The organism is Kitasatospora sp. NPDC008115 (genome assembly GCF_042957205.1).
In the GTDB taxonomy this organism is placed as follows: domain Bacteria; phylum Actinomycetota; class Actinomycetes; order Streptomycetales; family Streptomycetaceae; genus Kitasatospora.
In genome coordinates this window covers 1-112,328 of sequence record NZ_JBIBHU010000011.1, presented here as the reverse complement: position 1 = coordinate 112,328, position 112,328 = coordinate 1, and the positions used below count along the sequence as shown (strand labels likewise).

At 73.2% G+C, this 112,328-nt stretch carries 105 protein-coding genes and 1 pseudogene (1 of these 106 running past the window's edge); 26 read left to right on the top strand and 80 right to left on the bottom strand.

The features are described from left to right. The 16 genes from cobT to ACFZBX_RS16120 all read right to left on the bottom strand — a co-directional run. Positions 1-67, bottom strand: partial view of a nicotinate-nucleotide--dimethylbenzimidazole phosphoribosyltransferase gene (gene cobT, locus ACFZBX_RS16195; RefSeq protein ID WP_391534389.1) — the 5' end (the start) only. The gene continues 3,605 nt to the left of window position 1, outside the view; the window shows 67 of its 3,672 coding nt (coding positions 1-67); its start codon is at positions 65-67; the stop codon falls past the left edge of the window. 505 nt (positions 68-572) lie between these two features. Continuing rightward, positions 573-1,868 carry a precorrin-6y C5,15-methyltransferase (decarboxylating) subunit CbiE gene (gene cbiE / locus ACFZBX_RS16190; RefSeq protein WP_391534388.1) on the bottom strand — a complete coding sequence of 432 codons (1,296 nt, stop codon included), beginning with the start codon at positions 1,866-1,868 and terminating at the stop codon, positions 573-575. A 133-nt stretch (positions 1,869-2,001) separates the two neighbouring features. Beyond that, entirely contained in the window at positions 2,002-2,634 is a 633-nt protein-coding gene (locus ACFZBX_RS16185; RefSeq protein ID WP_380761941.1) for a GNAT family N-acetyltransferase, read from the bottom strand. 205 nt (positions 2,635-2,839) lie between these two features. Beyond that, positions 2,840-3,670 carry a MetQ/NlpA family ABC transporter substrate-binding protein gene (locus tag ACFZBX_RS16180; protein ID WP_391534387.1) on the bottom strand — a complete coding sequence of 277 codons (831 nt, stop codon included), beginning with the start codon at positions 3,668-3,670 and terminating at the stop codon, positions 2,840-2,842. A gap of 57 nt (positions 3,671-3,727) precedes the next feature. After that, complete coding sequence (locus ACFZBX_RS16175; RefSeq protein WP_391534386.1) at positions 3,728-4,474, bottom strand: methionine ABC transporter permease; 747 nt, start codon at positions 4,472-4,474, stop codon at positions 3,728-3,730. Further along, complete coding sequence (locus tag ACFZBX_RS16170) at positions 4,471-5,511, bottom strand: methionine ABC transporter ATP-binding protein (RefSeq protein WP_391534385.1); 1,041 nt, start codon at positions 5,509-5,511, stop codon at positions 4,471-4,473. Before ACFZBX_RS16170 ends, ACFZBX_RS16175 begins: the two co-directional genes overlap by 4 nt. 544 nt (positions 5,512-6,055) lie before the next feature. Beyond that, complete coding sequence (locus ACFZBX_RS16165) at positions 6,056-6,556, bottom strand: GNAT family N-acetyltransferase (protein WP_391534384.1); 501 nt, start codon at positions 6,554-6,556, stop codon at positions 6,056-6,058. Positions 6,557-6,849: 293 nt separating this feature from the next. Next, a complete protein-coding gene (locus ACFZBX_RS16160) occupies positions 6,850-7,107 on the bottom strand; it encodes a hypothetical protein (RefSeq protein ID WP_391534383.1) in 258 nt (85 codons plus the stop codon). Between the two features lie 113 nt (positions 7,108-7,220). Beyond that, positions 7,221-8,654: an argininosuccinate lyase gene (gene argH / locus ACFZBX_RS16155; protein WP_391534382.1), complete on the bottom strand. Its 1,434-nt coding sequence runs from the start codon at positions 8,652-8,654 to the stop codon at positions 7,221-7,223. An 80-nt stretch (positions 8,655-8,734) separates the two neighbouring features. Beyond that, the gene (locus ACFZBX_RS16150; protein WP_380762482.1) at positions 8,735-9,928 is read right to left on the bottom strand and encodes an argininosuccinate synthase; all 1,194 of its coding nucleotides are present in this window, start codon (positions 9,926-9,928) and stop codon (positions 8,735-8,737) included. A 150-nt stretch (positions 9,929-10,078) separates the two neighbouring features. Next, positions 10,079-10,627: an arginine repressor gene (locus tag ACFZBX_RS16145; protein WP_380762484.1), complete on the bottom strand. Its 549-nt coding sequence runs from the start codon at positions 10,625-10,627 to the stop codon at positions 10,079-10,081. Between the two features lie 17 nt (positions 10,628-10,644). Further along, on the bottom strand, positions 10,645-11,853 hold the full coding sequence (locus ACFZBX_RS16140) for an acetylornithine transaminase (protein WP_391534381.1): 1,209 nt from the start codon (positions 11,851-11,853) through the stop codon (positions 10,645-10,647). Next, positions 11,850-12,725 (bottom strand): acetylglutamate kinase, encoded by an 876-nt coding sequence (argB, locus tag ACFZBX_RS16135; RefSeq protein ID WP_391534492.1) that lies wholly within the window; start codon positions 12,723-12,725, stop codon positions 11,850-11,852. Before argB ends, ACFZBX_RS16140 begins: the two co-directional genes overlap by 4 nt. A gap of 88 nt (positions 12,726-12,813) precedes the next feature. Beyond that, a complete protein-coding gene (gene argJ, locus ACFZBX_RS16130; protein WP_391534380.1) occupies positions 12,814-13,986 on the bottom strand; it encodes a bifunctional glutamate N-acetyltransferase/amino-acid acetyltransferase ArgJ in 1,173 nt (390 codons plus the stop codon). Further along, positions 13,983-15,011, bottom strand: a complete 1,029-nt coding sequence (gene argC / locus ACFZBX_RS16125) for an N-acetyl-gamma-glutamyl-phosphate reductase (protein ID WP_391534379.1) — start codon at positions 15,009-15,011, stop codon at positions 13,983-13,985. Before argC ends, argJ begins: the two co-directional genes overlap by 4 nt. A 100-nt stretch (positions 15,012-15,111) precedes the next feature. Beyond that, the gene (locus ACFZBX_RS16120) at positions 15,112-16,332 is read right to left on the bottom strand and encodes a methyltransferase (protein ID WP_391534378.1); all 1,221 of its coding nucleotides are present in this window, start codon (positions 16,330-16,332) and stop codon (positions 15,112-15,114) included. 109 nt (positions 16,333-16,441) lie between these two features. On the opposite strand from ACFZBX_RS16120, the gene ACFZBX_RS16115 reads away from it, so the two are divergent. From ACFZBX_RS16115 to ACFZBX_RS16105, 3 genes are all read left to right on the top strand, one after another. After that, positions 16,442-16,846, top strand: coding sequence for a VOC family protein (locus ACFZBX_RS16115; protein WP_391534377.1), 405 nt, complete (start codon positions 16,442-16,444; stop codon positions 16,844-16,846). A gap of 30 nt (positions 16,847-16,876) precedes the next feature. Beyond that, the gene (locus ACFZBX_RS16110; protein ID WP_380625056.1) at positions 16,877-17,251 is read left to right on the top strand and encodes an RNA-binding S4 domain-containing protein; all 375 of its coding nucleotides are present in this window, start codon (positions 16,877-16,879) and stop codon (positions 17,249-17,251) included. Between the two features lie 149 nt (positions 17,252-17,400). Next, positions 17,401-17,661 carry a hypothetical protein gene (locus ACFZBX_RS16105; RefSeq protein WP_391534376.1) on the top strand — a complete coding sequence of 87 codons (261 nt, stop codon included), beginning with the start codon at positions 17,401-17,403 and terminating at the stop codon, positions 17,659-17,661. Between the two features lie 62 nt (positions 17,662-17,723). On the opposite strand, the gene ACFZBX_RS16100 is transcribed toward ACFZBX_RS16105, so the two are convergent. Then, on the bottom strand, positions 17,724-18,263 hold the full coding sequence (locus tag ACFZBX_RS16100; RefSeq protein WP_391534375.1) for an HD domain-containing protein: 540 nt from the start codon (positions 18,261-18,263) through the stop codon (positions 17,724-17,726). Next, complete coding sequence (locus ACFZBX_RS16095) at positions 18,260-19,147, bottom strand: SAM-dependent methyltransferase (protein ID WP_391534374.1); 888 nt, start codon at positions 19,145-19,147, stop codon at positions 18,260-18,262. The genes ACFZBX_RS16100 and ACFZBX_RS16095 overlap by 4 nt, the downstream gene beginning before the upstream one ends. Before the next feature lie 272 nt (positions 19,148-19,419). Between ACFZBX_RS16095 and ACFZBX_RS16090 the strand changes: the two genes are divergently transcribed. Further along, positions 19,420-20,310: a polysaccharide deacetylase family protein gene (locus ACFZBX_RS16090; protein WP_391534373.1), complete on the top strand. Its 891-nt coding sequence runs from the start codon at positions 19,420-19,422 to the stop codon at positions 20,308-20,310. Positions 20,311-20,324: 14 nt separating this feature from the next. On the opposite strand, the gene ACFZBX_RS16085 is transcribed toward ACFZBX_RS16090, so the two are convergent. Beyond that, positions 20,325-21,143: an SDR family NAD(P)-dependent oxidoreductase gene (locus ACFZBX_RS16085; RefSeq protein WP_391534372.1), complete on the bottom strand. Its 819-nt coding sequence runs from the start codon at positions 21,141-21,143 to the stop codon at positions 20,325-20,327. Positions 21,144-21,434: 291 nt separating this feature from the next. Here ACFZBX_RS16085 and ACFZBX_RS16080 point away from each other — a divergent pair, with 291 nt between their 5' ends. Continuing rightward, positions 21,435-22,304: a 3-hydroxybutyryl-CoA dehydrogenase gene (locus ACFZBX_RS16080; protein WP_391534371.1), complete on the top strand. Its 870-nt coding sequence runs from the start codon at positions 21,435-21,437 to the stop codon at positions 22,302-22,304. A gap of 412 nt (positions 22,305-22,716) precedes the next feature. Here ACFZBX_RS16080 and ACFZBX_RS16075 read toward each other — a convergent pair whose 3' ends face one another. From ACFZBX_RS16075 to infC, 9 genes are all read right to left on the bottom strand, one after another. Further along, complete coding sequence (locus tag ACFZBX_RS16075; RefSeq protein WP_391534370.1) at positions 22,717-23,448, bottom strand: hypothetical protein; 732 nt, start codon at positions 23,446-23,448, stop codon at positions 22,717-22,719. A 104-nt stretch (positions 23,449-23,552) separates the two neighbouring features. Further along, a complete protein-coding gene (locus tag ACFZBX_RS16070; RefSeq protein WP_391534369.1) occupies positions 23,553-24,398 on the bottom strand; it encodes a chitosanase in 846 nt (281 codons plus the stop codon). Between the two features lie 205 nt (positions 24,399-24,603). Beyond that, complete coding sequence (gene pheT / locus ACFZBX_RS16065; RefSeq protein ID WP_391534368.1) at positions 24,604-27,105, bottom strand: phenylalanine--tRNA ligase subunit beta; 2,502 nt, start codon at positions 27,103-27,105, stop codon at positions 24,604-24,606. Further along, a complete protein-coding gene (gene pheS, locus ACFZBX_RS16060; protein ID WP_391534367.1) occupies positions 27,105-28,226 on the bottom strand; it encodes a phenylalanine--tRNA ligase subunit alpha in 1,122 nt (373 codons plus the stop codon). Before pheS ends, pheT begins: the two co-directional genes overlap by 1 nt. A 224-nt stretch (positions 28,227-28,450) precedes the next feature. After that, a complete protein-coding gene (locus ACFZBX_RS16055) occupies positions 28,451-29,554 on the bottom strand; it encodes an ATP-binding protein (RefSeq protein ID WP_391534366.1) in 1,104 nt (367 codons plus the stop codon). Between the two features lie 116 nt (positions 29,555-29,670). Further along, positions 29,671-30,537 (bottom strand): TrmH family RNA methyltransferase, encoded by an 867-nt coding sequence (locus ACFZBX_RS16050; RefSeq protein WP_391534365.1) that lies wholly within the window; start codon positions 30,535-30,537, stop codon positions 29,671-29,673. Between the two features lie 95 nt (positions 30,538-30,632). After that, a complete protein-coding gene (rplT, locus tag ACFZBX_RS16045; RefSeq protein WP_030395970.1) occupies positions 30,633-31,028 on the bottom strand; it encodes a 50S ribosomal protein L20 in 396 nt (131 codons plus the stop codon). Between the two features lie 109 nt (positions 31,029-31,137). Then, complete coding sequence (gene rpmI, locus ACFZBX_RS16040) at positions 31,138-31,332, bottom strand: 50S ribosomal protein L35 (RefSeq protein WP_045701618.1); 195 nt, start codon at positions 31,330-31,332, stop codon at positions 31,138-31,140. A gap of 136 nt (positions 31,333-31,468) precedes the next feature. Next, positions 31,469-32,197 carry a translation initiation factor IF-3 gene (gene infC / locus ACFZBX_RS16035; protein WP_391534491.1) on the bottom strand — a complete coding sequence of 243 codons (729 nt, stop codon included), beginning with the start codon at positions 32,195-32,197 and terminating at the stop codon, positions 31,469-31,471. Positions 32,198-32,657: 460 nt separating this feature from the next. Between infC and ACFZBX_RS16030 the strand changes: the two genes are divergently transcribed. After that, positions 32,658-33,035 carry a DUF1844 domain-containing protein gene (locus tag ACFZBX_RS16030; RefSeq protein ID WP_391534364.1) on the top strand — a complete coding sequence of 126 codons (378 nt, stop codon included), beginning with the start codon at positions 32,658-32,660 and terminating at the stop codon, positions 33,033-33,035. A gap of 56 nt (positions 33,036-33,091) precedes the next feature. Here ACFZBX_RS16030 and ACFZBX_RS16025 read toward each other — a convergent pair whose 3' ends face one another. Then, entirely contained in the window at positions 33,092-33,865 is a 774-nt protein-coding gene (locus ACFZBX_RS16025; protein WP_391534363.1) for an SseB family protein, read from the bottom strand. Positions 33,866-33,964: 99 nt separating this feature from the next. On the opposite strand from ACFZBX_RS16025, the gene ACFZBX_RS16020 reads away from it, so the two are divergent. The 3 genes from ACFZBX_RS16020 (at position 33,965) to ACFZBX_RS16010 (ending at position 36,865) form a co-directional block, all read left to right on the top strand. Beyond that, entirely contained in the window at positions 33,965-35,206 is a 1,242-nt protein-coding gene (locus ACFZBX_RS16020; RefSeq protein ID WP_391534362.1) for an amino acid deaminase/aldolase, read from the top strand. A gap of 65 nt (positions 35,207-35,271) precedes the next feature. Continuing rightward, entirely contained in the window at positions 35,272-35,676 is a 405-nt protein-coding gene (locus ACFZBX_RS16015) for a hypothetical protein (protein WP_391534361.1), read from the top strand. Positions 35,677-35,941: 265 nt separating this feature from the next. Further along, complete coding sequence (locus tag ACFZBX_RS16010) at positions 35,942-36,865, top strand: lytic polysaccharide monooxygenase (RefSeq protein ID WP_391534360.1); 924 nt, start codon at positions 35,942-35,944, stop codon at positions 36,863-36,865. Positions 36,866-36,997: 132 nt separating this feature from the next. Here ACFZBX_RS16010 and ACFZBX_RS16005 read toward each other — a convergent pair whose 3' ends face one another. From ACFZBX_RS16005 to ACFZBX_RS15990, 4 genes are all read right to left on the bottom strand, one after another. Then, positions 36,998-38,116, bottom strand: coding sequence for a DUF2510 domain-containing protein (locus ACFZBX_RS16005; protein ID WP_391534359.1), 1,119 nt, complete (start codon positions 38,114-38,116; stop codon positions 36,998-37,000). Positions 38,117-38,215: 99 nt separating this feature from the next. Next, complete coding sequence (locus ACFZBX_RS16000) at positions 38,216-38,971, bottom strand: 3-oxoacyl-ACP reductase (protein ID WP_391534490.1); 756 nt, start codon at positions 38,969-38,971, stop codon at positions 38,216-38,218. Between the two features lie 90 nt (positions 38,972-39,061). Continuing rightward, entirely contained in the window at positions 39,062-40,453 is a 1,392-nt protein-coding gene (locus ACFZBX_RS15995; protein ID WP_391534489.1) for an aldehyde dehydrogenase family protein, read from the bottom strand. Between the two features lie 5 nt (positions 40,454-40,458). After that, complete coding sequence (locus ACFZBX_RS15990) at positions 40,459-41,898, bottom strand: glutamine synthetase family protein (protein ID WP_391534358.1); 1,440 nt, start codon at positions 41,896-41,898, stop codon at positions 40,459-40,461. 155 nt (positions 41,899-42,053) lie between these two features. On the opposite strand from ACFZBX_RS15990, the gene ACFZBX_RS15985 reads away from it, so the two are divergent. After that, positions 42,054-42,803: a gamma-glutamyl-gamma-aminobutyrate hydrolase family protein gene (locus tag ACFZBX_RS15985; protein ID WP_391534357.1), complete on the top strand. Its 750-nt coding sequence runs from the start codon at positions 42,054-42,056 to the stop codon at positions 42,801-42,803. Between the two features lie 38 nt (positions 42,804-42,841). On the opposite strand, the gene chrA is transcribed toward ACFZBX_RS15985, so the two are convergent. Continuing rightward, complete coding sequence (gene chrA, locus ACFZBX_RS15980; protein WP_391534356.1) at positions 42,842-44,014, bottom strand: chromate efflux transporter; 1,173 nt, start codon at positions 44,012-44,014, stop codon at positions 42,842-42,844. Positions 44,015-44,260: 246 nt separating this feature from the next. Here chrA and ACFZBX_RS15975 point away from each other — a divergent pair, with 246 nt between their 5' ends. Next, the gene (locus ACFZBX_RS15975; protein ID WP_391534355.1) at positions 44,261-45,271 is read left to right on the top strand and encodes a cation diffusion facilitator family transporter; all 1,011 of its coding nucleotides are present in this window, start codon (positions 44,261-44,263) and stop codon (positions 45,269-45,271) included. Between the two features lie 58 nt (positions 45,272-45,329). After that, positions 45,330-46,229, top strand: a complete 900-nt coding sequence (locus tag ACFZBX_RS15970; protein ID WP_391534488.1) for a 5'-3' exonuclease H3TH domain-containing protein — start codon at positions 45,330-45,332, stop codon at positions 46,227-46,229. Positions 46,230-46,599: 370 nt separating this feature from the next. Here the strand turns inward: ACFZBX_RS15970 and ACFZBX_RS15965 are convergent, their stop codons facing one another. Next, complete coding sequence (locus tag ACFZBX_RS15965) at positions 46,600-49,527, bottom strand: DEAD/DEAH box helicase (RefSeq protein WP_391534354.1); 2,928 nt, start codon at positions 49,525-49,527, stop codon at positions 46,600-46,602. Between the two features lie 221 nt (positions 49,528-49,748). Between ACFZBX_RS15965 and ACFZBX_RS15960 the strand changes: the two genes are divergently transcribed. Both ACFZBX_RS15960 and ACFZBX_RS15955 read left to right on the top strand, forming a co-directional pair. Beyond that, complete coding sequence (locus ACFZBX_RS15960) at positions 49,749-50,123, top strand: hypothetical protein (RefSeq protein WP_391534353.1); 375 nt, start codon at positions 49,749-49,751, stop codon at positions 50,121-50,123. A 41-nt stretch (positions 50,124-50,164) separates the two neighbouring features. Next, on the top strand, positions 50,165-50,497 hold the full coding sequence (locus tag ACFZBX_RS15955) for an ArsR/SmtB family transcription factor (protein WP_391534352.1): 333 nt from the start codon (positions 50,165-50,167) through the stop codon (positions 50,495-50,497). Positions 50,498-50,526: 29 nt separating this feature from the next. Here the strand turns inward: ACFZBX_RS15955 and ACFZBX_RS15950 are convergent, their stop codons facing one another. Further along, positions 50,527-51,696, bottom strand: coding sequence for an aminotransferase class V-fold PLP-dependent enzyme (locus tag ACFZBX_RS15950; protein ID WP_391534351.1), 1,170 nt, complete (start codon positions 51,694-51,696; stop codon positions 50,527-50,529). Between the two features lie 107 nt (positions 51,697-51,803). Here ACFZBX_RS15950 and ACFZBX_RS15945 point away from each other — a divergent pair, with 107 nt between their 5' ends. From ACFZBX_RS15945 to ACFZBX_RS15935, 3 genes are all read left to right on the top strand, one after another. Then, a complete protein-coding gene (locus tag ACFZBX_RS15945; RefSeq protein WP_391534350.1) occupies positions 51,804-53,882 on the top strand; it encodes a prolyl oligopeptidase family serine peptidase in 2,079 nt (692 codons plus the stop codon). A 133-nt stretch (positions 53,883-54,015) separates the two neighbouring features. Then, positions 54,016-54,393 (top strand): YrdB family protein, encoded by a 378-nt coding sequence (locus tag ACFZBX_RS15940; RefSeq protein WP_391534349.1) that lies wholly within the window; start codon positions 54,016-54,018, stop codon positions 54,391-54,393. Positions 54,394-54,553: 160 nt separating this feature from the next. Beyond that, complete coding sequence (locus tag ACFZBX_RS15935; RefSeq protein WP_391534348.1) at positions 54,554-56,929, top strand: immune inhibitor A domain-containing protein; 2,376 nt, start codon at positions 54,554-54,556, stop codon at positions 56,927-56,929. Positions 56,930-57,043: 114 nt separating this feature from the next. On the opposite strand, the gene ACFZBX_RS15930 is transcribed toward ACFZBX_RS15935, so the two are convergent. Continuing rightward, positions 57,044-58,237 (bottom strand): MFS transporter, encoded by a 1,194-nt coding sequence (locus ACFZBX_RS15930; protein ID WP_391534347.1) that lies wholly within the window; start codon positions 58,235-58,237, stop codon positions 57,044-57,046. Positions 58,238-58,290: 53 nt separating this feature from the next. Between ACFZBX_RS15930 and ACFZBX_RS15925 the strand changes: the two genes are divergently transcribed. After that, on the top strand, positions 58,291-58,548 hold the full coding sequence (locus ACFZBX_RS15925; RefSeq protein ID WP_391534346.1) for a MerR family DNA-binding protein: 258 nt from the start codon (positions 58,291-58,293) through the stop codon (positions 58,546-58,548). Positions 58,549-58,905: 357 nt separating this feature from the next. Here ACFZBX_RS15925 and ACFZBX_RS15920 read toward each other — a convergent pair whose 3' ends face one another. The 5 genes from ACFZBX_RS15920 to ACFZBX_RS15900 are packed head-to-tail and all read right to left on the bottom strand — an operon-like array spanning position 58,906 to position 64,610. After that, the gene (locus ACFZBX_RS15920; protein ID WP_391534345.1) at positions 58,906-59,901 is read right to left on the bottom strand and encodes an ABC transporter ATP-binding protein; all 996 of its coding nucleotides are present in this window, start codon (positions 59,899-59,901) and stop codon (positions 58,906-58,908) included. After that, positions 59,898-60,899, bottom strand: coding sequence for an ABC transporter ATP-binding protein (locus ACFZBX_RS15915; protein WP_391534344.1), 1,002 nt, complete (start codon positions 60,897-60,899; stop codon positions 59,898-59,900). The genes ACFZBX_RS15920 and ACFZBX_RS15915 overlap by 4 nt, the downstream gene beginning before the upstream one ends. Further along, positions 60,899-61,885, bottom strand: a complete 987-nt coding sequence (locus tag ACFZBX_RS15910) for an ABC transporter permease (protein WP_391534343.1) — start codon at positions 61,883-61,885, stop codon at positions 60,899-60,901. The genes ACFZBX_RS15915 and ACFZBX_RS15910 overlap by 1 nt, the downstream gene beginning before the upstream one ends. Continuing rightward, a complete protein-coding gene (locus ACFZBX_RS15905; protein ID WP_391534342.1) occupies positions 61,882-62,841 on the bottom strand; it encodes an ABC transporter permease in 960 nt (319 codons plus the stop codon). Before ACFZBX_RS15905 ends, ACFZBX_RS15910 begins: the two co-directional genes overlap by 4 nt. Before the next feature lie 14 nt (positions 62,842-62,855). Next, positions 62,856-64,610, bottom strand: a complete 1,755-nt coding sequence (locus ACFZBX_RS15900; RefSeq protein WP_391534341.1) for an ABC transporter substrate-binding protein — start codon at positions 64,608-64,610, stop codon at positions 62,856-62,858. A 303-nt stretch (positions 64,611-64,913) separates the two neighbouring features. Between ACFZBX_RS15900 and ACFZBX_RS15895 the strand changes: the two genes are divergently transcribed. Continuing rightward, a complete protein-coding gene (locus ACFZBX_RS15895) occupies positions 64,914-66,317 on the top strand; it encodes an aminopeptidase P family protein (RefSeq protein ID WP_391534487.1) in 1,404 nt (467 codons plus the stop codon). A 28-nt stretch (positions 66,318-66,345) separates the two neighbouring features. Here ACFZBX_RS15895 and ACFZBX_RS15890 read toward each other — a convergent pair whose 3' ends face one another. The 3 genes from ACFZBX_RS15890 to ACFZBX_RS15880 all read right to left on the bottom strand — a co-directional run bounded on the left by ACFZBX_RS15890 (position 66,346) and on the right by ACFZBX_RS15880 (position 69,415). Beyond that, positions 66,346-67,383, bottom strand: a complete 1,038-nt coding sequence (locus ACFZBX_RS15890) for a nitronate monooxygenase (RefSeq protein WP_391534340.1) — start codon at positions 67,381-67,383, stop codon at positions 66,346-66,348. 152 nt (positions 67,384-67,535) lie between these two features. Beyond that, positions 67,536-68,189 (bottom strand): response regulator, encoded by a 654-nt coding sequence (locus ACFZBX_RS15885; protein ID WP_380757100.1) that lies wholly within the window; start codon positions 68,187-68,189, stop codon positions 67,536-67,538. Next, positions 68,186-69,415, bottom strand: a complete 1,230-nt coding sequence (locus tag ACFZBX_RS15880; RefSeq protein WP_391534339.1) for a sensor histidine kinase — start codon at positions 69,413-69,415, stop codon at positions 68,186-68,188. The genes ACFZBX_RS15885 and ACFZBX_RS15880 overlap by 4 nt, the downstream gene beginning before the upstream one ends. Positions 69,416-69,577: 162 nt before the next feature. Here ACFZBX_RS15880 and ACFZBX_RS15875 point away from each other — a divergent pair, with 162 nt between their 5' ends. Both ACFZBX_RS15875 and ACFZBX_RS15870 read left to right on the top strand, forming a co-directional pair. Continuing rightward, entirely contained in the window at positions 69,578-70,654 is a 1,077-nt protein-coding gene (locus ACFZBX_RS15875) for an ABC transporter permease (protein ID WP_391534338.1), read from the top strand. Beyond that, positions 70,651-71,331 carry an ABC transporter ATP-binding protein gene (locus tag ACFZBX_RS15870; protein WP_391534337.1) on the top strand — a complete coding sequence of 227 codons (681 nt, stop codon included), beginning with the start codon at positions 70,651-70,653 and terminating at the stop codon, positions 71,329-71,331. Before ACFZBX_RS15875 ends, ACFZBX_RS15870 begins: the two co-directional genes overlap by 4 nt. 1 nt (position 71,332) lies before the next feature. Here ACFZBX_RS15870 and ACFZBX_RS15865 read toward each other — a convergent pair whose 3' ends face one another. From ACFZBX_RS15865 to ACFZBX_RS15855, 3 genes are all read right to left on the bottom strand, one after another. Beyond that, positions 71,333-71,929, bottom strand: a complete 597-nt coding sequence (locus tag ACFZBX_RS15865; protein WP_391534336.1) for a Uma2 family endonuclease — start codon at positions 71,927-71,929, stop codon at positions 71,333-71,335. A gap of 99 nt (positions 71,930-72,028) precedes the next feature. Then, positions 72,029-72,742, bottom strand: a complete 714-nt coding sequence (locus ACFZBX_RS15860) for a GntR family transcriptional regulator (protein WP_391534335.1) — start codon at positions 72,740-72,742, stop codon at positions 72,029-72,031. A 174-nt stretch (positions 72,743-72,916) separates the two neighbouring features. Continuing rightward, positions 72,917-73,804, bottom strand: a complete 888-nt coding sequence (locus ACFZBX_RS15855) for an NAD(P)-dependent oxidoreductase (RefSeq protein WP_391534334.1) — start codon at positions 73,802-73,804, stop codon at positions 72,917-72,919. 105 nt (positions 73,805-73,909) lie between these two features. Between ACFZBX_RS15855 and ACFZBX_RS15850 the strand changes: the two genes are divergently transcribed. After that, positions 73,910-74,497 (top strand): TetR/AcrR family transcriptional regulator, encoded by a 588-nt coding sequence (locus tag ACFZBX_RS15850; protein ID WP_391534333.1) that lies wholly within the window; start codon positions 73,910-73,912, stop codon positions 74,495-74,497. 22 nt (positions 74,498-74,519) lie between these two features. Here ACFZBX_RS15850 and ACFZBX_RS15845 read toward each other — a convergent pair whose 3' ends face one another. The 26 genes and pseudogenes from ACFZBX_RS15845 to arc form a co-directional block, all read right to left on the bottom strand. Continuing rightward, complete coding sequence (locus ACFZBX_RS15845; protein WP_391534332.1) at positions 74,520-75,179, bottom strand: helix-turn-helix domain-containing protein; 660 nt, start codon at positions 75,177-75,179, stop codon at positions 74,520-74,522. Beyond that, a complete protein-coding gene (locus tag ACFZBX_RS15840) occupies positions 75,176-75,559 on the bottom strand; it encodes a type II toxin-antitoxin system RelE/ParE family toxin (RefSeq protein WP_391534331.1) in 384 nt (127 codons plus the stop codon). Before ACFZBX_RS15840 ends, ACFZBX_RS15845 begins: the two co-directional genes overlap by 4 nt. A gap of 322 nt (positions 75,560-75,881) precedes the next feature. Further along, positions 75,882-76,850, bottom strand: a complete 969-nt coding sequence (locus ACFZBX_RS15835) for an ornithine cyclodeaminase family protein (protein WP_391534330.1) — start codon at positions 76,848-76,850, stop codon at positions 75,882-75,884. A 29-nt stretch (positions 76,851-76,879) separates the two neighbouring features. Further along, positions 76,880-77,941, bottom strand: coding sequence for a proline racemase family protein (locus ACFZBX_RS15830; RefSeq protein WP_391534329.1), 1,062 nt, complete (start codon positions 77,939-77,941; stop codon positions 76,880-76,882). Further along, positions 77,941-79,305: an aldehyde dehydrogenase family protein gene (locus ACFZBX_RS15825; protein WP_391534328.1), complete on the bottom strand. Its 1,365-nt coding sequence runs from the start codon at positions 79,303-79,305 to the stop codon at positions 77,941-77,943. Before ACFZBX_RS15825 ends, ACFZBX_RS15830 begins: the two co-directional genes overlap by 1 nt. A gap of 58 nt (positions 79,306-79,363) precedes the next feature. Then, a complete protein-coding gene (locus ACFZBX_RS15820) occupies positions 79,364-80,368 on the bottom strand; it encodes a proline racemase family protein (protein ID WP_391534327.1) in 1,005 nt (334 codons plus the stop codon). Positions 80,369-80,464: 96 nt separating this feature from the next. Next, a complete protein-coding gene (locus tag ACFZBX_RS15815; RefSeq protein WP_391534486.1) occupies positions 80,465-81,328 on the bottom strand; it encodes a dihydrodipicolinate synthase family protein in 864 nt (287 codons plus the stop codon). Positions 81,329-81,489: 161 nt separating this feature from the next. Further along, positions 81,490-82,926, bottom strand: coding sequence for an NAD(P)/FAD-dependent oxidoreductase (locus tag ACFZBX_RS15810; RefSeq protein WP_391534326.1), 1,437 nt, complete (start codon positions 82,924-82,926; stop codon positions 81,490-81,492). Beyond that, complete coding sequence (locus ACFZBX_RS15805) at positions 82,907-83,227, bottom strand: (2Fe-2S)-binding protein (RefSeq protein WP_380284285.1); 321 nt, start codon at positions 83,225-83,227, stop codon at positions 82,907-82,909. The genes ACFZBX_RS15810 and ACFZBX_RS15805 overlap by 20 nt, the downstream gene beginning before the upstream one ends. Before the next feature lie 147 nt (positions 83,228-83,374). Further along, complete coding sequence (locus tag ACFZBX_RS15800) at positions 83,375-84,544, bottom strand: NAD(P)/FAD-dependent oxidoreductase (protein ID WP_391534325.1); 1,170 nt, start codon at positions 84,542-84,544, stop codon at positions 83,375-83,377. 132 nt (positions 84,545-84,676) lie between these two features. Then, a complete protein-coding gene (gene tatC / locus ACFZBX_RS15795) occupies positions 84,677-85,567 on the bottom strand; it encodes a twin-arginine translocase subunit TatC (RefSeq protein ID WP_391534485.1) in 891 nt (296 codons plus the stop codon). A gap of 121 nt (positions 85,568-85,688) precedes the next feature. Continuing rightward, the gene (gene tatA / locus ACFZBX_RS15790) at positions 85,689-85,997 is read right to left on the bottom strand and encodes a Sec-independent protein translocase subunit TatA (RefSeq protein WP_391534324.1); all 309 of its coding nucleotides are present in this window, start codon (positions 85,995-85,997) and stop codon (positions 85,689-85,691) included. Positions 85,998-86,205: 208 nt separating this feature from the next. Continuing rightward, entirely contained in the window at positions 86,206-86,385 is a 180-nt protein-coding gene (locus ACFZBX_RS15785) for a hypothetical protein (RefSeq protein ID WP_380758051.1), read from the bottom strand. Between the two features lie 24 nt (positions 86,386-86,409). Beyond that, positions 86,410-86,616 (bottom strand): hypothetical protein, encoded by a 207-nt coding sequence (locus ACFZBX_RS15780; RefSeq protein ID WP_391534323.1) that lies wholly within the window; start codon positions 86,614-86,616, stop codon positions 86,410-86,412. Between the two features lie 27 nt (positions 86,617-86,643). Then, positions 86,644-87,600: a helix-turn-helix transcriptional regulator gene (locus ACFZBX_RS15775; protein ID WP_391534322.1), complete on the bottom strand. Its 957-nt coding sequence runs from the start codon at positions 87,598-87,600 to the stop codon at positions 86,644-86,646. Positions 87,601-87,664: 64 nt separating this feature from the next. Continuing rightward, positions 87,665-88,645, bottom strand: a complete 981-nt coding sequence (locus ACFZBX_RS15770; protein ID WP_391534321.1) for a helix-turn-helix transcriptional regulator — start codon at positions 88,643-88,645, stop codon at positions 87,665-87,667. A gap of 188 nt (positions 88,646-88,833) precedes the next feature. Further along, complete coding sequence (locus ACFZBX_RS15765; protein ID WP_391534320.1) at positions 88,834-89,199, bottom strand: FKBP-type peptidyl-prolyl cis-trans isomerase; 366 nt, start codon at positions 89,197-89,199, stop codon at positions 88,834-88,836. 161 nt (positions 89,200-89,360) lie between these two features. After that, on the bottom strand, positions 89,361-90,668 hold the full coding sequence (locus tag ACFZBX_RS15760) for an FKBP-type peptidyl-prolyl cis-trans isomerase (RefSeq protein WP_391534319.1): 1,308 nt from the start codon (positions 90,666-90,668) through the stop codon (positions 89,361-89,363). Between the two features lie 239 nt (positions 90,669-90,907). Further along, positions 90,908-91,900, bottom strand: a complete 993-nt coding sequence (locus tag ACFZBX_RS15755) for an FKBP-type peptidyl-prolyl cis-trans isomerase (protein WP_391534318.1) — start codon at positions 91,898-91,900, stop codon at positions 90,908-90,910. A 171-nt stretch (positions 91,901-92,071) separates the two neighbouring features. Next, the gene (pafA, locus tag ACFZBX_RS15750; protein ID WP_391534317.1) at positions 92,072-93,433 is read right to left on the bottom strand and encodes a Pup--protein ligase; all 1,362 of its coding nucleotides are present in this window, start codon (positions 93,431-93,433) and stop codon (positions 92,072-92,074) included. Positions 93,434-93,560: 127 nt separating this feature from the next. Beyond that, positions 93,561-94,373 carry a proteasome subunit alpha gene (prcA, locus tag ACFZBX_RS15745; RefSeq protein WP_391534316.1) on the bottom strand — a complete coding sequence of 271 codons (813 nt, stop codon included), beginning with the start codon at positions 94,371-94,373 and terminating at the stop codon, positions 93,561-93,563. A 29-nt stretch (positions 94,374-94,402) separates the two neighbouring features. After that, the gene (gene prcB, locus ACFZBX_RS15740; protein WP_391534484.1) at positions 94,403-95,197 is read right to left on the bottom strand and encodes a proteasome subunit beta; all 795 of its coding nucleotides are present in this window, start codon (positions 95,195-95,197) and stop codon (positions 94,403-94,405) included. Continuing rightward, a pseudogene (locus ACFZBX_RS15735) lies at positions 95,194-95,277 on the bottom strand (recombination endonuclease VII); the annotation flags it as partial. The pseudogene ACFZBX_RS15735 and the gene prcB, both read right to left, overlap by 4 nt. Before the next feature lie 148 nt (positions 95,278-95,425). Then, the gene (locus tag ACFZBX_RS15730; protein ID WP_380298058.1) at positions 95,426-95,644 is read right to left on the bottom strand and encodes a ubiquitin-like protein Pup; all 219 of its coding nucleotides are present in this window, start codon (positions 95,642-95,644) and stop codon (positions 95,426-95,428) included. A 189-nt stretch (positions 95,645-95,833) separates the two neighbouring features. Beyond that, positions 95,834-97,345, bottom strand: coding sequence for a depupylase/deamidase Dop (dop, locus tag ACFZBX_RS15725; RefSeq protein WP_391534315.1), 1,512 nt, complete (start codon positions 97,343-97,345; stop codon positions 95,834-95,836). A 216-nt stretch (positions 97,346-97,561) separates the two neighbouring features. Further along, positions 97,562-99,328 (bottom strand): proteasome ATPase, encoded by a 1,767-nt coding sequence (gene arc, locus ACFZBX_RS15720; RefSeq protein WP_391534314.1) that lies wholly within the window; start codon positions 99,326-99,328, stop codon positions 97,562-97,564. Positions 99,329-99,614: 286 nt separating this feature from the next. Here arc and ACFZBX_RS15715 point away from each other — a divergent pair, with 286 nt between their 5' ends. Further along, positions 99,615-99,917, top strand: coding sequence for a ferredoxin (locus ACFZBX_RS15715; protein WP_391534313.1), 303 nt, complete (start codon positions 99,615-99,617; stop codon positions 99,915-99,917). Between the two features lie 22 nt (positions 99,918-99,939). On the opposite strand, the gene ACFZBX_RS15710 is transcribed toward ACFZBX_RS15715, so the two are convergent. The 3 genes from ACFZBX_RS15710 to ACFZBX_RS15700 form a co-directional block, all read right to left on the bottom strand. Continuing rightward, positions 99,940-100,545, bottom strand: a complete 606-nt coding sequence (locus ACFZBX_RS15710) for a hypothetical protein (RefSeq protein ID WP_391534312.1) — start codon at positions 100,543-100,545, stop codon at positions 99,940-99,942. Positions 100,546-100,685: 140 nt separating this feature from the next. Continuing rightward, a complete protein-coding gene (locus ACFZBX_RS15705; protein WP_391534311.1) occupies positions 100,686-101,645 on the bottom strand; it encodes a tRNA (adenine-N1)-methyltransferase in 960 nt (319 codons plus the stop codon). A 49-nt stretch (positions 101,646-101,694) separates the two neighbouring features. After that, a complete protein-coding gene (locus ACFZBX_RS15700) occupies positions 101,695-102,915 on the bottom strand; it encodes a site-2 protease family protein (protein WP_391534310.1) in 1,221 nt (406 codons plus the stop codon). Positions 102,916-103,079: 164 nt separating this feature from the next. Here ACFZBX_RS15700 and ACFZBX_RS15695 point away from each other — a divergent pair, with 164 nt between their 5' ends. Together ACFZBX_RS15695 and ACFZBX_RS15690 are read left to right on the top strand one after the other, a co-directional pair. After that, on the top strand, positions 103,080-103,988 hold the full coding sequence (locus ACFZBX_RS15695) for a RecB family exonuclease (RefSeq protein ID WP_391534309.1): 909 nt from the start codon (positions 103,080-103,082) through the stop codon (positions 103,986-103,988). Then, complete coding sequence (locus tag ACFZBX_RS15690; RefSeq protein WP_030299918.1) at positions 103,989-104,660, top strand: response regulator transcription factor; 672 nt, start codon at positions 103,989-103,991, stop codon at positions 104,658-104,660. Positions 104,661-104,744: 84 nt separating this feature from the next. Here ACFZBX_RS15690 and ACFZBX_RS15685 read toward each other — a convergent pair whose 3' ends face one another. From ACFZBX_RS15685 to metH, 3 genes are all read right to left on the bottom strand, one after another. Continuing rightward, positions 104,745-106,346, bottom strand: a complete 1,602-nt coding sequence (locus tag ACFZBX_RS15685) for an ABC transporter substrate-binding protein (protein WP_391534308.1) — start codon at positions 106,344-106,346, stop codon at positions 104,745-104,747. A 290-nt stretch (positions 106,347-106,636) separates the two neighbouring features. Then, positions 106,637-107,341: an HAD family hydrolase gene (locus tag ACFZBX_RS15680; protein WP_391534307.1), complete on the bottom strand. Its 705-nt coding sequence runs from the start codon at positions 107,339-107,341 to the stop codon at positions 106,637-106,639. Between the two features lie 140 nt (positions 107,342-107,481). Continuing rightward, the gene (gene metH / locus ACFZBX_RS15675) at positions 107,482-110,991 is read right to left on the bottom strand and encodes a methionine synthase (RefSeq protein WP_391534306.1); all 3,510 of its coding nucleotides are present in this window, start codon (positions 110,989-110,991) and stop codon (positions 107,482-107,484) included. Between the two features lie 145 nt (positions 110,992-111,136). Here metH and ACFZBX_RS15670 point away from each other — a divergent pair, with 145 nt between their 5' ends. Next, on the top strand, positions 111,137-112,237 hold the full coding sequence (locus ACFZBX_RS15670; RefSeq protein ID WP_391534305.1) for a glycoside hydrolase family 18 protein: 1,101 nt from the start codon (positions 111,137-111,139) through the stop codon (positions 112,235-112,237). The last annotated feature ends 91 nt before the right edge of the window (positions 112,238-112,328 follow it).

Below are 112,328 nucleotides of genomic sequence, written 5' to 3'. Positions count from 1 at the left end.
GCGGGTCGGGCCCGGCGAGCAGGTGCTCCGGCAGTCCCTCGTTCGGGACGTGGCCGCCATCGGTCATGTCAAAGCTCCTTCCAGGCCGCTGCCGCGCCCTCGGCGACGCGATCACCGACCGCAGCGCCCATCCGCACGGGCCGGGCCTGCACCGGCCCGCCCCTCAACCACACACGGCCGCCGCGCCGAGGCGCTGCGGCCGAAGTCCTTCCGGCGCGCCGCGGCACCCCGGCCCGCGTTCCGCCCGGGGACGGGCGGTGCGTCATCTGAAACAACGACAAGCCGGGGCAACCGGCACGACCGCACCGGACCCTACGGCATTCTCCAGGTCCGGCGGGCGGCCCGTCGAATTGCCCACACTTCGAGCCGTACCGGTCCGTACCGTGTCGAAAAGGCGGTGAACCGACCGGATCCGGCGGGTCGGCGGAGGCCGCGGCCGTCCCGGACGCCACACTACCGGCCCGGCGGGGCCGCCTCTCGAATCATTGTCCGGATGCGACCTGGATCACCGTCCGGTCCGGTCCGGGGGTCCCGTCACCTCCGGTTCTGCGGCCGGAATCGACACCGGGCCTTCACGCTTTCTGCTCACCCCAGAGCAGGAAGGTGCCGGGGTCGCCGACGCCGAGGCGCAGTCCGTGGGCGTCGCCGGGCGGGGTGCCGGGGGCGCCCGCGGGCGCGAGCAGCGGCGCGGACTGGAGCAGTGCGCCGTCGGCGCGGTAGCCGGCGTCGGCGATGGTGCGCCGGACCTCCTCGGCCTCGGCGAGGGTGCGGGCGACGGCGACGATCCGTTCGGGGCGGCGGGAGAGCACGGCGCGCACCACGTCGGGGCCGCCGGTCTCGACCACGGCGGCGTCGGGTTCGGGGAGTTCGCCGAGGACGTCGGGGCCGTGGCCGTGGACGGTCTCGACCTCGACGCCGTAGCGGCGGGCGTTGACGGCGAGTCGGGCGCAGGCGGAGCGGTCGGCCTCGACGGCGACGACGGCGGCGCCGAAGCGGGCGGCCTCGACGGCGAGCGCGCCGCTGCCGGCGCCGACGGACCAGACGAGGTCGCCGGGGCGGGCGCCGAGGCGGGCGAGCACGAGTGCGCGTACGTGCGCCGGGAGCGTGTCGGACGCGCCGGGCGCGCGCCCGGCGCCGGTGTAGGTGTCGGTGGACAGCGCCCAGCCGCGGTCGGGGCCGGGATAGCCGACGGGGCGTCCGGCGAGCCAGCCGGCCGCCTCACCGGCGGCGCCGCTCTGGGGCCCGCCGCCGGGGCCGCCGGCGCTGCTGCCGCCGATCACCAGGACGACGCTGGGGTCGCGCCAGATGTGGTCGGCGACGCGGTCGGAGGTGAGGACAGTGACGTCCTCGTCGGGGGTGCCGAGGGCCTCGCAGACGACGAAGGTGCGGTGGACGCCGTGGAGCATGAGGGCGAGTTCGCTGGGTCCGGCGCCGGCGGCGGTGAGGACGGCGACCTTGGGGTGGGCGCGGCAGATGTTGGCGGCGCGGCGCAGCCTGCCGCCGTGGGCGCTGACGACCTGGGCGTCCTCCCAGGGCATGCCGGCGCGGGCGAAGGCGGCGGCGACGGAGGAGACGGCGGGCAGGACTTCGAGTTCGAGGCCGTGCTCGGGGCGGCGCAGGGTGCGTACGACGCCGAAGAAGCCGGGGTCGCCCTCGGCGATGACGACGGCGGCGCCGCGGTGTTCGGCGATCCGGCGGGCGGCGAGCTGGATGCTGCCGAGGGCGATGCGTTCGGCGCCGGCCGGTACCGGGAGGGCTTTGAGCTGGTAGGGGGCCCCGGCCACCAGGGTGGCTGCGGCGAGGGCCGCGGCGGCGGCCTCGGTGAGTGGTGTGCCGTCCCACCCGATGACCGTGATCCGGTCAGCCATCTGCGGCCGTCTCCCTCGCCATTCGTGCGCCGACGGGCGCCGTACACCGGCGCCCGTCAGAGGCTACCGGGTGTGATCCCCTCGGCGCGGACATCTCGCACAGCTGTGCCCGGCGAGGAAACGCGGGGCGGGTTCAGTCGCGCAGGACGTAGCGGTCGCCGGCCCAGGCGGGGGCGGGGGCCTCGGGGGTTTCGAGGTCCTCGGGCAGCAGGCTCCAGAGGATGAGGTCGCTGCGGCCGTCCTCGGTGGCGCCGCCGGATTCGTCGCGCACTATCCAGGCGCTGCGCAGCACGCCCTCGCTGATGCCGCCGATCTTCTGGGCGACCTGCTGGGCGGCGGTGTTGCCGGCGGCGGTGCGCAGTTCGAGGCGCTGGAAGCCGCGGTCCTCGAAGAGCCACTGGGCGACGCCGAGGACGGCTTCGGGGGCGTAGCCCTCGCCGCGGGCCCAGGCGGCGGTGATGAAGGCGATCTCGGTGGAGCGCAGCCGCCAGTCGGTGTTGCGGAGTTCGACGAGGCCGACGAGGCGCTGGGTGAGGTGCTCGGTGACGGCGAGGACGATGCCGTGGCCGGCGGCGCGGTGGGCGGGGGCGAGGGTGCGGGCCAGTTCGACGGCGTGGGCCTCGGTGAAGGGGTGGGGCAGGTCGGTCCAGGCCAGGACGAGTTCGTCGGCCGTCATGGCGGCCAGTCCGGGGGCGTCGTCCTCCGCAAGCGGGCGCAGCAGCAGCCGTTCGGTGCTGATCGCGGTCTCGGGGAAGCTCGCTGCCATGCCGTCTCTCCTCGCCGGGTCGTGGACACACCGTACGCCTCGCCGGTGCCGGGTTGTCACGCGGTGCACGGACCGGACGACGGTACGTCAGATGTGGGTCTGTCGGACCGTCACTGGTGCATACTGCCCGACCGGGCCCCCGCCTGGTTGCGGCGGGGGCCCGGTGGTGTCCGGCGGGACGGGTCGGTGGTGCGGTCGGCGTGGATCAGAACGCCGGGATGACGGCGCCCTGGAAGGTGTCGTCGATGTACTTCTTGACCTCGGGCGAGTGGAGCAGCTCGGCGAGCTTCTTGACCCGGGGGTCGTTCTCCTTGCCCTGCTTGACGGCGAGGATGTTGGCGTACGGGTTGCCCTCGGCCTTCTCCAGCAGGAGCGAGTCGCTGGTGGGCTTGAGGCCGGCGTCGATGGCGAAGTTGCCGTTGATGACGGCGGCGTCGAGGTCGTCGATGGAGCGGGGCAGCTGGGCGGCCTCCAGCTCCTTCCACTTGAGGTTCTTCGGGTTGCCGGTGACGTCCGCGGGGGTGGCGGCGGTGCCGACGCCGTCCTTGAGGGTGATGAGGTTGTTGTCGGCGAGGAGCTTGAGCGCGCGGCCCTCGTTGGTGGCGTCGTTGGGCAGGCCGATGGTGGCGCCGTCCTTGATGTCGCCGACGGCCTTGGCCTTCTTGGAGTAGAGGCCGAGGGGCTCCAGGTGGACCGTCTCGACGGAGACGATCTGGCTGCCGTGCTTCTTGTTGAAGTCCTCCAGGTACGGCACGTGCTGGAAGTAGTTGGCGTCGGCCGAGCCGTCCTGCACCGCGGTGTTGGGGGTCACGTAGTCGGTGACCTCCTTGATGGTGAGCTTGAGGCCGGCCTTGTCCGCGAGGTTGTCCTTGACGTACTTGAGGATCTGCCCGTGCGGGGTGGGGGTGGCGGCGACGGTGAGCGGCGCGTTCGGGTCCGAGGAGGACGCCGAGTCGCCGTTGCTGCCGCAGGCGGCGAGGGAGAGGGCGATGCCGGCGGTGGCGAGGATGCTGGTGAACTTCAGGGCGTTGCGCACGAAAAGTGCCTTTCTGCGTGGTGCGGGGAGCCGGGTCCGGGTCGGACGCCGGGTGGTCTAGGGGGCGACGAGGTCGTCGCCGGGGCCGGCCGGGGCGGCGGGGACGCGGCCGCGCGGGCCGAGCAGGCGGGTCCGGCCGCCGCTGCGGCCGCGGTGGGCGAGGGAGCGGACGGCCCAGTCGCCGAGCAGCTGCACGATGGTGACGATGATCACCAGTTCGGCGACGATGATCCACATGAAGGCGGTCTCGAAGCGGAAGTAGCCGTAGTTGATGGCGAGGGTGCCGAGGCCGCCGCCGCCGACCGCGCCGGCCATGGCGGAGTAGCTGATCAGCGTGATGACCGTGGTGGTGACGGAGGCGACCAGGCCGGGCAGGGCCTCGGGGATCAGCGTCTTTCGCACGATGGTCCAGGTGGAGCCGCCCATCGCCTGGACGGCCTCGACCAGGCCGCGGTCGACCTCGCGCACGGAGGTCTCGACGAGGCGGGCGAAGAAGGGGATCGCGCCGATGGTGAGCGGCACGGTCGCGGCCTCCCAGCCGATGGAGGTGCCGACCAGCCAGCGGGTGAAGGAGATCAGGGCGATCATCAGGATGATGAACGGCACCGAGCGGGCGATGTTGACGACGGCGCCGAGCACCTTGTTGACGGGCCGGTTCTGCAGCAGGCCGCCCTTGTCGGTGACCACCAGCAGCACGCCGAGCGGCAGGCCGAGTAGGACGGTGCCGACGGTGGCGACGCCGACCATCTGGAGGGTCTCCCAGGTGGCGGGCCACATCAGTTCCTGCATCTGGTCCCAGGTCATGCGCCCGCTCCGTTCGTCTTCGCGGTGCGGGCGGCGTCGAGGACGTCGACCTGGAGGCCCTGCTCGCGCAGGAAGCCGATGGGCACCACGTTGTCCTGGTGGCTGCCGGGCAGTTCGACCCGCATCCGGCCGACCATGCGGCCGGCGATGGTCTCGACGGCGGCGCCGAGGATGTTGATGTCGATCTGGTAGGTGCGGGCGAGCTGGGAGACGAAGGGCTGGGCGGGAGCGTCGCCCTGGAAGGTGATCTCCAGCACGGTGGCGCCGGGGTGGCCGGTGCCGAACTCGCCGAGCGGGAAGAGTTCGCGGGCGAGCTCGGAGTCGGGCTCGGCCAGCAGGTCGGTCAGGGCGCCGGCCTCGACGACCCGGCCGCCGCGCATCAGGGCGGCGGAGTCGCAGACGGACTTGATGACGTCCATCTCGTGGGTGATCAGCAGGACGGTGAGGCCGAGCTGCTGGTTGAGCTCGCGCAGCAGCTTGAGGATGGAGCGGGTGGTCTCGGGGTCGAGCGCGGAGGTCGCCTCGTCGGAGAGCAGCACCTTGGGGTCGCCGGCGAGGGCGCGGGCGATGCCGACGCGCTGCTTCTGGCCGCCGGAGAGCTGGCCGGGGTAGCTGCGCGCCTTGTCGGCGAGGCCGACCAGGTCGAGGAGTTCGGCGGCCTTGCGGCGGCGCTCGGTGCGGTCCAGTCCGATGATCTCCAGCGGGAGTTCGACGTTCTGCTGGACGGTCCGGGAGGCGAGCAGGTTGAAGTGCTGGAAGACCATGCCGATCCGGCGGCGGGCCTCGCGCAGTTCCCTGCCGGCCCGGTTCTCGCCGCCGGCGAGGGCGGTGAGCTCGACGCCGTCCACGGTGACGGTGCCGGAGCTAGGGCGCTCCAGCATGTTGACGCAGCGGATGAGGGTGGACTTGCCGGCGCCGCTGGTGCCGACGACTCCGTAGACCTCGCCGGGGCGGACGTGGAGGTCGACGCCGGCGAGGGCGGTCACCTCGCGGCCGCGGGAGCGGTAGACCTTGGTGAGGTCCGTGGTGGTGATCACAGCTGCTTCCGTGGGTCGGGGGCGGACGGCGTGCGGCCGCCGCGCCGGGGCGCGGTCGGCGACGTGGACGGCGTCGCGTCCGGGGGTTCCGGGCCTGCCACCCCTTGATCGTCGCCGCTGGGCGGCCGGGCCGCGCGACGGCGTGGCCCTTACGAGTCACCGCTGTCCGCGGGCGTGCGGACAGGCGGGAGAAGGGGTGCGGCAGGATGGGCGCGCTCGCACGGACGGGAGCGGCGCCGGGTTCCTCGCTTCGGGGCGCGAGGGGAGGCACTCTCAACGGGTGCCGGGGGCGGTGGCCCTCAGCGGTGACACATTCGACGGCACATGGCACGCTCACCTGCCGGCAGTGTGCCGGTGGGGGTCCATTTCGTCGTCGCAGTCATGTGAGCCAGTAAAACAGATGGGCGGGGGTACGCCCAATTATTTGGCAAGGCTGTCCGCAATGCGGACATCCGGGGCGCCGAGCTGCGGTGATGCGGCTCGGCGCCGCCACCGGGGGTCCGGATGGTGGCGGCGCCGACGAGGACCGGCGCGGTCGGGGCGTTCAGGCGGTGGCGGCGAGCGGGGCCGCGGCGGGCTTCTCCAGGTGCACCAGGGCGACCCGGCCGCCGACCTGTTCGACGGCGGTCTGCCGGTAGCCCTGGCGGGTGTAGAGGCGCAGGTTGCCGAGGCTGCGGTGGCCGGTGAAGAGCCGGTAGGAGCTCACCGCGCCGTCCTCGGCGAGGCGCTGTTCGAGGGCTTCCAGCAGGCGGCCGCCGAGGCCGTGGCGCTGCATCCGCGGGTGGACGACCAGCCGCCCTATCCGGCCGACGCCGTCGGGGCCGAGCCGGCCGCGGACGGTGCCGACGATCTCCTCGCCGAGGCGGGCGACCAGGACGTGCTGCTCGGTCAGTTCGGCGTGCAGGCTCTCCAGGGACTGGGTCAGCGGCTCGATCGCCCAGTCCCCGTAGAGTTCGGCCTCGCTCTGGTAGCCGAGGTACTGGAGCTTGAGGATCTGCTCCGCGTCGTTCGTGTCGGCGGTCGAAATGATGACGCTCATGCCCATGTGCGGGGGCCTCCCCATCGTTGTGCCGGCGCGCGGGGTGAGGGTGTCGCACCGGGTTTCCCTGCCGGAGGTGTTGTCCCGGCCGGGGATCCGCCCAGACCGGGGTGGCGCACGAACGTACCGGCCCGCGCGGCCCTGGTGGGGCCGTGCCGGCGGCGGCGCGCTCACGGGTCAGTATCGGGGCGGGCGCGTCACCGTCAAGAGCGGCGTTCGCCAGCGCCTTACCCCCGTGTCAGCTGCTCTCAACCTCACGGCCGCCGGACGTGGCGAGGGTCACGCCCGGCGGGGCCGGGTCAGGCGTGGCGCTCGGTGTGCAGCAGGGCGCGCAGGCAGGCGAGGCAGCGGGCGCGGGTGGGGCCGATGGAGCCGCGCGGCATGCCGAGGCGGTGGGCGAGTTCGCGGTAGGTCGGCGGCGGGTCCTCGGCGAGGGCGGCGATCAGCCGCGGGCAGCGTCCGGGCAGGGCGGCGACGGCCTCGCGGACGAGGCGGCGGCTCAGGCCGGCGAGGGCCTCGTCCTCGGCGGAGGGGTGGGACGGGGGGTCGGTGCGCATACCGTGCTTGACCCGGCGGGGGCGGCGGCGGTTACGGCCGTACGGGGGCGGACGCGCGGGAGGGGCGCGGCGGTTCGTCCGCCGCGCCCCTCCCCCGGGTGGTCCTGCCGGTGTCAGCCGGCCACCCACTCCTGCTGGGCGGCGAGGTCGGCCTTGACCTCGGTGAGCTGGACGGCGACGGCGTCGGGGGCGGTGCCGCCGCGGCCGTTGCGGGCGGCGATCGCGCCGTGGACGCTGAGCACCGTGCGCACCTCGGGGGTGAGGTGCTCGGAGATGTCGGCGAACTGCGCGTCCGTCAGGTCGGCGAGCTCGATGCCGTGGGCCTCGCACTCCTTGACGCAGGCGCCGGCGACCTCGTGGGCGACGCGGAACGGCACGCCCTGCTTGACGAGCCATTCGGCGATGTCGGTGGCGAGGGAGAAGCCGGCCGGGGCGAGCTCCTCGAGGCGCTCGCGGTGGACGGTGAGGGTGGCCATCATGCCGGTGAAGGCGGGCAGCAGGACCTCAAGGGTGTCGCAGGAGTCGAAGACCGGCTCCTTGTCCTCCTGGAGGTCGCGGTTGTAGGCGAGCGGCAGGGCCTTGAGGGTGGCGAGCAGGCCGGTGAGGTTGCCGATGAGCCGGCCGGACTTGCCGCGGGCGAGTTCGGCGATGTCGGGGTTCTTCTTCTGCGGCATGATCGACGAGCCGGTGGAGAAGGCGTCGTGCAGCGTGATGAAGCCGAACTCCTTGGTGTTCCAGATGATCACCTCCTCCGCGATCCGGGAGAGGTTGATCCCGATCATCGCGGTGACGAAGGCGAATTCGGCGACGAAGTCGCGCGAGGCGGTGCCGTCGATGGAGTTGCCCACCGAGCCGCCCTCGAAGCCGAGGTCGGCGGCGACGGCCTGCGGGTCGAGGCCCAGCGAGGAGCCGGCCAGCGCCCCGGAGCCGTAGGGGGAGACGGCGGTGCGGGCGTCCCACTGGCGCAGCCGCTCGGCGTCCCGGCCGAGGGCCTGCACGTGCGCGAGGACGTGGTGGGCGAAGAGTACGGGCTGGGCGTGCTGGAGGTGGGTGCGGCCCGGCATGGCGGTGTCCGGGTGGGCCTCGGCGAGGCCGACCAGGGCGTGCTGGAGGTCGAGCAGCAGGCCGCCGATGGTCTTCGCGTGGTCCCGCAGGTACATCCGGAAGAGGGTGGCGATCTGGTCGTTGCGGGAGCGGCCGGCCCGCAGCTTGCCGCCGAGGTCGGGGCCGAGGCGCTCCAGCAGGCCGCGCTCCAGGGCGGTGTGGACGTCCTCGTCGGCGATGGTGCCGGTGAAGGTGCCGGCCTCGACGTCGGCGAGGAGCCGGTCGAGTCCGTCGTGCATCGCGGCGAGTTCGCCGTCGTCGAGCAGGCCGGCCTTGTGCAGGACGCGGGCGTGGGCCTTGGAGCCGGCGATGTCGTAGGGGGCGAGGCGCCAGTCGAAGTGCACCGAGGCGGAGAGCCTGGCCAGGGCCTCGGACGGGCCGTCGGCGAAACGGGCGCCCCAGAGGCGGACGTCGCCACCGGAGGCGTTCTGGTCGGCGGACATCGCTGGCTCCTTGACTGACGTGCGGGAAGAGGGGGGTGGGGGTCGGCCCCGGCCGGGTGCGGCCGGGGCCGGAGGCGGGCTCAGCCCAGGTCGCGCCGGGCGGCGATCTTCGAGGAGAGGCCGAAGATCTCGATGAAGCCCTTGGACATCGACTGGTCGAAGGTGTCGCCGGTGTCGTAGGTGGCGAGGTTGAAGTCGTACAGCGACTGCTCGGACTTGCGGCCGTTGACGACGGCCCGGCCGCCGTGCAGGACCATCCGGATGTCGCCGGAGACGTGCTGGTTGGCCTCGTTGACGAAGCCGTCCAGGGCCCGCTTGAGCGGGGAGAACCACAGGCCGTCGTAGACCAGCTCGGCCCAGCGCTGCTCGACCTGCCGCTTGTAGCGGGCGAGTTCGCGCTCGACGGTGACGTTCTCCAGCGCCTGGTGGGCGGTGATCAGGGCGATCGCGCCGGGGGCCTCGTAGATCTCCCGGGACTTGATGCCGACCAGCCGGTCCTCGACCATGTCGAGGCGGCCCACGCCCTGGGCGCCGGCCCGCTTGTTGAGCTCCTCGATGGCCTGGAGGACGGTGACCTTGCGGCCGTCGATCGCGACCGGGACGCCGGCCTCGAAGGTGATGACGACCTCGTCGGCCTCGCGCGGGGTGGCGGGGTTCTGGGTGTACTCGTAGACGTCCTCGATCGGGGCGTTCCAGATGTCCTCCAGGAAGCCGGTCTCGACGGCCCGCCCGAAGACGTTCTGGTCGATCGAGTACGGGGACTTCTTGGTGGTGGCGATCGGCAGGCCCTTGGCCTCGGCGAAGGCGATGGCCTTGTCCCGGGTCATCGCGTAGTCGCGGACCGGGGCGATGCACTTGAGGCCCGGGGCGAGGGAGTTGATGCCGACCTCGAAGCGGACCTGGTCGTTGCCCTTGCCGGTGCAGCCGTGGGCGACGGTGGTGGCGCCGTGCTTCTGCGCGGCGGCGACCAGGTGCTTGACGATGACCGGCCGGGAGAGGGCGGACACCAGCGGGTACTCGCCCTGGTAGAGGGCGTTGGCCTTGAGGGCCGGCAGGCAGTACTCGTCGGCGAACTCGTCGCGGGCGTCGGCGACCTCGGCCTCGACGGCGCCGCAGTCCAGCGCCCGCTGGCGGATGACGTCCAGGTCCTCGCCGCCCTGGCCGACGTCGACGGCGACGGCGATGACCTCCGCGCCCGTCTCCTCGGCGATCCAGCCGATGCAGACGGACGTGTCCAGACCGCCCGAGTAGGCGAGTACGACGCGCTCGGTCACGGCTTTCTCCTTCACAACTGTGCGAACAGGCTTACGGCGATAGGCATAAGTATGCACTACTCCGTATGAAATTCAAAACCCGGGGGTCAGGCGGGTTCCGGATACGCCGGTGGGCCCGGCCGGAGCCGGGCCCACCGGGGTGAGAGGGGGCTACTGCGCCTTCGCCTGGGCGAGCTGCATCAGGTGGTCGGCGAGGGCCTGGCCGCCGAACGGGTCACGGCTGATCAGCAGCACGGTGTCGTCGCCGGCGATGGTGCCGATGATCTCGAACACCTCCGCCTGGTCGATCGCCGAGGCCAGGAACTGCGCCGCGCCCGGCGGCGTGCGCAGCACGACCAGGTTTCCGGAGGCGGTGGCGGAGACCATCAGCTCGCCGGCCAGCCGGGCCATCCGGCCCTCGCTGGCGGACTCCCCCATCGGCGCGCGCGGGGTGCGGTCGCCGCCCTCGGCCGGGACGGCGTAGATGAGCGCGCCGTCCCGGTTGCGGATCTTCACCGCGCCCAGCTCGTCCAGGTCCCGGGAGAGGGTGGCCTGGGTGACCACGAGTCCGTCGTCGGCGAGCAGCTTGGCGAGCTGGCTCTGCGAGCGCACGGGCTGGCGGGTGAGCAGGTCCACGATCCGCCGGTGGCGCGCGGTGCGGGTCTGGGGGACCTGCGGCGTCGGGCCGGCGGCGGGCTGCCCGGAGTTGGGTACGGTCATGTCATTATTCTCCCGGACTACGCCCGGTCCGCATCGTCCGGGGCGCCCTCGCGAACGGCCCGCAGGACGGCCGGCAGCGCCGCGAGGAAGGCGTCCGCCTCCTGCTCGGTGAGCACCAGCGGCGGGGCGAGCCGCACGGCGTCCGCCACCGCGGCGTTCACCAGGAAGCCTGCCTCCTGGAGGCCCGCCTGGACCTGGGCCGACACCGGCTCGGTGAGCACGATGCCCAGCAGCATCCCGGCCCCGCGCACGTGCGAGACCAGCGGGTCGCCGATCGCCTCGACGCCGTGCCGCAGCCGGTCGCCGATCTTGCGGGCGTGCTCCAGCAGGCCCTGGGACTCGATGGTGTCGAGCACCGCGAGGCCGGCCGCCGCGGCCACCGGGTTGCCGCCGAAGGTGGTGCCGTGCTGGCCGGGGGTGAGCAGCTCGGCCGCCTCGCCGAAGGCCAGCACCGCGCCCATCGGCAGGCCGCCGCCGAGCGCCTTGGCGAGCGTGACGACGTCCGGCTCGATTCCTTCGAAGGCCTGGTGGGCGAACCAGTGGCCGGTGCGGCCGATACCGGTCTGGATCTCGTCCAGGACGAGCAGGGTGCCGGTGGCGCGGGTGATCTCGCGGGCGGCGGCCAGGTAGCCGTCGGGCAGCGGGACCGCGCCGTTCTCGCCCTGGATCGGCTCCAGGAAGACGGCGGCGGTCTCGGTGGTGACGGCCGCGCGCAGCGCCTCGACGTCGCCGAACGGGACGTGCGTGACGTCGCCGGGCAGCGGGCGGAACGGGTCCTGCTTTGCGGGCTGGCCGGTGAGCGCGAGGGCGCCCATGGTGCGGCCGTGGAAGCCGCCCTGGAGGGCGACCAGGTGGGTGCGGCCGGTGCGGCGGCTGATCTTGAAGGCGGCCTCGTTGGCCTCGGCGCCGGAGTTGCAGAAGAACACCCGGCCGGGGCGGCCGTCCAGGCGCAGCAGCCGTTCGGCGAGGGCGACGGCGGGCTCGGCGATGAACAGGTTGGAGACGTGGCCGAGGGTGGCGATCTGCCGGCTGACGGCCTCGACGACCGCCGGGTGGGCGGTGCCGAGGGCGTTGACGGCGATGCCGCCGAGCAGGTCGGTGTACTCCTTGCCGTCGGCGTCCCAGAGCCTGCTGCCCTCGCCGCGGACCAGCGGGATCCGGGGGGTGCCGTAGTTGTCGGTGAAGGAGTGCTGCCACCGTTCGGTGAGCTGGGCGTTGGAAGTCATGCGAGTCCCCCGGTCACGGTCGGTTCGTCGTCCGGCACGACCATCGTGCCGATGCCCTCGTCGGTGAAGATCTCCAGCAGCAGGCTGTGCGGCACCCGGCCGTCCAGCACGCGGGCGGTGCCGACGCCGGAGCGCACGGCGCGCAGGCAGCCCTCCATCTTGGGCAGCATGCCGCTGGCCAGTTCCGGCAGCAGTTCGTCCAGCTCGGAGGCGTTGAGCTGGCTGATCACGTCGTCGGAGTGCGGCCAGTCCTTGTAGAGGCCCTCGACGTCGGTGAGGACGACGAGCATCTCGGCGCCGAGCGCGACCGCGAGGGCGGAGGCGGCGGTGTCGGCGTTGATGTTGTAGACGTGGCCGTCGGTGCCGCGGGCGATCGAGGAGATCACCGGGATGCGGCCGTCGGAGATGAGCGCCTTGACCGCGCCGGCCTCGATGTTGACGATGTCGCCGACCAGGCCGATGTCGACCTGCTCGCCGTCGACCACCGCGTAGCGCTTGACGGCGGTCATGGTGTGGGCGTCCTCGCCGGTCAGGCCGACGGCGAACGGGCCGTGCTGGTTGAGCAGGCCGACGAGTTCGCGCTGCACCTGGCCGGCGAGCACCATCCGGACCACGTCCATGGTCTCCGGGGTGGTGACCCGCAGGCCGTTGGTGAAGGAGGACTCCAGGCCGAGCTTCTCCAGCTGGGCGCTGATCTGCGGGCCGCCGCCGTGCACCACGACGGGGTGCAGGCCGGCGAAGCGCAGGAAGACGACGTCCTGGGCGAAGGCGGCCTTGAGCTCCTCGTCGACCATGGCGTTGCCGCCGAACTTGATCACGATGGTCTTGCCGTGGAAGCGCTCCAGCCACGGCAGGGCCTCGATGAGCGTCATGGCCTTGGGCAACGCGGTGTTGTTCCGGGCCTGTTCGCCCTTGGGTGCGATCTGCACAGTTCTGCTTCCCCGGCTCTGGTGGAGGCTGTCAGGTGGAGTAGGCGCTGTTCTCGTGCACGTAGTCGGCGGTCAGGTCGTTGGTCCACAGGGTGGCCGCGGCCTCCCCGGCGTTGAGGTTCGCGGTGATGACGACCTCGCGGCCGGTCATGTCGACGAGGTCGCGGTCCTCCCCCACGCTGCCGTCGCGGCAGACCCAGACGCCGTTGATGGCGACGTCCAGGCGGTCGGGGTCGAAGGCGGCGTCGGTGGTGCCGATCGCGGCCAGCACCCGTCCCCAGTTGGGGTCCTCGCCGTGGATGGCGCACTTGAGGAGGTTGTTGCGGCCGATCACCCGGGCGACGCCGACGGCCTCCTGCTCGGTGGCGGCGCCGGTGACGTCGATCCGGATGTCCTTGCTCGCGCCCTCGGCGTCGCCGATCAGCTGGCGGGCGAGGTCGGCGCAGACGGTGCGCACGGCCTCGTCGAACTCGGCCTGCTCCGGGACGGTGCCGGTGGCGCCGGAGGCGAGCAGCAGCACGGTGTCGTTGGTCGACATGCAGCCGTCGGAGTCGATCCGGTCGAAGGTGGTGCGGGTGGCCTCGCGCAGCGCGGCGTCCAGGGCGGCGGCGTCCGCCTCGGCGTCGGTGGTGAGCACCACCAGCATGGTGGCCAGGCCCGGGGCGAGCATGCCGGCGCCCTTGGCCATGCCGCCGACCGTCCAGCCGGCCGGGCTGGTGACCTGGGCGGTCTTGTGGACGGTGTCGGTGGTCTTGATGGCGATCGCGGCCTGCTCGCCGCCGGTGGCGCTGAGCGCGGCGGCGGCGGTGGCGACACCGGGCAGCAGGATGTCCATCGGCAGCCGCACGCCGATCAGGCCGGTGGAGGCGACGGCGATCTCGGCGGCGTTGAGCTTCAGCTCCCCGGCGGCCTTCTCGGCGGTGGCGTGGGTGTCCTGGAAGCCGAGCGGGCCGGTGCAGGCGTTGGCGCCGCCGGAGTTGAGGACGACGGCGGAGACCGTGCCGCCCTTGAGGACCTGCTCGGACCAGAGCACGGGGGCGGCCTTGACCCGGTTGGAGGTGAAGACGCCCGCGGCGGCCAGCGAGGGGCCGTCGTTGACGACGAGCGCGAGGTCGGGGGTGCCGGAGGCCTTGATCCCGGCGGTGACGCCGGCGGCCCGGAAGCCCTGGGCGGCGGTGACGCCGACGTTCTGGTGGTCGGTCACGGTGCGACTCCGTTCACGGGAAGGCCCAGCTCCTCGGGCAGGCCGAGGGCGATGTTCATGCTCTGCACCGCGCCGCCGGCGGTGCCCTTGACCAGGTTGTCGATCGCGCTGATCGCCACGATCCGCCCGGCGGCCGCGTCCAGGGCGACCTGCACCAGGGCGGCGTTGGAGCCGTAGACGCTGCTGGTCTGCGGCCACTGGCCCTCGGGCAGCAGGCGGACGAACGGCTCGTCGGCGTACGCCTCGGCGTAGGCGGCCCGCAGTTCCCCGGCGCCCACGCCCGGCTTCGCCTTGGCGGAGCAGGTGGCGAGGATGCCGCGCGGCATCGGGACGAGGGTGGGGGTGAAGGAGACGCTGACCGGCTCGCCGGCGAGCGGGGTGAGGTTCTGGGACATCTCCGGGGTGTGCCGGTGGACGCCGCCGACGCCGTAGGCGCTGACGCTGCCCATCACCTCGCTGCCGAGCAGGTGGGTCTTGGCGGCCTTGCCGGCGCCGGAGGTGCCGGAGGCGGCGACGATCACCGCCTCGGGCTCGGCCAGGCCCGCCGCGTAGGCGGGGAACAGGGCGAGCGAGACGGCCGTCGGGTAGCAGCCGGGGACGGCGATCCGGTTGCTGCCCTTGAGCGCGGCGCGGTGGCCGGGCAGCTCGGGCAGGCCGTAGGGCCAGGTGCCGGCGTGCGCGGAGCCGTAGAACTGCTCCCAGTCGGCGGCGGCCCTGAGCCGGAAGTCGGCGCCGCAGTCGACGACCAGGACGTTCTCGCCGAGCGCCTCGGCGACGGCTGCGGACTGGCCGTGCGGCAGCGCCAGGAACACCACGTCGTGGTCGGCCAGCACCTCCGGGGTGGTGGGCTCCAGGACCCGGTCGGCCAGCGGCAGCAGGTGCGGCTGGAGCAGCCCCAGCCTGGTGCCCGCGTTCGAGCCGCCGGTCAGCGCCCCGATCTCCACCTCCGGGTGGCCGAGCAGCAGGCGCAGCACCTCACCGCCCGCGTACCCGCTCGCGCCGGCGACGGCGACTCGCAATGCCATGGCGTTCCTCCTTCGTCGTGGCATGAATATACGCAGCACGGAACATTCATGCAAGGAGTATGCGAAGAGCCGCCCGTGGCCCGGGAGCGCCGCGGGGCGCTCAGCGCTTGACGGCCCTGAGCACCACGAACTTCGGATTGCCCGCGACCGTCCGGCAGTTGCCGAACAGCTTGCGCAGCTTGAGGTGGTAGCCGAGGTGGCGGTTGCCGACCACCCACAGTTCGCCGCCGGGGCGCAGCGCGCGGCGGGCGCCGGTGAACATCCGCCAGGCGGTGGCGTCGGTGGTGGCCTGGTGGGAGTGGAACGGCGGGTTGTTGAGGACCAGGTCCACCGAGCCGGCCGGCAGGCCCGCGTCGCTCAGCGCGTCGGCGGTGAGGAACTCGGCGGGGGCGTCCAGGCCGAGGTTGGCGCGGAAGGTCTCCTCGGCGGAGGCGACGGCCTGGTGGGACTCGTCGACGAAGACCAGTTCGGCGCCGGGGGCGGCGAGGGCGGCGGCGGTGCCGACCACGCCGTTGCCGCAGCCGAGGTCGACGATCCGGGCGCCGGGGGCGGCGGTGGGCAGGTGGGCGAGCAGGAAGCGGGTGCCGATGTCCAGGCGGTCGGCGCAGAAGGTGCCGGCGTGGTTGACCACGGTGCGTCCCGAGGCGGGGCCGATGTCGCCGGGCAGGGCGTAGCGGTGCGGCCAGGGGTTGGGGCCGGGCTGCCGCGTCCGGTCGGGGGTGCAGAGGATCAGCCGGGCCTTGCGGACGGCGAGCGTGGTGCGGGTGGGGCCGAGGATCCGCTCGAAGAGCTGGAGGGTGGAGGTGTGGATCTCGGTGGTCATGCCGGTGCCGAGGACCGCGGTGTCCGGGTGGAGGGCCGGGGCGAGCCGGTGCAGCTGGTCCTCCAGCAGGGCGAGGCTCTTGGGGACGCGCACCAGCAGGACGTCCGTCCGTTCGGGCGGGGTGTCGCGGGTGGTGAGCAGGCGGGCGGCGGCGGGGGCAGCGCCGGCCCGGGCGAGGTTGGCCCCGGTGGCGCGCTGGGCGAGGTGCGAGTCGCTGATCTGGGTGGTCCGGGCGGGGGCGTGCCCGGCGGGCGCGGTGGCGAGGGCGGTGGTGAGCGCGCCCCAGCGGTCGCCGAGGACGGTGACGGCGCGGCCGGCCAGGGCGGTGGGCCGGCCCTCGGCGGAGTCGCTCTCGCCGGCCAGGTGGCGCAGCAGGTACTCGTCGGCGGCGTCCCAGGCGCGCAGCCGCTCGCGCGGGTCCTCGGGGTACCGGGTGAGGTCGAGGGGGCCCCACGGGGTCGGGAAGGGGGTCGCGGCGGCGCTGGCGAGCTGGTTCATCGCCGCCCAGGCTAGCCGACGGGCGCGCCCGCGCGGACCGGGGCGGGCGCCCGCGCGCGGACCGGGGCGGCGGCCGATACTGGGAGGGCCCGACGGAAGGGGCGAGGCCATGGACTGGAAGCTCGAGGTGGTGGTGGTCCCGGTGGCGGACGTCGACCGGGCGAAGCTCTTCTACGAGGAACAGGCCGGCTTCAGGGTCGACCACGACAGCCGGATCAGGGACGGGGTGCGGGTGGTGCAGCTGACGCCGCCGGGCTCACCGTGCTCGATCGTGGTGGGGACGGGGCTGACGGATGCGCCGGCCGGCTCGGTGAAGGGGCTGCAGCTGGTGGTGCCGGACATCGACCGCGCGCACGCGGAGCTGCTGGCGCGGGGTGTGGAGGTGAGCCCGGTGCAGCACTTCGAGGACGGCGACCGGGTGGACGGGCGGGGCGGGCTGTGGAACTCGTTCGTGTTCTTCAGCGATCCGGACGGCAACGGCTGGGCCGTCCAGGAGGCGCCCGGGCGGCGCTGAGAGCGCGGCCCCAGGCTTTAGGCTCGGGGGATGGTCGAAGACGAGGGAAGCGTCCGGGTGGACAGCTGGATCTGGTCGGTGCGCCTGGCCAAGACGCGGTCGGCCGCGGCGGCGGCGTGCAAGGCCGGGCACGTGCGGGTCAACGGCGAGCGGGCGAAGCCGGCGCAGGCGTTGAAGCCGGGTGACGAGGTCCGGGTGCGCGTCGAGGGGTGGGAGCGGGTCGTCGTGGTGACGAAGCTGATCCGCAAGCGGGTCGGCGCGGGGGTCGCGGCGGAGTGCCTGGTGGACAACAGCCCGCCGCGCCCGGCGCGCGAGTTCGTCGCCGCGCCGGGCGTGCGCGACCGGGGCGCCGGGCGGCCGACCAAGCGCGACCGCCGCGAGATGGACGGCCTGCGCGGCCGGTGAACCGCTCGGCGGGGCGCCACGCAAGGCCACGGCAGGTTCCTGCCGAATTGGTCTCGACCATTGCCGTGATCCAGGAGGCGGAGGAGGCTCGCCCCCGAAGCGCCGGGCGGGCAGTCCGGCGCTCGGGTCCGAAGAAGGAAGGCACCGGCATGGCAATGCGCAAGGCGGTCTCCACCCTGGTCCTGGCCGGAACACTCGCGGCGGGCGGGCTCCTGGCCGCCCCGGCTGCCCAGGCCGCCCAGGCCGCGACCACCAGGACGACGGGCTACGTCTACGTCGGCATGTACCCGAGCGGCGAGGCGTGCCACGCCGCCGGCCAGGCCTACGTGGCCCGGGGCGAGGCGGTCTCGTACTTCTGCGACGTCCTCGACTTCCACCCCTTCACCGCCAGGCTCTCCGTCTGGCGCTGACCGCACCACACGGCCGGGCCCGGCGGCGCGCCACGCCACCGGGCCCGTCCGGCGGCGGGCCTTCAGGCCGCCGGGTGGGCCGCCTGGACGGCGAGCCGCCGCGGGGCGTCGGCGCCGATCCCGGCGAGCAGGTCGTCGAGGGCGAGGAAGATCTCCCAGTTCTCGCGCCCGGCCGCCCGCGCCGGCCGCGCCACCAGGCGGTCCTCCAGATCGCGCACCCGGCTGTCCTTCCACGCCTTGTCGGCCAGGCTGACCAGCAGGTCCTCCACGGTGGTGCCGGGCTCGCCCCAGCTGCCGTGGGTGCGGGCGAAGCGGGCCAGGCGCTCCGGGACGCCGTGGGCGAGCAGCAGCTCGTACCCGGCCCGCTCGTGCAGCGAGCCGGGGGCGGAGAGCTCCTCGCGGTGAACGATCTTGCCGATGTCGTGGGTGGCCGCGCCGAACAGCACGGCCTCCCGGTCCACCGGCACCCCGTACCCGGCGCACCAGTCGAGAATCGTCCCGGCAACCTCGTGGACCAGTCCCAGATGGGCGGTCAGCCGGGGTGGGGCGCCGGCGAGCAGCCCGGCGGCGGCCTCCGGCAGCGGCGGGGCGCCGTCGGTCATCCGCGCTTGAAGGCGACGCCGGCGTAGGCCGAGACGTCCTGCCAGCCCTCGGGGAGGTCGGTGGTGCGGACGTGGCCGGGGGCCGGGCGCCAGAGCGGGAGCTGGACGAGGCCGGGGCCGGCGAACTCGAAGTCGCCGAAGAAGGGTTCGACGGCCGCGCGCGGGCGCAGCACCAGCGGGGCGCTGGCGCTGCGGTAGACCCGGGTGCCCTCGGCGGCGCTCTCCCGGGAGGCGAAGTCGGGGCTGCCGTGCGAGAGGATCAGCGCGCTGCCGGGGGCCAGCGCGTCGCGCAGGGTGCGCACGATCCGCTCGGCGCCGTCCTCGTCGCGGATGAAGTGCAGGACGGCGACCAGCATCAGGGCGACGGGCTCGCCGAGGTCGACGGCCGCGCGCAGCGCCGGATGGGCGAGGATCGCCTCGGGCTCGCGCAGGTCCGCCTCGATGACCGAGGTGTGGCCGGCCGGGCGGCCGGCGAGCAGGGCGCGCGCGTGGGTGGCCACGATCGGGTCGTTGTCGACGTAGACGACCCGGGCGTCCGGTGCGACCCGGCGGGCGACCTCGCTGGTGGAGCCGATGGCGGGGATGCCGGTGCCGATGTCGAGGAACTGCCGGATGCCCCGGCCGGCCGCGAACTCGACGGCGCGGCCGAGGAATTCGCGGTTGGTGCGGGCCAGCAGCCGCAGTGCCGGGTAGGCGGCGATGGCGGCCTCGGCGGCCTTGCGGTCGGCCTCGAAGTTGTCCTTGCCGCCGAGGTAGTAGTCGTACATCCGGGCAGTGTGCGGGACCCCGGTGTCGAGCTCGGTCGGCGGCTGCCAGTCCTCGGCGCGCGCCCACTCCCAGTCGGTGCCGGTGCCGCCGTGCGCCGCCGTCCTGTCCTCGCCCATCTGCCGCCCCCTGATGTCCGGGTGTCCGGCAGTACGCGCTGCCGGACGATTCCTGTCCCCTGCCCCGCGACCGGCAGGCGGCCGGTGGCGGCCCCCACCGCACGGTGCGCCGTGATCGTAGCCGACGAGACGCCTTGGAAACAGCGGTAGTTCAGGTTTCCGCAGCATTCGAACGATGGTGTGTGTGCACGTCAACGACCGTTTCCCGAACGCCCGGGCCGCCCGCGTCCGGCGGTCGCCGCCGGGTGCCGCCGTCCCTATGCTGGCTGGCGATGACTGCCGACCGGCGCACCGTCCTGCGCACCACCGTCAAACTGGCCGCCCTCACCGCCGTCGGCGGCCTGCTCACCGCCTGCGGCGATCCCGGGCGGCGCCGGTCCGATCCGGGGGAGTTCGCGGTGCGCCCGGAAGCGCCGGACCCGCCGGGCACGGTGGACCCGGCCTGGGCGGGCGGTGAGGGTCCGGCCTCGCCGGAGCCCGCCTCGCCGGAGCCCGCCGCCACCGCCGCGCCCGTCGCCACCGCGCCGCCCGTCGCGCCGGTGCTGCCCGCGCTGGCGCCCGGCACCCCGTTCGAGGTCGCGTCCGGGCCGCGCACCGGCCGCAACGTCGCGCTGACCTTCCACGGCAGCGGCGACCCCGCGCTCGCCACCGCCCTGCTGGAGATCGCCGAGCAGCGCGGGGCCGGGCTCACCGTGCTGGCCGTCGGCAGCTGGCTCGACCAGCAGCCGCAGATGGCCCGGCGGATCCTGGACGGCGGCCACGAGCTGGGCAACCACACCCAGAACCACCAGAACATCTCCACCATGACCCCGGACCGGGCGCGCGCCGAGATCGCCCAGTGCGCGGAGCGGCTGCAGCGGCTCACCGGCTCGATCGGCCGCTGGTTCCGCCCCTCGGCCGCCCAGTACGCGACGCCGATGGTGCGCGAGCAGGCGAAGGCGGTCGGGTACGACCACGTGCTCGCCTTCGACGTGGACCCGCGCGACTACGCCGACCCGAGCGCCGCCGACCTGCAGCGCCGGGTGCTCGGCTCGGTGCGCGGCGGCTCGGTGGTCGCCCTGCACCTGGGCCACCGCTGCACGGTCGACGCGCTGCCGGGCATCCTCGACGGCCTCGGCAGGGCCGGCCTCACCCCGGTGACCGCGAGCCGCCTCTGCGCGTGAGGGCCCGGCGCCGCTCAGCCCATCGGGTCGTCGGGCCCGTACGGGCGCAGCCGCAGGGTGCGGGCGTCCGCCTCGCGGATCTCCCCGGCGCGGCGGACGATCTCCTCCAGGTTGTCCCGCCCGGCGTGCAGGAAGCGCCCGTGCAGCCCGTCGAAGCGGCCGCGGGCGGCGTCCACCGTGACGGCGACCATGTACGGGATGGAGCCCCACTCCGTGGTGCCGGCGAACATCGGCATGCCGGCGGTCATGTCGGTCTCGACCGCGCCGGGGCTGATGTCGAGGATCACCACGTGGTGCTCGGCGAGCGAGTCGGCGAGGTTGTCGGAGAGCTGGAGCAGCGCGCCCTTGGAGGTGGCGTACGCGGTGTAGTGGCCGTCGGGGCGCAGCGCGAAGCCGGAGTTGAGGTTGACGACGCGGCCGCGGCGGCGGCGCACCATGCCGGGCAGGACGCAGCGCAGCAGGTTGTAGGGGCCGCGCAGGTTGACCTCGACGACCTGCCACCACTGGTTGACGTCGGTCTCCCAGAGCGGGACCTCGGCGGCGTCGATCTGGCCGGCGTTGTTGACCAGCAGGTCGACGGGGCCGAGGTCGCGTTCGACGACGCGCACGGCCTCGCGGACCGAGCCGGGGCGGGTGACGTCGGCGGCGACGGCGACGCCGCGCGAGCCGTGCCGCACGCACTCCTTGAGGGTGTCGGTGAGCGTCTCCTGGGTGCGTCCGACGAGGCCGACGGCCATGCCCTCGGCGGCGAGGCCGATGGCGGTCTCCCGGCCGATGCCGCGGCCGGCGCCGGTGACCAGGGCGACCTGTCCCGTGAGCGATCCCGTCGGCATGCCCGTGCTCCCTCCGTGCGTCCGGGACCACCCGCGGCCCGGCCCCGCATTCTGTCGCCCGGCGGGCCGGGGCGGGGCGGGAGCGCACCCGCGACGCGGGCGGGCCCACCCGTTCGGGGGAAGGCACGGGGCCGCGGGTCCCCTGGGGAGGGGATGACCTACTCGCGGGTAGGGAGTAGTAACGTCGTCGGGACGGTGCACCGGTCCGCACATACCGGGTGCCGAACCGCCGGACAACAGCTGCTGGGCCATTTCGCTGGGCGACCCCCAGCACCACCGAAGGGCAACTGAGTGAGTGACATCGCGCGCGTCGGAGTGATCGGCTGCGGACTCATGGGGTCGGGCATCGCTGAGGTGTTCGCCCGGGCGGGGCTGGACGTCCTGGTCGCCGAGGCCAGCGGGGAGGCGCTGGAGTTCGGGCGCGCCCGGCTGACCAACTCGCTGGACACCGCGGTCACGCGCGGCAAGCTGACGGAGGAGGAGCGCGACGAGGCGCTGTCCCGGCTGGCGTTCACCGTGGACCTCGCGGACTTCGCGGACCGCGACCTGGTGGTCGAGGCGGTCGCCGAGCGCGCGGACGTCAAGGTGAAGATCTTCGAGACGCTGGACCGGGTGGTCGAGCGCCGGGACGCGATCCTCGCCTCGAACACCTCCTCGATCCCGATCGTGAAGCTGGCCGCCGCCACCTCGCGCCCGGAGCAGGTGATCGGCCTCCACTTCTTCAACCCGGCGCCGGTGCAGAAGCTGGTCGAGGTGATCCCGACCCTGACCACCTCGGCCGCCACCACCGACCGGGCGGAGGCGTTCGCCACCGAGGTGCTGCACAAGGCCCCGATCCGCGCCCGCGACCGGGCCGGCTTCGTGGTGAACGCGCTGCTGGTGCCGTACCTGCTGTCGGCGGTGCGGATGTTCGAGTCGGGCGTGGCGACCGCCTCCGACATCGACAAGGGCATGGAGGCCGGCTGCGCCCACCCGATGGGCCCGCTGCGGCTGTGCGACCTGATCGGCCTGGACACCATCGTCTCGATCGCCGAGTCGATGTACGACGAGTACAAGGAGCCGCTGTACGCCGCTCCCCCGCTGCTGTCGCGGATGGTCGACGCGGGCCTGCTGGGCCGCAAGTCCGGCCGCGGCTTCTACGACTACACCGCCACCGCCTGACGGCAGGCGTCCGGGGCGGCGCGGACGTGACGGGGCCCGGGAGCGGTATCCATCTCCCGGGCCCCTGGTGTGCCACCCAATTGCTGCGCACCGGCACGTTTAAGGGTGTGGGTCAGTTTTACAGCGTTGCTCTGCCGTTGAAGCTACCGCGCCATGGAGAGGCGCAGACGGGAGTCGAACCCGCAACCCACGCTGTAGCACACACCCGGTCGATCCGGCGCTCGGCGGCGAATGCTGAGACTTGAGCGATAGTCTGAGTTTGACGGGGCGCCTCTGCCATTTGGGCCACTCCGACACGTGGTGCCGGAGGAGGGACTCGAACCCCCACCGTTTCCCCGGTATCAGCTTCGACTTTCAGTGTCAGCTTGCGCTTTGCGCGCCACCCCCGGTCTCACCCGGGGGGCTCATGGGGCTACCCGAACAGGTAGCCGAACACCGCGTCGCCGACCCGCCGGTCCTCGACCTCGGCGCCGTTGGCCTCCTCGCGGGCGAACTGGACGGCCTGCTGGAGCTTCTCGACCCGCTCCAGCAGCTCGTTGACCCGCCGGGCGGGCAGGGCGCCGGAGAACTTCACGGTCGTCCAGTAGCCGATCGCGACGTCCTCGTAGTAGACCTCGACCTGCGCCGGGTGCTTCTCGGTGGCCTCGGCCTTGACGTGGTTGCGCGGCACCTTCCTGGTCCGGATGGTGCGCACCGCCTCGGTCTTCCAGGCGTCGGTGGACGGGTCGTGGCTCCAGGACTCGGCGGCGTCCAGGACGGGCAGCTTGCGCACGAAGGTCCGCAGGTCGGTGAGCTGCTTCTCCAGGAAGAGCAGATAGGTGACCGGCGCCCCGGCGACCAGCGTGCGGCCGTCGACGACGACGTCGGCGCGGGCCTCGGTGTTGGCCCAGTCCTTGGTCGCGGTGACGTCGAACAGCCGGGTCAGGGTGGTGGCCGTGGCCCGCAGGACGTCCTCGGCCATGACCTGGACACGGGTGGACTCGGGAGGGAGCTGCTCGCCCTCCTCGTCCTTGGGCTGGTACGTGCGGGAGATGCCGGCCAGCAGCGGGGTCTTCTGCAGGTCCTGGTGGGACTGCGTCAGCTCCTGGAAGGACTTCGACTTGACGCCCTTTTCGACGGCGATGATCTGGTTCAGCTTTGCCACGCGAGGGACGCTACCAGCGCGCCTGTTCGGGCGTCATCCGAATAAACAGCGGCGGCGGGAGGCCGGTTGGCGCCCGGCTCCTCCCGCCACCGCGCGGCGGCGCGTCAGCTGTTGATGACGTAGCTGTCGCCGTAGACCTTCCACTTCAGGGGCGGGTTGAGGTCGAAGTTCTTCGCGTTGAGGAAGACCAGCTGCTCGGTGTCGACCCGGCTGGTGTCGGAGTGGGCGTCCTCCTGCTTCATGATCACCTTGCGGGCCTCCAGGAAGGCCTTGAGGTAGGTGGCCTCGTCGCCGCCCTGCGCGGGGGTCCTGGCCTTCTTCATGGCGGCGGCGCGGATGCCGCCGAAGCTGTCGGAGCTGCTGCCGGGGCCGTGCATGACGATGGCGTCGTAGTAGATGAACTGGCCGAGCGCGCGCAGGCCGTCGGCCTTGCCCTGCTTGACCGAGGGGTTGAAGTAGACCCGGTCGCGCTCCTCGTTCTGGGCCTGCTGGAAGACGGTGTCCTTGGCGGCGGTGACCCAGTCGCGCTCGAAGGCGGAGCCGAGGCCGGAGTGCGAGTCGGTGCCGTTGACCTTGCGCAGCGCCGGGAGGTACTTGGCGAGGATGTTGCCCGGCTTCAGGTCGGTGTAGTGCTCGACGAGTTCGAGCATGTCGCCGGTGCCGGAACAGAAGCCGATGATGCCGGCGGTGTAGCCGCGGCCGTCGTTGATGTCCTCGATGTACTTGTACTGGGCCTTCCAGTCGAGGGAGGAGTTCTCCGCGCTGGACACCAGCTGCATGGCGATGTCCTTCTTGTGCGGGTCGTCCAGGCCCACGGCGGCGAGCCGGACGGTGCCGGCGGCGGGGGCGGCGTGGACGGCGCCGGCGGCCGCGACGGTGGCGGGGGCGGCGACCAGCAGGGCGGCGAGGGCGAGGCGGGCGGTGCGGGCGGTGCGGTGCTGGGTACGCATCTGACGCTCCGTTTCCCTGGCCCGGACATGGGGCACCCGGGCTCGTGAGAGTTAGGAAAGTTTCCTAACTTGATTGAAGCGTTCACGCCGGGCGCGGCGCAAGGGGATTGCCCGCAAGGGCACGCGAAAGGGGGCCCCGGCCGGATGACCGATCCGGCCGGGACCCCCTTTTGACGACGCGTCAGGCGATGCGTCGGACGGCGCGTCAGGCGCCGCGCAGCACCGCGCCGGTGCGGGCGACGGCCTCGGCGACGGCCGCCTCGCGGGCGGCGCTCGCCTCGTCGGCGGTCAGCGTGCGGTCCGCGGCACGGAACCGCAGCGCGTACGCCAGCGACTTCTTGCCCTCGCCGACCTGCTCGCCGGTGAAGACGTCGAACAGCCGGATCGCCTCCAGCAGTTCACCGGCCCCGGCGCGCAGCGCGGCCTCCACATCGGCGGCCCGCACCCCGGCGTCAACGATCAGCGCGACGTCCTGGGTGGCCACCGGGAAGCCGGAGACCGCCGGGCCCTCGACCCGCGCGGCACCGTCGGCGGCCAGCAGGTCCAGGTCCAGCTCCATGGCGCAGGTGCGCTCGGGCAGGCCCATCGCCTTGACGACGCGCGGGTGCAGCTCACCGGCGTGGCCGACCACGCGGTCGGTGCCGGCCACCACCAGCTCGGCGCAGCGGCCCGGGTGCCACGGCATCAGCCGGCCCTGGCGCACGGTGAGCGCGACGCCGGCGGCGCCGGCCACCGTACGGGCGGCCTCGATGGCGTCGGCCCAGGTCGCCGGGGCGCCCTTGCCCCACCAGCCGGACGGCAGCCGCTCACCGGCCAGCGCGACGGCGACCCGGCGCGGCTGGTGCGGCAGCGCGGCGTCCAGCGCGGCCAGCTCCTCGTCGGTGGGCCGGCGGTCGACGGCCGGGCGCGGGGCGACCGACAGCTCGTCCTTCGGCAGGAACACCGTGCCCGTCTCGAAGACCGCCAGGTCGGTGTTGCCGCGCCCGACGTTGCGGCGCAGCGCCCCGAGCAGGCCCGGCAGCAGCGTGGTGCGCAGCCCCGGCTCCTCGTCGTTGAGCGGGTTGACCAGGGTGACGGTGCGCCGCCGCCGGTCCTCCGGCTCCAGGCCGAGCGCCTCGAAGGAGGCCTCGCCGACGAACGGGTAGTTGTTGACCTCGACGTAGCCCGCGCCGGCCAGCGCGACGCCGACCCGGCGGTGCATCCGCTGGGCCTCGGTCAGGCCCTTGCCCGGCGGGACGGTGGGCATCCGGGCGGGGACGTTGTCGTAGCCCTCCAGCCGGATGACCTCCTCGGCGAGGTCGTACGGGTCGGTGAGGTCGGGGCGCCAGGTCGGCGGGGTGACCTCCAGGACGTCGGCGCCGGCGACCGAGCAGCCGATCTCCTGGAGGCGCCGGGTGACGGTCTCGCGGCCGTACGCGGTACCGGCGACCCGGTCGGGCAGATCGGCGGCGATGGTGATGGTGCGCACCGGGTGCGGGGCGGCGATGTCGGTGACGCCCGCCTCGGCGGTGCCGCCGGCGATCAGCACCAGCAGGTCGACGGCGCGCTGCGCGGCGGCGCGGGCGGCCTCGGGGTCGACGCCGCGCTCGAAGCGCTTGGACGCCTCGGAGGGCAGCTTGTGCCGCTTGGCGCCGCGGGCGATGGCGACCGTGTCGAAGTGCGCCGCCTCGATGATCACCTCGGTGGTGCCCGGACCGGCGGCCGGGTCGAGGATCTCGGTGGAGGCGCCGCCCATGACGCCGGCCAGGCCGATCGGGCCGCTGTTGTCGCAGATCAGCAGGTCCTCGGCGGACAGCGTGCGCTTGACGCCGTCGAGGGTGGTGAGGCTCTCGCCCTCCTCCGCCCGGCGGACCGTGATCGGGCCGTCGACGCGCTGCTTGTCGTAGGCGTGCAGCGGCTGGCCGACCTCCAGCATCACGTAGTTGGTGATGTCGACGGCCAGCGAGATCGGGCGGATGCCCGCCTTCTGCAGCCGGCGCTGGAGCCAGATCGGGGACTTGGCGGCCGGGTCGAGGCCGATCACGGTGCGGGCCACGAAGCGGTCGCAGCCGACCGGGTCGTTGACCTTGACCAGGTAGCCGAAGGAGTTGGCCGGCGGCACGTCGAGCAGCGCCGGGTCGGCCAGCGGCAGCCCGTACGCGGCGGCGGCCTCGCGGGCGACGCCGCGCATGGACAGGCAGTAGCCGCGGTCCGGGGTGACGGCGATGTCGAGCACCTCGTCGACCAGCTGGAGCAGCTCGATCGCGTCGGTGCCGGGCTCGTACTCGGGCGGGAGCACGATGATGCCGTTGTGGTCGTCGCCCATGCCGAGCTCGCGGGCCGAGCAGATCATGCCGGCCGAGGTCTGGCCGTAGGTCTTGCGGGCGGCGATCGGGAACGGGCCGGGCAGCACGGCGCCGGGCAGCACCACGACGACCTTGTCGCCGACGGCGAAGTTGCTGGCGCCGCAGACGATCTCCTGCGGCTCGCCGGTGCCGTTGGCGTCGCCGACGTTGACGAAGCAGTGCCGGATCGGCTTCTTGAAGCCGGTCAGCTCCTCGATGGAGAGCACCTCGCCGACCACCAGCGGGCCCTTGAGGTCGCCGCCGAGCTGCTCGACGGTCTCGACCTCCAGACCGGCGCGGACCAGCCGCTCGGCCACGTCGCGGCCGGTCTCGCCGGCCGGCAGGTCGACGTACTCGCGCAGCCAGGAAAGCGGGACGCGCATCAGATCTCCATCCCGAACGGGAGGGTGAAGCGCACGTCACCCTCGACCATGTCGCGCATGTCGGCGACGTTGTGACGGTTCATCAGGATCCGCTCCAGGCCCAGGCCGAAGGCGAACCCGCTGTAGCGGCTCGGGTCCACGCCGCAGGCGACCAGCACCCGCGGGTTGACCACGCCGCAGCCGCCGAGCTCGATCCAGCCCTCGGAGCCGCAGGTGCGGCAGGGGCGGTCCGGGTTGCCGACCGACTCGCCGCGGCACACGAAGCACTGCAGGTCGATCTCGGCGCTCGGCTCGGTGAACGGGAAGTACGAGGGCCGCCAGCGCAGCTCCAGGCCGTCGCCGATCAGGGTCGAGACCAGCTGCTCGATGGTGCCCTTGAGGTCGGCGAAGGTGATGCCCTCGTCCACCGCCAGGCCCTCGACCTGCCGGAAGACCGGGGTGTGGGTGGCGTCCAGCTCGTCGGTGCGGTAGACCCGGCCGGGGCAGACCACGTAGACCGGGGGCTCGCGGTCGAGCAGGGTGCGGGCCTGGACCGGGGAGGTCTGGGTGCGCAGCACCACGCCGGAGTCGGCGGAGCCGTCCGGGGCCTGGACGAAGAAGGTGTCCTGCATGGAGCGGGCCGGGTGGTCCGGGCCCAGGTTGAGGGCGTCGAAGTTGAGCCACTCGGCCTCGGCCTCGGGGCCCTCGGCGACCTGGTAGCCCATCGCGACGAAGGTGTCCTCGATACGCTCGGCCAGCGTGGTCAGCGGGTGGCGGGCGCCGCGCGGGACGCGGTCGTAGGGCAGCGTGACGTCCACCGCCTCCTCGACCAGCACGCGGGCGTCCCGCTCGGCCTCCAGCTCGGCCTGCCGCTTGGCGAGCGCCTGGTTGACGGCGCCCCGGGCCTGGCCGATCAGCTTGCCGGCGGCGGCCTTGGCGTGCGGGGGGAGGGCGCCGATCTCTCGGTTGGCGAGGGACAGGGCGGAGCGGTCGCCGGTGTGGGCGACCTTGGCCTGCTTCAGCTCGTCGAGGCTGGTGGCGGCGGCGAACGCGGCGACGGCCTCGTCCCGGGCCGCCTCCACCACCTCGGGCTTGAGGGCCTCGACCTCGACCGGGTCGTACGACTTGTTGGGTGCCGACATCTCTATCTTCCCGTGCTCCTGCTCGTCCGTGCTCAGGTAAGGGGCTCGTGCCTTCGCGTCACGCCCGGCGTGGCCGGGGCACGGGCAGCCGTTCTCCGAACCGGGGAGGCGGGGTGTCCGCGGCGCGGCCGCGCGGGGCGTTCCACAACGCCAAAGGTCGAGTGTAGTCGCAGCGCGTAGCGCGGCTGCCGTGAAGCCCGTCCGGGGAGCCGACCGCACCCTGCTCAGAGCATGAAGTCGGGGACCCCTGCGGGCAGGATAAATCGGAACCGGGCGCCGCCGCCGGGCGCGCGGTCGACGCGGATCGAACCGCCGTGGGCCTCCACGATGCCCTTGACGATGTAGAGGCCGAGCCCGGTGCCGCCGCGCTTGGAGCCGCGCCAGAAGCGGGTGAAGACGCGCGGCACCGCCTCCTCGGGGATGCCGCTGCCTTCGTCGCTCACGGTGACCGCTGTGCCTTCCACGATGCGGGGCGGGGTGCCGGGGCGCTCCCACACGGGGGCCTCGACGACCTCCTTGGCCGGTGCCACCTCGATGGTGACAGTCCCCTCGCCGTGCCGCACCGCATTTTCCAGCAGGTTGGCGAGCACCTGGTCGACCTTGTCGGGGTCGGCCCACAGCACGGTGAGCGGCTCGCTGACCCGGATGTCGAAGCGCTCCTCGGGGATGCCGGTGGCGACCTTGCGCTCGACGTGCCGGCGCACGGCGGCGGCCAGGTCGACGACCTGCTTGCGCAGCTCCAGGCGGCCGGCGTCGATCCGGGAGATGTCCAGCAGCTCGGCGATCAGCCGGGTGACCCGGTCGGCGTCGGCGTCCACGGTCTCCAGCATCAACCGCTTCTGCCCGTCGGTGAACCGCTCCCACTTGGCGAGCAGGGTCGCGGTGAACCCCTTGACGCTGGTGAGCGGCGAGCGCAGCTCGTGCGCGACGGTGGCGATCAGCTCGGCGTGGCTGCGCTCGGTGCGCCGGCGGGCCTCGGTGCCGCGCAGCGCGATCACCAGCCGCTCCAGCGGGCCCCCGGGGTACGGGCGGACGTAGCGGGCGGAGACCAGCACCTCGCGCCCGCCGGGCAGCAGCAGGTTGCGCTCCGGCTGGCCGGTGCGCACCGCCAGGCCGCCGTACGGGTCGGTCAACTGCCACCAGCGGCGGCCGTCGAGGTCCTCCAGCGGCAGGACGTCCTCCAGCCCGCTGCCGAGCGCGTCCTGCGCGGCCACGCCGGTCAGCCGGGCGGCGGCCCGGTTGAAGCGGACCACCCGGCCCAGGGCGTCGGCGACCACCAGGCCGTCCGGCAGGTCGTCCGGATCGAGCTCTGGCCCGCTGCCGACCATGGGTGTCCTCCCCGATTACCCACCGTGTCTTTCCCCCCACCGAGGCAGACCCTAGCGCCTCACAGCCTCGTGTAATAGGGCCCACGACGAGTTGCCGGCGCGGGTCGGCGCGCGGGTCAGCGCACGGCGCGGCACCCGCCGGCCGAGCGCTGGGCACGGGCCGAGGCGTAGAGGCAGACGGCGGCGGCGGTGGCCAGGTTGAGGCTCTCGGCGTGCCCGTGGATCGGCACGCGCACGACCTCGTCGGTCAGTGCGCGGGTCTCCTCCGGGAGCCCCCACGCCTCGTTGCCGAACACCCATGCGCCCGGCGCGCCCAGGGTGCCCTCGTCGAGCTCCCGGTCCAGGTCGCGCTCCCCCGCGCCGTCGGCGGCGAGCACCCGCACCCCGGCCTCGCGCAGCCGCCCGATCGCCTCCTCGACCGGCACGCCGACGGCGACCGGGAGGTGGAAGAGGCTGCCGACGGAGGCCCGGACCGCCTTCGGGTTGTAGAGGTCGACGGAGGCGTCGGTGAGCACCACGGCATCCGCGCCGGCCGCGTCGGCGGTGCGCAGCACGGTGCCGGCGTTGCCGGGGTCGCGCACATGGGCGAGGACCGCGACCAGCTTGGGGCGGGCGGCGAGGACGTCGGCGAAGGGGGTGTCGATGAAGCGGCAGAGCGCGACGATGCCCTGCGGGGTCACGGTGTCGCAGATGTCCGCGATGACCTCGTCGGTGGCGGTCAGCACCGGCAGCCCCTCGGCCAGCGCGGCCTCGACGATGCCGGCGTGCCGCTCGGCGGCCTCCGGCGTCGCGTAGACCTCGACCACGGCGTGCTCGCCGGTGCCCGGCAGCCTGCCGAAGGCGACGGCCTCCCGGACGGCCTGCGGGCCCTCGGCCAGGAAGCGGCGCTCCTTGGTGCGCTGGTTGCGCTTGGCCAGCCGGCGGGCGGCGACGACGCGCGGCGAGCGCAGGGAGGTCAGCAGGGGGGTGTCGGTGCTCGGCATGGTCTCGTTTCCGGAGGCGCTGAAGAGGGGGAAAGCAGGACCGGACCCGCAGGCGAGCCTGCGGGTCCGGTCAGAGCTCAACCGATCTCGGAAGATCAGGCGGCGTCGGCGGCGGCCTTCGGGGCGTTCACGTCGGCCGGCAGCGCCTTCTGGGCCACCTCGACCAGGGCGGCGAAGGCACCCGGGTCGTTGACGGCCAGGTCGGCCAGCATCTTGCGGTCGATCTCGACGCTGGCGGCCTTCAGGCCCTGCACGAAGCGGTTGTAGGTGATGCCGTTGGCACGGGCCGCAGCGTTGATGCGCTGGATCCACAGCTGACGGAAGTCGCCCTTGCGCTTCTTGCGGTCGTTGAAGTTGTAGACCAGCGAGTGGGTGACCTGCTCCTTGGCCTTGCGGTACAGGCGCGAGCGCTGGCCGCGGTAGCCGCTGGCGCGCTCCAGGATGACCCGGCGCTTCTTGTGGGCGTTGACTGCCCGCTTGACGCGTGCCACTTGATTACTCCTTGAGTTGGACCACGGACTACTTCACGTGGTCCGTCATTCGAATGGGTCGGGAAGGATCAGCTGCCCCGCACTCGGCTCGCGCCGGGCGGGAGGGCGATCACTTGCCGAGAAGCTTCTTGATCTTCTTGGCGTCGGCGGGGGCCAGCTCGATCGTCCCGGCCAGCTTGCGGGTCAGCGTCGAAGGCTTGTGCTCCAGGAGGTGGCGGCGGCCGGCGCGCTCGCGCAGCACCTTGCCAGAGCCACTGATCTTGAAGCGCTTGCTGGCGCCACTGTGCGTCTTCTGCTTCGGCATTTCGCCGTATCTCCTCGTCGGTCCGTCCACGCCCGCGCGGTGTGCGCCGCGCGGGCGTGAAGGATGGATCTGCGGTGACCGGGCGGGGCGCCCCGTCACCCTGTGGCCGGTCTCCCGGACCTCCTGACCCGGAAGGTCAGGCGCCCTGGGAGGCCTCGGCCGGCTGCTCTACCGGAGCGGCGGCCTCGGGGGCCTCCGCCTCGGGGGCCTCCACCTCGGTGGCGGCGTCCTGGGCCTCGACGGGCTCGTCGGACTCGGCAAGGGCGGCGTCGGCGTCGGAGCCGGCGGTCCGGCCCTGGCGCTCGGCCTTGCGGGCGTCCGCGGCGGCGCGGGCCTCGGCCATCGCCTCGGTCTTCTTCTTGTGCGGGCCGAGAACCATGATCATGTTACGGCCGTCCTGCTTCGGCGAGGACTCGACGAAGCCCAGGTCCTGGACGTCGTCGGCGAGCCGCTGGAGCAGACGGAAGCCCAGCTCGGGGCGGGACTGCTCACGACCGCGGAACATGATCGTGATCTTGACCTTGTCGCCCTGCTTGAGGAACCGGACGACGTGACCCTTCTTGGTGTCATAGTCGTGCGGGTCGATCTTCGGCCGGAGCTTCATCTCCTTGATGACCGTGTGCGCCTGGTTCTTGCGCGCCTCACGGGCCTTCATGGCCGACTCGTACTTGAACTTGCCGTAGTCCATGAGCTTGCACACCGGCGGCCGGGCGGTCGCCGCGACCTCGACCAGGTCGAGGTCGTACTCCTGCGCGAGCTCCAGCGCCTTGGCAAGCGGCACGATGCCGACCTGCTCGCCGCTGGGACCGACGAGTCGCACCTCGGGGACGCGAATCCGGTCGTTGATGCGGGGCTCGGTGCTGATGGGGCCTCCTCGGTTGCACCTTCTGCGATGCGGCCGTCGGACGGCGGTCGCACGTAGTGGACTCGACCACTGGGCGGGGCTTCATTCGTGCTGCGCTGTACCCGGCTCCGTTCGGCCGTTCACACCGCGACACGAAAAAAGCCCCGCTCGGTACAAGCGGGGCTCCACACAACCGGGGGCGGCACCCGGTGAGGGGCGCTGCGGCGACTGTCGGCGCGCTGGGCGCCCGTCGCGGACCGGACCCGTCGACCGTGAGGCCGATCAGGTGGGAGACTTTCGCGGTTGCCCTCTCGGGCCTCCTGGGTGGAGCCTCCACTTGCTGGCCGGACCTCCGTGAGGACGTCTGGCCGGTCAGTCTCGAAGCATACAGCGCCGGGGGGTCGAACGCTATTCCGCCCCCGCGCGGCCCGGCTTGTACGCTCCCTCTGTACGGACACCGGCACGACGGAACGAGCCCCCCTTGAGCAGCGAGCCCACCCAGAACCCCGCCGCGGACGACGAGGCGATCGGCTTCGACGACCTCACCCGGGACATCGCCGAGGTCCCGGCCGTCGAGGTGATCACCACCGTCGCGGTGCACCTGATGAGCGCCGCCGCCGTGAAGTGCGGCCTCGCCGAGGGCGGCGACAAGGACAAGGACCTCGACGAGGCCCGCAAGCTCATCACCGCGCTGGCCGGGCTGGTCACCGCCGGCGCCCCGGAGATCAGCAACTTCCACGCCGCGCCGCTGCGCGACGGCCTGCGCTCGCTGCAGCTGGCCTTCCGCGAGGCCTCGATCGTCCCGGACGCCCCGGGCGCGGGCCCGGGCGAGAAGTTCACCGGTCCGGTCTACTCCTGAGACCCCGACGGCGGCGGGGCACGTACTCACGTGAGTATGTGCCCCGCCGCCCGTTGCTACCGCCGGTAGAGCGGCTCTCCCGGCAGCTCCGCGCTCGCCGGCAGCACCGCCAGGTCGAGGCCGCGGTCCAGCCGCACCCGCAGCACCGGGTCACCGGCCACCGCCTGCCCGACCCGCTGCGCGGCCGCCTGCATCCCGGCCTGGTCCAGCGCCGGGTCGAGGGTCACCGCGAGCACCCCGTCCGAGTCCTCGGCCCCCGCCAGCAGGCCGGCGGTCACCTGCGGCTCGGCCGCCAGCAGTGCCCGGACCGCCTCGCGCACCTCGGGGTCGGCCGCCGGCGGCAGGTAGGGCCGGTTCTCCGCCAGCGCCCGCAGCCGGGCCCCCGACAGCTGGAACGGCACCGGCCCGGCCGGGTCGACGAGCAGGGTGTCCGCGCGCTCGGAGAAGGCCACCATCGCCGCCTGCGGAGCCGCGGTCGGCGCCGGACGGGCGTCGGCGCGCCAGCGGGCCAGCGACTCCAGTGAGGTGAAGGCCGGCAGCGCGCGCCGGCCGTCGGCGGCCTCCAGCACCGGGACGGCCATGTCGCTGGTCTTCTCGTGCCGGTGCCCGTGCGCGTCCACCTCGACCTCGCCGAGGATCGCCACGATCGGCACCATCAGCCGGGTGGGCGTCAGCGCCGCCAGCACCTCGGGCTCGGCCGCGCGGTCCTGCGCCCAGCGGGCGAGCGCGGCGGCCAGCGCCTGGTCGGCGGTGCCGTCGTCGCCGGAGAAGCCCGGGTCGGGGATGTTCTTTCCGACGAACGCCGGGTTGGAGAAGTCTTTGCGGTCCACCCGGCCGACCCTATGCCACCGGCCCTCGCGCCCACACGGACCGAAGGTCCCCCGTCCGTCCCCTACCCGCGGGTAGCGGCGGTGTGGCAGTCTGCGCCCATGGCCACGCTCGAAGCCGCCGCCGGCGCCGCCCGCATCGCGTCCGCCCCCTCGCCGGCCGCCGACCGCGCCCGGTACGACCGGGCCACCGCCCACCTGGACGGCCCGGTGGCCGTCGTCGACCTGGCGGCCTTCGACGCCAACGCCGCCGACCTGGTGCGCCGGGCCGGCGGCAAGCCCGTCCGGGTGGCGAGCAAGTCGGTCCGCTGCCGCGCCCTGCTGGAGCGGGCGCTGGCCGTGCCGGGCTTCGCCGGGGTGATGAGCTTCACCCTCGCCGAGTCGCTCTGGCTGGCCCGCTGCGGCCTGCGCGACATCCTGCTCGCCTACCCCTCCAGCGACCGCGCGGGCTTCGCCGAGCTGACCGCCGACCCGGAGCTCGCCGCCGCCGTCACCGTGGTGCTGGACGACCCCGCCCAGCTGGACCTGGTCGACGCCGCCCGGGCCGGCTCCGCCGAGGTGCGGGTCTGCCTGGAGCTGGACACCGCGCTGCACCTGCTCGGCGGGCGGGTGCGGGTCGGCGCCCGCCGCTCCCCGCTGCGCGCGCCCGAGGACGTGGCCGCCTTCGCGGAGCTGGTGCAGCACCGCCGGGGCTTCCGGGTGGTCGGGCTGATGGCGTACGAGGGGCACGTCGCCGGGGTGGGCGACGCGGTGCCCGGGCGGCCGGTGCGCTCCGCGCTGGTGCGGGCGATGCAGGCCCGGGCCCGGGCCGAGCTGGCCGAGCGGCGGGCGGCCACCGTGCGGATGCTGCGCCGGGTGGCCGAACTGGAGTTCGTCAACGGCGGCGGCACCGGCAGCGTCGAGTCGACGGTCTCCGAGCGTGCGGTGACCGAGGTGGCGGCCGGGTCCGGGCTCTACCAGCCGCAACTGTTCGACCACTACCGGGCGTTCCGCGGCCGGCCGGCCGCACTGTTCGGCCAGCCGGTGGTGCGCCGCCCCGGGGTCGGCGTGGTGACCGTACTCGGCGGCGGCTACCCCGCGTCCGGCGCGCCCGGCCCGGACCGCTCCCCCGTGCCGTACCTGCCGCCGGGCCTTCGCTACGACCCGATGGAGGGGGCCGGCGAGGTGCAGACGCCGCTGCTCGGCGCGGCGGCCGACGACCTCCTGATCGGCGACCGGGTCTGGTTCCGGCACGCCAAGGCGGGGGAACTCTGCGAGCGGTTCGCCGAGTTGCACCTCGTGGAGGGGGACGCGGTGGTGCGCACCGTACCGACCTACCGGGGCGAGGGACACACCTTTCTCTGACCCCGCGCGGGCGCCGGTTTCCACTACCGTGGGAGAGCACACCGGTACGGACGGAGGGGGAGGCCGTGGAGGCCGAGATCACGCAGCTGGTGACCACGGGTGCCACGACGGTGGTCGGGCTGATGGCCACCGAGGCCTGGACGCAGTTGCGTTCACGGCTCGCGGGACTGCTGGGGCGCGGGCGGGACGCCGAGGAGGTGTCCGCCGAACTGGAGGAGATCCGGGTCGAGGTGGTCCGGGCGGACGGTGACACCGCGCTGGTCGACGACCAGACCGCCGAGGTGCGCAACCGGCTCCGCCGACTGCTGCGCCAGGATCCGCAGGCGGCGAGGGAACTCAGCGACCTGCTGGAGGAGTTCACGCCGAAGCAGCCGCAGCCCATCGAGGTGCACCACACCGTCAACACGGTGCACGACACGACGGTGCACGGCACCGTCATCCAGACCGGCGCGCAGATCAGGCGGCAGTAGACCCGCCGGGGGCCGCGGGAACCTTGGCCACACCTTAAGCAGGCCCGATGGGATGCCTAACCCAGGCGCCCCGTCGGGCCTTTGCGCTGCTCACGGGGCTACATTCCGTCAAAAAGTGGCCAACAACGCACTATTGCCAGCTGGTCTAGTCCAATCATACGCTCAGCCCAGGGGCGCCGCGCCGGGTCGGCGGGCCCCTCGGGCAGACGTGCCCGGCATTCCCCCACAGCCTCGGCCCGGTTCACGGTCAAGGAGTCCCCACCCCATGTCCATCAAGCGAACCGCCATGTCCGTCGGCGTCATCGGCGCCGCGTTCCTCTCCGTCACCTCCGTCGGCATCGGCACCGCCGGTGCGCACGGCACCGTCACCAACCCGGTCAGCCGGGTCGCGGCCTGCTACGCGGAGGGTCCGGAGACCCCCAAGTCGCAGCTCTGCAAGGACGTCGTCGCGCTCGGCGGCACCCAGCCGCTGTACGACTGGAACGAGGTCAACCTCGCCAGCGTCGCCGGCGCCCACCAGGCGCAGATCCCGGACGGCAAGCTCTGCTCCGCCGGCCGCGACAAGTACAAGGCGCTGGACCTGCCGCGCGCCGACTGGCCCGCCTCCCCGGTCTCCGCCGGCAAGATCGACTTCAAGTTCCGGGTCACCGCCGCGCACCAGGGCAACCAGACCATCTACATCACCAAGCAGAGCTGGGACCCGACCCAGCCGCTGAAGTGGTCCGACCTCGACGCGGTGCCGGTCGCCCAGGTGCCCACCTCGCGCACCTCCGACAACGGCTACTACAACTACAGCGGCACCCTGCCGCAGCGCACCGGGCGTCAGCTGCTCTACATGGTGTGGCAGCGCACCGACAGCCCGGAGGCGTTCTACAGCTGCTCCGACGTCGACTTCGGCAAGGGCGCGACCACCGCCGGTGCCGTCTCGGCGCTCGCCGCGCAGGCCCCGGCCGCGCCCAGCGAGGAGCAGATCGTCGCCGACCAGTCCAAGTCCACCGTCGCCCACCACGGGCACGGCGGCAACGCCGAGGAGCCCGCCGGCCGGGTCGTCGCGGCCGACAGCGCGGCGGTGGGTGGCGGTTCCGCCACCGGCCCGCTGCTGCTCGCCGGTGCCGCCGCGATCGGCGTCGGCTGGGCCGGCATGGTGCTCCGGCGCCGTCGGGTCGAGGCTGTGCGACACGACGGCTGACCGCCGGAAGCCGGGGCCGGGCCGTTCCATCCCCCGTACGGCCCCGCCCCGGCCGATCCGCTGAGAGCGGCGGCGGCCCGCCCGGATTCCTCCGGGCGGGCCGCCGCCGTGCGTGAGCCGAACCCTGGTCCGTCAGGTGTTCGCGGTACCGCCGGCTCCGCCGTCCTGGCCGCCGCCGGGGAAGCCCGGGATGGCCGGCAGCCTGCCGCTGTAGTCGTCGATGCCCTTGACGATGGTGTCCATCACCGCGACGTCCGGCGCCTTGCCTGCGATGTCGAAGCCCAGGTGCACCGAGACCAGCGCCTTGCCGTCGGCGGACGGGAAGACCACGGTCTGGACGTAGCCGTCGTTGCCCTTGGCGGCGTCCACCTTCCAGCGGACCAGGTAGCCGTCGCGGCCGTCCACCTTGACCGCCTCGGACTTGAGCTCCTCGTGCGAGAGGATCTCGTTGTAGGAGTCCTTGGCGGCCTTCTCGATGTCGGCCTTGGCCGCCGCCTGCACATCGGTGCCGCCGCCGTCGATCCGGCCGGTGTTGGCGCCGCCGAGCGAGCAGGTGCCGCCGCCCTCGCAGTCGTAGGGGCCGATGCTGAGCGCGGCGAAGCCGTCGCGGGTGGTGCCGCCCTCCCAGCCGGAGGGGACGGGCAGGACCAGCCGGTTCACCACGTCCACGGCCCGGTCGTCGGCGTTCCCCTTGCCGTTGCCGCCATTGCCGCCGTTGCCGTTCCCCTTGCCGCTACCGCCGTTGCCGTCGCTCCCGGGGCCGTCGTCCTGCGGTCCGCCGAAGTCCGGCAGCCCGGGCCACCGGCCCTCGCCGTCCTGCCCGGGCGGGCCGGCGGGGCGCGCGACGTGGCGCCGGTCGCCGTCGTCGTTCATCGCCAGGTAGGTGGCGCCCGAGCCGACGCCCAGGCCGAGCACGGCCGCCACCGCCGCCGCGATCACCACCTTGGACGGCTTGCGCCGCTGCTTCGGGGCCGCCGGCGCCGAAGCGCCGTAGACGGTGCCGAAGGGGGGCGGCTCCGGGTAGCGGACCGACGGCCCGCCCTCCAGCACCTCCCCCTCCAGCACCCGGGGCCCGGCGGCCTCGTCCGGCCCCGGAGCGTCGGCCGGCGGAGCCTCCGGCGGCGGCGCGTCCGAGGGTGCGGGCCGGGTGTTGGCCGTCCACCCCTTGCCGTCCCACCAGCGCTGCGGTCTCGGGTCGCTGGTGATGTCCTTCGGGTCCGGGTACCACCCGGCGGGGATCTGCTCACTCACGACAGAGAATCTAAAGGCAGCCGGATAAGCGCGAAATCAGCTGGGCCCCGAATTCCGGCCTTTTCCATGAGATTACGGTGAGAAGGTCCGCCGCAGGCCCTACAACGGGGTCACGTAGGCGCCGGCGATCCCGCCGTCCACCAGGAACTCGCTCGCCGTGATGAAGGAGGAGTCGTCGCTGGCGAGGAAGGCCACCGCGGCGGCGATCTCCTCCGGGCGGGCGAAGCGGCCCAGCGGGATGTGCACCAGCCGGCGGGCCGCGCGCTCCGGGTCCTTGGCGAACAGCTCGCGCAGCAGCGGGGTGTCCACCGGCCCCGGCGACAGCGCGTTGACCCGGATGCCCTCCCGGGCGAACTGCACGCCCAGCTCGCGGGACATCGCCAGCACGCCGCCCTTGGAGGCGGTGTAGGAGATCTGCGAGGTGGCGGCGCCCATCCGGGCCACGAAGCTCGCGGTGTTGATGATCGAGCCGCGCCCGTGGCGGCGCATGTACGGCAGCGCGGCCTTGCAGCAGAGGTAGACCGACGTGAGGTTGACCTCCTGGACCCGGCGCCAGGCGTCCAGTTCGGTGGTGAGGATGGAGTCGTCCTCCGGTGGCGAGATGCCGGCGTTGTTGAACGCCACGTCCACGCTGCCGCAGGTCTCGTAGGCCTCGTCGAAGAGCGCCTCGACCATCGCCGGGTCGGTCACGTCGGTGTGCACGAAGAGGCCGCCGACCTCCTCGGCCGCCGCCTTGCCGGTGGTCTCGTCGATGTCGGCGCAGACCACCTTGGCGCCCTCGGCGGCGAGCCGGCGGGCCGAGGCCAGGCCGATCCCGCTGCCCGCGCCGGTGATCACGGCCGTCCGGCCGACCAGTCGGCGGCAGACCGGCGCCGCGGGCTGCGCGGCCTTCTCCGACTTGTCGGACGCGTGCGGGTGGTGGGGCTGGGGGGTCACCGGGTGCTCCTACTCCTCGGTCCGGATGAAGACGTTCTTGGTCTCGGTGAAGTGCGCCAGCGCCTCCGGCCCCAGCTCGCGGCCCACCCCGGACTCGCCGAAGCCGCCGAACGGCGTCCAGTACCGGACCGAGGCGTGCGAGTTGACGGACAGGTTGCCCGCCGCGACGCCCCGGGCCAGCCGCAGCGCCCGGCCGAGGTCCCGGGTCCAGATCGACCCGGACAGGCCGTACCGGGTGGCGTTGGCGAGCCGCAGCGCGTCCGCCTCGTCGGTGAACGGCAGGACGACCGCGACCGGTCCGAAGATCTCCTCGGTGACCGCCGGAACGTCCTCCCGGGTGGGCGCCAGCACCGTCGGCGGATACCAGTGGCCGGGGCCGTCCGGCACCGCGCCACGGGCCAGCACCGGCAGTTCGGGTGTCACGTACGACGCCACCCGGCGGACCTGCGCGGCCGAGATCAACGGCCCGAGGTCGGTGCGCGGATCGGCCGGGTCGCCGGTGCGGATCCGCTCGACGGCGGGCACCAGCAGCGCCAGGAAGTCGTCACAGGCCTCGCGTTGGACCAGGATCCGGCTGCGGGCGCAGCAGTCCTGGCCGCTGTTGTCGAGGAAGGACATCGGGTCGGCGGCGCCCTTGAGGTCGGCGTCCGCGAAGACGATGTTGGGGCTCTTGCCGCCGAGTTCGAGGGTGACCCGCTTGGCCCGGGCGGCGCAGCGGGCGGCGACCTCCTTGCCCACCACGGTCGACCCGGTGAAGACGATCTTGCGCACCGCCGGGTGGTCGACCAGGGCCCGGCCGGTGACCGGCCCGGCGCCCGGCACCACCTGGAACAGGCCCTCCGGGAGGCCCGCGGCGAGGGCGAGTTCGGCCAGCCGCAGCGCGGTGAGCGGGGTGGGCTCGGCGGGCTTCAGCAGGACGGCGTTCCCGGCGGCCAGCGCGGGGGCGAAGCCCCAGGCGGCGATCGGCATCGGGAAGTTCCACGGCGCGATCACCCCGACCACGCCGACGGGTTCGTGGAAGGTGACGTCCAGTCCGCCGGCCACCGGGATCTGCCGACCGGTCAGCCGCTCCACTCCCCCGGCCGCGTACTCCAGCAGGTCGCGGACGTTGCCCGCCTCCCAGGTGGCGTTGCCGATGGTGTGGCCGGCCTCGGCGACCTCCAGGGCGGCGAGTTCGGGGACGTGCACGTCCACCTGGTCGGCGAAGCGGCGCAGTAGCCGGGCGCGTTCCCCGGGGGCGAGGGCGGCCCAGCCGCGCTGCGCCGCGGCGGCGCGCCGTACGGCGGCGTCGAGTTGCCCGGGGGTGGTGTCGGGGACGGTGCCGAGGACCTCGCCGGTGGCGGGGTTGCGCAGGGTGCGGTCGGCGGGCGGCGCCCCGGTGAGGGTGGTGGTCGTGTCGATGGTGTTCACATCCGCTCGAAGGATCGGTAGCGCTCCCAGTCGGTGATGGCGCTGTCGTAGGCGGCCTGTTCGACCCGGGCCATGTGCAGGTAGTGCTCGACCACGTCGTCCCCGAAGGCGGTGCGGGCGAGTTCGCTCGCGCCCCACAGGTCGGCCGCCTCGCGCAGTGAGGCGGGCACCCGGGCGTAGTCGTCGACGGCGTAGGCGTTGCCAAGGCAGGGGGCGGGCAGGTCGAGCTTGCGCTGGATCCCGTCGAGTCCGGCGGCGATCATGCCGGCCACCGCCAGGTACGGGTTGACGTCGCCGCCGGGCACCCGGTTCTCCATCCGCAGGCCGGCGCCGTGTCCGACCACCCGGTAGGCGCAGGTCCGGTTGTCCCGGCCCCAGGCGACGGCGGTCGGGGCGAAGGAGCCGGGGCGGAAGCGCTTGTAGGAGTTGATGTTCGGTGCGTAGAGCAGGGTGAACTCGCGCAGTGCGGCGAGCTGTCCGGCCAGGAAGTGCCGCATGGTGTCGGTCATCCGGCCGTCGGCGGCGGCGAAGGCCGGGGCGCCGACGGCGTCGCGCAGGGAGAGGTGGATGTGGCAGCTGTTGCCCTCGCGCTGGTCGTACTTGGCCATGAAGGTGAGCGCGCAGCCGAGTTGGGCGGCGATCTCCTTGGCGCCGGTCTTGTAGACGCTGTGCTGGTCGCAGGTGGTGAGGGCGTCGGCGTAGCGGAAGGCGATCTCGTGCTGGCCGAGGTTGCACTCGCCCTTGGCGGACTCCACGACCAGGCCGGCACCGGCCATCTCGATGCGGATACGGGAGAGCAGCGGCTCGACCCGGGCGGTGCCGAGCAGCGAGTAGTCGGCGTTGTAGAGGTTGGCCGGGGTGAGGCCGCGGTAGCCGCCCTGCCAGGCCTGTTCGTAGGTGTCGCGGAAGACCAGGAACTCCAGCTCGGTGCCGATGTCCGCGGCCAGGCCGTGTTCGGCGAGCCGGGCGATCTGGCGCCGCAGCAGCTGGCGGGGCGCGGCCGCCACCGGGTGGCCGCCGCGGCCGGCCAGGTCGGCGGTGACCTGGGCGGTGCCGGGCTGCCAGGGGGTCAGGCGCAGGGTGGACAGGTCGGGGCGCATGGCGAAGTCGCCGTAGCCGCTCTCCCAGGAGGAGAGCGCGTAGCCGTCCACGGTGTTGAGTTCGACGTCGACGGCGAGCAGGTACTCGCAGGCGTCGGCGCCGTGCTCGGCGACCTCGTCCAGGAAGAAGCGGGCGGCGAAGCGCTTGCCCTGGAGGCGGCCCTGCATGTCGGTGAAGCCGAGGGCGACGGTGTGGACCTCGCCGGCTTCGACCAGGGTGCGCAGCTCGTTCAGGGTCAGCGGGGCGCGGCGCGGCGGGGGGCCGGGTTCGGCGCCGGGGGCGGTTCCGGCGCCGTCGGGCGCGGTGGTGCCGGGCGCGGTGGTGCGGTCGGGCATGGCGGACGCCCTCCTCGTCGATCACGCAGCGAGACCAAGCGGTCACAGGGAACCGTACGGCCTGTCGCGGAGGGCGCGGAAGAGGGCGGCGGGTGTGGCGCGCCGATGTGCGAGGTTGACGAGGGATCAGGCGGGACTGGAGGAGAATGCGCGCCATGGATCGCAGGCCTTTTGTCGGCGTCAGCACCTACCTGGTGGACGCGAGTTGGAGCGACTGGCGGGAGCGCCGGGTGGCCCTGGTGCCGCAGCGGTACACCGCGTACGTCCAGGACGCGGGCGGGATCGCGGTGCTGCTGCCGCCGGACGCCCCCGAGCGCGCGCCGGAGGTCCTCGCCCGGCTCGACGCGCTGGTCATCGCGGGCGGGCCGGACATCGACCCCGCCTACTACGGGCAGCCGCCGCACCCGCTGAGCGACATCGACGCGGTGGAGCGGGACGTCTGGGAGAGCGCGCTGCTGCGGGCGGCGCTGGCGGCCGGGATTCCGCTGCTGGGGATCTGCCGGGGCATGCAGGTGCTCAACGTGGTGTGCGGGGGCACGCTGATCCAGCACCTGCCGGACGTCGTCGAGGTGGACGTGCACGGCGGCTCGCCCGGCCGGTACGGGACGCACGTGGTGCGGCCGGTGCCGGGCACGCTGCTGGGCGGGCTGCTGCCGGAGCCCGAGCTGACCGTGCCGACCTTCCACCACCAGGCGGTGGACCGGCTGGGGACGGGGCTGCGGGTGAGCGCGCACGCGCCGGACGGGACGGTGGAGGCGGTGGAGGGGCCGGGGTTCACGCTCGGGGTGCAGTGGCATCCGGAGCAGGGTGACGACCTGCGGGTGATGCAGGCGCTGGTGCGGGCGGCGACGGCGGCGCGGTCGGTGCAGCTGGAGCCGGTGGAGGTGGGGTTGCCGGTCGGGTAGCCCGTGCGGTGCTCCCGGCCGGCGCTCATGGCAGGTGCCTACGGCAGGGGCAGTCCGGCCGCCGACGCGATCACCCCGGCCACGCCGGCGGCCAGCAGGGCGAGCACCACCCCGCGCCGGGCGGCGACCAGCCAGAGCAGCGCGAGGGCGAGTACGGCCCACTGCCAGCCGTGGGCGAGGGCGGTGGCGAGCGGCAGCGCCGAGCCGGCGATGGCGCCGATCACCGCCGGTCCGGCGCCGGTCAGGAAGTCCTGCACCCGGCGGTCGGCGCGCAGCCGGTCGAAGTGCCGGCCGCCGAGGATGACGAAGAGGAAGGACGGCGCGAAGGCGACCGCGGCGGCGAGCAGCCCGCCGGCGATCCCGGCGGCGGCGTAGCCGACCACCGCGACGGTCTGCACCACCGGGCCGGGGGTGACCTGGCCGAGGGCTACGGCGTTGAGGAACTGTCCGTCGGTCATCCAGTGGTAGCGGTTCACGGCGTCGTCCCGCATCAGCGGGATGATCACGAACCCTCCGCCGTAGGAGAGCGCGCCCACCTTGAACGCCACCCAGGCCACCGCGCCGAGCCCGCCGAGCGCGGGCAGCCCGGCGGCGAGCGGCGGCAGGGCGCTCGCGGCGCGTCCGCGTCCGCGTCCCGGCTCCCGTCCGCGGGCCCGGACGGCGACCTCGGCCAGCCCGGAGGCGATCAGCACCAGGACCAGCCAGGGGCCGGTCAGCACGGCCGCCACCGCCCCGGCGAGCGCGTACCCGGCCCAGCGGGCGCGGGCGGCCCCCTCCCGTCCGGCTCTGCCGAAGCTCGCGGGGACCAGCGAGGTGGCCGCCTGCACGGCCACCGCCGGGACGGCCGCGCCCGCGCCGGCGGCCGCGCCGAGCACCCACGGCGGCGGGTCGCCGGCCAGGAACAGCACTGCGAGGGCGAGGATCAGCGCGAGTCCGGGAGCGATGAAGCAGGCCCCGCCGACCAGCGCGCCCGGGGTGCCGCGCAGCCGCCAGGCGGTGAGGACCGCGAGCTGGGTGGAGGCCGGTCCCGGCAGCAGGTTGGTCGCCGCGATGCCGTCCTCGAACTCCTCCGGGGAGAGCCACTTGCGCCGCTCCACGCAGAGCCGGCGCAGCAGCAGGATGTGTGCGGGCGGTCCTCCGAAGCCGGTGATGCCGATCCGGCCCCATTCGCGGGCGATCGTGCCCAGGCTCACCCGTCCGGTCGTCTCCATGCGCGTCTCCCCTGTTCAGCAGCGGCGCGACGATACCGGACGGGGGTTACCGCACGGCAATGACAACGGTCTCCAGTGCAGCCTTTGGATCTTCCTCGGATCTGCGGTTCACTTCGAGTGCGAGGCGGTCGCGCGCCCCGCCCGTCACCCCCGCACGTTCATGCGTCCCATGTGTTCCAGGAGAGGACTTCGATGGCCGGCCACGAGCACTCCCACCATGATCATGAGCATGACCAGAAAGACCTGATGCATGCCCATGGCGGCCACGCCGGTCATGGTGGCCACGGCGGTCACTCGCACGGCGTCTCCCCCGACGCCGACCGCCGCTGGCTGGTGAGCGCGCTCGCGCTGATCGTGGTGTTCATGGCCGGCGAGGTGGTGGTCGGCTTCGCCGCCAAGTCGCTGGCGCTGATCTCGGACGCCGCGCACATGCTCACCGACGCCGCCTCGATCGTCCTCGCGCTCATCGCCATGCGGCTGGCCGCCCGCCCGGCGCGCGGCGGCTACACCTACGGCCTCAAGCGCGCCGAGATCCTCTCCGCCCAGGCCAACGGCGTGACCCTGCTGGTGCTGTCCGCCTGGCTCGGCTACGAGGCGATCAGCCGGCTGTTCGAACCGCCGGAGGTGACCGGTTCGCTGGTGCTGGTCACCGCGCTGGTCGGGATCGTGGTGAACCTGGCCGCCACCTGGTGCATGTCCAAGGCCAACCGCAGCTCGCTCAACGTCGAGGGCGCCTTCCAGCACGTCCTCACCGACCTGTACGCGTTCATCGCCACCGCCGTGGCCGGTGTGGTCATGGTGACCACCGGCTTCGCCCGGGCCGACTCGATCGCCTCCCTCATCGTGGTCGCGCTGATGCTGAAGGCCGGCATCGGCCTGGTCCGCGACTCCGGGCGGATCTTCCTGGAGGCCGCGCCCGCGGGCGTCGACCCGGACGCGGTGGCCGACCGGCTGGTCACCCAGCCGCTGGTGGAGGAGATCCACGACCTGCACATCTGGGAGATCACCTCCGGCCAGCCCGCGCTCTCCGCGCACATCCTGGTCACCCCGGGCGGCGACTGCCACTCGGTGCGCCGGGACCTGCAACGCCGGCTCTCCGACGAGTACGGCATCACCCACAGCACCCTCCAGGTCGACCACGTCGGCGAGGACGAGGCCGGCGCGCTGCTGCAGATCACCACGCCCGGCGACCTCACCCCCGAGCACTGCGCCGACGCCCACGGCCCCGTCCACCGCGCCGGGCCGCACGAGCACTAGCGGGCCGTCCGTGTCGGCCCGGTACGGCATGATCGGAGGCGTGACCGCACCCCGCCTGATGCTGCTCGACTCCGCCAGCCTCTACTTCCGGGCCTACTACGGCGTACCGGACACCCTGCGCTCGCCGCAGGGTGAGCCGGTCAACGCCGTCCGGGGCCTGCTGGACTTCATCGCCCGGCTGGTCCACGACCACCGGCCCGACCAGCTGGTCGCCTGCATGGACGCCGACTGGCGGCCCCAGTGGCGGGTGGACCTCATCCCCTCCTACAAGACCCACCGGGTCGCCGAGGCCGCCACGGACGGCGAGGAGGAGGTGCCGGACACCCTCGCCCCGCAGGTCCCGGTGATCGAGCAGGTGCTGGACGCGCTCGGCATCGCCCGGATCGGCTCCCCCGGCTACGAGGCGGACGACGTGATCGGCACGCTCACCGCCCGCGCCGGCGGACCGGTGCAGATCGTCACCGGCGACCGCGACCTGTTCCAGCTGGTCGACGACGCCCGCGCGATCACGGTGCTGTACCCGGTCAAGGGGATGGGCAACCTCCAGGTCACCGACGACGCGCTGCTCCAGGAGAAGTACGGCGTGCGCGGCGCCCGGTACGCCGACCTGGCCGCCCTGCGCGGCGACCCGAGCGACGGCCTGCCCGGGGTCAAGGGCATCGGCGAGAAGACGGCGGCCCAGCTGATCCACGAGTACGGCGACCTGGCCGGCATCCGCGCCGCCGCCCAGGACATCGGCTCGGGCCTCACCCCGGCCCGGCGGCGCAACCTCCTGGAGGCCTCCGCCTACCTGGACGTCGCGCCCACCGTGGTCGGCGTCGCCACCGACGTCCCGGTGCCCGACTTCGACCCCGCGCTGCCGAGCGAACCCCTCGACCCGATGACCCTGGAGGCCCTCGCCACCCGCTGGGGCCTCGGCACCTCCCTGGACCGCGTCCTGGAGGCGCTGACCCGCTGACCCGCTGATCCGCGCTTCCCGCTCCCCCGGGGCCCGCCGCATCGCGCGGCGGGCCCTTCGCTTTGCGGCGCCGCGAACTCTTGACCGCAATCTACTTTGCGATACAAAGTCCCTCGGTCTCACCGAGCGCCCGACCCTTCGGCAGGGGGAGGTCGGCCTCATCGGCTTCCCACTCCCGGTAGCGGGACCGCCGCCCCTCGCTCGCACCGAGCGAGGGGCGGCCCGAGGCGGGTGAGGTGGCTGGTCGTGAAGCGGGAAGTCGATCGGTCCGGCTTCCCGCTCCACGACCGGGCCTTCCGAGGAGGAGAAGCGCGAGGCGCAGCCGAAGCCGCAGGGGGTGGGGGCCGGGCGGAGCCCGGCCGGGGGTGGGCTAGCTGACGGAGGAGTAGGCGATGATGCCGCGGCGGAGGCCGTCGATGGCCTTGCGGGCGGTTTTGCGGAGGTCGGTGTCGTTGCCGGCGGCGTCCTGGATCTGGCCGAGGACGTCGATCAGTTGCTTGGTCCAGCGGACGAAGTCGCCGGCCGGCATGTCGGCGTCGCGCAGGACGGAGTCCAGGGAGTGGCCGAGGGCCCAGCGGTAGGCGGCCCAGGCGAAGCCGAGGTCGGGTTCGCGCTGGCCGACGCCCTCGGCGGTGTTGATGCGGTGCTGCTCCTCCAGGGCGTCGAGGTGGCCCCAGATGCGGACCATCTGGCCGAGGGCGTCCTTGGCCGCGCCCTCGGGGACCCGGGGGGCGGTGGCGTCGTCGGACTGGCGGGCCTCGTAGACGAGCGCGGAGGCGCAGGCGGCGAGTTCGGCGGCGGCGAGGCCGCTCCAGACGCCCTCGCGGATGCACTCGGAGGCGAGCAGGTCGAGTTCGCCGTAGAGCCGGCCGAGCCGCTTGCCGTCGTCGGTGACGGTGTCGCCGCTGAGGTAGCCGAGGTCGGTGAGCAGGGCGCAGACCCGGTCGAAGGTGCGGGCGATGGTGTGCGTGCGGGAGCGCATCCTGCGTTCCAGCAGCTCGGTGTCGCGGTGCAGCCGGTGGTAGCGCTCGGACCAGCGGGCGTGGTCCTCGCGCTGGTCGCAGCCGTGGCAGGGGTGCTGGCGCAGGGCGGTGCGCAGCCGGCCGATCTCGGGGTCGTCCGCGGCGGCGGCCCGGCCGCGCCGGAACCGCTCGGGCTCCAGGTGGCCGGCCTTGGTGCGCAGGGCGGAGGCGAGGTCGCGCCGGGACTGCGGGCTGCGCGGGTTGAAGGACTTGGGGATGCGCACCCGCTCGATCGCGGCGACGGGGTGCGGGAAGTCGATCATCGCGAGCCGCTTGACCTGCCGCTCGGCGGTGAGCACCACCGGGCGCGGCCCGTCCTGGTAGTCGGGGTGGCGCGGGCCGCCGCGCGGCGAGCGGTTGACGGGCGGCAGGCCGGGGTCGAGGACGAGGGCGAGGCCCGCGAACTTGCCGGTCGGGACGTGGATGACGTCGCCGGGCTTGAGGTGCTCGATGGACTCGGCGGCGGCGGCGCGGCGCTGGCTGCTGCCCTCGCGGGCGAGGTCGTTCTCCCGGTCCTTGAGCTGCCGGCGCAGCGACATGTACTCCGCGAAGTCGCCGAGGTGGCAGGTCATGGACTCGCGGTAGCCCTCCAGGCCCTCCTCGTTGCGCTGCACCTGGCGGGAGATGCCGACCACCGAGCGGTCGGCCTGGAACTGCGCGAAGGAGGTCTCCAGCAGTTCGCGCGAGCGGTGCCGCCCGAACTGGGAGACCAGGTTGACGGCCATGTTGTAGGACGGCCGGAAGGAGGACTTGAGCGGGTAGGTGCGGGTGCCGGCGAGTCCGGCCAGCGCCTCCGGGTCGAGGCCGCGCTGCCAGAGCACCACGGCGTGGCCCTCGATGTCGATGCCGCGCCGCCCGGCCCGGCCGGTGAGCTGGGTGTACTCGCCGGGGGTGATGTCGGCGTGGGTCTCGCCGTTCCACTTGACGAGCTTCTCCATGACGACGGAGCGCGCCGGCATGTTGATGCCCAGGGCGAGGGTCTCGGTCGCGAAGACGGCCTTGACCAGGCCCTTCACGAACAGTTCCTCGACCACCTCCTTGAACCGCGGCAGCATGCCCGCGTGGTGGGCGGCGATGCCGCGCTCCAGCCCGTCCAGCCACTCGAAGTAGCCGAGGACGTGCAGGTCCTCGTCGGGGATGTCGGCGCAGCGCTCCTCGACGATGGCGCGGACCCGGGCGCGGTCGGCGTCCTTGTTGAGCCGCAGGCCCGAGGAGAGGCACTGCTGGACGGCGGCCTCGCAGCCGGCCCGGCTGAAGATGAAGGTGATGGCGGGCAGCAGGCCCTCGGCGTCCAGCCGGTCGATGACGTCGACCCGGCCCGGCGTCCAGACCTTGCCGGGGCGGCCGTTCGGCATGGAGCGGCCCCGGCCGCGGCCGAACCGGTCGCGCGGGTTGCGGTCGAGCTCGCTGCGGGCGAGGCGGACCAGCTCGGGGTTGACGGCCTTGCCGGGGTTGCGCAGGCTGCCCTTGGGGCGGCCGTCGCGGTCGGGGCTGGCGAACAGGTCGTACATCCGGTTGCCGGCCATCACGTGCTGCCAGAGCGGGACGGGCCGGTGCTCGGAGACGATGACCCGGGTGCCGCCGCGGACGGTGTCCAGCCAGTCGCCGAACTCCTCCGCGTTGGAGACGGTCGCGGAGAGCGAGACCAGGGTGACGGACTCGGGGAGGTGGATGATGACCTCCTCCCAGACGGCACCGCGGAAGCGGTCGGCGAGGTAGTGGACCTCGTCCATGACCACGTAGCCGAGGCCGTCGAGGGTGCTGGAGCCCGCGTAGAGCATGTTGCGGAGCACCTCGGTGGTCATCACCACGACCGGGGCGTCGCCGTTGACGGTGTTGTCGCCGGTGAGCAGGCCGACCTTGGCGGCGCCGTAGCGCTTGACCAGGTCCCCGTACTTCTGGTTCGACAGCGCCTTGATCGGCGTGGTGTAGAAGCACTTGCGCCCGGCCTGGAGGGCGAGGTGGACGGCGAACTCGCCGACGATGGTCTTGCCGGAGCCGGTGGGCGCGGCGACCAGGACGCCTTCGCCGGCCTCCAGGGTGCGGCAGGCCTCCAGCTGGAAGTCGTCCAGCTCGAAGTCGTACAGCTGCTGGAAGCCGTACAGGGCGGTGGCCTGTTCCCTGGCCCGCAGGCGGGAGGCGGCGAACGCCTCGGCGGGGCTGAGCTCCCGCTCGTCGGAGGGCTCCCGGGAGGGCTCCCGGGCGTCGGAGTGCTCGCGCTCAGGGGTGTTCATCGCCGTCCGGGGGTCGCGGGGGTCGGTGGTGTGATCTCGCATCTCAGCGAGAGGTTACCCGGCGGGGCTGACATCAATAGCACCGTTTTTCCCGGGCAATGGATCGCTTCTCTCTCACATCCATAGTTGCAAATGTCTTCAAGCGGTCATCGGGTGACCGGATTCGAACGAGTCCGGTCATCCCCGGTGACACGCCGTGCGGCCTGCCTACATTCGGTGCCACGCCCCGGTGACACCCGCCGGGCCCACGGGAGGAGCGCACGATGGCGAACCTGGAGACCTCGCTCAAGGAGGCCATGGCGATCGAGGGCGCGATCGGCGTCGCCCTGGTCGACTACGGCAGCGGCATGGCACTCGGCACCCTCGGTGACGGCGGCGAGCTGGACCTCAACGTCGCCGCCGCCGGGAACACCGACGTGGTACGGGCCAAGATGCGGGCGATGGAGCACCTCAACCTGCTCGACAACGAGATCGAGGACATCCTGGTCAGCCTGACCACCCAGTACCACCTGCTGCGGCCGCTGACCACGCAGAGCGGCCGCGGGCTGTTCCTCTTCCTCGCGCTCAACCGCGGGCGGGCCAACCTCGCGATGGCCCGCCACCAGCTGAAGCGGATCGAGACCGCGCTGGAGGTCTGACGGCCGGGGAGCCCCGGGGAGGGGAACAGGGAGGGAACGCCGTGGCGGTCGTGCTGTACCAGGCCAAGGCCGAGTTCTTCCGGATGCTCGGCCATCCCGTCCGGATCCGGGTCCTGGAGCTGTTGCAGGCCGGACCGACGCCGGTGCGCGAGCTGCTGGCGGAGCTGGAGGTCCAACCCTCCCGCCTCTCCCAGCAGCTCGCGGTGCTGCGCCGCTCCGGCCTCGTCACCGCCACCCGGGAGGGCGGCACGGTGGTGTACGCGCTGGCCGGCGGGGACGTCGCCGAGCTGCTGCGGGCGGCGCGGCGGATCCTCACCGGCCTCATCGCCGACCAGCACGTCCTGCTCGCCGAACTGCGCGCCGCCGCGGACTGAGCGGCCCGCGGCACGGACGGCGCCCGCCGCTACCCGAGCAGCCCCGCCAGCCCGGCCGCCAGCACCTCGTACTCCGGCGCCCGGTTGTACAGCTGCGCGCACACCCGCAGCACCCCGCCGCCCGGCCACGGGCGCGCCACCGTCCGCACCGCGTGCCGCCGCCACATCGCGGCCATCAGCTCCTGCGCCTGCGGCAGCGTCTCGGCGACCCCGGGCGGCAGCCGCAGCGCCCGCATCGACAGGCCCGCCGAGGACGGCAGCGGCGCCAGCCCGACGCGCTCGGCGACCAGCCCGGCGCCGTACGCGACGAGCCGCTCGTTGTGCGCGCGCACCGTTCCCGGACCGAACACCTCCAGCAGGTCGAGACCCGCCGGGGCGGCCAGGTAGGGCGTGTAGTCCAGGGTGCCGCGCCACTCGACGGAGGCCGGGTAGCCCTGGTGGTCCTCCCAGGAGAGGATCAGCGGGCGGATCTTGCCGGCCCACTCCGGGCGGACCACCAGGACGCCGGTGGCGCGCGGGGCGAAGGCCCACTTGTGCAGGTTGCCGAACCAGAAGTCGGCCTCCGCCGGGACGGGCCCGGCCAGCATGCCGGGCTCGTGCGCGGCGTCCACCACGGTGGTCACGCCGCGCCCGCGCAGCTCGCGCAGCAGCCCCGGGGTGGCGATCCGGCGGGCGGTCGGCGAGGTGATGCCGTCCAGGACGGCGAGCACGGTGCGGTCGGTGACCTGGGCCAGCACCGCCTCGCGCACCGCGTCCCCGTCGGGCAGGTCCAGCGGCAGCGCCACCGTGCGCAGTTCGGCGCCGGCGTCCTCGGCGCGCCGCCGGACGGCCTCGTTGACGGTGCCGTAACCGTGGTCGGTGACCAGGACGTGGTCCCCGGCGAAGAGCGGCACGTTGGCGAGGGTGACGGCGATCGCGTCGGTGACGTTGGGCACCAGGGCGAGCAGTTCCGGCTCGGTGCCGAGGGCGGCGGCGATCCGGGCCCGGGCGGTGGCGACGCGGGCGGGCAGATCGGCGAAGAAGCCGTCGGGGTCGGCCTCCTGCTCCTCGTGCAGCCGGCGCTGGAGCCGCTGGACGGAGACGGGGACGGCCCCGAAGGAGCCGTGGTTGAGGTGGACCACCGCCGGATCCAGCGAGAACAGCGTCTCGGTGCCGGGCAGCGGCTCGGGGGGTGTGACGGTCCGCGGGGCCTCGGTCATGCGCTCCTCCTGATACCTGGATCCCTGTTACCTGGATCACGTGATGTGTGACATTTCACATGTCGCTCCACTGGTCGGCAAGCCTCCCCCGAGGCGACCATCGGGCGGTGACCATCACCGACTCCTACCTCTCCCTCAGCGCCCGGACCGGCCGCTTCGGCTTCGGCGCCCCGCGAGCGATCTCGCTCAACCAGGACGGTACCCGCCTGCTGCTGCTCCGCTCCAGCGGCCCCGAGGACGCCTTCGACCGCCTCCACCTCCTCGACCTCGCCACCGGCGAGGAGCGCGAGGTCGCCGACCCCACCGCCCTCGCCCCCGGCCGCACCGGTGCGAGCGACGCCCTGCCCGCCGTCGAGCGCCGGCTGCGCGAGCGGAGCCGGCTCACCGCCGCCGGCATCGGCACCTACGCCGCCACCCCCGACCTCGCCGTCGCCGTCTTCGCCCTGGACGGCCGGCTCTTCCGCACCGAGACCGCCACCGGCCGCACCACCGAGATCCCCACCGCCGGCCCGGCCTTCGACCCCCGCCCCAACCCGACCGGCGAACTCGTCGCCTACGTCGGCGACGACGCGCTCTACCTCGCCTCCGCCGACGTCCCCGGCCGCCAGCGGCTCAGCCCCGACGACGGCGCCCGCTGGGGCGTCGCCGAGTTCGCCGCCGCCGAGGAACTGGGCCGCCACCGCGGCCACTGGTGGCGCCCGGACGGCGGCGCCGTGCTCGCCACCCGGGTGGACGAGTCCGCCGTCCCGCCGCGCCACTTCGCCGACCCGGCCCACCCCGAGCGGGCCCCCGAGCGGTTCGCCTACCCGCAGGCCGGCGGCCCCAACGCCGACGTCCGGCTCTGGGTGCTCGGCCTGGACGGCACCCGGGTCGAACTCGCCTGGGACACCGCCGCCTTCCCCTACCTGTGCGCCGCCGAGTGGGCCGGTGACGAGGAACTGCTGCTCACCGTCGCCGACCGGCTCCAGCAGAACATCCTGCTGCTGAGCGCCGACCCGGCCACCGGCGCCACCACCGAACTCTCCCGCACCACCGACGCGTTCTGGGTCGACGACCTGCCCGGCACCCCCGCCCGGCTGGACGACGGCCGGCTGCTCACCGTCCTCGACACCCCCGAGGCCCGCGGCCTCGCACTGGACGGCAAGCCGCTGGACACCACCGGCCTGCAGATCCGCCGGGTGGTCGGCCGGCTGCGCGGGAAGCTGCTCTGCGAGACCGGCGAGGGCGACCCGTTCGACCAGCACGTCCACCTCGTCGACCCGGACGGCGGCGCCCCCGAGCGGCTCTCCGAGGGCCCCGGCGTGCACGGCGCCCTGGCGGCCGGCGACACCCTGCTGCTCACCTCGGCCGGCCCGGACGGCGTGCGCCGCGAGGCCCTCACCCCGCAGGGCGTCACCGCCCTGACGGACCGCTCGGCCGCCCTGCCGTACCGGGTCGAGCCGCGGCTGGCCCGGGTCACCGAGCGCGCCCTGCCGAGCGCCGTGGTCTACCCGCGCGGGCACGTCCCCGGCCACCGGCTGCCCGTGCTCCTCGACGTCTACGGCGGCCCCGGCTATCAGGCGGTGGCCAACGAGCCGCGCCGCTGGCAGCTCAAGCAGTGGTGGGCCGACCAGGGCTTCGCGGTGGTCACCGTCGACAACGGCGGCACCCCGTTCGTCTCCCCCGCCTTCACCCGCACCATCTTCCGGCGCTTCTCGCAGGTGGCGCTGGACGACCAGGTGGACGCGCTGCTGGCGCTCGGCGCCGCGCACCCCGACCTCGACCTCGGCCGGGTCGGCGTACGCGGCTGGTCCTACGGCGGCTACTTCGCGGCGATGGCCGTGCTGCGCCGCCCGGACGTCTTCCACGCGGCCTGCGCGGGCGCCCCGCCCACCGACTTCCGGCTCTACGACACCGCGTACACCGAGCGCTACCTCGGCCTGCCGCAGGAGAACCCGGACGGCTACGCGGCCGACTGCCTGGTGGACGACGCGCCGTCACTGACACGGCCGCTGCTGCTGATCCACGGCCTGGCCGACGACAACGTGCACCCCTCGCACACCCTGCTGCTCTCCCAGGCGCTCACCCGGGCCGGCCGCCCGCACAGCCTGCTGGCCCTGCCGGGGATCACCCACATGACCCCGGGCGGCGTCAACGAGCAGCTGGCACAGGCCGAACTCGCCTTCCTGCGGGCCTCCTTGGGCTGAGCCACGGGCGGGGGCCGGCGGGCCGCGGGCCGGGGCCAACCGGGCATTGTGCCGGCCCCGGCCCGCCTGCCAGACTCCCGATCATGATCGGCGCCCGACCCGGACGCCGGAACACCACGGGGAGGACGGACGGATGAGGATCGGCAGACCGGGCCCGGTCGCCCAGCGGCAGTGGACCCCGCTGGCCGTGGCCAACGGCGGGCTCGCCTTCGCCCTGGAGCTGGGCCTGCTGGCGGCGCTCTGCTACTGGGGCTTCCGGACCGGCTTCGGCACCCCGGTGCGGATCCTGCTCGGGGTGGGCGCCCCGGTGCTCGCCGCGACCGTCTGGGGCCTGTTCCTGGCCGCGGGCGGGCCGGCCTTCCCGCTGCCGCTCGCCCCCGAGATCGCCCTCAAACTGGTGGTCTTCGCGACCGGCGCGCTGGCCCTGCACGCCGCCGGACGGACCACCCTGGGGCTGGTGTTCGGCGCACTCGCGCTGGTCAGCGTCATCCTGGACTACACGACCGGCTGACCGCCCCTCACCCTCCGAGCGCCGCACGGCCCCCACCCGGGCCGGGCGGCGTTCCGCGTCGCGGGCCGACGCCGATGCCCAAGGTCTTCCATGTAACCCGTGACATGTGAAATATTACCTGCGCTCACCCGACCACCCCCGTCCGGAAAGGACCGGTCAGTTGCGCAGACTGTCCGCGGCGTTCGCGGCCGCGCTCACCACGAGCGCGATAGCGGCCACCCTCCTCGGGTCCCCCGCCCAGGCCGCCACCCCCTCCCCCGCACCCGCCCTCACCGCCGGGAGCGGCTCCGGCGCCGAGGCCGGCGGGCTCGAAGCCCCGCCCGCCCCGCTCGCCCCGCAGGAGCGCGAGCGCCAGTCGCTGCGCACCAAGGCGCTGGAGCAGGTCAACAAGGGCATCGCGGCGAAGAGCGCCGGCCGCCGGGCGCCCGCCAAGGTGCGGATCGGCAACGACTACGTCCAGCTCGCCCAGCAGCGCAAGGACAAGGTCTTCGTCATCCTCGCCCAGTTCGGCGACCAGGTGGACACCACCACGCTGCACAACGGCCAGCCGCGCTACGGCGGCACCCCGGGCCCGCTGCACAACGCCATCCCCAAGCCCGGCCGGAGCGACAACCACACGCTCTGGAACCGGGACTTCAGCCAGCAGTACTACCAGAAGATGTTCTTCGACGACTCGCCCGGCGCGGTCTCGATGCGCAACTACTTCCGCACCCAGTCCTCCGGCCGCTACGACATCGAGGGCACCGTCAGCAACTGGGTCACCCTGCCCTGGAACGAGGCCCGCTACGGCTCCAACAAGGGCCCGCAGGGCTCCGGTGCCTGGACCCAGGGCTCGGAGTTCATCCGCGACGCGGTGAAGGCCTGGTACGACGGCGAGCTCGCCAAGGGCCGCTCGGTCACCGACGTCAAGGCCGAGCTGGCCCAGTACGACATCTACGACCGCTACGACCACGACAAGGACGGCGAGTTCGCCCAGCCGGACGGCTACCTCGACAACGTCATCGTGGTGCACGCGGGCGTCGACGAGACCTGGGGCGGCGGCACGCAGGGCGCCGACGCGCTGTGGGCGCACCGCAGCTGGACCTTCCCGGACCCGACCGGCCAGACCGGCCCGGCGGGCAACCGGATCGGCGGCGCCCCGGTCGGCGACAGCGGCCTGTACGTCTACGACTACGTCCAGGCGGGCGAGAACAGCGGCGTGGGCCTGTTCGCCCACGAGTTCGGCCACAACCTCGGCCTGCCCGACCTGTACAGCACCAACGGCGGCGACAACAGCGTCAACTTCTGGTCGCTGATGTCCTCCGGCTCGTACCTGGGCAAGGGCAAGAACACCACCGGCGCCTACCCCGCCGACCTCGACGCCTGGAGCAAGCTGCAGTTCGGCTGGCTCGACTACGACGAGGCGCAGGCCGCCACCCGCTCCAGCCACGCGCTCGGCGTCAGCGGCTACAACACCGACCAGGCGCAGGCCGTCCTGGTCCACCTGCCCGACGGCACCACCAGCACCGACCTCGCCGACCCGCGCGAGGGCGGCAAGCAGTGGTGGAGCGAGACCGGCGACAACCTGGACAACTCGCTGGCCCGTGAGGTGGACCTCACCTCCGTCACCGGCCCGGCCGCCCTCGACGCGGCGGTCTGGTACGACATCGAGCAGGACTACGACTTCCTGACCGTCGAGGCCTCCGCCGACGGCGGCAAGACCTGGACCGCGCTGCCCGGCACCGTGGACGGCGCCCCGATCGGCAGCACCAGCGCCAACGTCCCCGGCCTGAGCGGCACCTCGGGCGCCTACCGGCAGCTGCACATCCCGCTGGACGGCTACACCGGGAAGAACGTCCGGCTGCGCTTCCACGTCACCTCGGACGGCAACACCCACGGCAAGGGCGTGCTGGTCGACGCGGTGAAGATCACCGCCGGCGCCACCGAGCTGTTCGCCGACGGCGCCGAGAACGGCGCGGGCGACTGGACCGTCTCCGGCTTCACCGTCGTCACCGGCCGCACCGCGGTCAAGCAGCACCCGCGCGCCTACCTGGTGGAGAACCGCCGCTACACCGGCTACGGCGAGTTCCTGAAGACGGGCCCGTACAACTTCGGCTACACCGGAGTGGAGGGCAAGAAGGACATCGTCGACAACTACCCGTACCAGGAGGGCGTGCTCATCTGGCTCTGGGACACCGGCTACGGCGACAACAACACCAAGGACCACCCCGGCGGCGGCATGATCCTGCCGATCGACGCCCACCCGACGCCGATCCGCTTCGCCGACGGCACCCTGGTCAACGGCCGGGCGCAGACCTACGACGCGACCTTCTCGCTCAAGCCGACCACCGCGTTCACCCTGCACAAGGCGGGCGTGCCGGTCCGGATCGGCTCCAAGCCGGCCGTCCCCGCGTTCAACGACCGCACCGGCGTGTACAGCGACCCGGCGACCCCGATGCTCGGCGTCAAGGTCCCGGACACCAACACCAGGATCGAGGTCGTCCGCGAGGCCCAGGGCGGGCGGATCACCACCGTCCGGGTGGGCCCCGCGTCCTGACCCCGGCACCCGAACCCCCGGTGTCCTGAGCACCGGGTCCCCGTGGAAGACAGGTACCACGGACAGGCCGCCCCGGCCCTCCCCCACGGAGGGCCGGGGCGGCCGCTTGCCCGCTCAGGCGCGGGCCCGGCGCCGCAGGCTCATCGCCGCGGTGACGGTGCCGAACACGGTCAGCGCGCCGAGCCCGAGGACCATGTACCTGGCGCCGTCCAGCGTCGAGTCCCCGCCCATGCTCACCAGCGTCCCGGCCACCGCCGAGCTCACCGAGAAGGCGATCAGCTGGGTGGTGTTCAGCCCGGCCGCCGCCTTGGCGCCCTCCGCCTCGTCGTCGGTGCTGCGCATCGCCGTGACGCTCAGGTGCGGGAAGGCGACCCCGATGCCGGTGCCGCCCGCGATCAGCACCACCGCCCACAGCAGCACCCGACCGCCGGACGCCGAGCCGCTCTGCAGCAGGCCGTACGCCAGCAGGCCCGCCGTGAGCACCGCCGGGCCCAGCCGGATCGCCAGTGCGCGGGCCCGCTCCGAGCTCATGTTGACGCTGAACAGCTGCGCGGACGTCCAGCCCACCGAGACCGTCGCACCCAGGAATCCGGCCGCCAGCGGGCTCAGCCCGCCCAGCTCCTGGCCGAACAGCGGGATGAAGGTCTCGGTCATCACACCGGTGCAGTACACCGCGACGGTCAGGTAGATCCACTTCAGGTGGTTGCCGCGCCGGTAGGTGAGCTTCGGCAGGACGCTCGCCGCGCCGCCGCGCTCCGCTGCCACGAACCCGGCCAGCAGCGCCAGGCCCAGCACGATGCACAACACCGTCGCCCAGCCGCGCGGCACCGCCGAGCTGATGCTGAACGTCGCCGCCGCCAGGGTCAGCAGCAGCAGCGAGGCCAGCGGCAGCGGCTCGCCCGACCGCCCCCGCCCGGACGGCCCCGGCAGCGAGCGCCGGGCCAGTACCGCAAGCACCACGGCCGCCGCCAGCAGCAGCACGTACGCCCCGCGCCACAGGCCCAGTTCGGCGAAGAGCCCGCCCAGCGAGGGCCCGACCAGCGTGCCCACGCCCCACATCGCCGACACCAGCCCGGCCGCCCTGGTCCACAGCCGCTCCGGCAGCGCGGTGCGGATCACCGCGTAGCCGAGGCCGGCCATCAGGCCGCCGCCCAGGCCCTGGACGATCCGCCCGGCGATCAGCGTCTCCATCGACGGGCTGACCGCGGTCAGCGCGGCGCCGCCGGCGAACACCAGGAAACCGGTCAGATAGGCGCGCGAGGGCCCCAGCCGGGCCAGCAGCCGGCTGACCAGCATCGCCGCGATCACCGCGGCGATCTCCGCGGTGCGGTTCTACGAGGACCAGGGGCTGACTGGCCGAGGTGGCCGAGGTGTTCACCGGCCTGCCCGCCGACCGGATGCCGGACAAGCGCGACTGGGAGCGGATCTCGCGCCGCTGGGCGGCGCTGCTGGCGGCCCGGCGCCGGGAGATCGAGCGGCTGGAGGGCGAACTGACCGGCTGCATCGGCTGCGGCTGCCTCTCGCTGCGCCGCTGCCGGGTGCTCAACCCGAAGGACGCGCTCGCCGCCGGGGGCCCCGGCCCGCGCCGGCTGCCGTCCGAGGATCCCGGCCCCGGCTGAGCCCGGCCCCGGCCGGCGTGCGGCCGGGGCCGGAAAGCCCGACGGGCCCGCCGGGACCGACGACCCAGGTCGGCCCGGCGAGCCCGCCGCACCCGGCCACAGGAGCGGCCCGGGTGACCCGGTCGGACGCGGCCCTCAACAGGCTCCCCGCCGCGCCCGACCGGGCGTTCGTGGTGCGCGCGGAGCCGGTGCTCCGCGCGCGGGTGGTGCCGTACCGCCCGCCGTGGGGGTGACTGGACGGTACGGCGGTCGAGCCGCGGCCGGGGGCGCGCCCAACGGCGGACGCCCGCGGCCGCGAGACCGTGTTCCGGGGCGGCTTCCCGGGTTCTCCAGGTCCCCGTTCCCCGGTTCCCCGGGTCAGTTCTCCGGGAAGTGGCAGGCCGCCTCGCGCCCACCGGGCCCGGCGATCTGCAGCAGCGGCCGCTCGGTGCGGCAGACCTCCTGCGCCTTCGGGCAGCGCGGGTGGAAGCTGCACCCGGACGGCGGGTCGGCCGGGCTCGGCGGGTCGCCGAGCAGCACGATCCGCTCGCGCTCCCGCTCCGCGGCCGGGTCCGGCAGCGGCACCGCGGAGAGCAGCGCCTTGGTGTACGGGTGCGCCGGGTTGCCGTACACCTGGTGCTTGTCGCCGATCTCGACGATCCGGCCGAGGTACATCACCGCGACCCGGTCGCAGACCCGCTTGACCACCGAGAGGTCGTGCGCGATGAAGATGTACGCCAGCCCCAGCTCGTCCTGGAGCCGCTCCATCAGATTGACCACCTGGGCCTGGATGGAGACGTCCAGCGCGGAGACCGGCTCGTCGGCGACCACCAGCCGGGGCGAGGTGGCCAGCGAGCGGGCGATGCCGATGCGCTGGGCCTGGCCGCCGGAGAACTCGTGCGGGTAGCGGTCCAGGTGCTCGGGGATGAGGCCGACCAGCTCCATCAGCTCGGCGGCCCGCTTGCGCGCCTCGGCCGCGCCGGTGCCCTGGACCAGCAGCGGCTCGGAGATGATCCGGGCCACCGTCTGGCGGGGGTTCAGCGAGGAGTACGGGTCCTGGAAGACCATCTGCAGGTGCTTGCGGTGCGGGCGCAGCTGCGCCTGGCTCAGGCCGCCGATCTCGGTGCCGTCGAAGTTGACGGTGCCGGAGGTCGGGTCGATCAGCCGGACGACCATGCGCCCGGTAGTGGACTTTCCGCAGCCGGACTCGCCGACCAGGCCGAGGGTCTCGCCGGCGCCGACGTCGAAGCTCACCCCGTCGACGGCGCGGATCGGGGCGCCGGCCTTGCCGGTGCGCGAGCGGCGGCCGGGGAAGGCCTTCACCAGGTCCCGGACGGACAGCAGGGGCTGGGCGGGCTCGGTGGTCGCGGTCATCCCAGGGCTCCTTCCGGCACCAGCGGCAGGTGGCAGGCGGCCTGGTGGCCGGGCGAGAGCGGGCCGAACGACGGGCGCTCGGCCAGGCAGCGGGCGTGTTCCTCGGCGGTGGCGGCGGTGGTGCGGGCGCAGCGCGGGGCGAAGGAGCAGCCGGGGGCGGGGGCGATCAGCGACGGCGGGCTGCCGGGGATGGCCCGCAGCGGGGCGTCGTCGGTGTCGTCCAGGCGGGGCAGCGAGTCGAGCAGCCCGCGGGTGTAGGGGTGCGCGGGGGCGGCGAACAGCCGCTCCACGGCGGCCTGTTCGGCGGCGCGTCCGCCGTACATGACCAGCACCTCGTGGGCGACCCGGGCGACCACGCCGAGGTCGTGGGTGATCATCACGACGCCGAGGCCGCGCTCCTGCTGGATCCGGGCGATCAGATCGAGGATCTGGGCCTGGACGGTGACGTCGAGCGCGGTGGTCGGCTCGTCGGCGATCAGCAGTTCGGGCTCGCAGGCGAGCGCCATGGCGATCATCACGCGCTGGCGCATGCCGCCGGAGAACTGGTGCGGGTACTCGTCGACCCGGCGGGCGGGTTCGGGGATGCCCACCTCGGCGAGCATCTCGACGGCGCGCTGGCGCGCGGCCTTGCGGGAGGCCTTGAAGTGCACCCGGTAGTGCTCGGCGATCTGCTCCCCGACGGTGTAGAAGGGGTGCAGGCTGGAGAGCGGGTCCTGGAAGATCATGGCGATCCGCCGGCCCCGGACGGTGCCGAGTTCCCGCTCGCCGAGCCCGTTGAGCTCCTGGCCGTGCAGCCGGATCGAGCCGGTGACGGCGGCGCCGCGGTGCAGGCCCATGACGGCGAGCGAGGTGACGGACTTGCCGCTGCCGGACTCGCCGACCAGGCCGAGGGTCTTCCCGGCCTCGACGGTGAAGTTGATGCCGTCGACGGCCCGGACGACGCCGCGCGGGGTGGTGAAGGAGACCTTGAGGTCGTCGACCTCCAGAAGGGCGGTCATCAGTACCTCACTCTCGGGTCGACGAATGCGTAGAGCACGTCGACCAGCAGGTTCGCGACCACGATGAAGAAGGCCGCGAGCAGGGTGACTCCGAGGATGACGGGCTGGTCCGAGCGGAGCAGGCCGTCGTAGAAGAGGCGTCCGATGCCGGGCAGTCCGAAGATCGACTCGGTGATGACGGCGCCGGCCAGCAGGCCGCCGAGGTCCATGCCGAAGATGGTGAGGATCGGCGTCATACCGGAGCGCAGCCCGTGCTTGACGGTGACGGTGCGCGCGGGCATGCCCTTGGCGCGGGCGGTGCGGATGTACGGCTCCGACATCGCCTCGATCATCGAGTTGCGGCTCTGCCGGGCGTACTGGGCCGCGTACAGCAGGGCCAGCGCGATCCACGGCAGCAGCAGGTTGGACGCCCACGAGAGCGGGTTGTCGGTGAACTTGTGGTACGCCGGGTAGGGCAGGAGTCCCGCCGTCCGGACGACCCCCCAGATCAGCATGATCGAGGTGAAGTAGACCGGCAGCGAGGCGGTGCCGACCGACAGGACGGTGAGGATCTTGTCGACGGCGGTGTTCTTGCGCAGCGCCGAGGTGACGCCGGCGCCGAGGCCGAGCACCAGCCAGAGCACGGAGGCGCCGATGGCGAGCGAGACCGAGACCGGCAGGCGGTCCACCAGCAGGTCCCAGACCGGCAGGGAGTACTCGTAGGAGTAGCCGAGGCAGGGGAAGCCGCAGTGGGCGGCGCTGGGGCCGGTGCCGTAGTCGCGGCCGGCCACGATGCCGACCAGGTAGGCGCCGAACTGTTCCCAGACCGGCTTGTCGAGGCCCATCGCGGCCTGGACCTCGGCGAGCCGCTCGGGGCTGCAGGTCTTGCCGCAGGCGGCCGCGGCCGGGTCGTTGGGCAGCAGGTAGAAGATGGTGAAGGTGATGGCGCAGATGGCCAGCATGATGCCGGCCACGCCGATCAGCCGGCGGCCGAGGTACAGGATCACGACCGGCCTCCCTTCGGGTCGAGGATGTCGCGCAGCGCGTCACCGAGCAGGGTGAAGGCGAGGACGGCGACGAAGAGGAAGACCGTCGGGATCAGGAAGTACGTCGGGTCTGTCTCGTAGTGGACGATGGACTCGGCGATCATCTGGCCCCAGGAGGCCGTCGGCGGGCGGACCCCGACGCCGAGGTAGGAGAGCGCGGCCTCGGTGGCGATCATGCCGGGGATCAGCAGCGTGGTGTAGGCGATGATCGGGCCGGAGACGTTCGGCAGGATCTCCCTGGTGAGGATGCGCCAGGAGCGGGCGCCCCCGACCTTGGCCGCCTCGACGTACTCGCGGTGCTTGAGCGAGAGGGTCTGGCCGCGGACCACGCGGGCGATGCCGGGCCAGCCGAACAGGCCGATCACCGTGGTCATCAGCAGGATCCGGTTGACGTCCTTGGCCACCGACATCATCGCGATCATGAAGATCAGCGACGGGAAGGACATCGTGAGGTCCATCAGCCGGGACAGCACGTTGTCGACCCGGCCGCCGAAGTAGCCGGCCGCGATGCCGGCCAGGGTGCCGGCGATCACGACGAGGGCGGTGGCGGTGAAGGCGATCAGCAGCGACACCTGGCCGCCGTGCAGGACGCGGGCGAACAGGTCGCGGCCGGTGACCGGCTCGACGCCGAACCAGTGCCGGGCGCCCATGCCGCCGAAGTCGCCCTTGGGCAGACCGCCCAGGTAGGCGTCCACGGCGCGCTTGTCGAACTCCTCGGGGGACCAGCCGCCGAGCGCGCTCAGCGGGCCGGCCAGGATCGCCATCAGAATCAGGAGGACGACGGTGATCAGCCCGAACCGGGCCGACCCCTTGGCCCACAGCTGGTCCCAGACCAGCCGCCAGGGCCCGCGCCCGGAGGGCTTCGCGGGGCCCGCCGCCGCGACGGGCGCGGCGGCGGGCTCAGTGGTAGTACTCATGTCCTGACGGTCCCTCAGCCCTGGTTCTTCGAGGGGTCCTTGAGGCCGATCGCGCCCAGGTCGAGCATCCCGGCGTAGCCGGAGTTGCCGAACGCGCCGGCCACGTTGGTGCCGACCAGGAGCGGGCGGCGCTCCCACATCAGCGGGACGGCCGGAGCCTTCTTCATGATCTCCTCGTCCAGCTTCTGCCAGGCCTTGTTGGCCTCCGCGACGTCCGTCAGGGCCGCGATGCGGTCCATCTCGTCCATCGTGGCCTGGTCCTTGAACTGGCTGTAGTTGCCCTGGTTGCCCTTCTCCTTGATCGTCCGGCCGTCGAACAGGAAGGGGGCGAAGGTCGAGCCGGACGGGTAGTCCGGGCACCAGCCCTGGATCAGCAGCTCGGGGGCGTTCTTGATGTCGCCGATGGTGTCGGCGAAGGCGGACGGGTCCACGGTGTTGATGGTGACCTGGACGCCGGACTTCGAGAGGGACTGCTGGATGGCCTCGGCGCGGACCTTGTCACCGAGCGAGACGGTGAGCTGGAGCTTGAGGTCGGTCTTGCCGGCCTCCTTCAGCAGCGCCTTCGCCTTCTCCGGGTCACCCGCCGGGGGGACCTTCAGCGGGTCGCCCTTGACGCCGCCGGCCAGCGACGGCGGCAGGAAGGTGGTGGCGACGTCGGCCATCGCCGGGCCGCCGAACGCGGTGACCTGGGCCTCGCGGTCGATCGCCCACATCATCGCCTCGCGGACCTTCGGGTCGTCGAACGGCGCCTTGGCGGTGTTGAGGTAGAGGCTGTCGGTGCAGCCGGTCACCTCGGCGATCATGCGGGACTTGACGTCCTCCTTGGGCAGCACCTTCGGCACCGACTCGGGGCGCATCCACGGCATCTCGATCGCGTTGGCGTCGGCGCCGTCGCTGGCGATGATCCGGTCGTCGGCCTGGCCGCCCTTGATGCCCTGGGTGACCACGATCTTGTCCGGGTAGGCCTTGCGGACCGTGTCGGTGGAGGCGTCCCAGTTGCTGTTGCGCACCAGCACCAGGCTCTTGCCGCGGTCGTAGGTGTCGATCTTGTACGGGCCGGAGGAGAACGGCCGCTGGTCGTACTGGGTGCCCTTCTCCTGGGACTGCGGAACCGGCGAGAAGGTGGGCAGCGTCGTGGTGAAGGAGAACTCGGCGACCGGGCGCTTGAGGTGGAAGATGATGTTCTTGTCGTCCGGCGTCTCGATGCTCGGCAGGTGCTCGCCGTTCAGCGGGCCCTTGTAGTTCTCGCCACCGGCCAGGTACTGCTGGGCGTAGTCGGGACCACCGGTGAGGTCGGCGGCGAACGAGCGCTCGACGTTGTACTTGATGTCGGCCGACTTGATCGGGGTGCCGTCCTCGTACTTGACGCCGTCCTTCAGGGTGAAGGCCCAGGTCTTGCCGCCGTCCGAGGGGCGGCCGACATCGGTGGCGAGGTCCGGGACGATCTCGCTGCCGGCCGGGCCCGGCTCGGCCTTGAAGGTGACCAGGGTGCGGTAGAGCAGCCGGGTACCGAAGTCCATGGTCGGGAGCACCCAGTTGCGGGCCGGGTCGAGGTGGGCGAAGTCCTGGTTGGTGAGGACGTGCAGGGTGCCGCCCTTGACCGGCGTACCGCCGACGACGGAGCCGGCCGCGGCGCCCGGGGCCTTGGTGGAGGCCGCGGTGTTCTCACCGGAGGTGTCGTCGCCCTTGTCCTTGGCGCAGGCCCCGAGGCCGAGGGTGAGTGTCGCCGCAATGGAGGCCGCGAGGGCGGTCTGAATACGCCTGTTCATATCTGACTCCGCAGTGGGGGGCCCGCCGTGAAGGCCCGTCGTCCGCCCCGGGGGTGGATCCGGGACCAGCCTCGGAGGGCGACCTCAGGGGTCTAGCCGCTCCGTGGTGTGACCCGTAACATAGTAATGTGAAATTGCACTGCACAAGAGGTGACGCCACCCGTTACCGAGCTGTGTCCGTGCCGCCACCCCCCTCCCCCGAATCCGCACCACCCGCTTAGGAGTCAACCGGTGACCCTCCGTCAGACCGGCCTCAACACCGGAAGCCACGACCTCCCCGTCTCCCCCGCCCTCAACGCCTTCATGGGCACCTCCTGGGCGGCCACGCCGCTGCCGGCCGACGACCGGGTCCCCGGGTACGCCGTGACCCCCGCCCGCCGCGCCCGGCTCTCCGCCGCCTTCCCCGGCGAGCGCCTGATCGTCCCGGCCGGACAGCTCAAGGTCCGCAGCAACGACTGCGACTACCGCTTCCGCCCGCACAGCGCCTACGCCTGGCTCACCGGCCTCACCGGCGAGGACCAGGTCGGCCACGTCCTCGTCCTGGAGCCCACCGGCCCCGACGGCCACGAGCCCGTCCTCTACCTGCGCCCCCGCTCCCCGCGCGGCGGCGACCCGGTGCGCGGCGCCGAGTTCTTCCGCGACCGCCGCTACGGCGAATTCTGGGTCGGCCGCCGCCCCGACCTCGACGAGGCCGCCCGGCTCACCGGCGTGCGCGTCCAGCACCTCGACGAGCTGGAGAAGCTGCTCACCGGCCCGCAGCCCGCCACCCGCGTCCTCACCGGCGTCGACCCCGCGCTGGACGCCGCCACCGGCCGCCCCGGCGCCGACGCGCTCGCCGCCGACGACGGCCTGTTCGCCGCCGTGCTGTCCGAACTGCGGCTGGTCAAGGACGCCTGGGAGGTCGAGCAGCTCCAGCTCTCCGTCGACCACACCGTGCTCGGCTTCGAGGACGTCGTGCGCGCCCTGCCCGCCGCCCTGCGCCACCACCGCGGCGAGCGCTGGATCGAGGGCGTGTTCAACCTGCGCGCCCGCGCCGAGGGCAACGGCACCGGCTACGAGACCATCGCCGCCTCCGGCGCCCACGCCTGCGTCCTGCACTGGATCCGCAACGACGGCGCCCTCGACCCGAACGCGCTGCTGCTGTTCGACGCCGGCGTGGAGACCGACACCCTCTACACCGCCGACATCACCCGCACCCTGCCGCTCGGCGGCACCTTCACCCCCGTCCAGCGGCAGGCCTACGAACTCGTCCTCGCCGCCCAGCAGGCCGGCATCGACGCGCTGCGCCCCGGCGCCCGCTTCCGCGACTTCCACGCCGCTGCCGCCCGGGTCATCGCCGAGGGCCTCGCCGACTGGGGCGTCCTGCCGGTCTCCGCCGAGGAGGCGCTCGCCGACGACAGCGGCGTCTACCGCCGCTACACCCTCTGCGGCACCGGCCACATGCTCGGCCTGGACGTCCACGACTGCGCCAAGGCCCGCGCCGAGACGTACCTGGACGGCGTCCTGGAGGAGGGCCACGTGCTCACCGTCGAGCCCGGCCTCTACCTCCAGCCCGACGACGAGACGCTGCCCGCCGAACTGCGCGGCCTCGGCATCCGGATCGAGGACGACCTCGTCATCACCGCCGACGGCGCGCGGCTGATGTCCGGGGCGCTGCCGCGCACGGTGCCGGCCATCGAGGCCTGGATGGCCGAGTTGCTCGGCTGAGCGCCGCCGCCGCCCGGGCCGCCGGGCCTCACAGCCCGGCGGCCCGGGCGTCCTTCCACAACTCCGCCACCAGCTCCGCCGCCGGACCGCTGCGCGCCGCCCGGTGGCCCGTCCCCGCCCACAGGTGCATCGCCTGCGCGTCGCCGCGCCCGGTTGCCGCCGCGCGCAGCGGCCGGGTCAGGTGGTGCACGTCCGGGTAGGCGGCGGGCGCGTACGGCCCGAACCGGTCGGTGAAGTCGTTGCGCAGCGCCCGCGCCGGACGGCCGGTGAACGCCCTGGTCACCGTCGTCCCGTCGAACTCCGTCAGCGCCGCCCGGTGCGCCGCCGCCGTCCCGGCCTCGTCCGCGCGCAGCAGCGCCGTCCCCACCTGCACCGCCACCGCCCCGGCCCGCAGCGCGGCCGCCACCGCCGGGCCGTCCGACAGCCCGCCGGCCGCGATCAGCGGCAGCCCGGTCACCGCCCGGACGGCGGGCAGCAGGTGGAGCAGCGGCAGCTCGCCGGGGACGTCCGCCGTCCGGTGGGTGCCGCGGTGCCCGCCCGCCTCCGGCCCCTGCACGCACAGCGCGTCCATCCCGACCGCCTCGGCGCGGAGCGCCTCCTCCGGCGTGGTCACCGTGCCGACCTGGAGGACGCCCGCCGCGCGCAGCGCCCGGGCCTCCTCGGCGGAGGGCAGCCCGAAGGTGTAGGAGACCACCGGGACCGGGGCCGGTTCGGCGAGCAGCCCGGCGATCTTGGCGTCCCAGTCGTCGCGGTCCGGCGTGATCGCCTCCGGCAGGGTCACCCCGTGCCTCCCGGCCTCCGGGCGCAGCCGCTCCCGGTAGGCGGCGACGACCGCGGGGTCGCCCGGTTCGGCGGGCACGAAGAGGTTCAGGCCGAACGGGCGGTCCGTCAACTTCCGTACTTCGCGGACCTGTTCGAACGTCTCTCCGGCACTGCGGTACCCGGCGGCGAGGAACCCGAGCCCGCCCGCACCGCTCACGGCCGCCACCAGCTCCGGCGTCGACGGCCCGCCGGCCATCGGCGCGGCGATCACGGGCACAGGGAGTTCGTCGAGTCGCACGGCCATCGGGGGATCGTCCTCCACTCACACGGCACACCGGGGTACTCGGGCTACCCGCCCCACCCTACGCCCGGGCCGGGCCGCTCCCCGCCGCCGTCCGCGACTCCACACCCGACCCCACCCTCCCCGTCCCCCTCAAACCGCCCGCACGGCACCCCTCACACCCCGCGCCGAATCAACCCCCGCGCCCGCGCCTCCCGCACCGCCGCCGTCCGCGACTCCACACCCAACTTCGTGTAGATGTGCACCAGATGCGACTTCACCGTCGCCAGGCTCAGCTGCAGCCGCCGGCTGATCGCCTGGTTGGTGAGCCCGTCCGCGACCAGTCCCAGCACCTCCGTCTCCCGCACGCTCAGCGCCGCCGCAGGCGTCCGCATCCGCTCCAGCAGCCGGTCCGCCACCGTCGGCGCCAGCGCCGTGCGCCCCGCCGCCGCCGACCGCACGGCCCGCGCGAGTTCCTCCGGCGGCGCGTCCTTCAGCAGGTACCCGGTGGCCCCGGCCTCCAGCGCCGGCAGGGTGTCCGCGTCGGTGTCGTACGTGGTCACCACCAGCACCCGCGGCGCCCCCGCGCCCCGCGCGGTGATCGCGGCGGTGGCCTGCGCACCGTTCATCGCCGAGCCGGGCCCGAACTGCAGGTCCATCAGCACCACGTCGACGTCCGTCTCCGCCGCCAGCTCGACGGCCCGCTCGGCCGTCGCCGCCTCCGCGACGATCGCGAAGTCCGGCTCGCTCTCCAGCACGGCCCGCAGCCCGGCCCGGACGACCGGATGGTCGTCGGCGAGCAGCAGGCGGATCACACCGTCGGTCGTCACGCGGACTCCTCACTCGAATCACCCGGAGCGTCGGGCACCGGCAGCAGCACGGCGAGCGCCGTGCCCTCCCCGGGCGCGGACTCCACCGCGAAGGTCCCGCCGAGCGCCCGGGCCCGGGCCCGCATCGACGGCAGCCCGAACCCGCCGTCCCCGTCCGCCGACGCCTCCGGACCGCCGACGCCCGCCGGATCGAACCCGGCCCCGTCGTCCACCACGTCCAGCGCCACCTCCCCCGCCCTGAACCCGAGCGTCACCACCGCGTGCGTCGCCCGCGCGTGCCGCACCGTGTTCCCGAGCGCCGACTGCGCGATCCGCAGCAGCGCCACCTCGTGCGGCACCGGCAGCCGGACCCGCTCGCCGGAGACGTGCAGCCGCACCGCCAGGCCGCTGCGCGCCGACGTCGTCGCGCACAGCCGCTCCAGCGCGACCGGCAGCGTGTCGCTCTCCAGCGCCGGCGGGGTGAGCGCGCGCACGAAGCGGCGGGCCTCGTCGAGGTTGTCCTGCGCGGACTGCCGGGCCTGTTCGACGTACTCGGCGGCGGAGTCGGTGCGCTCGGGCAGCGCCCGCTGGGCGGCCCGCAGCAGCAGCTGGATGCTGGTGAGGCCCTGCGCGAGGGTGTCGTGGATCTCCCGGGCCAGCCGCTCGCGCTCGGCGAGGACGCCGGCCGCGTGGTGGGCGGCGGCGAGGTCCGCGCGGGCGGCGGTGAGCTCGTCGATCAGGCGGCTCCGCTCCTCGCTCTCCCGGTAGAGCGCCTGGTAGCCGAGGACGGTCGCGGTGGCGACGGCGGCGCCCAGCAGCGGCCCGATCGCCGCGGCGAGGCTGAACACGTGCTGGTGCGCGGCGTACGCGGCGATCGAGGCGACCGCGGTGAGCCCCACCGCCACCAGCCCGGCGCGCCGGCCGAGCAGGTGCAACTCCAGGAAGTACAGCGGGAAGGCCAGCCAGACACCGTCCTGGGTGGCCACCAGCACGCCCGCCCAGGTGACGGCGAGCAGTGCCAGCCAGAGCCCGGCGGCCCGCCGGGAGCGGCCGACCGCGCCGATCAGCGGTCCGGCCGTGTAGACGGCGGCCATCGCGGTGGCCGCGGCGGTGACGCCGGCCGGGTCGCCGCCCCGGCCGGCCAGGGCGCGGACGACGGCGAGCGCCAGCAGGCCCGCCACGAGCAGGTGCAGGCAGACCTGGAGGACGCGGGCGACGGGGGTGGTACGGGGTCGATCGGTCGCCATCCGTCCAGCCTAGGGCGCGCGCCGCCGACCGGCATCAATCGAAAGGTTGAACTCCGGCTCTGCCCTTCGATGCCGAGGATCCAATCCCCGGTGCGATGCCCGAGGGGCCGTTCCTCGACGAGTCTCGTCAGTGTCGCAGTGGATCGATCGGAAGGGATTTCGGTGTTCGTCGCCTGGAGGGACCTGCGGTTCGCCAAGGGGCGGTTCGCCCTGATGGGGACCGTCATCGTACTGATCACGGTGCTGGTCGGCCTGCTGTCCGGCCTGACGGCCGGGCTGGGCCGGCAGAACATCTCGGCGATCACCGGTCTGCCCGCCGACCACCTGGCCTTCGGCCGGCCCGCCGACGGCCAGAAGCTGTCGTTCACCGACTCCCAGGTCACCCCCGAGCAGTGGCAGGGCTGGGCCCGGACGCCCGGCGTCACCGACGCGCAGCCGCTCGGCATCGCCACCACCAAGGCGGCGGCCGGCCCGCGCACGGCCGCGCTCTCCGTCTTCGGCGTGCCCGACGGCTCCCCGCTCGCCCCGCGGGGCGCCGACCTCGCCGCCGGCCGGGCGGTGCTGTCGGAGACCGCCGCCGAGGACCTCGGCGGGCTGCGCCCGGGCGACGCGTTCACCGTCGCCGGCCATCCGCTGACGGTCGCGGCCGTCTCCGGGGACGCCTCCTACAGCCACACCCCGGTCGTCTGGACCACCCTCGCCGACTGGCAGCGGGCCGCCCCCGGCGGCGCCGGCCACGCCACCGTGGTCGCGCTCACCACCGCGAAGGGCGCCGACCTGGGCGCCGCCGACGCCGCCCTCGGCACCGAGACCCGCGGCCGGGACGACGCGCTCGCCGCGATCGGCTCCTACACCTCCGAGAACGGCTCGCTGCAGCTCATGCGGGGCTTCCTGTTCGCCATCTCGGCGCTGGTGATCGGGGCGTTCTTCACGGTCTGGACGATCCAGCGCAGCGGCGACATCGCCGTCCTCAAGGCGCTCGGCGCCTCCACCCGCTACCTGCTGCGCGACGCGCTGGGCCAGGCCGTCGTCCTGCTGCTGCTCGGCACCGCGCTCGGCACGGCGCTCGCCGCCGGCGTCGGCGCGCTGATCGGCTCCGCCGTCCCGTTCGTCCTGGACGCCCCGACCGTGCTGGTGCCCGCCGTCGTCATGATCGCGCTCGGCGCGGTCGGCGCGGCCCTGTCGGTGCGCCGCATCACCTCCGTCGACCCGCTGACCGCCCTGGGGAGCGCCCGATGAGTCTTCTGCTCGACCACGTCACCCTGACCTACCCGGACGGCGACGGCCGGCTGACCGCCCTCGACGACGTCTCGCTGACCGTCCCCAAGGGCACGCTCACCGCCGTGGTGGGCCCCTCCGGCTCGGGCAAGTCCAGCCTGCTGGCGGTCGCCGCCACCCTGATCGCCCCGGACTCCGGCCGGGTGGTGGTGGACGGCACGGACACCACCGGCCTAGGCCGCACCGCGCTGACGGCGCTGCGCCGGCACCGGATCGGCATCGTCTTCCAGCAGCCCAACCTGCTGCCCTCGCTCACCGCCGTCGAACAGCTCCAGGTGATGGCCCACCTGGACGGACGCGCCCCGCGCGGCGCCCTCCCCCGGGCCCTGGAGCTGCTGGACGCCGTCGGCCTGCGCGACCAGGCGGCCCGCCGCCCGCACCAGCTCTCCGGCGGTCAGCGCCAGCGGGTGAACATCGCCCGCGCCCTGATGAACGACCCCACCGTCCTCCTGGTCGACGAGCCCACCAGCGCCCTCGACCACGAACGCGGCGCCGCCGTCCTGGAACTGCTCACCACCCTCACCCACCAACGCGCCACCGCCACCGTCCTGGTCACCCACGACCGCACCCACCTGACGGCCGTCGACCAGGTCGCGGAGGTCCACGACGGTCGGCTGACGGTGCCCTCGACGGTGTGACCTACTTCTTGGCGGCCAGCACGTCGTCCACCGACAGCGTCACCGACGCCCCGATGGACTCGGGCAGGGTGAAGGTCTGCCCGGGGTGGTGGACGGCGTGCACCCGGTACTCGCCGTCCTGCGGGTCGGTGAGCACCATGACCCGGGCATTGGCGCGGTTCACGATGACATAGACCGGAATCCCGGCGGAGGCGTAGACCGTGGGCTTCCGCTTCAGGTCGTCACTCAGATTGGAGGAGGTCACCTCCAGCACGAGGCGGAAGACCGCCGGGTCGTAGCAGTTGTATTCGATCAGGTGGTCATCGATGTCGGCATCGACGATGGCGAGGTCCGGTACGGCGTAGTCCGAGGGGCCGTCCGGCAGCCAGAGACCGACGTTCTGCATCACCTCGCAGTCCTCGTCGTCGAGGCCTGCCGCGAACAGCACACGCATGAGTCGGCTCAGCGACCGGCCGTGGGAGGCATTCGGCGGAGGCGTCACGACGATCTGGCTCCCGATGATCTCGACCCGGTGCCCGGCGAACTGGCTGGAGATCAGCTCAGCGGCTTCGAGCAGCGTCGGCTGCTCGATGGGTTCTTCCACTGCGGCGGCGGACATGGAGTTCTCCTTGCTGCCGATGTCGGGAACATCATCGTAGGACTGGAGCCCGATTCCCTACCCGGTCCCGGGGTTTTCACCTGATCGGGTGGTTTACCCCTACCGGGCCCGGAGCCGCAGGCCGGTGCGGGGCTCCTCCTCCGCCTCCTGCTGTCCCTCGGCCCACAGGGAGCGGACGTGGCTGAGGTGGCGGGTCATGCAGGACTCGGCGGCCGGGGCGTCACCGGCGATCATCAGGTCGAGCAGTTCCAGGTGCTCCTCCGCCGAGGACACCAGTTCGCCGCGCTCGGCGAGGCGGTTGAGGCCGTAGAGGCGCGAGCGCTTGCGCAGGTCGCCGACGACCTCGACCAGACGGGTGTTGCCGGCCAGGCCGAGCAGGTCGAGGTGGAACTGGCGGTCCGCCTCCAGGTAGCCGATGAGGTCCTGCTTGCCCGCCGCCGCGACGATCGCCTCGGCCTGCGGGCGCAGCGCCTCCAGCTGGTCGGCGTTGGCGGTGCGGGCGACCCGGCCGACGGTGGGGACCTCGATCAGGGCGCGGATCTCGGTGAAGTCGTCGAGGTCGCGCTCGGTGAGCTCGGTGACCCGGAAGCCCTTGTTGCGGACGGCCTCGACCAGGCCCTCGCGGGCGAGGTCGAGCATGGCCTCGCGGACGGGGGTGGCGGAGACGCCGAAGTCGGCGGCGAGGGCGGGCGCGGAGTAGACGACGCCGGGGCGCAGCTCGCCGGAGATGAGGGCGGCCCGCAGGGCGTGGGCGACCTGGTCGCGCAGCCGCTCCTGGACGGAGATCAGGGTGCGGGGTTTGAGGTCGGCCATGGTGTTCCTCCGATGAGTGCAGAACACCAGCGTACAATGTCACGTTACGTTGAGTGTGCAACATTCCGTGATTCGGACGCCCCATCAGGGAGCCGGGACGCAGGCCTTCCCCATGCTCTCAGGGCCGCCGCCCGCTGACAACGGTCGACGGCCCCCGACTTCACGCGTCGCCCGTCACTCCCCCTTGAACAACCGCACCAGACTGCTCACGCTGGACGCCCCGTGCCCGGCCTCGACGCCCCGCCGGAAGGTGTCGGCGAGCGCCCGCGGCAGCGCGCCGTCCACCCCGGAGGCCTCCACCGTGTGCAGCACGTGCTCGACACTGGCGAGGCCCATGGTGAGCCGGTCGACGTCGCCCTCGTGGTTGCCGGCGGCGATCCGGGGCGCGTAGAAGGCGAGGAAGCCCGGCAGCGAGGCGGCGGTCGAGGTGGCGTAGGGCAGGAACTCCTCCGCCGGGATGCCGTTGGCCTCGGCGACGGCGGTGGCGTGCAGATAGGCGGTCATCGAGGTCCAGAAGATGTCCATCTGGAGCTGGTAGTACAGCTGGGCGAGCCCGGGGTCGTCCCCCCGGTAGTCGGCGCCGGTCAGCACCTCCAGGGCCGCGCGGTGCCGCCGGAACAGCTCGGCCGGTCCGCTGTAGAAGGTGGACGACCCGGGCTCGCCGATCCCGGACGGCGGCACCTGCACCCCGCCGGTGAGGTGTCCGGCGCCCCGCTCGGCCAGCCACCGGGCGGCCTCGCGGGCCCGCTCGGGGGTGTCGGAGCTGAGGTTGACGACGGTGCGGCCGGCCAGTTCGGACTCGGCGGCGGCCAGCACGGCGAACACCGCGTCGTAGTCGGTGAGGCTGAGCACGACCAGCTCGCCGGCCGCGACGGCCTCGGCCGCGCTCGGCGCGAGCACGGCGCCGCGGGCGACCAGGCCGGCGGCCCGCTCGGCGGTCCGGTTCCAGAGCGTGACGGCGTACCCGGCGTCGAGGTAGGCGCCGGCCATGGCCAGGCCCATCGGGCCGAGGCCGATCAGGGTGACGGACGGCTTGCCGTGCTGCTGCGGCGTGACGGACATGGGGATCCCCTCCGAAGGCGACTAGAACGAACGCTCTATCCAGGGCATGACGCTAGCACAGCACTGGAACGAACGCTCTATTCAATTCCCCGCTAGACTCCTCCCGTGAAGACGACCACCACCGGCACCCGCGAGCGCATCGTCCGGGCCACCTCCCGGCTGCTCCAGCGCCAGGGGTTCGAGGGCACCGGCATCAAGCAGATCTCCCGCGAGGCGGAGGCCACCCTCGGCTCCGTCTACCACTTCTTCCCGGGCGGCAAGCAGGAACTGGCCGCCGAGGCGATCCGCCACGGCGACCAGGAGTTCGCCGACCTGCTGCGCGAGGGGCTGGCCAGTACCGCCGACCCGGCCGAGGCGATCACCGCCTGCACCCGGCTGCTCGCCGAGGCGCTGCGCGACTCCGACTGGCAGGACGGCTGCCCGATCACCACCACCGCCCTGGAGACGGTCGGCCGGGCCCCGGTCATCGAACAGGCCGTCACCGAGGCCTTCGCCCACTGGCGCGCCATCGTCGAGGAGAAGCTGCACGGCGCGGGCATCGCGCTCACCGACGCCCGCGAACTCGCCGCCACCGTCATCAACACCCTGGAGGGCGCCGAACTCGCCGCCCAGGTCGCCCGCAGCGAGGAACCCCTCCACCTCACCGGCCGCCACCTGGCCCGCCTGATCAACACCTACCGGCCTCAGCCCTAGGGCGTGGGCGTTCACCAGGGATTTATGCGACTTCGGCTCTGAGACCGTCCACCTCGGCCACGACCTCCAGACCGACCGGCTCGACCTGCAACTTCCTCTTGGACGCCAGGTCATGGAGCACCGTGCGCGGGCTGTAGCGCACACGGAGGTCTCCGGGAGCGCGGGTCGGTGCGACCCAGGAATGCAGGAGGAGCCACAGCTCGAACGAGGCATCGGCCCCAGCCCGCTCCGGCTCCGACGCCTGCGGGATGGAACCCGGGGACACGTCGGACGCCCTGGTCGGGTCGGTGTCCAGGCCGTGGGCGGCGAGATGGAAGCTTCGCACTTCGGCTCCGACAGTCGCGGTCGAGCACCTCGCCTCGACGACGTGGCGGATGCCGTCCGCATCGACCAGCATGAAATCGACCGTGCCCCCGATGGCGCCGATGTAGCCGGCGAGATCGGCCCCCGACCACGCCTCGCCCGCCTCGACGGCGAGCACATGGTCCACCCCCACGCCCATGCGCTCGGCGACCTGTTCCCGGGAGACCTCGGCGCGCTCGCGAAGCTCCGCCAACCGGGCCGCACGGCTCTCCTGGACCAGACGGTCCGCGCCGGCCTTGATGCGGGCGATGTCTGCGGGATCGTCGTAGAACTCGGACAGGAAGTCGTCGTCGTTGTCGTACTCGGCGAAGCCGCTCATGCGCCCTCCTCGATCAACTTGAGGTACTGCTCGTACCGCTCCTCCGCCAGCGGGACGGCGTCGACATACCAGCGGTTCCAGTCTCCCGCCTTATTCCCCGCGACCAGAAGCACGACCCGGCGCTCCAGGTCGAAGATGTAGAGGATTCGCATCGCCATGGCATTGCCGGAACGGGGGCGCAGCTCCCGCAGGTTCAACCTGGAACCACCGATCCGCGCGGCCAGGGGTCGGCTGAGCCCGGGGCCTTCACGGCGCAGGGCGGTGATCGCCTCGGTGACGCAGTCGAGCGTCTTGCGATCGGTGCTACGGAGTTCGTGCAGCACCTCCTTCACCTCGTCCAGGATCACCAGGCGGAAGCCGCCCGAGGCCGGACCGGTCACGGTGAACCCCCTCCCCGGGTTCCTCGCACGGCCCAAGGGCTGATCCCCACGGCCTCGGAGCCCACGCGTCTGCTGTCGGCCGCAAGCTATCCCGTCGCTCGGGGTGACGCGGGCCGCTGACCTCGTACGGGTGATTTGGAGACAAAGAAGCGGCCGACGTGGCGGGGGATCCCGTCCCACCACGTCGGCCGCGGTTTCCGGCCGGTCACTTCGACGCCCCCCGTCCAGGGCAATGGGTCCGGGGGTGAGGGTGCCGGCGCAGCGCCGAGGCGCCGGCACCCGGCGTCGGGGCCCCACAGCGGGCCCCGTGCCGGCCGGAGTCTCAGGCGGCGGTGTGGCGCAGATGCGCCTCGGCCGCCACCGCGAGGTCCTCCCAGGCCATGCCGACGCTCTTGAAGAACCTCGGCCGGTCGGTCGGCACCGGTGCCTCGCCGTTCACCAGCTCGGCCAGGTTCCACAGGGTGTCGGCGCCGGTCACGCCCGCCATCAGCAGGTCGCCGGCCTCCCGCAGCGCGACCGAGCGGGCCTCCACGTAGAGGGCGGACCGGCCGACCAGCACCTCGTCCACCTCCCGGGCGTCCACCTCGTGCGAGCCGACCGCCGCCACCGCCGCGTGGTCGGGGACCAGCGCGCCGTCGAACAGCGGGGTGCGGGCCGTGGTGCAGCAGACCACCAGGTCGGCGTCCGCCACGTCGGCGGGGGTGCCGACGGCGGCCGCCACACCGCGCGCCTGGGCGTACCGGGCCAGCGCCTCGGCGGGCTGCTCGCTGCGGGCGACCACGGTCACCCGGGTCAGCGGGCGGATGCCGAGCAGCGCGTCCAGGTGGCCGTACGCCTGCGGGCCGGAGCCGAACAGCACCAGGTGCGCCGCCTGCGGCGCCGCCAGCCGGTCCAGCGCGACGGCGGTCACCGCGGGGGTCCGCAGCGAGGTGAGCGCGACGCCGTCGAGCAGGGCGAGCGGCTGCAGGGTCGGACCGTCGAGCAGCAGGTAGCTGCCGGTGATCCGGGGCAGCCCGACGATCGGGTTCGCCGGGGCGACCCCGGCGATCTTCACGCCGGTGTACCGGGCGGAGGCGGCCGGCATCAGCAGCAGTTCCCCGGCCGGGACCGGCACCGCCGAGCGGGCGGGCGCGGCCTCCGGGTCCAGCCCGTCGAGCAGCACCCGCTCGACCGCCCGGGCCGCCTCGGCGGGCGTCAGCCCGACGGGGGCGGCGGCGAGCACCTCGGCCGGGCCCGACGCGGCGGGCTGGAGCGGCTCAGCCGCCGCGCCGGGCTTTTCCAGGGCTGACACGGCAACCGGTGCCGTCCTCAGGTCCCCGCTCACAGCAGGAACCCCGCGCCGAGGGTGTCCTGCGGGTCGAGCACGAAGCGGTGCTCGCCGGTGCGGTGCGCGGTGCCGGTCACCTCGGTGACCACGCCGTCGCCCCACGGGTCGCCGCCGGGCAGCACCCGTCCGCCGAAGACGGTGCCGACGATCGACTCGTGCCGCAGCTCCTGGCCGGGCGCCAGCCGTCCCTCGGCGGCCAGGACCGCCAGTCGCGCCGAGGTGCCGGAGCCGCACGGCGAGCGGTCGATCTGGCCGTCCGCGAAGACGGTGACGTTGCGCTGGTTCACCGTGCCGTCCGCCGCCGGGAGTTCGTCGTACAGGATGACCCCGTAGACGCCGGACAGCCGCGGGTCCACCGGGTGCCGCACGGCCTCCGAGCCGGCCAGCGCGGCCCTGATCTCCCGCCCGGCGGCGGTGAGTTCGGGCAGCCGGCCGAGGCTCACCGAGAGGCCGAGCGCGGCGGCCGGCACCGAGGCGTAGCAGGCGCCGGAGTGCGCGACGGCCACCTCGACGGTGCCGCGCGAGGTCTCCACCGGCAGCTTCAGCTCGCTCACCCAGGAGGGCACGTTGCGGAACGTCACCCCGGTGGTCCGCCCGGCGGCCCGGTGGACCAGCGCGGTGACCCGGCCGGACGGCACGTCGATCCGCACCCGGGCGACGCCGTACTCGGGCGCCGCGACCAGCCCGGAGTCGACCGCCCAGGCGCCGAGCGCGATGGTGCCGTGGCCGCAGGCGGTCGAGTAGCCGTCCTTGTGCCAGAAGAGCACGCCGAGGTCGGCCTCGTCGTCGTCCGCCGGCACCAGGAACCCGCCGTACATCCCGGCGTGGCCGCGCGGCTCGTGGGTGAGCAGCCGCCGGACGTCGTCCAGCGCGCTCGGCCGGGGCGCGGTCGCGCTGCCGCCGGCGCCGATCGCGATGGCCCGCCGCTCGGCGACGCTGTCACCGGGGATCACCGGCGCACCGGCGACGACGATCCGGAACGGCTCCCCCGCCGTGTGGTAGTCGACGGTGTCGATGTGCACGGTCGCGCCGTCGTTGGCCTGCCGGCCGGTCATCAGGCACCCCCTGCGGGCAGCAGGGTGACGGTGCGGCTCTGGGTGTAGAAGTCCAGCGCCGCCTGGCCCTGCTCGCGGGCGCCGTGGCTGGCGCCCTTGGCGCCGCCGAACGGCAGGTGGAAGTCGACTCCGCTGGAGGGCGCGTTGACCCGGATCATGCCGGCGTTCAGCCGGTCGGCGGCGGCCAGCGCCGCGTCCAGGTCACCGGTGTGCACCGAGGCGGACAGGGTGTACGGGGTGTCGTTGGCGAGCGCGATCGCCTCGTCCAGGTCGGCCGCCGCGTGCAGCACGGCGATCGGGCCGAAGAACTCCTCGCGCCGCAGCGGGTGGTCCTCCGGCACCCCGGCGACCAGGGTCGGGTCCAGGTACCAGCCGTCCCGCTGCGGGACGCCGCCGCCGGTCAGCACCTCGGCGCCGGCCTGCTGGGCGGAGGTGACGGCCGCGGTGATCTCGTCCCGGGTGGCCTGGTTGATGACCGGGCCGCAGGAGGTCTCGTCCACCTGGGCGAGCGCCTTGACCAGCGCGGCGCGCAGCGGCTCGTACGCCGCGCCGACCGCGACGACCCGGCTGGTGGCGGTGCACTTCTGGCCCGCGTAGCCGGCGATCGCGTTGGCGAGGTGGGCGGCGGCCTGGTCGAAGTCGGCGTCCGGCAGGACGATCGCGGTGTTCAGCCCGCCGAGTTCGGCCTGCACCGGGACGCCGCGCTCGGTGGCGGTGCGGACGACCTGGCGGCCGACGCCGGTGGAGCCGGTGAAGGAGACCACGTCGGCCGCGGCGACCAGGGTGGAGCCCTCGGCGCCGCCGCCCGGCAGCACGGTGAAGACGTCCGCGGGCAGCCCGGCCCCGGCGATCAGCTCACCCAGCCGCCGCGCGACGCCGATCGCCTCCGAGGAGGGCTTGAGCACGACGCTGTTGCCGACGGCCAGCGCCGGGGCGGCCTTCCAGGTGGGGATCGCCAGCGGGAAGTTCCACGGCGTGATCAGCCCGGCGACCCCGTACGGGCGGCGGCGGGTGAGCAGCAGGCCGGGCCCGCCGGCGGTCTCGTGCACCTCGCCGGTGGCCGCGAACGGGGCCTGCGCGTAGTAGCGCCAGATGGCGACGGTGCGGGCGACCTCGCCGCGCGCCTCGGCGATCGGCTTGCCGACCTCGCGCACGACCAGTTCGGCCAGCTCCTCGGCGTGCGCCTCGACCGCCTCGGCGATCCGGGTGAGCGCGGCCGAGCGGGCGCCGGCGCCGGCGGCGAGCCAGCCGGTCTGCGCGGTGCGGGCACGGGCGACGGCGGCCTCGACGGCCTCGCTGCCGGGGCGGGGCGCCTCGGCGACGAGGTCCGCGGGGTCGGCGGGGTTGTACGAACGGATCGTCACTTCGGGGCAGCCCTTCGGGGGATTCGACGGGAGGGGGAGGACGGGGACCGGCGGGCGGTCAGAGCAGGAAGCCGGCCGGGAACGGGTCGGCGGGGTCGAGGAAGTACTGGGCGGTGCCGGTGACCCAGGCCCGCCCGGTGACGGTCGGCACCACCGCGGGACGCCCGGCCACCTCGGTCTCCTCGACCAGCCGGCCGGTGAAGGTGGTCCCGATGAAGGAGTCGTTGCGGAAGTCCCGGCCGAGCGGCAGCTCGCCGCGCGCGTGCAGCTGGGCCATCCGGGCCGAGGTGCCGGTGCCGCAGGGCGAGCGGTCGAACCAGCCGGGGTGGATGGCCATCGCGTGCCGGGAGTGCTCGGCGGTGGAGCCGGGGGCGAGCAGCTGGACGTGGTGGCAGCTGTGGATGGACGGGTTCTCCGGGTGCACCGGGCGGTCCGGGCCGGCGTTGATCGCGTCCATCAGGGCCAGGCCCGCGTCCAGGATCTCCTGCTTGCGCTCGCGCTCGAACGGCAGGCCGAACTCGGCGAGCGGCAGGATGGCGTAGAAGTTGCCGCCGTACGCGAGGTCGTAGGTCACCGTGCCGTGGCCCGGGACCTCGATCTTCCGGTCCAGCGCCACCGAGTAGGACGGCACGTTGCGGATGGTGACCGCCTTGGCGGCGCCGTTCTCCACCGCGACCTCGGCGATCACCAGGCCGGCCGGGGTGTCCAGCCGGACGGTGGTGACCGGCTCGACGACCGGGACCATGCCCGTCTCCACCAGCACGGTGGCGACGCCGATGGTGCCGTGGCCGCACATCGGCAGCAGGCCGGAGACCTCGATGTAGAGCACGCCCCAGTCGGCGTCCGGCCGGGTGGGCGGCTGCAGGATGGCGCCGCTCATCGCGGCGTGGCCGCGGGGCTCGTACATCAGCAGGGTCCGGAACTCGTCCAGGTGCTGCTGGAAGTGGACGCGGCGCTCGGCCATGGTGGCGCCGGGGATGACGCCGAACCCGCCGGTGACGACCCGGGTGGGCATGCCCTCGGTGTGCGAGTCGACGGCGTGGAAGACGTGACGGCTGCGCATCTGCTGACGCTCCGTGGGATGGGTGGGTGAGGGTGGAGGAGCCCGCGGCCCGGGGGCCGGCTGCCGCCGCAGCCGGCCACCCCAGGACGACGAGGGTCAGGCCAGGCCTTCGGCCAGCGCCTTCTCGGTGGCCGCGCGAACGGCCGCCTCGATCTCCGGGGTCAGCGGCAGGCGCGGCGCCCGGGTCGGACCGCCGGGACGGCCGGCGATGTCCATGGAGAGCTTGATGGCCTGGACGAACTCGGTCTTGGAGTCCCAGCGCAGCAGCTGGTGCAGCGCCTTGTACAGCGGCAGCGCGGTGCCCAGGTCGTGGGCGACGGCGGCCTTGTACAGCGCGACGCTCGCCTCCGGCAGCGCGTTCGGGTAGCCGGCGATCCAGCCCACCGCGCCGGCCAGGGCCAGCTCCAGCAGCACGTCGTCGGCACCGATCAGCAGGTCCAGGCCGGGGGCCAGCTCGGCGATCTCGTACGCCCGGCGGACGTCGCCGCTGAACTCCTTGACCGCGACGATCGAGCCCTCGCCGTGCAGCTCGGCGAGCAGCGACGGGACCAGGTCGACCTTGGTGTCGATCGGGTTGTTGTAGGCGACGATCGGCACGCCCGCCTTGGCGACCTCGGCGTAGTGGGCGCGGACGGCCTCGCGGTCGGCGCGGTAGGCGTTCGGCGGCAGCAGCAGGACGGAGCCGGCGCCGGCCTCGGCGGCCTGCTCGGTCCAGCGGCGGGACTCGGCGCTGCCGTACGCGGCGACGCCGGGCATCACCCGGGAGCCGTCGCCGGCCGCCTCGACGGCGACCTCGACGACCTTGGCGCGCTCCTCGGCGGTCAGGGTCTGGTACTCGCCCAGCGAGCCGTTGGGGACGACGCCGTCGCAGCCCGACTCGATCAGCCAGCGGACGTGGTCGGCGTAGGCGTCGTAGTCGACGGAGAGGTCCGGGCGCAGCGGGAGCGTGGTGGCGACCATGATGCCGCGCCAGGGCTTGGTGATGTCGTGAGACACAGGTGACTCCTTGGTGAGGTGTGACATTTTATTAGCGGTCGCGCGGCGGACACAAGGGGAACCGCCGGGCGATTTCGGGCGGGCCGGAATCGGACCCGGACCGGCGTCCGGGTCCGGCCCCGACTTCAGCCGCGGTCTTCCGGCTCGGCCGCGAGCTGGCCGAGCGGAACGGGGCAGGAGAACGGCCGGCTGTCGGCCCGGGCCTCCTCCGGTACGGCGCCGCCGCCCGCCAGGCAGGCCACCGCCGGACCGCACATCCGGCCCTGGCACCAGCCCATCCCGGCCCTGGTCAGCAGCTTGACGGTGCGCGCGTCGCCCGCGCCCAGCCCGTCCACCGCCTCGCGGATCCGCCCGGCCGGGACCTCCTCGCAGCGGCAGACGTCGGTGTCCTCCCGCAGCCAGTCGGTCCAGGCCGGGCCGGGCCGGTGGGCGGCGGCCATCAGCTCGGCGAAGGCCCGCAGCCGGGAGCGCCGGCGCAGCAGCGCGGTGCGCACCGGCCGGCCGGCGACCGCGTGCGCGGCCAGCTCGCCCTCGGCGATCGCCAGGTCGGCGCCGCCCACCCCGCAGGTCTCGCCGGCCGCCCAGAGCCCGCGGACGGTGGTCCGCAGGCGGGCGTCGACCGCGAGTGCGGCCGTCCCGTCGGGCGTGGTGCGGGTGGCCGCGCCCAACTCGGTGGCCAGCTCGATCTGCGGGACCAGGCCGTGACCGACGGCGAGCGCGTCGCACTCGATCCGCCGTCCACTGCCGGGTACCGGACGCCAGTCGGCGTCCAACCGGGCCACCGTGACGGCGGTGACCCGGTCCGTTCCGTGCGCCTCGACCACCGCGCTGCGCGGCCGCAGCCGCACGCCGTGGCGCAGCAGCGCGGAGCCGTGCCCGGCGCCCTCGACCAGCTTGGCCGGAACGGCGGCCAGCACGCCGGGGCGCCGGGCGTAGCCGAGGTACGCGGTGGCCTCGACCACCGCGGGGACCTCGGCGCCGGCGGTGACCAGGGAGGAGGCCGCCGCGAGCAGCAGCGGGCCGCTCCCGGCCACCACGATCCGTCGGCCGGGCAGCACCAGGCCGGCCTTGAGCATGGCCTGGGCGCCGCCGGCGGTGACCACCCCGGGCAGGGTCCAGCCGGGGAAGGGCAGCTGCCGCTCGTACGCACCGGTGGCGAGCAGGACGGCGGCGGAGCGGACGGTGGCCCGGTCCTCGGCGTCGGGGCCGGTGGTGGCGTGCAGCCGCCAGTCGCGCTCCCCGGAGCGCTCCAGCGCCCACACCTGGTGCCCGGCCAGCAGGTCGACGCGGCCGGCCGCGCGGTGGTCGGCGAGCCGGTCGGCGAGGCCGGTGTAGACGGACCAGCCGTGGTGCAGCCGGTCGGGCCGGGCGGCGCCGAGGCCGGGGGCGGGGTGGCGGTAGTACTGTCCGCCGGTGTCGCGGCCGGCGTCGACCAGGGCGCAGCGCAGCCCGAGGTCGGCGGCGGTGACGGCGGCGGCGAGGCCGGCCGGGCCGGCGCCGATCACCGCGAGGTCGTACGGCCGCGGAGCGCCGGTCAGAGGCTCAGACGTCGAGGTCGGCACGGCCGTGGCCCTCCTGGGTGGTGACGGTGGTGCCGGGTTCGGCCGGCAGCAGGCAGGTGCGCTGGTTGGGCCGTCCGTCGACGGTGGCCAGGCAGTCGAAGCAGGCGCCGATCCCGCAGAACGCCCCGCGCGGGCGGCCGCCGACCCTGGTGGTGCGCCAGGCGAGCACGCCGTCGGCCCAGAGGGCGGCGGCGATCGTCTGCCCGGGCAGCGCGGGCACGGGCCGGCCGTCGAAGTCGATGGTGTGGGCGGGCCCGGGCTCGGCCCGGACCAGCTCCGCGGGGGTGCGGCTACGGCGCATGGGTGGGGGTTCTCCGTTCAGCTCATGAGCCGATCGTGGGGTTGTCGGGCCGGTGATCAGCCCTTCCGGGTGCCCAGAACTTGGCAAAGTGCACTTTGCAAAGTCGTCGGGCACTTTGCAAAGTGTCCGACGGCCCCGGAAGCGGCCTCAGGCGGCGTCGCCCTCGGCCGGGAAGCGGTCGGCCCGGAAGGGCGCGAGGTCCAGGTCCGGCGCCTTGCCGGTGAGCTGCTGGGCGATCAGCAGTCCGGTGGCCGGGGCCAGGCCGATGCCCGCGCCCTCGTGGCCGCAGGCGTGGTACAGCCCGGGCACCCGGGGGTCGGCGCCGATCGCGGGCAGGTGGTCCGGCAGGTACGGCCGGAAGCCGCGGTAGGCGCGCATCACGCTCACCCCGGCCAGCACCGGGAACAGCGCGGCCGCCTGGGCGGCCAGCCGGCCCACCACCTCCACCGAGAGCGTCCGGTCGAACCCGACCCGCTCCCGGCTGGCGCCGATCAGCACCGGCCCGCCGGGCGTCCCCTCGACCACGGCCGAGGTCTGCAGCGCGGCCGAACCGCTGGCCACGTCGGCCACGTAGTCGGCGGCGTAGACCTTGCGCCGGACGATCCGCGGCAGCGGCTCGGTGACCAGCACGAACCCGCGCCGCGGCAGCACCGGCAGGTGGACGCCGGCCAGCGCGGCCAGCTCACCGCCCCAGGTGCCGGCGGCGTTGACCACGGCGGCCGCGTCCAGCCGCCGCCGCTCGGTCTCGACGCCGCACACGGCGCCGTCCGCCCCGAGCCGCACGGCCCGCACGGCCTCGCCGGTGTGCAGCCGCGCCCCCGCCCGGCGGGCGGCGGCCAGCAGGTGGGCGGCGGCCAGCGCGGGCTGGACCTGGGCGTCCTGGGGGTACAGGAAGCCGCCGGCCAGGCCGGACGCGAGGTGCGGTTCCAGCTCACGCAGCCGCTCGCCGGGGATCTCCTCGGCGGTGACGCCGACCGCCGCCTGCTCGGCCGCGAAGGCGCGCAGCGCCTCCTGCCGATCGGGCGTGCCGGCGACCACCAGGCCGCCCTTGGCCTCGTACTCGACGGCGGCGCCGAACTCGTCGACGAGTTCGCGCCACAGGCCGGTGGAGTACAGGGCGAGGTCGAGCTCGGGGCCGGGCTCCTTGTCGGAGACCAGCAGGTTGCCCTCGCCGGCGCCGGTGGTGCCGCCGGCGACCGGGCCGCGGTCGACGACGTCGACGGCGAGGCCGGCCCGGGCGGCGTAGTACGCGCAGGCGGCGCCGACGACACCGGCACCGACCACCACGACGTCGGGGAGTCTCTGGGAGTGGGACACGTCAGTAATATGTCACATGCCATCGAACCTGCCAAGACCGCCCGCCCGGAACGGACGAAAGGCACCGAAAAGCCCCGGCCCGCCGCGTCAGGGGCGGCGGGCCGGGGCTCGCGGGATCTCGGACGGGCCGGATCAGGTGATGTCGTCCATCTGCTCGTGGCGGGCGGCCGGCACCTGGCCGGAGGCGACCGGCGTACCCGACGCCTCGATCGCCTCGGCCTCGGAGACCGGCGCCACCGAGAGGTCGAGGTGCGAGGCCTCCTCGTCGTCCAGTGCGAGGTCCGGGTTGCGCCGGGCCTTGCGCCGGTCGTTCAGCATCGCCACGCCGACCGCGAGGAAGTACAGTCCCCAGATCGGCGCGGCCAGCGCCAGCATGGTGAGCGGGTCGGCGCTGGGCGTCGCGAAGGCGGCGAACACGGTGATGCCCATCACCATGCCGCGCCACCAGCCCAGCAGCCGCTTGCCGGTGACGATGCCGACCATGTTCAGCATGACCAGCAGTAGCGGGAACTCGAAGGCCAGGCCGAAGACCAGCAACAGCCGGGTGGCGATGTCGAAGTAGTCCCCGGGCGGCAGGATCGGCGTGGTGTCGTTCGGGGTGAACGAGATCAGCACCTCGACGGTCAGCGGCAGCAGCAGGATCGCCAGCCCCACACCGGCCAGGAACAGCGGCGCGCCGCACGCCATGAAGACGACCGTGTACTTGCGCTCGTGCTTGTGCAGGCCCGGCGCCACGAAGGCCCACAGCTGGTACAGCCAGATCGGGACGGTGGCGACCACACCGGCGGTCAGGGCCACCTTGAGCATCCAGTTGAAGCCCGCGGTCAGACCGATCGTGGAGACCTGCGCGCAGCGGCCCTCGGTGGACTTGATCGTCTCCGCGTTGCACTGCGGCAGCGGCTTGAGCAGCAGCGCCTCGATCTGCTTGTGGAAGATCAGCGCAATGATCGTCATCAGCACGATCGCCAGGACCGACTTGACCAGCCGGTTCCGCAGTTCCCGCAGGTGATCGGCGAGGGCCATCCGCCCCTCGGGATCCTTGGGCGCCTTCGACGCCTTGGTGAGCTTGCTCAACCCCGGTCCTCAACTCGTGCGTCGAGGCCCGCCGGTCGACGGGCCTCCAGTCGTCGCGCGTGCCGCGCGTTCAGCGCGCCCCGCCGCCCGGAGCGGACTGCCCCGTGGACTGCCCGGCGGGCTGCTCGGTCACCGGGCGGGCGGTCGCGGACGCGCCCGGGGCGGTCTGGATGGTCCTCGCCGTACCGCCGTCGGCCACCGCCGGGGCGGGCGGCGCCGGGGTTTCGGCGGTTCCGTCGGTGCGCATCGCCTTGGCCTCGCTCTTGAGGATCCGTGCCGACTGGCCGAGCGAACGCGCCAACTCCGGCAGCCTCTTGGCTCCGAAGAGCACAATGGCAATGACCGCGACCAGGAGGATCGCGGTGAACGAGACCCGCATGCTCGACCACCTTCAGTCTTGGCGGCACCCGACGGGCCGCCCGCTGCGGGGATGGTAACCGCTGCGGGTGACGCCCTGACGACGGCCGCCCGAACAGGACAGCGGCCCCCGTTCGCGTTCAGGGGCCAACTGAGAGCGTAACGCGCCCCTGCCTCCGAGCAGCAGTCCCCGGGTGCCCCGGATCGGTGTTCCCGGTCGGCCCGACCCGTCAGGAGCGGCCCGGCGCCGAGGCCGCGAGGTCCCCGGCCGCCTCGGCCAGCGCCCGGGAGGCGGCGTCCACGCCCTTCGCCAGCGCCCGCACGTCCAGCCAGAGCCGGACCGCGAGGACGCCCAGGACCAGCAGGCCGGCGGTGGCGAGGAGGACGGCGGCGACGAGCATCCAGGACATGGCCCCCACCCTATCCGTCCCGGCTCACCCCTCGGCCGGCACCAGCCGCATGGTCCGCACCCCGGCCCCGGTCAGCGCCGCGACGATCTTCTCCCCGGCCGGCTTGCGCACCGCCGCCCCGCACAGCGGGCACCCGAAGCTGTAGTGCGCCTGCGCCTCGGTCCGGCCGAAGGTGAGGCGGAACGCCTCGACGGGCAGCTCCACCTTCTCCCGGCACTCCGAGCAGTACACCTTGAATCTGGTACCGGGCTCCACGGCTCAGACCAGCCCCTCCCCGTAGTGCGCCAGCGCCTCCAGCGCCGCCGCGCGCGCCTGCTCCGCCAGCTCGGGCGGCGAGACAATCCGCCCGTCACGGCCCAGCCGCAGCGCCAGCGGGCGCAGCTGCGAGGGGTCGGCGCTGCGCAGGGTGATCCGCAGTCCGCCGTCGGGCAGTTCCTCGGCCTGGTCGTGGGTGTAGTACTCGGCGACCCAGCGGCCGCCGGAGGAGACCTCGACGACCACCTCGGGGTCGTCGGCGGAGGGGTTGACCAGTCCGCCGGAGAGGTCGCGCGGCTCGCGCTTGGGCGGGTCGGCGGGGACGTCCAGGACCCTGATCTCGGCGACCCGGTCGAGCCGGAACATCCGGTGGTCCTCGGAGGTCCGGCACCAGGCCTCCAGGTAGGTGTGGCCCTCGGTGAGCAGCCGGATCGGGTCGACCTCGCGCTCGGTCATGCCGCCGCGGCCGTGCGAGTAGTAGCGCAGCCAGAGCCGGCGGCCCTCGCTGAGGGCGCGGTCGATGTCGGCGAAGACGTGGCTCTCGGCCTCGAAGGTGACGCCGACCCGGGCGCTGCCCTCGGCGCTCTCCCCCGCCGCGTTCTCGATCTTCGCGACGGCCCGGGTGAGCGCCTCGCGGTCGCCGGCCCGCAGGCCGGGCAGTCCGGCGACGGCGCGGGCGGCGACGAGCAGGGCGGTCGCCTCGTCGGCGGCCAGCCGCAGCGGCTGGGCGACGTCGTCGACGTTGTGCCACCAGATCCGCTCGCCGTCGGTGTCGATGTCGAGCAGGTCGCCGCCGCGGAAGCTGGTGCCGCACATCGGCAGGACGTTGAGGTCGCCGATCAGCTCGCGCTCGCTGATGCCGAAGGCGCGGGCCACCTCGGCGACCTCGGCGCCGGGCCGCTCGCGCAGATAGGTGACCAGCGAGAGCATCCGCCGGGTCTGGTCGATCGCGTTGCTCATGCGTCCACCTCGCTACGCTCGGCGGGCGCTTCGCACAGTACGCACCTTCCGATGATTCGCTCGCTCATGCCCGCACACCTTCCACCGCAGTGCCGGCCACCGCGCGCAGCCGGTCGATGACGTCGGCCCGCAGTTCCTCGGGGCCGACCACCAGCACGTCCGGCCCGAACTCGGCGAGGTCGGCGCCGAGCCCGTTGCCGTACGGGATCTCCAGCTCGTCCCAGCCGTCGTCGGCCCGCCGGGTGGTCAGCGCCTTGGTGCGCAGCGGGAAGCCGGCGCCGCGGCGGACCCTGACCACGGCGGTGGCGGTGGCGCCCTCGCCGGCGAACTTGGCGACGGTGGCGCGCACGTCGACGTGCTCGGGGACGGTGCCGAGGAAGGCGCCGGAGCGGGCGCGGACCTTGCCGGTGATCCGGCTGAGCCGGAAGACCCGGGCGTCCTCGCGGTCGCGGTCCCAGCCGGCCAGGTACCAGTGGCCGCGCCAGCACTCCAGGGCCCAGGGTTCGACGGTGCGCTGCTCGACGGCGGCGGCGCCGGCCTTGCGGTACTCGAAGGTGACCGGGCGGCGGTCGCGGGCGGCGGTGAGCAGCGGCTCGAAGGCGGCCTCGCGGGCGGGGATGCGGGGTTCGAGGGCGGGGCGGCGCTCGGTCTCGGTGAACGGGATGCCGGCGGCGCGCAGCTTCTGGAGCGCGCCGCTGGCGGCGCCGCTCATCTTGGCCTGCTGCCAGACCCGGGCGGCCAGGGTGAGCGCGGCGGCCTCCTCGGCGTCGAGGGCGATCTCCGGCAGGCGGTTGCGGTCGGCGCGGGCGAGGTAGCCGAGTTCGCCGTCGAGGGCGTTCTCGTCGACGTCGATGACCAGTCCGAGTTCGCGCAGGTCGTCCTTGTCCCGCTCGAACATCCGGTTGAAGGCTTCCTCGCTGCTGTTCTGCCAAGCTTCGCGGTAGGCCTCGATCGACTCCCGCAGCTCCTTCTTGGAGAGCGGTCGTCGGGTGTTCATCAGGCACAGGGCGAGATTCATCAGCCGCTCTGCCTTGGCGATCGCCATCGGTGACCCTTCCGGTGTGCCGCGCAGGGCGCGGGGTGCGCCCGCCGGGGCGTCGTGGACCCGGCGGGACCGACCGTACCGGTAGCGGTACTCCCTGCAAAAGCCAAGGCTCGCCGACCCGCGTCGGCCGCCCCGGCCCGGGCGGGCCGCACCCCCGACCGGGAGTGCGGCCCTGGCGATCAGCGTGCTCAGACGGAGATCAGGTCGACCACGAAGATCAGGGTCGAGCCCTTGGGGATGGCCGGGGTCGGCGACTGGTCGCCGTAGGCCAGGTGCGGCGGGATGACCAGCTCGCGGCGGCCGCCGACCTTCATGCCGGCGACGCCCTGGTCCCAGCCGGCGATGACGCGGCCGCCGCCGAGCGGGAACTTGAAGGTCGAGCCGCGGTTCCAGCTGGCGTCGAACTCCTCACCGGTCGCGTAGGTCACGCCGACGTAGTGGACCTCGACGACCTGGCCGGGCTTGGCCTCGGCGCCGGTGCCGACGGTGATGTCGCGGATCTTCAGCTCGGCCGGCGGGTCGCCGACCGGGAAGTCGATCTCGGGCTTGCTCACTAGTGCCTCATCTCACGGTTGGTTCGTTCCATGACCAAGCGGCGGGCGCCCGCACCCCGGTCCGTTCCCGGACCACGGTACGGGCGCCCGCCGCCCTCCCGGGTCCGGCCACGCGGCCGGTCCCGAAGGTCACACGCACACCATTGTCACCCGAAAGTGGATCAGCCCTGACCGGCGTCGAGGATGTCGACGACGAACACCAGGGTGGAGTTGGCCGGGATGTCGCCCTGGGCCTGGTCCTTGTAGCCGAGCGAGGCCGGGATGACGAGCTCGACCCGGCTGCCGATGGTCTGGCCCTCCAGGCCCTGGTCCCAGCCGGCGATGACCTGGCCGCCGCCGAGCGGGAAGGAGAACGCCTGGCCCTTGCTGAGCGAGGAGTCGAAGACCTTGCCGTCCTTGTACAGCGCGCCGGTGTACTGGACGAGGATCTTCTCGCCCTTCTCGACCTTGCGGCCCTCGCCCTTGATGAGGACGTGGCTCTTCAGCTCGGTCGGGTCGGCGGCACCGGGCACCGGGGTGATGTCGGCGGGCTTCTTTCCGTTGTCCTTGACCTGCGGGAAGTCCGCGGGCGGCGGGGTCACGGTGCCGCTGACGACGGCGTCGGGGGCGTTGCTGTTGCGGATGTCGATGACGAAGATCAGGTTGTCCTGCGCCCCGATCTCCATGCTCGGGTTGCCCTGGGCGCCGAAGGCGGCGGCCGGCGGGGCGACGACCAGCAGCCGGGAGCCGGCCTTCTTGCCGACGACGGCCTGGTCGAGCGCCGGGATGAGCGCGTCGGTGCCGGCCTGGAAGATCTGCGGCTTGCCCTTGTCGTCGTACGAGGACGGGATGTCCTTGCCGGTGTTCCAGTCCTTGCCGGTGTAGTCGACCGAGGTCCAGGAGTTCTTCTCGACCTTGGGGCCGTTGCCCTCGGAGAGGACCTTGACGACGAAGCTGCCGTCGGCCGCCTCGGCGGGCACCTCGATGTTCGCCTTGGTGCCGAAGTCGCCGGTGATGTTGGGCAGCACCTTGGCGCTGTCCTTGATCGGCGGGACCGGGTCGGCGGTCGGCGTGGCCGGGGCGGACTTGGCGGTGTCCGGCTTCGCGGCGGCGGAGTCGTCGGACGAGCCGTCCTTGTTCACCAGGTACAGCGTGACGGCGCTGCCGATCAGCAGGACGCCCAGGACGGTGCCGAGGATCACGCCGAGCTTGCCGACGTTGCCCGGGTTCTCGTCGTACCCGGCCTCGGAGGTGTCCTGGCGGCGGACGGTGGAGGCGAAGATCTGCGGGGCGTCCTCGGTCTTCGTCGCGGTCCGCGGCGCGTCCCCGGACCCTCCCCAGCCCGCCTGCTGCCGCAGGATCGCCGGGGGGACGATGATCGAATCGCCGTCGCCCGGGAGCGGGCCGCCGGGCCGCGAGTCGGCCGGGTCTCCGGCGGAGTTTCCGTGCGCGGTACCGGACCCGCCCGGGCTCGACGCTTTCTCAGACATGACTCCCCATCCATCTCGCCACGAGGTCTTCGAGGTCTACGGCCGGCGTGGTGGCGCCGGGGTGCTGCCGCACTGCCCGCCCGGACCCCGGGCGCCGGCGGCGCCTACCACAGTGCGAGGGCAGTATGACAGGTCAGGATGAGGGCGGGCGCTTGCCCGTGCGAGCGCCCGCCCAAGCGTACGGAACCACCCGCACTCGAACCACCCCGTGCGGAGGATCTCCGTGGAACCGCGGAGCGCTACACGGCCTCCAGGACGTCCACCACGAACACCAGGGTCGAGTTCGGCGGCACGGCGCCCTGCGCCTGGTCCTTGTAGCCGAGCGACGGCGGCACCACGAGCAGCACCCGGCTGCCGACGTTCTGGCCGACCAGGCCCTTGTCCCAGCCCTCGATGACGCTGCCGGTGCCGATCTGCAGCGCCTGGGCGCCGCCGTGGCTCCACGAGGAGTCGAACTGCTGACCGTTGCTCCACAGCACGCCGGTGTACTGCACCACCAGGGTCTGCCCGGCCTTGACCTGCTTGCCCTCGCCCTTGATCAGCACGGCCTGCTGGAGGTCGGGCGGCGGCGCCTGCCCGGCCGGCACGGTGATGGTGACGGCGGCCTTGCCGTTGTCCTTGACCTGCGGCAGGTTGGCGGGCGCCTGCGTCATGGTGCCGGAGAGCGTGGAGTCCGGCGGCAGGCTCTCCATGATGTCGAGCACGAAGACCACGGTGTCGCCGGGGCCGACGCCGAGCTGGGTGGAGCCCTGGGTGCCGAACGCGGCGGCCGGCGGGGCGACGACCAGCAGCCGGCTGCCGACCTTCTTGCCGATGACGCTCTGGTCGAAGGCCGGCACCAGCTGCCCGCTGCCCGCCTGGTAGAGCTGCGGCTTGCCGCCGGAGTCGTAGGAGCTGGGCAGGTCCTTGCCGGTGGTCCAGTCCTTGGCGGTGTAGTTGACCGTCACCCAGTCGCCCTTGTTGACCGCGGAGCGGTCCCCCTCGCTGACGGTGTTCACCACGAACTGCCCGCTGGGCTGCTGGCCCTCGGGGATGGTGATGGTGGCCTTGCTCCCGAAGCCCCCGCCGGACAGCGTCGGCATCGGCGAGGCCTCGTTCACCGGGGTGGGCACGGTGGGCGCGGCGGTCGGCGACGCCGTGGGCGTGGGCTCGCCGGCGGGCTTGGTGGAACTGCTGCAGGCCACCGCCAGCAGCAGGGGCAGGGTGAGAAGCAACCCGGCGGTGCGGCGCACGGCGTTCCTAACTGTCGGTCAAAGTCGGCTCTCCGGACTCCGGCTCCGGACTCGACGGACAGCGTATGCGCAGACGGTGCCCGGTCCCGGTAGGCACCACCGGGACGGGACACCGTGAAGATCACACCGGCGGGGAGGCGGCCCGTGCGCCGCTCCCCCGCCGCGCGCCGGTCACATGCCGGCGATGAGCTTCTCCACCCGCTCGTCGACGGAACGGAACGGGTCCTTGCAGAGCACGGTGCGCTGCGCCTGGTCGTTGAGCTTGAGGTGCACCCAGTCGACGGTGAAGTCGCGGCGCTGCTCCTGCGCCCGGCGGATGAAGTCGCCGCGCAGCCGGGCCCTGGTGGTCTGCGGCGGGATCGACTTGGCCTCGAAGGTCTTGAGGTCGGTGCTCACCCGCAGCGCCTGGTTCTTGGCCTGGAGCAGGTAGAACAGGCCGCGGCGGCGGTGGATGTCGTGGTAGGCGAGGTCGATCTGGGCGACCCTGGGGTTGCTCATGCTCATCTGGTGCTTCTCGCGGTAGCGCTCGATGAGCTTGTACTTCATGATCCAGTCGATCTCGGTGGCGACCCCGTCGAGGCGTTCGGTCTTGACCGCCTCCAGGGTGCGGCCCCACAGGTCGAGGACGCGGGCGATGGTGCCGGTGTTGATGCCCTTGCGGTCGGCGAACTCCAGGGCCTTGGTGTAGTACTCCTCCTGGATGTCGAGCGCGCTGGCCTCCCGGCCGTTGGCGAGCCGGACCTGGTGGGTGCCGGTGAGGTCGTGGCTGACCTCGCGGATCGCCCGGATCGGGTTCTCCAGGGTGAGGTCGCGCATCACCACCCCGGCCTCGATGAGCCGCAGCACCAGGTCGGTGGAGCCCACCTTGAGCAGGGTGGTGGTCTCCGACATGTTGGAGTCGCCGACGATGACGTGCAGCCGGCGGTAGCGCTCGGCGTCGGCGTGCGGCTCGTCGCGGGTGTTGATGATCGGACGGGAGCGGGTGGTCGCCGAGCTGACGCCCTCCCAGATGTGCTCGGCGCGCTGGCTGACGCAGTAGACCGCGCCGCGCGGGGTCTGCAGCACCTTGCCGGCGCCGCAGATCAGCTGCCGGGTCACCAGGAACGGGATGAGCACGTCGGCCAGCCGGGAGAACTCGCCGTGCCGGGCGACCAGGTAGTTCTCGTGGCAGCCGTAGGAGTTGCCGGCGGAGTCGGTGTTGTTCTTGAAGAGGTAGACGTCCCCGGCGATGCCCTCCTCGTGCAGCCGGCGCTCGGCGTCGACCAGCAGGCCTTCGAGGATGCGTTCGCCCGCCTTGTCGTGCGTCACCAGCTCGACGACGTCGTCGCACTCGGGGGTGGCGTACTCGGGGTGGGAGCCCACGTCGAGGTAGAGGCGGGCACCGTTGCGCAGGAACACGTTGCTGCTGCGGCCCCAGGAGACTACGCGGCGGAAGAGGTAGCGGGCGACCTCGTCCGGGGACAGCCTGCGCTGTCCGCGGAACGTGCAGGTGACGCCGTACTCGTTCTCCAGCCCGAAAATTCGGCGGTCCATGGGCCATCCATTCTCTGATGGGAGCTGTCCGAAACCGCCTCCGCGAAAGCCCGTCCGGGCCGCCGCAGGGGCACCGGGGTCCCGTGCGGCCGCCGTCGCCGGCCGCCGCGCGGGACCCCGTGGGGCACTACTGGTCGGAGTCGCCGGGCGGGGTGGCCGCCGGCTTCTCCGTCCCGTTCGTTCCGTCCGATCCGTTCTTCCCGCCGGTGTCGTCGGAGTCGTCCGACTCGGCGGACTCGTCGCCGTCGAGCAGCCGGGCGAGCTGGCCGCCCAGGATCCGCTTGAACTTGCGCTGCTGGAAGCGCTGGCGGTCCAGGACCGCCACCTCCAGCTGGTCGGGGGTGAGGGTGCGCGGGCTGCCGCCGTTGGGGTCGCGGGCGAGCGAGTCCACGGCGACCTTGACCGCCTCGGTGAGCGAGAAGCCGGCGCGGTGCCGCTGGCCGAGGAAGTTGCCGATCGAGTCGGCGTTGCCGCCGACCACCACGTAGTTCTTCTCGTCGACGACCGAGCCGTCCGGCGTCAGCCGGTAGATCTGGTCGTCGTCGCCGGTGCGGCCGACCTCGGCGACGATCAGCTCGACCTCGTAGGGCTTCTCGCCGACCGAGGAGAAGATGGTGCCGAGCGTCTGGGCGTAGACGTTGGCCAGGCCCCGGGCGGTGACGTCGGCCCGGTCGTAGGTGTAGCCGCGCAGGTCGGCGTAGCGGACGCCGCCGATGCGCAGATTCTCGAACTCGTTGTACCGGCCGACCGCCGCGAAGGCGATCTTGTCGTAGATCTCGGACACCTTGTGCAGCGCCCGGGAGGTGTTCTCGGCGACGAAGACGATGCCGTCGGCGTAGGTGAGCACGACCACGCTGCGACCGCGCGCGATGCCCTTGCGGGCGTACTCCGCGCGGTCCGCCATGGCCTGCTGGGGGGAGACGTAGAACGGTGTCGACACCGGCGGCCCCTTCCTTCCTCAGTTGATGGCTAGAGCAGCGGGGCCTGCGGCCCGTTGGGGTGGGCCAGGCGCTGGTCGGTGATGGAGACGGCGATCTCGGCGACCTCGGCCTCGGTGAGCCGGCGGAAGCCGTCCTCGGTGATCAGCGAGACGATCGGGAAGATCTTGCGGGCGAGGTCCGGCCCGCCGGTGGCGGAGTCGTCGTCGGCCGCGTCGTAGAGGGCCTGGACGACCATGGTGGAGGCCTGCTCGGCGCTCAGGTCGTCGCGGTGGAGCTTCTTCATCGAGCCGCGGGCGAAGACCGAGCCGGAGCCGGTGGCGGCGAAGCCGCGCTCCTCGGAGCGGCCGCCGGTGACGTCGTAGGTGAAGATCCGGCCGCGGCCGAGGTCGAGGTCGTAGCCGGCGAACATCGGGACCACCGCGAGGCCCTGCATCGCCATGCCGAGGTTGCCCCGGATCATGGTGGTGAGCCGGTTGGCCTTGCCCTCCAGGGAGAGCACGGTGCCCTCGATCTTCTCGTAGTGCTCCAGTTCCAGCTGGAACATCCGGACCATCTCGATGGCGAGGCCGGCGGTGCCGGCGACGCCGACCGCGCTGTACTCGTCCGCCGGGAACACCTTCTCCATGTCCCGCTGGGCGATCACGTTGCCCATGGTCGCGCGGCGGTCGCCGGCGAGGACCACGCCGCCGTCGAAGACCGCGGCGACGATGGTCGTGCCGTGCGGGGCCTCGATGACGCCCTCGGGCAGCCTGCGCCGGCCGGGGATCAGCTCGGGGCGGTGGGTCTCCAGGAAGTCGAGGAACGACGAGGACCCCGGGGTCAGGAAGGCAGCCGGTAGACGCCCGGTGCCACGAGTGTTGGCTTCCACACGATTCCTTCCAGGTAGCTTGAAGCGCGCACTGCCCGCACCCTACCGGCCGGACGATCACTGTCCAGCACGGCGGAGGGCCGGACCGGGCGGACGGACGGCTCCCGCCGCCCGTCCGCCGTCATCGGTCGCAACCGTGAATTCCCGGAATGCCGCCGGGCGACCGCCCGGATTCGACCGGGACTACTGTCCGCCCTTTTGCACGAACTGGCGCACGAAATCCTCGGCGTTCGATTCCAGGACCTCGTCGATTTCGTCCAGAACCGCGTCGACGTCGTCGCTCAGCTTTTCCTGGCGTTCCTTGAGGTCTTCCGAATTCTGCGCTTCCGCGGCCTGCTCCTCGACCTCCTCGGAGGAGCGGTTCGCCCGCTGCTGGCCGCCGCCGGTGTCCTTGCTCGCCATTTACCTCACCCCGCTCGATGCTCGATCGTCTGGCACGGTTTGGTCGTTGCTTGCTGCACCGACCCTATACACAAGGTGCGACAACCCGCTTCCGGTTTGCCGGTGGCGCTTCCAGTCCAACGTCCGCCGCCTCCCCGGATGATTCCCATTTGTCCGGCGTTCACCCGTGGTGATCGGAAAGTTACCCGGCTACCCCCCGGAGAGCACCCGGAGCAGGTCCTCCGCCGTGCGGCAGCGGTCCAGCAGCTCCTTGACGTGGTTGCGGGTGCCGCGCAGCGGCTCCAGGGTGGGCACCCGCTGCAACGAGTCACGGCCCGGCAGGTCGAAGATCACCGAGTCCCAGGAGGCCGCCGCAACGTGCTCGGCGTACTGCTCCAGGCAGCGCCCGCGGAAGTACGCCCGGGTGTCCTCCGGGGGCTTGGTGACGGCCCTGGCGACCTCTTCCTCGGTCACCAGCCGGTCGAAGCGTCCACGGGCCACCAGGCGGTTGTAGAGGCCCTTCTCGGGCCGTACGTCGCTGTACTGGAGGTCGACCAGCTGGAGCCGCGGGCTGTCCCACTCCAGGGCGTCCCGGCTGCGGTAGCCCTCCAGGATCTCCCGCTTGGCGATCCAGTCCAGCTGGCGGGAGAGCGACATCGGGTCGCGCTCCAGGCGGCCCAGCACGTCCTCCCAGCGGGCCAGCACGTCCACGGTCTGCTCGTCGGCGTCGGTGCCGAAGCGGTCCTCGACGTACTTGCGGGCCAGCTCGCAGTACTCCAGCTGGAGCTGGACGGCGGTGAGCCGGCGCCCGCTGCGCAGCGTGACCAGGTGCTTGAGGGTGGGGTCGTGGGAGATCCGGTGCAGGGTGCGCACCGGCTGGTCGACGGCCAGGTCGGAGGTGATGAAGGCGTCCTCGATCATGGCGAGGACCAGTGAGGTGGTGCCGAGCTTGAGGTAGGTGGAGATCTCGGAGAGGTTGGCGTCCCCGATGATCACGTGCAGCCGGCGGTACTTCTCGGCGTCGGCGTGCGGTTCGTCCCGGGTGTTGATGATCGGCCGTTTGAGGGTGGTCTCCAGGCCGACCTCGACCTCGAAGAAGTCGGCGCGCTGGCTGATCTGGAAGCCGTGGGCGGAGCCGTCCTGCCCGATGCCGACCCGGCCGGCGCCGGTGACCACCTGGCGGGAGACGAAGAACGGCGTGAGGTGGCGGACGATGTCGGCGAACGGGGTCGCCCGCTTCATCAGGTAGTTCTCGTGGGTGCCGTAGGAGGCGCCCTTGTTGTCGGTGTTGTTCTTGTAGAGGTGGATGTTCTGCCCGTTGGGCAGCTCCAGCGCGCGCTGTGCGGCGGCCGCCATGATCCGTTCGCCGGCCTTGTCCCAGAGCACGGCGTCGCGCGGGTTGGTCACCTCGGGCGAGCTGTACTCGGGGTGCGCGTGGTCCACGTAGAACCGCGCGCCGTTGGTGAGGATGACGTTGGCGAGGCCGATGTCCTCGTCGGTCAGCTGGCTGGCGTCGGCGACGTCCCGTGCGAGGTCGAAGCCCCGGGCGTCGCGCAGCGGATTCTCCTCCTCGAAGTCCCAGCGGGCCCGCCGTGCCCGGTGCATCGCCGCCGCGTACGCGTTGACGATCTGGGACGAGGTGAGCATGGCGTTGGCGTTGGGGTGCCCGGGCACGGAGATCCCGTACTCGGTCTCGATGCCCATCACGCGCCGTACGGTCATGCGGCCCTCCTTGCCCGGTGGGCCGCCCCCGGCGGGCGGTCCACGCTGACGTACCGCTGAACAACACCGAAGCCGGCCGTCTGCCCGCGAACGGTGGGTCGAGCCTAGAACGCCGTACCGACCGGCGGGTCCCGAGACGCGCCGTCCGGCTGCGGGGCCGCGAGGCGCCACAGCCGGACGGGGTGCGTGCGTTCCGGGAGGCCCGGAGCCGGTCGGTTACAGGTACTGCCCGGTGTTGGCGACAGTGTCGATGGAGCGGCCGGACTCGGCGCCCTGCTTCCCCGTGACCAGGGTGCGGATGAAGACGATCCGCTCGCCCTTCTTGCCGGAGATCCGGGCCCAGTCGTCCGGGTTGGTGGTGTTCGGCAGGTCCTCGTTCTCCTTGAACTCGTCCACGCAGGCGTTGAGCAGGTGGGAGACCCGCAGGCCGCGCTGGCCGTGGTCGAGGTAGTCCTTGATGGCCATCTTCTTGGCCCGGTCGACGATGTTCTGGATCATCGCGCCGGAGTTGAAGTCCTTGAAGTACAGGACCTCCTTGTCACCGTTGGCGTAGGTGACCTCCAGGAAGCGGTTCTCCTCGGTCTCGGAGTACATCCGCTCCACCACCGACTGGATCATCGCGGCCACGGTGGCCTCGACGGAGCCGTCGTGCTCCTTGACGTCGTCCGGGTGGAAGGGCAGCGAGTCCTTGAGGTACTTGGAGAAGATGTCCTTGGCCGCCTCGGCGTCCGGGCGCTCGATCTTGATCTTGACGTCCAGGCGGCCGGGCCGCAGGATCGCCGGGTCGATCATGTCCTCGCGGTTGGAGGCGCCGATGACGATGACGTTCTCCAGGCCCTCCACGCCGTCGATCTCGGCGAGCAGCTGGGGGACGATGGTGTTCTCGACGTCCGAGCTGACGCCGGAGCCGCGGGTGCGGAAGAGCGACTCCATCTCGTCGAAGAAGACGATCACGGGGGTGCCCTCGCCGGCCTTCTCCCGGGCCCGCTGGAAGACCAGGCGGATCTGCCGCTCGGTCTCGCCGACGTACTTGTTGAGCAGCTCGGGGCCCTTGATGTTGAGGAAGTAGCTCTTCCCCTGGGGCTGGCCGGTGACCTCGGCGACCTTCTTGGCCAGCGAGTTCGCCACGGCCTTGGCGATCAGCGTCTTGCCGCAGCCGGGCGGGCCGTAGAGCAGAACGCCCTTGGGCGGGCGCAGCTCGTACTCCTTGAAGAGCTCGGCGTGCAGGTAGGGCAGCTCGACCGCGTCGCGGATCAGCTCGATCTGGTTGGCCAGGCCGCCGATCTGGCGGTAGTCGATGTCCGGGACCTCCTCGAGGACCAGCTCCTCGACCTCGGCCTTCGGCACGACCTCGTACACGTAGCCGGAACGCGGTTCCAGCAGCAGGGCGTCCCCCGCCCGGAGGGTGATCTCGCGCAGCGGTTCGGCGAGGCGGACCACCCGCTCCTCGTCGGTGTGGCCGATGACCAGGGCCCGCTCGCCGTCCTCCAGGACCTCCTTGAGGGTGACGAGGTCGCCGATGCGCTCGAAGGCCATCGCGTCCACGATGTTGAGGGCCTCGTTGAGCATCACCTCCTGGCCGCGCCGCAGCTCGTCGAGGTCGACGTTGGGGCTGACGTTCACGCGGAGCTTGCGCCCCCCGGTGAAGATGTCGGCGGTGCCGTCCTCGTTGGGGCTGAGGAAGACACCGAATCCGGCCGGGGGCTGTGCCAGCCGGTCCACTTCCTCCTTGAGGGCCACGATCTGGTCGCGGGCCTCGCGCAGGGTGGAGGCGAGCCGTTCGTTCTGGGCGGTCACGCCGGCCAGGTTGGTCTGGAGCTCGACGATCCGCTCTTCGAGGATTCTCGAATTGCGCGGCGAGTCGGCGAGCTTGCGGCGCAGCACGGCGATTTCCTGCTCAAGGTACGAGACCTGAGCGGCCTCGTCGGAACCACGAGCGGGCCTGCCGGTGCTGCGGTTGTAGTCGTCATCGTGGGCTGCCACGGTCCTCACCTCCTCCGGGGAGCTGGACGCTTCCAGACCCTACCTGGGACCAGGGGTCCGTAAACCCCTAGATCAAGAAAGATGGAACGGGCGTGTCCGATCTTCGCCCTCGCGTGCTTCCCCTCTGCTAGGGGGATACCCACCGCGCACGGGCCAAAGCGGACCAGATGTATCGTCGAGCGAGTCGATATCCGATCGCGACCGACGCACGGGGTCCGATCGTTGTACGAATGGCGGGAATGCCCCAGGACGGGGCGTCCCGGGACAGAAACGGCGGACAATCATCATGTCGGTGAGCGAGTCGACGGCGGGCGCGGAGCCGCTGGAGGTGTGGATCGACCAGGATCTGTGCACCGGCGACGGCATCTGCGCGCAGTACGCGCCGGAGGTCTTCGAGCTGGACATCGACGGCCTCGCCTATGTGAAGGGCGAGGACGACGAGTTGCGCCAGCAGCCCGGTGAGACGGTGCGGGTTCCGCTGACGCTGCTTCAGGACGTCGTGGACTCGGTGAAGGACTGCCCCGGCGACTGCATCCACGTGCGCCGGGCCGCGGACGGCGTCGAGGTGTACGGGCCTGACGCCGAGTAGGCAGGAGTGACGAGCGGGCGGACTACGTCATGCTCAGCGGGGCGGCGGTCTGGGAACGGTCCCAGCCGCCGCCCTTGCGCGTCCAGGTGAGGTCGAGCGAGATGTCGGGCGCGAACCGCGGCACCTCGTCGTCGGAGTAGCCCTGCGCGTGGGCGGTGATGGTGCCGTCGGAGCGCAGCGCGAGGCGGCTGACGGTGAGGTTCTCGCGTTCGGAGACCAGGGTGGCCAGGACGGCCGGGCGCCCGTCGGTGCCGGGGCCGAGCAGGTAGACGGCGTCGGGCGGGGTGCCGTTCTCGGCGGCGCAGTGCGCGGCGGCGACGGTGCCGGGGCGGCCGTCGCCGAGGTCGGCGGCGAAGCTGACGGTCACGGTCACCGGGAACGGCCCGCAGTCGAGCGGGAGTTCGGCCTTCGCCGGGTCGGGGGCGGCGGCCGCGGGGAGGGCCTTGGGGGTGGGCCGCACGGGCCCGGGGGCGCCGCTCGCGGGAGCCGCGGCGAGCGCGGCGGCCACGACGGCGGCGCAGCCGGCCACCGTCACGGCCCAGTGCCAGGGGGCGGTGCGCCCGTGCCGGGGGCCGCTGCGGCCCCCGGCGGTCTGCTGTCCAGCCGTCGTCCCGACCGCGGTCTCCACCAGGCGTCCCCTCCAGTGGTCTGTGTGAGCGAGCATCGTCCCACACCGGGAGGGCGCCGCGGTGGCGCGGGTGTGCGGGAACGCGGGAGGGGTGGTACGGCGCGCCGTACCACCCCTCACGAAGGTCTCCGCGGACCCGCTCAGCCGAGGTCGGTCTGCTCGGCGGCCTCGGAGCGGGCGGCGGCCCGGGCGGCCGCGCGCTCCTGGAGCGTCGGCTCGGGCGCCCCGTTGTCGTAGTCCTCGCCGTAGGCGCCCTTGGCCGGGCGGCGGCGGCGCAGCGGCGGCTCGACGCCGTCGGCGAGCCGGCGGGCGGTGAGCAGGAAGCCGGTGTGGCCGATCATCCGGTGGTCCGGGCGGACGGCCAGGCCCTCCAGGTGCCAGGTGCGGACCATGGTCTCCCAGGCCTGCGGCTCGGTGAAGGTGCCGTGCTCGCGCAGCGCCTCGACGGTCCTGGACATCTGCGTGGTGGTGGCCACGTAGCAGCAGATGAGGCCGCCGGGGACGAGTGCCTCGGAGGCGACGTCCAGGCACTCCCAGGGGGCGAGCATGTCGAGGATGACGCGGTCGACGTCGGTCTCGACCAGGTTGTCCTGGAGGTCGCCGACGGTGAGCTTCCACGCCGGGTGGGGCCCGCCGAAGTAGCGCTCGACGTTGCCCTTCGCGATGTCGGCGAAGTCCTGGCGGCGCTCGTAGGAGGCGAGCATGCCGGTGTCGCCGACGGCGCGCAGCAGATAGGTGGAGAGCGCGCCGGAGCCGACGCCGGCCTCGACCACGCGGGCGCCGGCGAAGATGTCGGCCATGGCCAGGATCTGCCCCGCGTCCTTGGGGTAGATCACGGCCGCGCCGCGCGGCATGGACAGGACGTAGTCGGGGAGCAGGGGGCGCAGCGCGAGGTACGGGACGTTCCCCGTGGTGCGCACGACCGTGCCCTCGGGTGCGCCGATCAGCTCGTCGTGGGGGAACGCACCCTTGTGGGTGTGGAACTGGTTCCCGGCCTGGAGCGTGAACGTGTAGTGGCGGCCCTTGGGGTCGGTCAGCTGGACCTGGTCCCCGACCTGGAAGGGCCCGCGTCGGCGGGTGGCACCGGTCGGTTCGGACATGCGGACAATCCTAAGGGAAGCGGACCGTCCGGCTTACCAGGTGATCCTTTCAGCGCCCGGTGACGGCGGCGGTCAGCCGCTGTTCGATGTCGGTGAGGGCGGCGACGCCGTACATCCGGCCGTCCTCCTCGACGACCAGGTACTCGCCGGCGGGGGTGGCCCGCACGGCGCGCAGCAGGTCCTCGCCGGCCAGGTCGGCGGAGAGCCGCAGTCCGGGTTCGAGGTCGCGGGCGAGCGGGCCGACGGCGACCCAGGGGCGGCGGTGCTCGGGGACGGCGCGGACGGCGGCCTCGCGGACGAGGGCGATCGGCTCGCCGCGGCCGTCGACGACCACGACGGCGCCGGCCTGGGCCTCGCGGGCACGCCGCATGGCCTCGCCGAGCGGGGTGTCGGCGGTGACCTCGACGGCCCGGCGGGCGAGGTCGCGCAGCCGCAGGCCGGGCAGGACCTCCTTGAGCCGGGCGTTGCGCAGCGCGCCGGTGGCGCCGTTCCAGATGATGGCGGCGAGCACGGCGGCGAGGACGGCGTCGACCAGGGTGTCGGTGCGGCTGCGTTCGAGCGCGCGGGCGGAGCTGATCAGCGGCAGGCCGACGAGGACGGCGACGGCGAGCGCGCGTCCGGCCCAGGCGGCGGCGACGGTGCCGGCCATCGGGCGGCCGGTGACGGCCCAGACGACGGCGCGCAGCATCCGCCCGCCGTCCAGCGGCAGGCCGGGCAGCAGGTTGAAGGCGGCGACGACGAGGTTGGAGACCATCAGGCCGGTGAGCAGCACGCCGGGGACGGTGGAGGTCTCGACGGCCTGGAGGGCGAGGTAGAAGACGCCGCCGAGGACGAGGGAGAGCAGCGGGCCGACGAAGGCGAGCCAGAACTCGCGCCAGGGGCGTTCGGCCTCGTTCTCGATCTCCGAGACGCCGCCGAAGAACTGGAGCTGGATGCGGCGCACGCCGAGCTTGTAGCGCAGGGCGACCAGGGTGTGGGCGAGTTCGTGGACCAGCACCGAGCCGTAGAAGGCGACGGCGAAGGAGAACGCGACCAGGTAGCGGGCGCCGCCGAGCTCGGGCAGCACCCGGTCGAGCTGGCCGCCGAAGACCCAGGTGATGAGGGCGGCGATGATGAACCAGGACGGGGTGACGTAGATCGGCACGCCGAAGGGGCGGCCCATCAGGATGCCGCCGCGGGGTTCCGGCTCGCGGGGCGGTGTGGGCCCGGGCCGGCTGTCGCCGTCGTGCGGTGGCTGGTCGGAGGTCTGTCGCCCCCTGGAGTCGCTCACCGTGTTCCCTTCGTCCGTCGGCGCCGGTGCGCCCACGCTACGTGATCGGGGTGGCCGTGCCGCGCTCGCCCCTCGCCTTCCCACTGCCTTCATACCCAGTGGCGGCCCTGTTGCGGCAGCACCGTGGCAGCGGGATGACAGCGCAGGGCAATAGGGTCTGGGGTATGCAGCAGACCGAGACCAGTGGCCCCGCCGCGGCCGTGCCCCGTCCGGCGGCGGCCCCGACCGGGCTGTCCCCGTCGCGCGCCGGCGATTTCCTCACCTGCCCGTTGCTGTACCGGCTGCGGGTGATCGACCGGCTGCCGGAGCCGCCGAGCTCGGCGGCGACCCGGGGCACCCTGGTGCACGCGGTGCTGGAGCGGCTGTTCGACTCGCCGGCGGGCGACCGGACGCCGGAGCGGGCGCTGGGGCTGCTGCGCCCGCAGTGGGAGCGGCTGCTGGGCGAGCGTCCGGAGCTGGCCGGGCTGTTCCCGGAGGACCCGGACGGCGCGGCGCTGACCCGCTGGCTGGCGGACGCGGAGAAGCTGGTCGCGCAGTGGTTCCGGCTGGAGGACCCGACCCGGCTGCACCCGGTGGAGCGCGAGCTGTACGTGGAGACGGCGCTGGAGTCGGGGCTGCTGCTGCGCGGCTACATCGACCGGGTGGACGTCGCGCCGACCGGTGAGGTCCGGCTGGTGGACTACAAGACCGGCCGGGCGCCCTCGCGGGATTTCGAGGGCAAGGCGATGTTCCAGATGAAGTTCTACGCGCTGGTGGTCTGGCGCTGGAAGGGCGTGATCCCCAAGCGGCTGCAGCTGGTCTACCTGGGCGGCGGCGGGGACGTGGTGAGCTACGACCCGGACGAGGCGGACCTGCTCGCGGTGGAGCGCAAGCTGCTGGCGCTGTGGGAGCGGATCAGCCGGGCGGTCGCGACCGGCGACTTCCCCGCGACCCGCAACCGGCTCTGCGACTGGTGCGACCACCAGGCCAGCTGTCCGGAGTTCGGCGGCACGCCCCCGCCGTACCCGCTGCCGCTGGCGCGTACGTCCGACGAGGGCGATCCCACGGGGGATCCCATGAGCGAGGAGTCCTAGGTGACGATCCGAGTGCTGCTGGTCGACGACCAGCCGCTGCTGCGCACCGGTTTCCGGATGATCCTGGAGGCCGAGTCCGACCTGGTGGTGGTCGGTGAGGCCGGCGACGGCCAGCAGGCGCTGGACCAGGTGCGGGCGCTGCAGCCCGACGTGGTGCTGATGGACATCCGGATGCCGCGGATGGACGGTGTGGAGGCGACCCGCCGGATCGCCGGTCCGGGGCGGGACGGTCCGGCGAAGGTGCTGGTGCTGACCACCTTCGACCTGGACGAGTACGTGGTGGAGGCGCTGCGCGCGGGGGCGAGCGGCTTCCTGCTGAAGGACGTGCCGGCCGAGGAGCTGGTGCAGGCGATCCGGGTGGTGGCGGACGGCGCGGCGATGCTGGCGCCGTCGATCACCCGCCGGCTGCTGGACATGTACGCCACCAAGCTGCCGTCGGGCGAGGAGGCGCCGCCGCAGGCGCTGAACGCGCTGACCGAGCGGGAGCTGGAGGTGCTGAAGCTGGTGGCGCGCGGGCTGTCGAACGCGGAGATCGCGGCGGAGCTGTTCGTCAGCGAGACGACGGTGAAGACGCACGTCGGCCATGTGCTGACCAAGCTGCAGCTGCGCGACCGGGTGCAGGCGGCGGTGTACGCCTACGAGAGCGGGCTGGTGCGCCCGGGCGCGCTGTAGGCGGCCGCGCGACGGACGGCGGCCCGTCCGCTCCCCCGGCCGGGGCCGGGCGGGGCGGGCGGGCCGCGGTGCGTGCGGCGGGGGCTACTTGCCGGAGCGGCCGATCTCCCAGAAGCGGAAGAAGCCGGTGGTGTCGACGGTGGACTCCACGCCGGTGATGTTGGAGCGGGAGGTGAAGAACGCCTTGTTCTGGAACAGCGGGATGAGCGGGGCGTTGGTGGCGACGATGCTCTGGATCTGGGTGTAGGCGTTGGTCGCGGTGGCCCGGTCGGTCTGCTTGAGGGTCTCGGGCACCAGCTTCTGGCTGATCTGCGGGTCGTCCCAGCCGTGGTGGTAGGCGCCGCCGTCGACGATCAGCGGGGCGACGTAGTTGTCCGGGTCCGGGTAGTCCGCGAACCAGCCGATCGTGTACAGCTGGTACTTGGCCTCGTTCCAGCCCTTCTTGTAGGTGTCCCAGTCCGGCTCCTGCTGGACGGTGATCTGGAACAGCCCGCCGGCCTCCAGCTGCTTCTTCAGCGCCTCGGACTCGGCGGCCTCGGCGCGCGAGCGCGACCAGGTGAGGGTGAGCTTGACCGGGGTCGGCACCTTGGCGGCGGTGAGGATCGCCTTGGCCTTGGCGACGTCCTGGTCGCCGTAGCGGTCGAAGAAGGCGTTGCTGTGGCCGGTGACGCCGGCCGGGACCATCGAGTACAGCGGCTGGACGGTGCGCGCGAAGACGTCGCGGGCCAGCGCCTTGCGGTCGATCAGCTGGGCGGCGGCCTGGCGGACGGCGAGGTTGCCGGCGGTGGCGTCCTTGGTGTTGAAGACCAGGTAGCGGGTGTCGTTGCTGTCGCCCTCGACGACGCGCAGGTCGGTCTTGCCGCCCTGCTGGTCGGAGAGGATCTGGGCGGCGGTGTTCGGCTCCAGGCTGTTGTCGGCGAGGTCGACCTCGCCGCTGTCGAGCGCGGACTTGAGGTCGGCCGGCTTGTCGAAGTAGCGCAGCGTGAACTTCTTGTTCCGCAGCTTGGCGTCGCCGGTGTACTTGTCGTTGGGCAGCAGCACGACCTTCGCCGGGCCGCCCTTGGCCATCGCCTCGACCGAGTCGATCCGGTACGGGCCGGAGCCGACCTGCTTGTCGTTGGGCACCGCCTTGTCGACCGGGTAGACCTCCTGGTCGACGATGGCGCCGGCCGGGCCGGCCAGCTTGGCCGGGAGGGTGGCGTCGGGCTGGTTGAGGTGGAAGACCACCTCCAGGTCGTTGGTCGCCTCGACGGACTTGATCGACGAGAGCAGGCCGGCCGGGCCGCCCGGGTCGTTGATCTTCAGGGTGCGCTGGACCGAGTGGACGACGTCGGCGGCGGTGAGCGCGTGGCCGTTGGAGAACTTCAGCCCGCTCTTGAGGGTGCAGCGGTACTGGGTGGCGTCGCCGGCGGTGAACTCGCAGGTCTGGGCGGCGTCCGGGGTGGGCGCACTGGAGGCGGCCGGGTAGCTGAGCAGCGACTGGAAGGTGTTGCGCATCAGCAGCCAGGAGCCGGCGTCGTAGGCGATGGCCGGGTCCAGGGCGGTGGTCAGCGCGGTGGTTCCCATGGTGATGGCCTTGTCGCCGTCCCCCTTGACGGCTTCGGTGACCGAGCCGCAGCCCGCCACCGAGGCGGCGACGATTCCGGCACAGCCGAGCACGGCCAGTCGTTCAGCTGAAGTCTTCACGGGTCGCGTCCTTCTGGGGGTGCGGTCCGGCTGCGACCGCGGGCACGACGGGGGTGCCCGTCAGCGGCGGTGCCTGGGCTCGGGGGGTGGAACGAACCCGAGTAGCGTGCCATATCGAACACACACCCCCGCCACCCGCACAGGTGACGGTTGGGACACGGTGACGGGCTCTGGTCAGGCCTGTCCGAAGAGTTGTCAGGCAATGCCCGTTTTCTCCCGGGACGCTCCCCCGGACCGGCCCGTCGGGCCCGCTTACCGGTCGGTACCGCCGCTCCGCAATGAGACGACAATCACACTCGCGAGGCCACCAGGGAGCGCAGCAGCTCCAGATCGACGTGCTCCAGCGAGGGGAGCACCAGCCGCCCGGGCGCAGGCTCGATCGGCGCCACCGAGGGCACCGCGATCACCGGGCAGCCGGCCGCCTCGGCGGCGCGCACCCCGGTCGGCGCGTCCTCCACCACCACGCAGCGGGCCGGGTCGGCGCCCAGCCGGCGGGCCGCCTCCAGGTACGGGTCCGGGTGCGGCTTGGTGCGCGGCACCTCGTCCCCCGCGACCGAGAACGCGAAGTGCTCGGCGCCCAGCGAGCGGAGCACGATGTCGATGATGTGCCGGTGCGAGGCGGACACCAGCGCGGCCGGCACGCCGTGCGCGGCCAGCGTGTTGAGCAGCCGCTCGGCGCCCGGCATCAGCGGCACCCCGCCGTCCAGCAGGTCGACGAAACGCTGGTTGATCAGCACGGTCAGGTCGGCCGGCGACAGGTCCACGCCGGTGCTGCTCAGCAGGTGGTCGATCACCCGGGTCATCGGGCCGCCGACCACATGGGCGCGGTCGTCGGCGCTCAGCTGGTAGCCCAGGTCGGCGAAGAGGGTGACCTCGGCCTGCCACCAGAAGTCCTCGGTGTCGACCAGCGTCCCGTCCATGTCCAGCAGCACCGCCTGGAGGCCCCGGTCGTCGTCGCCGCCGAGGGTCTGCGTGGCGGTGGAGATGGTGGTCATGGCGGGATCCTTCCGTCCGTGCCCGGATCGGCCCCGGGGATGGCACGGGCCGGCCCGCATGTGAGCGGACCGGCCCGTTCAGGATCATCAAGGATACGCCCGGGTCGCCCGGATCGGGCGAACGTTGCGCAACCCGGGCGTTACCGGGCGTTGAAGTACTTCGCCTCCGGGTGGTGGATCACGATCGCGTCGGTGGACTGCTCGGGGTGCAGCTGGAACTCCTCGGAGAGCACCACGCCGATCCGCTCGGGCTTCAGCAGCTCGGCGATCTTGGCGCGGTCCTCCAGCTCCGGGCAGGCCCCGTAGCCGAGCGAGAACCGGGCGCCGCGGTACTTGAGCGCGAACATGTCCTTGACGTCCTGCGGGTCCTCGTCGCCGAAGCCCAACTCGTAGCGGACCCGGGCGTGCCAGAACTCGGCCAGTGCCTCGGCCAGCTGGACGGACAGGCCGTGCAGCTCCAGGTAGTCGCGGTAGGAGTTGTCGGCGAACAGCTCGTTGGCCGCCTCGGAGATCCGGTTGCCCATGGTGACCACCTGGAGGCCGAGCACGTCGCGCACCCCGGACTCCTCCGGGCGGAAGAAGTCCGCCAGGCACAGCCGCCGCCCCCGGCGCTGGCGCGGGAAGGTGAAGCGGGTCCGCTCGGTGCCGTCCTCGTGGAAGACGATCAGGTCGTCGCCCTTGGAGTTGGCCGGGTAGAAGCCGTAGACCACGGCCGCCTCCAGCCAGCCCTCGGTCTGCAGCCGGTCCAGCCACATCCGCAGCCGCGGCCGGCCCTCGGTCTCCACCAGCTCCTCGTAGGACGGGCCCTCGCCGTTGCGAGCGGCCTTCAGGCCCCACTGGCCCTTGAACAGCGCGTCCTCGTCCAGCCAGGAGGCGTAGTCGGCGAACGGCACGCCCTTGACGATCCGGTCGCCCCAGAACGGCGGGGACGGCACCCGGTTGTCCACCGCCACGTCGGAGCGGATCTGGCCGAGGTTGACCTCCTCCGGCTCCTCGACCTCGACCCGGGCGTGCCGGCGCTGCTTGAGCTCCGGCAGCACCGCGCCCGGCACACCGCGCTTGACCGCGATCAGCGCGTCCATCAGTCGCAGGCCCTCGAAGGCGTCCCGGGCGTAGCGGACCTCGCCCTCGTAGATCTCGTGCAGGTCCTGCTCGACGTAGGCGCGGGTCAGCGCGGCGCCGCCGAGGATCACCGGGAACTGCGCCGCCAGCTTGCGCTGGTTCAGCTCCTCCAGGTTCTCCTTCATGATCACGGTGGACTTGACCAGCAGGCCGGACATCCCGATGACGTCCGCCCGGTGCTCCTGGGCGGCGTCCAGGATCGCCGAGACCGGCTGCTTGATGCCCAGGTTGACGACGTTGTAGCCGTTGTTGGACAGGATGATGTCGACCAGGTTCTTGCCGATGTCGTGGACGTCGCCCTTCACGGTGGCCAGCACGATGGTGCCCTTGCCCTCCGCGTCGGACTTCTCCATGTGCGGCTCCAGGTGCGCCACCGCGGTCTTCATCACCTCGGCGGACTGGAGCACGAACGGCAGCTGCATCTGGCCGGAGCCGAACAGCTCGCCGACCACCTTCATGCCGGACAGCAGGGTGTCGTTGATGATCTCCAGCGCCGGACGGGCCGCCAGCGCCTGGTCCAGGTCGGCCTCCAGGCCGCCCCGCTCACCGTCGATGATCCGGCGCTGGAGGCGCTCGTCCAGCGGCAGCGCCGCCAGCTCCTCCGCCTTGGAGGCCTTGACCGAGGCCGAGGAGACGCCCTCGAACAGCTCCAGCAGGCGCTGCAGCGGGTCGTAGCCCTCCCGGCGGCGGTCGTAGACCAGGTCGAGGGCGGCCTCGCGCTGCTCCTCCGGGATCCGCGAGATCGGCAGGATCTTGGAGGCGTGCACGATCGCCGAGTCCAGGCCGGCCTCCACGCACTCGTGCAGGAAGACCGAGTTGAGGACGACCCGGGCGGCCGGGTTGAGGCCGAAGGAGATGTTGGACAGGCCCAGCGTGGTCTGCACCGCCGGGCGGCGGCGCTTCAGCTCGCGGATCGCCTCGACGGTCTCGATGCCGTCCCGGCGGGACTCCTCCTGGCCGGTGGCCAGGGTGAAGGTCAGGCAGTCGACCAGGATCGAGCCCTCGTCGATGCCGTAGTCCGCGGTGAGCTCGGCGATCAGCCGCTCGGCGATCTCCACCTTCTTGTCGGCGGTGCGGGCCTGGCCCTCCTCGTCGATGGTGAGCGCGATCAGGCCGGCGCCGTGCTCGCGGGCCAGCGAGGCGATCCGGCCGAAGCGCGACTCCGGGGCGTTGCCGTCCTCGTAGTTGACCGAGTTGAGCACCGCCCGGCCGCCGAGCGCCTCCAGGCCCGCCCGCAGCACCTCCGGCTCGGTGGAGTCCAGCACGATCGGCAGGGTCGAGGCGGTCGCCAGCCGGCCGGCGACCTCCTTCATGTCGGCGACGCCGTCGCGGCCGACGTAGTCCACGCACAGGTCCAGCAGGTGGGAGCCGTCGCGGATCTGGTCGCGGGCGATCTCCACGCAGGCCTGCCAGTCGCCGGCCAGCATCGACTCGCGGAACTTCTTGGAGCCGTTGGCGTTGGTGCGCTCGCCGATCGCCAGGTACGAGGTGTCCTGGCGGAACGGCACCGACTGGTACAGCGAGGCCGCGGCCGGCTCCGGGCGCGGGTCGCGCGGCGCCACCGGGCGGCCCTGCACCCGCTCGACCACCTGGCGCAGGTGCTCGGGCGTGGTGCCGCAGCAGCCGCCGACCAGCGACAGCCCGTACTCGCGGGTGAAGACGTCGTGCGCGTCGGCCAGCTCGGCCGGGCTCAGCGGGTAGTGCGCGCCGTCCTTGCCCAGCACCGGCAGACCGGCGTTCGGCATGCAGGACAGGCCGATCCGGGCGTTCTTCGCCAGGTAGCGCAGGTGCTCGCTCATCTCGGCCGGGCCGGTGGCGCAGTTCAGGCCGATGTAGTCGACGCCCAGCGGCTCCAGGGCGGTCAGCGCGGCGCCGATCTCCGAGCCGAGCAGCATGGTGCCGGTGGTCTCCACGGTCACCTGGACCAGCACCGGCAGGTCCACGCCCGCCTCGGCCAGCGCCTGCTTCGAGCCCAGGACCGCGGCCTTGGTCTGCAGCAGGTCCTGGCTGGTCTCCACCAGCAGGGCGTCCGCGCCGCCGGCGATCAGGCCGGCCGCGTTCTGCCGGAAGCCCTCGCGCAGCGTCTCGTACGGGGCGTGGCCGAGGGTCGGCAGCTTGGTGCCGGGGCCGATCGAGCCGAGCACCCAGCGCTGGCGGCCGTCCTCGGCGGCGTGCGCGTCGGCGGCCTCGCGGGCCAGCCGGGCGCCGGCCTCGGAGAGCTCGAAGACCCGCTCGGAGATCTCGTACTCGCCGAGCGCGGAGTGGTTGGCGCCGAAGGTGTTGGTCTCCACGCAGTCCACGCCGACCGCGAAGTAGGCGTCGTGCACGGAGCGGACGATGTCGGGCCGGGTCAGGTTGAGGACCTCGTTGCAGCCCTCCAGGTTCTGGAAGTCCTCCAGCGTGGGGTCCTGTGCCTGGAGCATGGTTCCCATCGCTCCGTCGGCCACCACCACTCGGGTGGCGAGCGCTTCGCGCAGCGCGTTCGCGCGGCTCTGCTGGGTGACGGACGGGGTGGCTGCAGTGGCCATGGGGCTTCTCCCTGGGTGCGACGGCTGTCGGCTTTGCGAACCCGCTGAATCGGGGACGCACGTGGCCAGGGTATCGGGCCCCCGGCCGGAGGTGACCACCTGTTCCGTATCCTGATCGTTCGGCCATCAGGGGGGAGCCTGCGGCATGACCGCATTGCGGACACGCATTCGAGACGCGGCGCGCGGGGCGCGGCGGTGGACGGGGGCCCGGGCGGGGGCGCTGCGGGCGCGCTGGCGCGGCTGGTCCCGGTGGCGGAAGGCCCTGGTGGTGCTGGGTGCGGCCCTCGCCGTGGTGATCGTTCCGGTCGGCTCGGCGGCGCTGGCGCTGCGGCTGCAGTACGTCGGCGACCCCTCCCCCGAGGCCCGCACCCGGGGCCGCGACGCGGTCTGGCTGGGCCACGCCTGGGTCGACGGCCGGAAGGGTGACGCCGACATCGCCGCGCTCGCCCGGCGGCTGGCCGGCACCGGCATCCGCGACCTGTACGTGCACACCGGCCCGCTGGAGCACGACGGCTCGCTGCCGCCCTCCGTGCACCCCCGCGCCCGCTGGTTCACCGAGGCCGCGCACCGGGCGCTGCCCGGCGTCCGGGTGCAGAGCTGGCTGGGCGACGAGGTGAAGCCGGAGAAGGACGCCCTCGATCTGGAGGACGCCGCCACCCGCGGGCGGGTCACCGCCTCGGCCGGCCAGGTGCTGGACCTCGGCTTCGACGGCGTGCACTTCGACATGGAGCCGATCCGGCCCGGCTCGAAGGGCTGGCTGGCGCTGCTCGACGCGGTCCGCCCGGTCACCGCCGGGCGCGGCGCCGTGCTCTCGGCGGCCGTCCCGCAGATCGACCCGCTGCCCTACCAGCACAACGTGGGCATCGCGCTCACCGGCCACGGCAAGTGGTGGGACCAGGCGTACTTCGCGGCCACCGCCCGCCGGGTCGACCAGGTCGCGGTGATGACCTACGACTCCAGCATGCCCACCGAGGGGTTCTACGGCGCCTTCAACGCCTACCAGACCGAACTCGCCCTGGAGGCCACCCCGCAGGACGTCGACCTGCTGATGGGCCTGCCGTTCTACTGGGAGGACAAGTGGGGCCACTGGGGCGGCGCCGAGACGGTGACCGCCGGCATCCGGGGCATCCGGCTGGGCCTGGGGCGCTACGACCTGCACCGGCGGAACTTCGGCGTCGGACTGTACGTGGACTTCGCCGCCACCGAGCAGAACTGGGCCGACTACCGGCGCGACTGGGTGCGCTAGCTGTACTGACCACGGAGGTTGGTGACGGGGTTCACGGTGTGGTGATCTTGAAATGAGTGAGGGCCTTCTGGCTCGGTGTGGATTGCGACAT

Excerpts from the sequence above, each read along its gene's own strand:
- cbiE (WP_391534388.1), bottom strand. The coding sequence starts at position 1,868 with ATGGCTGACCGGATCACGGTCATCGGGTGGGACGGCACACCACTCACC.
- ACFZBX_RS16185 (WP_380761941.1), bottom strand. The coding sequence starts at position 2,634 with ATGGCAGCGAGCTTCCCCGAGACCGCGATCAGCACCGAACGGCTGCTG.
- ACFZBX_RS16175 (WP_391534386.1), bottom strand. The coding sequence starts at position 4,474 with ATGACCTGGGACCAGATGCAGGAACTGATGTGGCCCGCCACCTGGGAG.
- ACFZBX_RS16165 (WP_391534384.1), bottom strand. The coding sequence starts at position 6,556 with ATGGGCATGAGCGTCATCATTTCGACCGCCGACACGAACGACGCGGAG.
- ACFZBX_RS16160 (WP_391534383.1), bottom strand. The coding sequence starts at position 7,107 with ATGCGCACCGACCCCCCGTCCCACCCCTCCGCCGAGGACGAGGCCCTC.
- argH (WP_391534382.1), bottom strand. The coding sequence starts at position 8,654 with ATGTCCGCCGACCAGAACGCCTCCGGTGGCGACGTCCGCCTCTGGGGC.
- ACFZBX_RS16145 (WP_380762484.1), bottom strand. The coding sequence starts at position 10,627 with ATGACCGTACCCAACTCCGGGCAGCCCGCCGCCGGCCCGACGCCGCAG.
- ACFZBX_RS16140 (WP_391534381.1), bottom strand. The coding sequence starts at position 11,853 with ATGACTTCCAACGCCCAGCTCACCGAACGGTGGCAGCACTCCTTCACC.
- argB (WP_391534492.1), bottom strand. The coding sequence starts at position 12,725 with ATGACGCTCATCGAGGCCCTGCCGTGGCTGGAGCGCTTCCACGGCAAG.
- argC (WP_391534379.1), bottom strand. The coding sequence starts at position 15,011 with ATGGCATTGCGAGTCGCCGTCGCCGGCGCGAGCGGGTACGCGGGCGGT.
- ACFZBX_RS16120 (WP_391534378.1), bottom strand. The coding sequence starts at position 16,332 with ATGAACCAGCTCGCCAGCGCCGCCGCGACCCCCTTCCCGACCCCGTGG.
- ACFZBX_RS16115 (WP_391534377.1), top strand. The coding sequence starts at position 16,442 with ATGGACTGGAAGCTCGAGGTGGTGGTGGTCCCGGTGGCGGACGTCGAC.
- ACFZBX_RS16110 (WP_380625056.1), top strand. The coding sequence starts at position 16,877 with ATGGTCGAAGACGAGGGAAGCGTCCGGGTGGACAGCTGGATCTGGTCG.
- ACFZBX_RS16105 (WP_391534376.1), top strand. The coding sequence starts at position 17,401 with ATGGCAATGCGCAAGGCGGTCTCCACCCTGGTCCTGGCCGGAACACTC.
- ACFZBX_RS16100 (WP_391534375.1), bottom strand. The coding sequence starts at position 18,263 with ATGACCGACGGCGCCCCGCCGCTGCCGGAGGCCGCCGCCGGGCTGCTC.
- ACFZBX_RS16095 (WP_391534374.1), bottom strand. The coding sequence starts at position 19,147 with ATGGGCGAGGACAGGACGGCGGCGCACGGCGGCACCGGCACCGACTGG.
- ACFZBX_RS16090 (WP_391534373.1), top strand. The coding sequence starts at position 19,420 with ATGACTGCCGACCGGCGCACCGTCCTGCGCACCACCGTCAAACTGGCC.
- ACFZBX_RS16085 (WP_391534372.1), bottom strand. The coding sequence starts at position 21,143 with ATGCCGACGGGATCGCTCACGGGACAGGTCGCCCTGGTCACCGGCGCC.
- ACFZBX_RS16070 (WP_391534369.1), bottom strand. The coding sequence starts at position 24,398 with ATGCGTACCCAGCACCGCACCGCCCGCACCGCCCGCCTCGCCCTCGCC.
- pheT (WP_391534368.1), bottom strand. The coding sequence starts at position 27,105 with ATGCGCGTCCCGCTTTCCTGGCTGCGCGAGTACGTCGACCTGCCGGCC.
- pheS (WP_391534367.1), bottom strand. The coding sequence starts at position 28,226 with ATGTCGGCACCCAACAAGTCGTACGACCCGGTCGAGGTCGAGGCCCTC.
- ACFZBX_RS16055 (WP_391534366.1), bottom strand. The coding sequence starts at position 29,554 with ATGGTCGGCAGCGGGCCAGAGCTCGATCCGGACGACCTGCCGGACGGC.
- ACFZBX_RS16050 (WP_391534365.1), bottom strand. The coding sequence starts at position 30,537 with ATGCCGAGCACCGACACCCCCCTGCTGACCTCCCTGCGCTCGCCGCGC.
- rpmI (WP_045701618.1), bottom strand. The coding sequence starts at position 31,332 with ATGCCGAAGCAGAAGACGCACAGTGGCGCCAGCAAGCGCTTCAAGATC.
- ACFZBX_RS16020 (WP_391534362.1), top strand. The coding sequence starts at position 33,965 with ATGGCCACGCTCGAAGCCGCCGCCGGCGCCGCCCGCATCGCGTCCGCC.
- ACFZBX_RS16010 (WP_391534360.1), top strand. The coding sequence starts at position 35,942 with ATGTCCATCAAGCGAACCGCCATGTCCGTCGGCGTCATCGGCGCCGCG.
- ACFZBX_RS15990 (WP_391534358.1), bottom strand. The coding sequence starts at position 41,898 with ATGCCCGACCGCACCACCGCGCCCGGCACCACCGCGCCCGACGGCGCC.
- ACFZBX_RS15985 (WP_391534357.1), top strand. The coding sequence starts at position 42,054 with ATGGATCGCAGGCCTTTTGTCGGCGTCAGCACCTACCTGGTGGACGCG.
- chrA (WP_391534356.1), bottom strand. The coding sequence starts at position 44,014 with ATGGAGACGACCGGACGGGTGAGCCTGGGCACGATCGCCCGCGAATGG.
- ACFZBX_RS15975 (WP_391534355.1), top strand. The coding sequence starts at position 44,261 with ATGCATGCCCATGGCGGCCACGCCGGTCATGGTGGCCACGGCGGTCAC.
- ACFZBX_RS15970 (WP_391534488.1), top strand. The coding sequence starts at position 45,330 with ATGCTGCTCGACTCCGCCAGCCTCTACTTCCGGGCCTACTACGGCGTA.
- ACFZBX_RS15965 (WP_391534354.1), bottom strand. The coding sequence starts at position 49,527 with ATGCGAGATCACACCACCGACCCCCGCGACCCCCGGACGGCGATGAAC.
- ACFZBX_RS15960 (WP_391534353.1), top strand. The coding sequence starts at position 49,749 with ATGGCGAACCTGGAGACCTCGCTCAAGGAGGCCATGGCGATCGAGGGC.
- ACFZBX_RS15950 (WP_391534351.1), bottom strand. The coding sequence starts at position 51,696 with ATGACCGAGGCCCCGCGGACCGTCACACCCCCCGAGCCGCTGCCCGGC.
- ACFZBX_RS15940 (WP_391534349.1), top strand. The coding sequence starts at position 54,016 with ATGAGGATCGGCAGACCGGGCCCGGTCGCCCAGCGGCAGTGGACCCCG.
- ACFZBX_RS15920 (WP_391534345.1), bottom strand. The coding sequence starts at position 59,901 with ATGACCGCGACCACCGAGCCCGCCCAGCCCCTGCTGTCCGTCCGGGAC.
- ACFZBX_RS15915 (WP_391534344.1), bottom strand. The coding sequence starts at position 60,899 with ATGACCGCCCTTCTGGAGGTCGACGACCTCAAGGTCTCCTTCACCACC.
- ACFZBX_RS15905 (WP_391534342.1), bottom strand. The coding sequence starts at position 62,841 with ATGAGTACTACCACTGAGCCCGCCGCCGCGCCCGTCGCGGCGGCGGGC.
- ACFZBX_RS15900 (WP_391534341.1), bottom strand. The coding sequence starts at position 64,610 with ATGAACAGGCGTATTCAGACCGCCCTCGCGGCCTCCATTGCGGCGACA.
- ACFZBX_RS15895 (WP_391534487.1), top strand. The coding sequence starts at position 64,914 with ATGGGCACCTCCTGGGCGGCCACGCCGCTGCCGGCCGACGACCGGGTC.
- ACFZBX_RS15890 (WP_391534340.1), bottom strand. The coding sequence starts at position 67,383 with ATGGCCGTGCGACTCGACGAACTCCCTGTGCCCGTGATCGCCGCGCCG.
- ACFZBX_RS15880 (WP_391534339.1), bottom strand. The coding sequence starts at position 69,415 with ATGGCGACCGATCGACCCCGTACCACCCCCGTCGCCCGCGTCCTCCAG.
- ACFZBX_RS15870 (WP_391534337.1), top strand. The coding sequence starts at position 70,651 with ATGAGTCTTCTGCTCGACCACGTCACCCTGACCTACCCGGACGGCGAC.
- ACFZBX_RS15865 (WP_391534336.1), bottom strand. The coding sequence starts at position 71,929 with ATGTCCGCCGCCGCAGTGGAAGAACCCATCGAGCAGCCGACGCTGCTC.
- ACFZBX_RS15860 (WP_391534335.1), bottom strand. The coding sequence starts at position 72,742 with ATGGCCGACCTCAAACCCCGCACCCTGATCTCCGTCCAGGAGCGGCTG.
- ACFZBX_RS15855 (WP_391534334.1), bottom strand. The coding sequence starts at position 73,804 with ATGTCCGTCACGCCGCAGCAGCACGGCAAGCCGTCCGTCACCCTGATC.
- ACFZBX_RS15845 (WP_391534332.1), bottom strand. The coding sequence starts at position 75,179 with ATGAGCGGCTTCGCCGAGTACGACAACGACGACGACTTCCTGTCCGAG.
- ACFZBX_RS15830 (WP_391534329.1), bottom strand. The coding sequence starts at position 77,941 with ATGACCGGCCGGCAGGCCAACGACGGCGCGACCGTGCACATCGACACC.
- ACFZBX_RS15820 (WP_391534327.1), bottom strand. The coding sequence starts at position 80,368 with ATGCGCAGCCGTCACGTCTTCCACGCCGTCGACTCGCACACCGAGGGC.
- ACFZBX_RS15815 (WP_391534486.1), bottom strand. The coding sequence starts at position 81,328 with ATGGTCGCCACCACGCTCCCGCTGCGCCCGGACCTCTCCGTCGACTAC.
- ACFZBX_RS15805 (WP_380284285.1), bottom strand. The coding sequence starts at position 83,227 with ATGCGCCGTAGCCGCACCCCCGCGGAGCTGGTCCGGGCCGAGCCCGGG.
- tatC (WP_391534485.1), bottom strand. The coding sequence starts at position 85,567 with ATGGCCCTCGCCGATCACCTGCGGGAACTGCGGAACCGGCTGGTCAAG.
- tatA (WP_391534324.1), bottom strand. The coding sequence starts at position 85,997 with ATGCGGGTCTCGTTCACCGCGATCCTCCTGGTCGCGGTCATTGCCATT.
- ACFZBX_RS15785 (WP_380758051.1), bottom strand. The coding sequence starts at position 86,385 with ATGTCCTGGATGCTCGTCGCCGCCGTCCTCCTCGCCACCGCCGGCCTG.
- ACFZBX_RS15775 (WP_391534322.1), bottom strand. The coding sequence starts at position 87,600 with ATGAGCAACGCGATCGACCAGACCCGGCGGATGCTCTCGCTGGTCACC.
- ACFZBX_RS15770 (WP_391534321.1), bottom strand. The coding sequence starts at position 88,645 with ATGGCGATCGCCAAGGCAGAGCGGCTGATGAATCTCGCCCTGTGCCTG.
- ACFZBX_RS15760 (WP_391534319.1), bottom strand. The coding sequence starts at position 90,668 with ATGTCTGAGAAAGCGTCGAGCCCGGGCGGGTCCGGTACCGCGCACGGA.
- pafA (WP_391534317.1), bottom strand. The coding sequence starts at position 93,433 with ATGGACCGCCGAATTTTCGGGCTGGAGAACGAGTACGGCGTCACCTGC.
- ACFZBX_RS15730 (WP_380298058.1), bottom strand. The coding sequence starts at position 95,644 with ATGGCGAGCAAGGACACCGGCGGCGGCCAGCAGCGGGCGAACCGCTCC.
- dop (WP_391534315.1), bottom strand. The coding sequence starts at position 97,345 with ATGACCGTACGGCGCGTGATGGGCATCGAGACCGAGTACGGGATCTCC.
- ACFZBX_RS15715 (WP_391534313.1), top strand. The coding sequence starts at position 99,615 with ATGTCGGTGAGCGAGTCGACGGCGGGCGCGGAGCCGCTGGAGGTGTGG.
- ACFZBX_RS15705 (WP_391534311.1), bottom strand. The coding sequence starts at position 101,645 with ATGTCCGAACCGACCGGTGCCACCCGCCGACGCGGGCCCTTCCAGGTC.
- ACFZBX_RS15695 (WP_391534309.1), top strand. The coding sequence starts at position 103,080 with ATGCAGCAGACCGAGACCAGTGGCCCCGCCGCGGCCGTGCCCCGTCCG.
- ACFZBX_RS15680 (WP_391534307.1), bottom strand. The coding sequence starts at position 107,341 with ATGACCACCATCTCCACCGCCACGCAGACCCTCGGCGGCGACGACGAC.
- metH (WP_391534306.1), bottom strand. The coding sequence starts at position 110,991 with ATGGCCACTGCAGCCACCCCGTCCGTCACCCAGCAGAGCCGCGCGAAC.
- ACFZBX_RS15670 (WP_391534305.1), top strand. The coding sequence starts at position 111,137 with ATGACCGCATTGCGGACACGCATTCGAGACGCGGCGCGCGGGGCGCGG.